The organism is Sandaracinobacter sp. T42 (genome assembly GCF_059115405.1).
In genome coordinates, this window is record NZ_CM181101.1 from 2,474,479 (window position 1) to 2,585,440 (window position 110,962).

Sequence of the window (110,962 nt, forward strand, 5' to 3'; positions counted from 1 at the left end):
GGTGGCTTCTCGAAGAACGAAATCGTCACCGCGATCGTCCGCGAAGCCCGCGACGGTGGAATCGAAGTGCAGATCGGTGAAGACGGCCCGACCGCCTTCATCAAGCGCTCCGACCTTTCCCGCGACCGCGACGAGCAGCGCCCGGAACGCTTCCAGGTCGGCCAGAAGGTCGACGCCCTGGTGATCGGTTTCGAGCGTGGCAAGAAGCCGATGCTTTCCATCAAGGCGATGCAGATTGCCGAAGAAAAGCAGCAGGTTGCGCAATATGGCTCGTCGGACTCGGGCGCCTCGCTGGGCGACATCCTGGGTGCGGCCCTGAACAAGGCCAAGCAGGAGGGCTGACCCCCTGCCCCTTGTCGGGAAACAGAAGGGGCGACGCCGCGAGGCGTCGCCCTTTTGCTTTACGATTGAAAGGCTTGACCGGGCGCGTGATTGCGGCCCATATTCAGCGACAGCAAAGGTGGGGCAGGCGACATGATCCGATCCGAACTTGTGCAGAAGATTGCAGACGCGAACCCGCATCTGGGCCAGCGAGAGGCGGAACGTGTCGTTTCCACCATTCTCGATTCCATCACGGATCGGCTGGCGGAAGGCGGGCGTGTGGAACTGCGCGGTTTCGGCGCCTTTTCGACGCGCGAGCGCAACGCCCGAACCGGGCGTAACCCCCGCACCGGCGAATCCGTGGATGTGGATGCGAAGCGGGTGCCGCATTTCAAGCCGGGCAAGGAATTGCGCGAGCGGCTGAACATGGATTGAGCGCGCAGCCCGCGCGCTTCGATTTCCATTCGATGATCGACTGATTGACCGCGGGGCCTGGCAGGACCCATGCGATTTCGCGCCATGAGGGCGCAGGCGGACGTGGCGAAACTGGTAGACGCACGGGACTTAAAATCCCTTTCCCTTCGGGGAGTGCGGGTTCGAGTCCCGCCGTCCGCACCATTATATTATCAGCCCCTCAGACGCCGGGCGGTCCGCATCCGCGGCCCTTGGCTTCGGCGCATCGGCGCCGGCGCGCAGTCGCGCTTGCGGTGGCTGCACCACCGGTTCTTGCTAAGCCCCTCAGACGCCGGGCGGCTCGTTGCGGCAGCGGCTGAATCCCGTTTGCAGGCGGGCCGCTTTGCGCTAGCAGGCCGCTCATGGAATTCTTCAACTTCGCCTTCATGCAGGAGCCGGGCGCCTGGGCCGCCCTTGGCAAGGTTGTCATGATCGACCTGGTGCTTGCCGGGGACAATGCGATCGTGATCGGGGCGCTTGCGGCGGGCCTGCCGCCGGCTGATCGCAAGAAGGTGATCGCGCTGGGCATGGTGGCCGCGCTGGTGATGCGCATCGCCTTTGCGCTGGTCGTCACGCAGCTGCTCGACGTGGTGGGCATCCGGCTGGCGGGCGGACTGCTGCTGCTGTGGGTCTGCTGGAAGATGTACCGGGAGCTGAAGCCCGACACCAAAGTGGTGCTGGACGACGGCACCATCGCGCATGATGCGCCACCGGCCGCCAAGACCTTCTGGGGCGCGGCCTGGGCTGTCGCCATCGCCGACCTTTCGATGAGCCTGGACAATGTGCTGGCCGTGGCCGGCGCATCGAAGCACCATACCGAGATCATGATCATCGGCCTGGTCCTGTCGGTCGCGCTGATGGGGATCGCCGCCAACTATATCGCGCGCCTGATCGAACGGTATCACTGGATTGGCTGGATCGGGTTGATGCTGATCCTGTATGTGGCGCTGGAGATGATCATCGTGGGGGGCCGCGACGTCGCCCCCCTGATCCCCCTGCCCTTCCTGGAAACCGCCGCCGTCAGCCGCGGCTGACGGCACACGGAACCGGGCGCGCGAAACTGGATCCGCGGGCCCAGCCCGCGCCGGGCTTCAGGGAACCAGCAGGGACGAACCGATCGTCTGCCGCGCTTCCAGCGCCCGGTGGCAACGGACGGCATCGGCCAGCGCGAAGGTCTGCCCGATGTGGGCTTTCAGCACGCCGGATGCGATCTTCGCGAAGACGGCTTTCGTGCCGAGTTCGAAATCGGCGGGCGTCGCATAATAATCGAAAAGGGTGGGCCGGGTGACGAAGAGCGAGCCTTTGCGGGCGAGCAGGCCCATTTCGAACGGTGCGACCGGGCCGGAAGCGTTGCCGAAGCTGACGAGGATTCCCCGCCGCTTCAGACTGTCCAGCGAGGTTTCGAACGTGGCCCGGCCGACACCGTCGATCGCGGCGTCCACGCCCTGGCCGCCTGTCAGTTCGCGCACGCGGGCCGGCACTTCATCATAGGACAGCACATGATCCGCGCCGGCGGCGCGGGCGATTTCGACCTTTTCGGGGGACCCCACGGTGCCGATGACGGTGACGCCCATGGATTTCAGCCACTGGCAGAGCAACACCCCCACCCCGCCGGCTGCCGCGGGAACCAGCACGGTCTGCCCGGGCTGCACGCGGGCGCAGCGTTCGACGAGGGATTCGACCGTGCAGGCTTTCAGCCAGAGAGCGGCGGCCTGTTCATCGGACACGCTGTCCGGCAGCCTGACCAGCGGCCGGGCATCCATCACCCTGTGTGTGGCGTAGGCGCCGGGGGGATTGGCGAAATAGATCACCCGGTCCCCGACGTTGAGATGCGGCACGCCGTCGCCGACCGCTTCGACCACGGCCGCGGCTTCCATGCCAAGCCCCGAGGGCATCGGCATCGGATAGAGGCCGGAGCGGTGGTAGGTGTCGATGAAATTGACGCCGATGGCGGTGTGGCGCACGCGTGCCTGCCCGGGTCCGGGCTCGCCCACCCCAACTTCCACCAGTTTCATCACCTCGGGCCCGCCGGGGGATTCGATGCGGATCGCCTTCAATTGCGCTCTCCTGTCAGGCAGAGTGTGCCGTCTCGGTTGGCCGATTTCAGCGCGCGCCAGGCTTCGACCGGCTGGTCTGTCGCGATCAGCGCCACGCCGCGCGCCGCCAGATCCGCATATTCGCGGCCGTCACCATCGGCGAGGTAGCGATCATCCAGCCGCTTGCCGGGCGCACCGAGCGTGCCGGTAATCGCTTCGACCTGCACCTCGTCGAGCCGGGCGATGAGGGCGGGATCCGGTTCCTGTGTGCCGGTGAAATAGAGGATATGCGGGCCTGCGAGGCGGAGGACGGCGGGCAGTTCGGCGGACGTCCGGGTTCCGGCAGAAATCATCATGTCCGGCGCGCGTGCAAGCGCCGCCCGGGTATCCGCCAGATTGTAGGCGATGAGGATCACCTGGTTTTCCATCCTGTTCTCGCGGACATGGGCCAGCACTTCGGCGAGCGGAACGCCCGGCTTCAGATCCAGTTGCAGGACCGCGCCGTTGCGGCGGGCCCAGACGAGGGCTTCTTCCAGCGTGGGGATCCGTTCCTGCGTGATCCGGCCACGGCCGTCCTTCAGCCAGAGTTCGCGGAGTTCGCGATAGTCCTTCGCGGCAATCGGGCCGGTGCCGGTGGTGGTGCGGTCAAGCGTGGCATCGTGCATCAGCATCAACACACCGTCGGCCGAGCGGGCGACGTCGATCTCGATGAAGATAGGACCACGTTCGATCGTTTCGGCGAAGCTGGCGAGACTGTTTTCGGCGGCGAGCGGATCCTTCTGCCCGCGATGGGCGGACACCAGCGACAGGCGGTTGACGCGCAGGCAATCGAAGATGTCCGGCATGGACCGCATGACCGGTGCGTGGCGGCGCTTCGGCTCGACATCGCCCATTGCGCAACCGGCGAGGACAAGGGACAGCGAAAGAAAGACAAGTGTGCGACGCATGCCCCTTCCTAGCCCCTGACCTGCAAGGGGCAAGGGGCGGCGGAACGGCTCGTCGCGGGGGACTTCCGCATTATGCGGAGGGTGGCTCCGCGAAAGGTCGTGCGGTAGGACAGCCAGGTAAGCCTTCAGGGAAAGGCGGGAGGATGACGACGTGACGGATTTCGATTTCGTGATCGTGGGAGCCGGTTCGGCGGGCTGCGTGCTGGCGGCGCGGCTTTCGGAGGATTCCGGCACGCGCGTGGCACTGCTGGAAGCCGGCAGCGACGACAAATCGATGATGATCCATATGCCGGCCGGCATCGGAGAAATCATTCCGCCGGAAAAGCAGAGCGAGCTGAACTGGAACTTCTGGACAGAACCGCAGGCGCATCTGAACGGACGAAGGCTTTACTGGCCGCGCGGCAGGACGCTGGGCGGATCCTCTTCGATCAACGGCATGGTCTATATCCGCGGCCATTCGAGCGACTATGACCGCTGGGCGCAGGTGGGCTGCACCGGCTGGGGCTGGGCGGACGTTCTGCCCTGGTTCCGCAAGGCGGAAGATTCCGACCGGGGGTCCAGCGAATGGCATGGCGCGGGCGGGCCGCTTGCGACGACCAGGCGGATGCTGCCGCATGTTCTGAACAATGCCTTCATCGACGCGGCCGTGGAAGCCGGCTGGCCAAGGACCGACGATTTCAACGGCGCCCAGTTCGAAGGCGCCGGCAGCTATGATTCCACCATCCGGGACGGGAAGCGCTGGTCTGCCGCGCGGGCCTATCTGACCGAAGAGGCGCGGCGGCGTCCGAACCTGAAGATCATCACCGGTGCCCTGGCCGAAAAGGTCCTGTTCGAGGGTCGACGGGCCATCGGCGTGCAATATTCCGGCGGGCAGGTGGTGAAGGGCCGGCGCATTATCCTGAGCGGCGGAGCGATCAACTCGCCACAACTGCTGATGCTGTCGGGCGTGGGGCCCGGGGCCGGCCTGAAGAAGCTGGACCTGCCGGTCGTGGCCGACCGCGCGCAGGTGGGGCAGAATCTGCAGGATCACCTGGATGTTCTGGTGCAGTGGAACTGCAACCAGCCGATCACGCTGAATTCCAATACCAATCCGCTGGTGAAGATCTGGACCGGGCTGAACTGGATCCTGCGCAAGCAGGGCAATGCGAGCTACATGCCGACCGCCGCCGGCGCCTTCGTTTCGACGCGGCCCGGCCTCGCCGCGCCGGACATCCAGATGCACTTCATGCCCGTGAAGGGAAATGCGCACGGGGTGGGCGGATTGCAGCCGCAGCACGGCTATCAGGTGCATGTCTGCCAGGTACGGCCGGAAAGCCGGGGGTCCATCTGGCTGAAATCACCGGATCCGGCGGCGCATCCGGCGATCGACCCCAATTATCTTTCCGCCCCCGAGGATCTGGACACACTGACGAAGGGCGTGGAACTGGCGCGCGCGATCGGTCGCCAGCCGGCGCTGGCGAAATACAGCGATGGTGAAGCCTGGCCGGGCGAAGCCGTGCAGGGCGACGCCCTGAAGGCGAAGCTGCGAGACTGGGCGGAAACCATCTATCACCCGGTCGGCACCTGCCGCATGGGGCCGGACGCCGAGGCTGTGTGCGACATCGCGCTGAACGTGAACGGAGTTGAGGGGCTGATGGTGGTGGATGCCTCCGTGATGCCGTTCCTGGTGAGCGGGAACACCAATGCGCCCACGATCATGATCGCCGAGAAGGTCGCAGACGCCATCCGGCGCGAGCGGAAAGGCGGCGAAAGGCGCGCGGCATGAGCGTGACCCCGTTCGAGATTCCGCTGAACGCTGCCGAAGTCGAGTGGATCCGCCGCCGGGTGGAGGAGTTCCGCTTCTTCGAGGAGCCCGAGGGCCATCGGTGGGAGCATGGCGCGAACCGGGCCTATATGGAGCGGCTGCGCGACCATTGGCTGACATCCCATGACTGGGCGGCGACCGTTGCGCGGCTGAACGGCTTTCCCCATGTGCGCGTGGAGGTGGAGCCGGGATTCCGGCTGCACGCGCTGCATCTGCGATCCAGCCGGGCGGACGCGAAGCCGCTGCTGATCGCGCACGGATGGCCGGGATCGATCATCGAATTCGAGACGATCTATCGCCGGCTGGCCGAGCCGGAGGATCCCGCCGCGCCGGCCTTCCACGTGGTGGCGCCTTCCCTGCCCGGATATGCGTGGAGCGACCGGCCGAAATCGCCGGTCGGGCCACGCGCGGTGGCGAAGCTGTATGACCGGCTGATGGCCGTGCTGGGATATCGCCGCTACATCTACCAGGGTGGCGACTGGGGCTGCGTGATCGGCGGCTGGATGGGGCTGGACAGCGAGGCGGTCGAAGCCATCCACCTGAACGGCTATGGGCTGCGATCGGCCGATATGACGCCGCGGACCGACGACGAGACGCGCTGGCTGCAATGGGCCCAGCAGATCCGCGCGACGGAGACGGCCTATCTGCAGCTGCAGGCGACGAAGCCGCAGAGCCTGGGCTTCGCGATGATGGATTCCCCCATGGGCGTGGCCGCCTGGCTGGCGGAGAAATACTGCGGCTGGTCCGACCTTTCTTCGGGCCATGTGGACCCGCCCTTCCCGCTGGACACCCTGCTGGACACCATCATGGTGTATCTGACGACCCGGACCTTCCTTTCGGCCACCTGGCTGTATCGCGGCATGTTCCTGGAAGGCGGCTTTTCCATCCCGGAAGGCCGGCGGATCGAGGTGCCGACGGGCGTGGCGGCCTTCCCGCACGACCTGCTGGCCTTCCCGCCGCGCAGCATGGTTGAGCGGGGCTATCATGTGGTCCACTGGACCGACATGCCGCACGGTGGGCACTTTGCCGGGCTGGAGGAGCCGGACCTGCTGCTGGCCGACCTGAGGGCGTTCGTGAAGGGCCTTTAGGGGTTTCCACGGCCGTTCATGCTCCGTAGGAGCGGGCCGATGAACGCTTCGGACCATTCCGGGCGGGTCGAGCGCGGGCCGCTCGCCGCGCTGATCCTGTCCTCCGTGCTGCTGGCCTTCGGGCCCGTGCTGGTCCGGCTGGCGGATGTGGGGCCGGTTTCGGCGGCCTTCTGGCGGATGGCGCTGGCGGCGCCGGTTCTGCTGCTGGTGGCCGGCTGGGCCCAACGCGGCCGGGGGCTGCGGCTGGCAGCGCTGCCCTGGGGGCTGGCGATCCTGTCCGGCCTGTTCTTCGCCGCCGATCTTGCCACCTGGCACATGGGGATCGTGCGGACTTCTGTCGCCAATGCAACCCTGTTCGGGAACACGGCCGCCTTCATGCTGGCCGGCTGGTCGATCCTGGTGAAGGGCCAGCACCCCGGCACGGGCACGCTGAAGGCGCTGGCGCTGGCGCTGGCGGGCACCCTGCTGCTGCTGGGCACCAGCGCGCAGCTGAGCCCGAAGCATCTGGCAGGCGATGCGCTGAGCCTGATGGGGGCGGCCTTCTACACCGGGTATCTGATCGTGGTGATGGGCCTGCGCGACCGGCTGCCGACATCGGTGGTGCTTGCGATGTCCACCCTGGCGTCCGTTGTCTTCCTGCTGCCGGCGGCCCTGCTGGAACCGGGATCGATCTGGCCGGCGGACTGGCGGCCGGTTGTGACGCTGGCCATCACCAGCCAGCTGGTGGGACAGGGGCTGATGGTGTTCGCCAGCGGCCGGCTGCCGGCGCCGGTGATCGGCGTGGGGCTGCTGGTGCAGCCGATGGTTTCCGCCGTGGCGGGCTGGCTGCTGTTCGGAGAAGTGCTGGGACCGGCGGAACTGGCGGGGGCGGCCATGGTGCTGGCGGCGCTGGTGCTGATCCGGCGCTGAAGGCGGCTTGCCCGCACGCCGCGCGCAGGGCTAGGACATCGATCCATGGATCGCCGCACGTTCGTTGCCGGCAGCCTTGCCGCTGCCATGCCCGCCAGCCCCCTTGCCGCCCAGACCGGAAAGACCGTGATGAAGCCACCTGTCGCCCGCCGTGGAAACCACCGGTTCACGGTGCAGGGCATCACCATCGAGGACCCCTATGCCTGGCTGCGGGACAAGGATTATCCCAAGGTCGATGATCCGGAGATCCTGGCCTATCTGAAGGCCGAGAACGCCTATTTCGAGCAGCGGATGGGCGATGCCTCGATGCTGACGGAGGCGCTGTTCGAGCAGATGAAGGGACGGATGAAGGAGGACGACAGTTCCGTTCCGTATCCCGACGGCGACTGGCTTTACTGGTGGGCCTTCGAGGCCGGCGGACAGTATCGCAACTGGTATCGACGCCCGCGCGGCGGCGGCGAGGCGCAGCTGATCCTTTCCGAACCGAAGCTGGCGGAAGGCAAGGACTATTTCCGCCTGGGCACGCTGGAGGTTTCCCCCGATGGCCGGCTGCTGGCCTATTCGACGGACACGAACGGATCGGAACGCTATGCGTTGCAGATCCGCGACCTTTCATCGGGCAGGGACATCGAGACGGTTGCGCCGGATTCGCTTGGCGAGGTGGCATGGAGCGCGGATTCCAGATCGCTGGTCTGGGCGCAGGCCTCTGCCGAGTGGCGGCCGACCAGGGCCTGGCTGCACCGCCTGGGCGCCGCGAAAAGCGAGCTTCTGTACGAGGAGCAGGAGGCCGGATTCTGGGTTCAGCCTTCGAAAACGCAGGATCGCAGGTGGATCCTGATCAGCAGCTATACCCAGACGACGAACGATGTGCGGATGCTGGACGCCGCAGACCCTTCCAGGCCGGCCGTGCTGGTGAAGCCGCGCAAGACGGACGTGCGCTACAGCCTGGACGCGCGCGGCGACACGCTGTTCGTGCTGACCAACGACGAGCATGTGAATTTCCGCATCGCCACCGCGGCCGTTTCCGATCCCGCCGTATGGACCACGCTGGTTGCCGGTTCCGACGATGTGTACCTGACGGGCATCAAGGCCTTCGCATCCTATCTGGCGGTCGAGGAGCGGTTGCGGGGGCTGGATCAGATTCGCCTGATCTTCCCTGACGGCGACGACCGGCGGGTGGCGTTTCCCGAGGCGAGCTACACGGCAAGCCTGGGCACCAACGCCGAGCCGGATGCCCCGGCCCTGAGGATCAGCTATTCCTCGATGGTGACGCCCGCGACCGTGTTCGACTATGACGTGACCGCATCCACGCTGACCACGCTGAAGGTGCAGGAAATCCCGTCTGGCTATGACGCCAGCCAGTATGCGACCGAGCGGTTGTATGCCCCGGCACGTGACGGGACCAGGGTGCCCGTTTCGGTGGTGTACAAGCGCGGCTACGCGAAGGACGGCAAGTGGCCGCTGCATGTCTACGGGTATGGCAGCTATGGCATCGCCACGCCGCCCAGCTTTTCGTCTGCCCGGCTGTCGCTTCTGGACCGGGGGTTCGCCTATGCCATCGTGCACACGCGCGGTGGCGATGACCTTGGATATCAATGGTATCTGGACGGCAAGCTGGAGAAGCGGGAAAACACCTTCAACGATTTCGTGGACGCGACGCGGTTCCTGAACGCGCAGGGCTTCGGCCGACCGGGGCTGAACAGCGCAAGCGGCGGTTCGGCGGGCGGCTGGCTGATGGGTGCGGCGGTGATGCAGGCGCCCGAACTGTGGGGGGCGATCGTGGCGCATGTGCCCTTCGTGGACATCGTGAACACCATGCTGGACGACACGCTGCCGCTGACGCCCGGCGAATGGCCGGAATGGGGCGATCCCCGCAAGGACGAGGTGGTGCTGAAGCGGCTGATCCGGCTGTCGCCCTATGAGCAGGCGAAGCCCGGGCCCTTCCCGCCCATGCTGATCACGGGCGGCCTTTCGGACCCCCGCGTGACCTATTGGGAGCCGGCGAAGTGGGCGGCGCGCATCCGCGCGGTGAAGACCGACGACAATGTGCTGCTGCTGAAGATCAACATGGGCGCGGGCCATGGCGGCAAATCCGGTCGATATGAGCGGCTGCGCGAGACGGCGGAGGAATATGCCTTCATCCTGATGGCGCTGGACGGGCGGATGAAGGCGTGACGACATCCCCGTTCCGGATGGCGCTGCACCCCGTTGCGGCCGACATCGACGAGAACGGGCATGTGAACAACATCGTCTATGTCCGCTGGCTGCAGGAAGTCGCGACCGCACACTGGGCAGCCGTGGCCCCGGCGGAGGCGCAGGCGCGATACCTGTGGGTGATTTCCCGGCAGGAGATCGATTATCGAGGCGCCAGCTTCGCCGGGGAGACGCTATGGGCGGAAACCTGGGGGGAAAACCCCAAGGGCGCGCGCTTTGACCGCTGCACGACGATCAGCGGCGCGGACGGCAGCCTGCGGGTGGCGGCGCGCACGACCTGGGTGATCATGGATCGCGAACTGAAGCGGCCGGCAAGGCTGCGGCCGGAACTGGTTGCGCTGTTCCTGAAGGCCTAATCCGCCGAGTCCTTCAGGGCGCGGGCGGCGAGGCCGGCGGCCTCGGTTCCGGGGGATTGCTTCACCAGCGCCTCCCACAGCGCCCGCGCGGCGGGGATATCCCCGCCGGCGGCGAGGATCGCGCCCTGTTCGAAGCGCACATCGGCATCGGCGGGCGCGAGTTCGGCGGCCTTCGCGATATCGGTGCGGGCGCGGGGCAGATCATCCTGACGACGGGCGAGCGTGGCGGACAGCAGCCAGCCGGTGGATTCGGAGGGGGCAAGGGCGACGGCCTTGTCGAGATCGGTGCGGGCGGATTTCAGGTCATTGAGTTCGGTATGGGCCCGCGCGCGATCGATCAGCAGATTGGCGGTACGAGCCGGCGCGAATTCCCCGGCGGCGACGATACCGCTGGCGAAATGCGCGATCGCACCTTTCGCATCGCCCGCCAGCAGCGCGGCATTGCCCGCCTGCCCCCAGAAATCGGCGGCCATGGGGCTTTTCTGCGCTTCGGCGGTCTGCGCGGCCTTCGAAAGCGTCAGCGCGGCAGCCGCGTTCTTCCCCTGCTGCAGCTGGGCGAGCGCCTGGCAGTGGCGGGCCGGAAGGCCGCCGCCCAGCGCCTGCCACTGAATCGCGAACTCTTCCGCTTTCTGCGCATCCGTGGGGATGGCACGGACGCACCCGTCATACCGCTTCGGATCGAGGGAGGGATCATAGGCTTCCTGCGCGACGGCCGGGACGGCGGCGAGGAGGAACAGCGCGAGGGCGGGCTTCATGGCAGCAGGCTTTCGAGCGTCTGTTCCAGCAGGGCGAGTTCAGACGGGGCGGAGAGACGGTGATCGCCGCCTTTCACAAGGGTCAGCTGAACGTCGGTTGAGCGGAGCGCGGACATCAGGCGCTGGCTGACCTGCCAGGGCACATCGGCATCGGCCTCTCCATGCAGAAGGCGCACCGGGCAATCGAGCGGGATCAGGCCGGAGAGCAGGCACGCCCCTTCGGCATCGTCCACCAGCACGCGGCTGTAGCGATAGGGGCTGTCCGCATAGGCGGACGGGCGGGTGGTGAAGCCCTGATGGGCGAGGCGTTCGACATCGGATGCATCGAGCGCGAGGCCCCATCGGGTGAAATCGGGGGCGGCGGCGATCCCGACAAGGGCGTGGATGCGCGACGGATCCGCCAGCGCGAGGTGGAGCATGATCCAGCCGCCCATGGAGGAACCGACCGGCAGCAGCGGCCCCGGCGCCAGGGCATCCGCAACAGCCTTCGCATCTGCCGCCCAGCGGCGGATCGAGCCATTGTCGAATTCACCTTCGGACGCGCCGCAGCCGGAATAATCCATGAGCAGGCAGGCGCGCCCGGTGGCGGCGGCCCAGCCGAGGAGATGCTGCGCCTTGGTGCCGGACATGTCCGACATGTAGCCGGGCAGGAACATCAGCGCGGGGCCGCGACCGGGCTGGAAACGGGTGGCGAGACGGACGCCGTCTCCGCGATCGATGAACTGGATTTCGGGCATGGCCCAGCGTAGCGCGGCCGGTCGAATTGCGCGAGTGGGGCGCAGGGACTATGTGGGGGCAATGCCGCGCTGGATCACAGCCCTTCTTGCCTTGCTGGCGCTTGCGCTGGGCAGCAGCCATGCGGCTGCGATGGCGCAGATGCCGGCGCTGCCGGTACAGCAGGTGGCGGCTGCACCTTCAGCGGAGCTTCCATGCCATGGCGACACCATGGAACAGGCCCCTGCCGGGAAGGTGCAGGCTGACAGGATGCCGGCTGAAAACGCGCCGACAAAGAAGGCCCCCGACTGCTGCCCGGACGGGTGCGCGGGCGGCTGCCTGATGCTGGCGGCCTTCTGGCCAATGCCCGAACTTCCGCCTGCCGTGGCACCTGCCTCGCTGCTGCAGGCCTTCCAGCCATCCCTGCCGCCCGAGGCGGATCCTGACGGATTGAAGCGACCGCCACGACTGCTCGTCTGACGCTGCCGCCCGCGTTCGCGCGGGCCGACCGGTGTTGGAGGAGTTTCCAGACATGCGAATGATCGTGGCGGCGCTTGGCGCTGCCCTGTTGAGTGCCCCGCTTGCGGCTAGGCCCGTTTCCTGGCCGGGCGGCGTGACCCTGATGCAGGAACTGGACCCGGGAACGGGTTCAGCCCTGCTGCACTATACCCCGAACCGCCATTATTCGGTGGGCGGCCGATACCTGCGCCTGCGGGCGGAGGACGCCAATCTGGCGGGCGCGCAGGCGACCTGGCTGGTGAAACGCTGGAACATGGAGGGCGCGCAGGCGAACCTCTATCTGTCCGGCCTTGCCGGGGCGGGCTGGCGTGACGGCGAATCCGCCCGGCCGGGTGGATTCGTGGATGCCCAGGCGGACTGGGAAAACCGCCGCGTGATGCTGATGGGCATGGCGCGGCTGACCCGGATCGACCGGCTTGGCACCACCGACATGCAACTGGGCCGGATCGGCTGGGCGCCCTACGAGGGCGACTATGGCGATGCGCACCTTTGGCTGTTCGCGCAGGTGAAGCGCGACAGCGGCATGGCCGACGAAGTGCAGCCGGCGCTGGTGGCCCGGATCTTCTATCGAACCCTGCTTGTGGAGGCCGGCGTGACGGATCGCGGCGGCCTGATCCTGAATTCCCAAATTCGATTCTGAGAGGATATTCCATGAAAAAGCTGATGATCGCCCTGCTTCTGACGGCCGCCCCCCTGGCCGCCGCACCGACACCCGAGATGGTGACAGTGAAGGTGAACGGGCTGGTTTGCGATTTTTGCGCCCGTTCGATCGAAGCCATGATGAAGAAACGCGCCGACGTGGCCGGCGTGCATGTGGACCTGGACAAGGGCGAGGTTCATCTGAAGCTGAAGGCCGATGCCACGCTGGACGACAAGACCCTGACGAAGCTGATCACCGACAGCGGCTACAATGTGACCGGCGTGAACCGGAGCCCGCTGTGAGGACGCCGGGCGTTCGTGACACGCTGGCACCGACGCTGAGCCTGTTCGCCTCCACCTCCACGCTGCTGTGCTGCGCATTGCCGGCGCTGCTGGTGACGCTGGGGCTGGGGGCGAGCCTGGCGGGCCTTGTTTCGGCGGCCCCCTGGCTGGTGGCGCTGACGAAATACAAGGCCTGGCTGTTTGCGGGATCGGGCCTGATGCTGGGATTTGCGGGATGGATGCACTGGCGCGCACGCCTGCTGCCCTGCCCCGCGGATCCGGCACAGGCCCGCGCCTGCGCGCGACTGAGGGCGTTCAGCGGCTGGATGCTGGGGATTTCGGCTGCGATCTGGGCGGTCGGCTTCTTCTTCGCCTTCCTGGCGGCCGATCTGTTGCTATGACCCTTTCATGATTCGCGACCCCCTCGAAGCGCTGCATTCCGTTTTCGGCTTCGAGGGGTTCCGCGGGGTGCAGGGCGAGGTGATCGCGGACGTGCTGGTCGGCCGCGATGTGGCGCTGGTGATGCCGACGGGGGCGGGCAAATCCCTGTGCTACCAGATCCCGGCAATCTGCCGCCCGGGGTGCGGGATCGTCATTTCGCCGCTGATCGCCTTGATGGCGGATCAGGTGCGGGCGCTAGACCTGGCCGGCGTGCGCGCGGCGGCGCTGAACAGCCAGTCCGGCGACGGGGCCGAAACCATGCGGGCGTTCCGCGCGGGCGAGCTGGACCTTCTGTATGTGGCGCCCGAGCGGGCCGCGATGGAGGGGTTCCGCAACCTTGTGGCGCAAGGGCCCGTGAGCCTGATCGCCATCGACGAAGCGCATTGCGTGAGCCAGTGGGGGCATGATTTCCGCCCCGACTACCGGCGGCTGAAGGCGTTGTGCGACCTGCTGCCCGGCGTGCCGCGCATCGCGCTGACCGCGACCGCCGATGCCGCGACGCGGGCCGACATCTGCGGACAGCTGGGGATTTCGCCAGACAGGCTGCTGGTCGCCGGGTTCGACCGGCCCAACATCCAGTATCGGGCGGAGGCGAAGCAGCGGCCGGCCGAGCAGCTGGCCGCCTTCGTGCGGGCGCAGGGCGACGTTGCGGGCATTGTTTATTGCCAGACGCGCAGCGCGGCCGAACAGGCGGCGGAAACGCTGAAGGGCGCGGGCATCGAGGCGCGTGTGTATCATGCCGGGCTGCCGGCCGAGGCGCGGAGCGCCAGCCAGCGCTGGTTCCAGCGCGCCGAGGCCGGGGTGATGTGCGCGACCGTGGCGTTCGGCATGGGCATCGACAAGCCGGACATCCGCTTCGTGGTGCACATGGGGCTGCCGAAATCGATCGAGGCCTATTACCAGGAAACCGGACGGGCCGGGCGGGATGGGGCGGCATCGGTTGCGATGCTGTTCTGGGGGCCGCAGGACGTGACGCTGGCGCGGCAGCGCATCAACGATGGCGAGGCGGACGACGCGCGCAAGGCGCATGAACTGGAGATGCTGCGCAAGCTGGCCGCCTGGGCCGAGACGCTGGGCTGCCGCCGCGTTCCGCTGTTGCGCCATTTCGGCGAGCCGGACCCGCAGCCGTGCGGCAATTGCGACAACTGCCTGGAGGCGCCCGCGACGCTGGACGTGACGGAGGCGGCGCGAAAGCTGCTGTCTGCCGTGTATCGCACGGGGCAGATGTTCGGCGTTTCGCATGTGGCGAAGGTTCTGCGCGGGGTGGCGGACGAGAAGGTGCTGCGATTCGGCCACGACCAGCTTTCGGTGTTCGGGATCGGCGGCGATCTGGCGGACGCCCAGTGGCTGAAGCTGGGGCGGCTGCTGGAAGCGCATGACGCGCTGGCGCGCGACGAGCATGGCGGCGTGCGGCTGGGGCCGGCGGCTCGGGCGATTCTGAAGGGCGATGAGGCGGTTTCGGTGCGCGCCTCCGACTGGGCGCCGGAGCGGCGGACGCGGGCGAAGCGGGCCGAGCGCGCGGCTGTCGAACTGGGGGCCGCCGATGCCGGCCTGTTCGAGAAGCTGCGCGCCTGGCGGCGCGGCCGGGCGGAGGCCGAGGATGTGCCGGCGTTCGTGGTTCTGCACGACAGCGCGCTGAAGGCCATCGCGGCGACACGACCGGCAAGCCGGTCGGCCCTGGCCGCCGTGCCCGGCATCGGGGACGCCAGACTGACCCGCTTTGGCGACGAACTGCTGGCGCTGGTGGCCGATCATTAGGGGCGTAATTGCCTGTTCAGGCAATCGGGATCAGCATGCGGATCGAGAGGAGCAAAGCGATGCGATACCTGACCCTTGGCCTGATGGCCGCGCTGATGGCCGGTGCCCCTGCCCTGCCCGCGGCAGCGAAGAGCAAGACCCAGTGGGTTCATGACGGCAAGGTCTATAACAGCTATGCAAGCTGCAAGCGCGCGAAGGACAAATCGAAGGAGCGCGCAGCGATCGTCGGCGCAGCGAGCGCCGGAACGGTTGCGGCACTGGCCGGCGGCAACCTCGGGGAAACAGCACTGGTGGCAGGCGCCGGGGCGCTGACGGGGGCCGTGATCGGCAAGAACGCGAAGAAGTGCTGAGCAACTGACGGACTCGCGGGCTATGCCCGCCACGGCCGGAAGGCCAGACTGCTGGAATGACCTATCCGCTTCCAGCCGGCGTGTCCCGGCGCCAGATCCCCGGCATCAACGGGCTGAACATGCATGTGCTGGAAGCGGGGAGCCCCCGCGATCCGCTGCTGCTGCTGCTGCACGGCTTCCCGGAACTGGCCTATAGCTGGCGCAACCAGATCACGCCGCTGGCGGCGGCAGGCTTCCATGTGGTGGCCCCAGACCAGCGGGGCTATGGCGCAACGACGGGCGAGGACCGGACACGGCTGGAACAGTTCCGCATCCTGAACCTGGTGCGCGACGCCATGGGGCTGGTATCGGCGCTGGGCCATTCGCAGGCGGCCTGCGTGGTGGGGCATGATTTCGGCAGCCCCGTCGCCGCCTGGGCGGCCCTGGCGCGGCCCGACATCTTCCGTGCCTGCGTGCTGATGAGTGCGCCCTTTCCCGGTGCGCCCGCCTGGCCTCTGCGGGCGGCCCCGGCCGCGCCGGACTGGCAGGCGGCACTCGCCCGGCTGGGCCGCAAGCATTACCAGTGGTATTATTCAACCGATGCGGCCGCGGCCGACATGGATGCGCCCGCGCAGGGGATGCACGCCTTTCTGCGGGCCTATTACCATGGCAAAAGCGGGGACTGGGCGGCGAACCGGCCATTTCCGCTGACGGGGTGGACGGCGGACGAACTGGCGAAGCTGCCCGATTATTATGTGATGCCGCTGGACAAGGGCATGGCGGAAGCGGTGCGGCCCTATGCGGCCGGGGAAGCGCCCTGGCTGACCGATACCCACCTTGATGTCTATGCGGGGGAATATCGCCGCACCGGGTTCGGCGGCGGCCTGCTGTGGTATCGGGCGATCACCAGCGGCCGGTTCCAGGCCGATTTCGAGCTGTTCGCCGGGCGGCGGATCGAGGGACCCGCCTGCTTCATCGCGGGCGACCGGGACTGGGGCATCCACCAGAACCCCGGTGCGCTGGAGGCGATGGGGCAGCGCGCGGGCGCCGACTGGCGCGGGACGACGCTGGTGCCGGGCGCGGGGCACTGGGTTCAGCAGGAACGACCCGAAGCGGTGACGCGGTTGCTGCTCGATTTCCTGCGCGGGCTTTAGCGGGAAGCCTTGCGGGCGCCCCGGCCTGCGCCTTTGTCCTCTTCGAAGAGGGCGGCGAGTTGCTCGACGATGGCGCCGCCCAGCTGTTCGGCATCCATGATGGTGACGGCCCGGCTGTAATAGCGGGTGACATCATGGCCGATGCCGATGGCGATCAGTTCCACCGGGCTTCTGCCTTCGATCCAGCCGATCACCTGCCTGAGGTGGCGTTCGAGATAATTGCCCGAGTTCACGGACAGGGTGCTGTCGTCGACCGGCGCGCCATCCGAGATGACCATCAGGATGCGCCGGTCTTCCGGGCGGCCGATGAGGCGGTTGTGCGCCCACATCAGGGCTTCACCGTCGATGTTTTCCTTCAGCAGGCCTTCGCGCATCATCAGGCCCAGGTTGCGGCGGGCGCGACGCCAGGGGGCATCGGCCTGCTTGTAGATGATGTGCCTGAGATCGTTCAGGCGGCCGGGCTTCTGCGGGCGTCCGTTCGCCAGCCATTTCTCCCGGCTCTGCCCGCCCTTCCAGGCGCGGGTGGTGAAGCCCAGGATTTCCGTCTTGACGGCGCAGCGTTCCAGCGTGCGGGCGAGGATGTCGGCGCAGATGGCGGCGATGGAGATCGGGCGGCCGCGCATGGAGCCGGAATTGTCGATCAGCAGGGTGACGACCGTGTCGCGGAAATCGGTGTCGCGCTCGACCTTGTAGCTGAGCGCATGCTCGGGCTGGACGACCACGCGGGTGAGGCGCGCGGGATCGAGCAGGCCTTCTTCCTGATCGAATTCCCAGCTGCGGTTCTGCTGCGCCATCAGCCGGCGCTGCAGACGGTTTGCGAGCTTGGTGACCGCCCCCTGCAGGCTGACGAGCTGCTGATCGAGATAGCCGCGCAGGCGGGCCAGTTCCTCCGCGTCGCACAGCTCCTCGGCCGTCACCACCTCGTCGAACTCGGTCGTCCAGGCGCGATAGGTGAAATCGGGCGGCAGCTTGCTGTCGGGCAGGTTCGGGCGCCAGGGCATCATGCCGTCCTCGCCCTCGTCGCCTGGCTCCGCGTCGGACGACATGTCGGTCTCGCTCTCGACCTCCTCCGTTTCGCCTTCGGAATCGCCGCCGTCCTGCTCTTCCGAGCGGGATTCGACGGACTGCTGGGCCGACTGCGCCTCGGCGCTGTCGTCGCCCTCGTCCTCGCCCTGGCTGTCCTGCTCCTCGTCCGCCTCGTCGTCCTGGCTCTGGTCTTCGTCGGGCCTGTCCGGATCGTCAGCCAGGCCGAGATCCGCAAGCACGCGCCGGAAGGCGTCAGCGAAGGCGGACTGGTCGTCGATGCTGGCGGCGAGTTGGTCGAGGTGGGCGCCGGCCTCTTCCTCCAGCCGGGCGCGCACCATGTCCACGCCGTTGGCGGCACTGTCGGGCACGGGTTGCCCCGTCAGCCGTTCGCGCACGATCAGGCCGACGGCCGTGGCGAGCGGCACTTCATCGGGCGTGCGGGCGCGGGCGATCGGATCGGTCTTCATGCGCGTGTCGAGCATGCGGCGGAGGTTGAGCGCCACACCGGCCATGTCCCGACCGCCGATCGCCTCGATCCGGGCCTGTTCGGCGGCGTTCAGCATCTCTCTGGGGAGGCCGGGGCCGACATCGACCCTGGCATGGGTTTTCGAATCATGAAGGCGGCTGCGCAGGGCGAAACTGTCGGCCCAGCCCCGCGCTTCGGCCGCCTGTTCCGCCGTGAGGTTGCGCGACGGCTGCGGCACGCGCGCCTGATCCCCGTGGCAGGCCGGCTTGTCTGCCGTGTAGGCCAGTTCATATTCCGGATGGCGGCCAAGCGCGCGCATGGTGGCGCCCAGCGCCTGACGGAAATCTTCGAGCGGGTTTGGATCGGCAGGCATCGCGTGTCCATCTAGCGCAGCGCGGCGGGCGGTTGAACCCTGTGAAATGCGCGCCCCGGAACGACGGGAACGAGACCTGCCGAGGCCGCCGCTATTCCGAGCCCGGCTGATAGCCCGCCGGAATCTGGAACGGCTTCACGCCGGCGGGAACGGCGCGGGCGTTGCGGGTGCTCGGGAAGATCTCGAAATCAGGCGTGAACAGGCTGAGGATCGAGCGCAGCTGGTTGAAGGGCTCCCGGCTGCCATCGAACTTCGCCTTGCCCTCGGCTTCCAGCTGCTCGAAGCTCTTCACGCCCATCATCACGGAATCGAGGTCGGCCCGGTTCAGCGTGACCGTCAGATCCGCCTTCGGGCTGGTGAAGCCCTCGATGTTGGTGAGCGTGGCGTTGGACATCTCGACCAGATATTTTTCCCCGTTGTCGGGGGTGACGAGATTGATCGTCCAGCGCATGCCGTCTGCCTTGCGGCTGTCCATGCTGATCGCCAGGAAATCGAGCCACTGGCCGGTCCGCATCGCCCGGATCATGTCCGGGCTGGTGGAACTTGCGGCCGTCCCCTCTGCGATACCGGTGCGCAGTTCGGCCGCCAGCTGGAGGTAGGAGTTGCGGAAGCTGGTGCTCTCGCTCTGGTAGCCGAGCTGTTCGAAGGTATCCGCCAGCAGGTTTCGCGCTTCCTGATTGGCCGGCTGAGCAAAGACGAGACGGGAGAGGATTTCACCGGATTCGCGGTAGCGCCCGGCCGCGTTCAGTTCGCGCCCCTTCGCCAGCATCGGCGCCGCGCCGCCCATCAGTTCCACATAGAGCGGCGCGATATCGGCCGGCGACAGAGGATCGAGATTGGCCGGGTTGCCATCCCAGAAGCCGAGGTAGCGGTTGATCACCGCCCGCACATTGTTCTGGACCGAACCATGGTAGCTGCGGGCCGCCCATTGCTGCTGAAGACTTTTCGGCACCTGATAGACGTTGTGGACCTGGTTGATGGTGACGCCCTGGTTGGCGAGGTGCAGCGCCTGCGAATGCATGTTGGCGTAAAGGTCGCGCTGGGCGCGCAGCACGTCCATGATGCGGTCGTTGCCCCAGCGCGGCCAGCTGTGGGAGGCGAACAGCACTTCTGCGTCCGGGAAATGGTGGATCGCGCTGTTGATTTCCTTCGCCCAGTTCTGCGCGTTGCGAACGGGTGCGCCGCGCAACGTATAGATGTTGTGGATGGTCGCCGTCACATTCTCGCCCGCCCAGAAGGCTTTCCAGTCGGGGAACCAGGTGTTCATGCCCGCAGGCGCCTCTGTATCGGGGGTATGCTGGAACACCATCTTCACGCCGTCGATCGTCACGTTCTGGAACGGCTTGTCGATGGTGACGGTGGGGGCAATCAGGCCCGGCATGCCGGCCGAGACGTTCTTGCCGATTGACTGGTCCACATGGCCGAAGGGGCTGCGGCGCAGGATGGTCGCATACTGGATACGGCTTCGGCGTGTCATGGCGTTGCCGGCAAAGATGTTTTCCGACACGGCTTCTTCCAGGAAATTGTCCGGTGCGACGATCGGCACCTTGCCGGCGCGGACATCGGCTTCATCCACCACGCCGCGCACCCCGCCGAAATGATCGATGTGGCTGTGCGAGTAGATGACGCCGGTGACCGGGCGCGCGCCCAGCGTGTCGTTGATGAATTTCAGCGCCGCGCGGGCGGTTTCCCTGGTGGTGAGCGGATCGAAGATGATCCACCCCTTGTCCCCCTTGATGAAGGTGATGTTGGCGAGATCATAGCCCCGGACCTGGTAGATCCGGCCCGGCAGCACTTCGAACAGGCCATAGCCCATGTTCAGGATGGCCTGCCGCTGGAGCGATGGGTGGATGCTGGGAAAATCCTTGCCCTGCAGCAGCCACTGATAGCTTTCCATGTCCCAGGCGATATGACCGGCATCGGCCATGATCTTCTTGTAGGGCGGCGCCTTCAGGAAACCGCGCTTGCTTTCCGCGAAATCGCGTTCATCCTCGAACGGCAGGCTGGCACGGATCCGTTCGCGCAGGGCCATGGTGCTTTCGGACGCCGGCTGCCCCTGCGGATGGAAATGCAGGCCCTTTGCGGCATTGGGATCGAGCAGGGGATTCACCGTCTGCGCGGCGGCGGATCCGGCCCCCAGCAGAGAGACCGCAAGTGCACACAGGGCAATGCCTGAAAATGGCGTTCGGGCCTTGTTAGGGGACATGCTGCTGCTCCTGTGATTGCTTGCCTCTGTTTCGGTTGTTCCTGCGGCAAGCAGGCGGGGGCCGCATAGCGGGCCATCTGTTGGCGAGGTGTAAACTTGAGGTTTACGCCCTGTCTCAGACGTGCCGTCGTCAGGCTTCCGACTGATGGAGCAGCTCATCCATCAGTCGTTCGATCGCTTCGACCGCCGGGGATTTCACCCGGCTTGCCCGAATGCAATGAACCTCGTGGCGGAAGGGCTCGCCCTCGACTGGAAGCTCGACCAGCCCGTGCGTGCGGATCAGCGTTTCCGAAAGATAGCGGGAGCTGAACAGCAGAAGATCGGACCGGGCGACCGTTTCGGCCAGAATGTCGAAATCAGGGCCGGTGAAGGCGAAGTCGGCCTCTTGCCCGACATGGTGGCGATACCATTGCTGGAAGCGGTTGTAGGACCGGAAGCCGGCGAGGCCGTAGCCGGCGAGTTCGGCGAGTGACACCCTTCCCTGCCGGACCAGCGGATGGCCGGGGCGGACGAGGATGACGGCGCTGAGGGTCTGCAGATGATGGTGGACGAGGCCCGAGGGAAGCTCGATATCCTCGATATGGCAAAGGGCGATGTCGAGGGCGCCCTGGGCGAGCTTGGGGATCAGATCCACGGCGGCGCCCAGTTCGATCGAGATGCGCAGCGACGGCCAGCGGTGCTTGGCTTCGGGCACGACGATGCGCGCGACACCCGGGGCCGGAAACGGGCCGCAACCGATGCGGACCAGCCCTTGCAGAAGCCCGCTGGCGGCGCGGAAATCGGTTTCCGCGAAGGACAGGGCCGCCAGCGCATCCCGGCCGGCGCGGATCAGCGCGGCGCCGGCGACCGTGGGCTGGGCGCCGCCCGGCGCGCGCTCGAACACCGGGGCGCCCAGCCGCGCCTCGATCTGTCGGACGGCTTTGCTGACGGCTGCGGCGGATACCCCCAGCCGGACAGCGGCGCGGCGCAGGCTGCCCTCATCCGCCACGGCCAGCAGATAGGCCATGTCGCGCGAGCCCATCGCGTGGCCGGCTGCATGGCTGCGGATCGTCATCTGCGGTGGATGTTCAGGGGCGGCAGTGCATCAGGCGGGCGGCGCTTCGGCCTTGATGGCGAGCGCGTGGACACGATCCGCCAGCAGATCCGCGAGGGCGCGGTTCACGGCCCGCTGGCGCTGGACCCGGCTGAGCCCCTCGAAGCGGGCGGAGATGATCTCCACCGAGAAATGGCTTTCGCCACGCGGATCATGGCCGGCATGGCCACGGTGTTTTTCGCTGTCGTCGATGACGGCAAGGTGGAGGGGGGCGAAATTCTCGCGCAGCCGCCGTTCGATCTCGTCCCTGATGGCGCCCATGTTGGCCTCCCGAAAGCTGTATGACCTTCCTATATGGGCGGTTTGGCATTCAGGGAACGGGCATGAAGGCAAAGGGCGGCGCATTTCCGGGAAACAGGGGCTGCGCGCACGAGGGGTGCGCCGAGGCGGGGGATTATCGCGCGCCCGTGCGCAAGCCGGGCAGCAGCTTCGCCGCGCCATCGGGGCCGCCTGAGTGGCAGTATTTCTGTCTGGAGCATGTCCGCGCGTTCAACGCGAAATGGAATTATTTCGACGGGATGAGCGAGGACGCGATCTGGGAGGCGCAATCGCCCTATCCGACATGGGACCGCGAAACCCGCGCCTTCGCCCACAATGCCATGAACGGCGACATGCGGGTGGACGATGCGCTGGGCGTGCTGCGCTGGAAGGCCGCGGCAGGCGGCGCGCGCGCGGAAAGCCCGCTGACGCGCGAGGACCGGCAGGCGCTGTCGAAGCTGGGCCTGCCCGAAACGGCGGACATGGCCGAGGTGAAGGCGAAATACCGGCAGCTGGCGCGGCGCTATCACCCGGACGCCAACAAGGGGAGCCGCGAGCACGAGGCCCGCTTCCAGGCGCTGACGGAAGCCCATGCGCATCTGGAAGCGAGCGCGACCTTCGGGCGCAGGCGGGCGTCAGGACGCTAGCGGCTGGATCCCGGCGCGAATCAGGCGAAGCGCGTTCTCGCCCATCACGGCGCGGATTTCATCCGGGGTGAAGCCTTCGTCCATCAGGGCCTGGGTGATCTGTTCCAGCTGGCTGGTATCGAAGCGCACCGTTGTCGCGCCGTCATAGTCGCTGCCCAGCGCCACATGGGCGATGCCGACGAGATCGCGCACATGCTTCATGGATTTCGCGGCGGTGCGTGGGTCGGTGCCGCAGATGGCGCCGTCCCAATAGCCGATGGCGACGAGGCCGCCGGTGGCGGCGATGCCGCGAATCTCCTCGTCCGAAAGGTTGCGGTTGGTCTTGCAGATCGCCTGCACCCCACCGTGGCTGGAAACCAGCGGGCGGCGGGCGGTGGCGATGAGTTCGGCGACGCCCTTGTGGGACAGGTGGGCGACATCGACGATCATGCCCAGCTCCTCCATCCGGGCGACGACCTGCCGCCCCAGCGGCGTGAGCCCGCCCTTTTCGACGCCGTGCATGGAGCCTGCGAGTTCATTGTCGAAGAAGTGGGTGAGGCCCGCCATGCGGAAGCCGGCGGCATGCAGGCGATCGAGGTTTTCCGCCTTGCCCTCAAGGTTCTGCAGGCCTTCGATGGTGAGCATCGCGCCGACCGGCCGGGGGGATTTCGCGGCGGCCGACAGCAGGGCGTCGAGCGAGGCGGCATCGGCGACCTTCACCAGCGCGCCGTCTGACGCGGCGACGGCGCGATCCAGCTTTTCGGCGTGGAACAGCGAGCGCTCGGTGAGGGAGAACCAGGTGCGGGGCGGTTGCAGCTGGGCGATGACGAGCGGGGTGATATTGTCCGTGTTGCCGGTGTTGCCGTCGTAATTCTGGCCGCGCGGGCTTTTCGTGACCGAGGAGAAGAGCTGGAGCGTGACATTGCCCTGTTGCAGCCTGGGCAGATCCTCATGCCCGCGCGATGCGCGGTTCTGGATGTCGCGCTTCCACATCAGCGTGTCCGAATGGAAATCGACGATCCGAAGACTGGCGTGCAGGGCCTTCGCCTCGGGCGAGACGGGGATCAGCGGCAGGCCGTCGACCTTGTTCGTGCGGGATTCGAGAATGCCCGGCGCGAAGGCGAAGAAGCCGATGGCGGCCACCGTGATCAGGCCCAGAAAGCCCCACACGCATTTGCGCATTCCCGTTCCCCCCATGCGATTTACCGGGAGGTTAGGCCGTGAACCCGCCTTCGCCTAGCCCTCCCACCCGAAGACGTCTTCCACCCCCACCCCGAAATGGCGGGCGATGCGGAAGGCGGTTTCGAGGCTGGGGGAATAGGCGCCCTGTTCGATGGCGATGATGGTATGGCGGGTGACGCCGACCGCCTCCCCCAGTTCGGCCTGGGTGATGCCGCCGGCGAGCATCCGGTGCAGCTTCACCCGGTTGGTGATGGGCGGCTTCCGGCCCATCAGTGGCCTCGGCGGAAGTAGAAGATCTGTAGGGCGGATTCCGCGACAGTGGAAACCAGCATGCTGAGGAGAATGCCGTGGAAGAGGAGATCGCCGTTGGCGTGGACGAGATAGTTCATGAGGGCGGCGACGCTGCCGAAGGCGAGGATGAAGCCGGAGAGGTTGCCGGCGCGGGCGAGCGCCAGCCGCTCCCTCTCGTCTGCCGGGGCATCGGCTTCCTTCGGGTTGCGGGCGGCGAGCCAGCTCTGGATCAGGATGGAGCCGACGATCGTGGCGATGGTGATCTTGATGAAGTGGCGGTCGACCGGAGGGGCAACGCCCTCACGCCAGCTGATCGGCTGCACGTCGATCAGGTAGAAGATGGTGACGGCGAGGACGAGTGCGCCCATCGCCCAGGCGGACTTTTCGCGGAACGAGATATCCTGGAACGGCATTTGAGCCCCCGATGTCGAAAATATTCGACTCGGTGTATGATATTGTCGCCTTCGTGTCGAGAATTTTCGACATTCGCGGATTAGCGTCGGCGCAGCCTGCCCCGATCCAGCTGGTCGATGCGGGTGACGCCCATCAGCTTCATGTCGCGCTCGATTTCCGCTTTCAGCTTGCCGAGGATGCGACGGACGCCCGGTTCGCCCGCCGCCCCCAGCGCATAGAGATAGAGGCGCCCGCCGGAGCAGGCGCGGGCGCCGGCCGCCAGCGCCTTCAGCACATGGGTTCCGCGCTGGATGCCGCCGTCGCAGATGATCTCGATCCTGTCGCCCACGGCATCGGCCAGTTCGGCGATCTGGTCGAAGGGGGACCGGCTGCCGTCGAGCTGGCGGCCGCCGTGGTTGGAGACCATGATGGCGGTGGCGCCGATGTCGATCGCGCGCTTCGCATCCTCCACGCTCATCACGCCCTTCAGGCAGAAGGGCTTGTCGCCCCAGCTCTTGCGGATGCCTTCGGCGCGCTTCCAGTCCAGCGTCTGGTCCAGCATCTGGGTGAAATAGTCTGCGACGGACATGGATTTGCTGCTGCCCTCGGGCAGGTGGCCTTCCAGATTCGGCAGGGAAAAGCGTTCGCGGAACAGATAGTTGAGCGCCCAGCCGGGCTTTGTCGCATATTCCCAGACACTGGATGCCGTGAAGCGCGGCGGGCTGGTGAAGCCCGTTTGCAGGCAGCGTTCCCGGTTGCCGCCGACGATCGTATCCACCGTGAGGGTGAGGCAATCGAAGCCGGAATCCTTCGCGCGCTGCACGAGGCTCTGGTTCAGGCCTTCGTCCTTGTGGACATAAAGTTGCAGCATCTTCGGTCCGTCGACGGTGGCGCCGATATCCTCCAGGCTGACGGTGGAGAGGCTGGAAACGCCGAAATAGGTGCCGAAGGCGGATGCGGCGCGGCCGACGGCCCGTTCCCCCTGCCAGTGGAACAGGCGCTGAAGTGCGGTGGGGCTGAGGAACAGCGGCATCGCCAGCTTCCGCCCCAGCACCGTGACCGACATGTCGATTTCGGCCACGCCCGCCAGCACGTTCGGCAGCAGATCGACATCGTCGAAGGCGCGGGTGTTGCGCTGCTTCGTGATCTCATCGTCGGCGGCACCGTCGATATAGTGGAACACGGGCCCCGGAAGCCGCCGTCGGGCGAGTTCGCGGAAGTGCTGGACATTGTGGCAATCATCAAGGCGCATAACCGGACGTTAGCGGCCCGGCACGCGAAGAACCAGCAGCGCGATTGCACTGCTGGTTCCTGCCCCTGGGCCCCGCTTGGGGTGTGGGCCCCGGAAACGGCCCGCCAGAAGCGCCCCCCCCCGGGAAGCGCCCCTTAGAAGCGGAAGGTGAACGCCGCGCGGACGCCGTGATCGGAAACGCCGCTGCCCGCGATCCCGCTGTAGCCGACATCCACCTCGATATTCTTCGAAACGCTGCCGGTGAGCGCGAAGCTGAGCGCGGCCACATCCTTCGCGAGCGGAGCGCCCATGATGTCGAAGGCGGGGCCTGCCGCGAAGCGCATGCTGACAGGCGTGGCGCGGTCCCCGCCGGCCAGGTGCCGCCAGCCGACGGAGCCGGTGACGCCGAGGCCGGTGCCGACATCAACACGGAAGCGGCTGCCGAGCTGGGTGAGCCAGAAATCCTCCCCACCTGAGCCGGAGAGGGCGGCCGACCCACCGGATTCGGAGAAGCGACCGCTGGAGAGATCGACATAGGCAAGCTGGAAGAAGGGCTCCACCCCGAAGCTGCCCATATCCAGTTTGTAGCCCGCGTCCGCGAAGATCTGGAACGTATCCAGGCTGTATTTCGCGGTGGCCTTGTCGCTGAAGCCGGGGAAGTCGATGCTGCGCAGCGTCTTCACATCGCGCCACTGATAGGCAAGGCCGGCGCGGGCGTTGAAGCCCATCGCGTTGAAGCCGACATAGGCGCCCAGATAGGCGTCGCTGGTATCCGCCCGCGAACTGCGATCCGATACCTTGATCTTCGCTTCGCCATAGCCGGTGACGGCGCCCAGCACGAGCCCGCCTTCGTTAACCATTTCACCGCCGATGAAGAAGCCGCCGATGTCGCGCTTCACATCCGCCGCATTGCCATCGCCATCGATGCTGCCCCAGCTGCCATAGCCGTGGATCCACAGGCCCTTGCCGGCGGTGCGTTCGCCCACCGTACGGTTGATCATCGCTTCGCGGACGAAGCGGCTGTCTTCCAGCGTGACGCCGCGGGCAGAGGCGTGGATTTCCCCGGAGATGGCGTCGAAGGCCGCCTGCGCCTCCGCGTCGGTCTGCAGATAGGCGATGGCCGTGTACATCGCGCCGTTGCCGGCATTGTCGGCCCCGGTTGCCGCCGCGATCTGGTTGGGCGTGGCCCCGGCCGCCGCGAAGGCGCGGTTGCGGGCAACGTTCAGATAGACATTGTTGGCATCATAGGACGGCGTGAGCCCGATGAAGGCCGAAACCCGCGCCGCCGGCCCCGTAACACTGCCATAGGTTCCGGTGACGCCGCCGTCGGCCGTCAGCACTGTGTAGCGCATGCCCAGCGGAAGGCGCGGCGCATCGAGCTTGGTGACCGAGATCGTGGTGCCGGATTCGATTGTGGCGCGACCGCTGACATCGATGAGGTCCGACTGGCCGAGCGAATTCAGCTCCACGTCGTAGAAGGAGCCTGTGGCCTGCGTGAAATCCCCGTTGACGACGAGCGTTCCGATCAATGTACCGGGCGCGACCCGCCCGCCCGCCTGCACGACCGTGCTTCCAACCGTGCCCGTACCGCCGAGAATGCCCCCCGTCTGTACCGTGACGGCAGAGCTGCCGAGGTTGCCATTCACCTGCAGCAGACCCTGCTGGACGAAGGTTCCGCCCGAGAAGCTGTTGTCGCCGCCCAGGACAAGCGCGCCTGCGCCCCGCTTGGTGAAGGTGCCGCTGCCGCTGAGCCCCTGCACGAAGCTGCCGGCTGCGCCCTGATCGAATACCAGGAAGGCGCCACTGGCGACGGCGATGCCGCCGGTGCCGAAGGTGGTGCTGTTCCCGATCACGGTTCCGGCCGCGATGTTCGTGCCGCCGCCATAGCTGTTGGCGCCGGTGAGCACGAGCGTGCCGAGGCCCGTTTTCGCGAGCCCCGCCGTGCCGGTGAGGACGGATTCCACGCGGGCGATGAAGCTGGCCGTCGTCGGGTCGGCGGTGCCGACCTGGATGGTCGGGGTCGTGCCGGTGAGGGCGACCGAATCCCCGGTGATCACATAGCCGTCGACGAGGAAGCGCATGCCGCCCATCTCGATCGCGCCATCGACATCATCGATGGTGACGGTGCCCGGGGCGCCCTGGAACACGATCGTCGGGCTGCCGCCCGGCAGGATGTTGTTGACCCCCCCATCCGAAAGGGTGAGGTTCACGCTGTCCCGGGTGAGCGTGCCGCTGCCGCCATCCACCTTGTTGTTGCCCGAACTGCCGGCGCCATCGCCATCCCAGTAGACATCGATGCCCGGCGGCGGGGGCGGCGGCGGCGGCTCATCCGGCGGCGGCGATGCGCCGGGCGCAAAGGCCGCGCCGCCATAGGTGAAGTAGCTGTCGTAGCTGTCGAAGCCCGACAGCAAGAGCTGGAAGGGCGTGTCGGCCGAAATGGCGAACGGCCCGGTGGTGGCCGAGACGTCGATGTTGCCATAGCTGAACAGGGTGGAACCCAGCGGGTTGAACAGGGTGGCATCCGCCACCACGCCATCGATCGTGAGGCTGCCGAGCGACGTGGTCTGGATGATGATCGAGACGAAGTCGGTCGGGAAATCGGCCGCGCCCGACGGTGTGGCGAACACATAGCTCTTCAGCCACTGATCTGATCCGGGCACGATCGTCATTGCCGGATCGGTGTTGTCGAACGCCTCCCCCTGACCGATCAGATACTGGGCGACGAGCACGGGCTTTGTCGCATCCAGCTGCAGGCCGCCTGCGACCCGCCCTTCGTAATAATCGCCCTTCGCCGCAAGGGTGGCGACGAGGGCGCCGTTAACCCGGACCTCGGTGTTGTCCTCTGTCGCGACGACGCGCATCACATTGCCCTGCGAACCCGTCCGCGGAGTCTGCGCGAGCAGGTAGCTGGACGAGAGCTGGTCGACCGACGGCATCTGTTCGACAAGATGGTCACAGGCGCTGACGCCGGTGGGCACGTTGGTGCAGCGGTTGCCGGAGAAGACGGCGATCGGCTTGTCGGCCAGAATGCTGCTGCCTGTCAGCTGCGTACTGGCCGTGTACATGTAGGTCTGGCCGGCGTTCAGCGTGACCTGGAACGAGGCGGAATTCTTGGGCGTGAAGGTGATGACGGTGTTGTCCTGCGTCGCCTGCACGGACATCTGGTCTTCATAGATATTCTGGTAGCCGGCCACGACATAGTTGGTGCCCAGCCGCTCTCCGTCGATCAGGTAGGACATGTCCGTCGTGGCCTGGCGGCGGCTGAGGTAATAGCCGCTGACGGCGGACGAGGACGTGACCTTGAAGCCCTTGTCCTGCACGACGCCACTGGTCAGCTGATCGGAGAGGGGAAGCTGCACGACGGCAAAGCCTTCCACCCCCAGATCGAAGGTCGCGCTGAAGCCATAGGGTGAAGTGACCGTGCCCGTGGCCCCCGCAGGGCCAAACAGGAACACCTGCCGCAGATCATTCGATCCTGCGAGGTTCGGGTTCATCTGGAAATAGAGCGTGTTGGCAGATGCCGCACCCGAAAATGCAAGCATGGCTGCCACGGCCAGAGCGGCCGTCGAAGATTTCAGACTGTACATGCCAACCCCCAAGCTGAACGGCTTCAGAAAATGCCCAAGCGCCCTCCGCCCGGACTTCCGCCGTTGTTGATCTGTCGAATGATTAATACCCCACGCAGAACATGTGCATATTTGCACTTGCGCCCAATCTGCCCCTGATCATTAGACCGAGTCCCGGCAGGGGGGATTGTATTTTTCCGCCATCAATGACCCGATTAACGACGACTTGTGGCGCCAAACCTCTCGCAAGGGGGAGGCGGGGGCGACGTTGTGCCCCCTTGCGATTTGGCCCCGGGGGCGGCAACGCTGCCGGCCATGACCAGCCTGAACCTTGCCGCCGACACCGACCGCCATTCGCCGACGCTGATGGACGCGCCCGACATCGAGATCGACGCGCGCGAGGTTTTCGGCGTGGACATCGACATGAAGGTGCCCGCGTTCAGCAAGGCCGACGAGCGGGTGCCGGACCTGGACCCGACCTATGTGTTCGATCCCGACACCACGCTGGCGATCCTGGCGGGTTTCGCCTTCAACCGGCGGGTGATGGTGCAGGGCTATCACGGCACCGGCAAATCAACCCATATCGAGCAGGTGGCGGCACGCCTGAAATGGCCCTGCATCCGCATCAACCTGGACAGCCACATCAGCCGCATCGATCTGGTGGGCAAGGACGCCATCGTGCTGCGCGACGGCAAGCAGGTGACGGAATTCCGCGAGGGCCTGCTGCCCTGGGCGCTGCAGACGCCGACCGCGCTTGTGTTCGACGAATATGACGCCGGCCGGCCGGATGTGATGTTCGTGATCCAGCGGGTGCTGGAAGTGGAAGGCAAGCTGACGCTGCTGGATCAGAACCGGGTGATCCGCCCGAACCCCTGGTTCCGGCTGTTCGCCACGGCCAACACCGTCGGCCTTGGCGATACCTCTGGCCTGTATCATGGCACGCAGCAGATCAACCAGGGCCAGATGGACCGCTGGTCCATCGTGACAACGCTGAACTATCTGCCGAACGAGACCGAGACGAACATCGTCCACGCCAAGAGCCCGCATACCGATCCGAAGGTGATCGCGGCCATGGTGAAGGTGGCGGACATGACGCGGCAGGGCTTCATCGCCGGGGACATTTCCACCGTGATGAGCCCGCGCACCGTGATCACCTGGGCGCAGAACGCCGACATCTTCAAAAGCGTTGGCTTCGCGTTCCGCACCAGCTTCCTGAACCGCTGCGACGAATCGGAACGGGGGATCGTTGCGGAATATTATCAGCGCGTGTTCGGCGAGGAGTTGCCCGAAAGCGTGGTGAGCCGGGCGCGGAAATGACCTGCTAGCCCAGTGCCCGCAGCGCCTGGGCCGATTGGCGGCGGCGCTGCGCCGCCTGCAGCATGGCGGGGCCGTTCACGCGGCGGGTGATCGCATCGATCTGCCAGCCATCCGCCAGTTCATTGCACCCCCTGGCGTGCCAGAACCAGGCGGCTGTCAGGATGGCGTCGGCCGGTTCCTGCACAAGCATGGGCTGTTCCACATAGGGCCGGCCAAGCGCGGCGGCCGCTTCGCGATAGTTGGCGCGTCCCGTCAGCTGTTTCAGCCCGCGGCCGCGGAAGCGCCAGCCGTCGCCTGATTCCTCGGGGCCGTTGCCGTTGCGATTGGCATAGACCAGATTGGCGAGCCGCACGGGGCTGCGGACAAAGGCCGCGGCAAGCCCCGCATCAGGAAAGCGGCCGGGCCAGACCTGCGTGAGGCGTGTGGCGCTGGTGTACATCAGATTTTCCTCCAGCGCCGTGAATCCCATGGATTCAACATGGCATTGCGCCAGGAAGGCGGCGATGCGACGTGGCGTTTCGATCCGGAAGCGGGCGAGCGGCCCCGCCAGCGCCGGCTGGAACCTGCGGGCGGGCGTTGGCCCGATACCGGCTGCGACAAGCTGTTCGACAGATGGTGTCATGGGATGCCCTGCCCCTGCTGCGATCGACCCGATGGCTTCCTAGGCCTGATCGGCATGTGTAGGACAGGCACATGGTGGATCTGTTTGCCCCTGCGCCCGACGCGCGGCGCGCGCCGCTGGCAGAGCGGCTGCGGCCCCACGGCCTTGAAGAGGTGGTGGGACAACAACACCTTCTGGGACCGGACGGCGCGCTGACGCGGATGGTCGCGGCCGGCCGGCTGCCCAACCTGATCCTGTGGGGGCCGCCGGGCACGGGCAAGACGACGATCGCCCGGTTGCTGGCGGCGGCGACAGGCTATCGATTCGTGGGCGTTTCCGCCGTGATGACCTCCACCGCCGACCTGAAGGCGATCTTCGCCGCGGCGAAGGTGGCGGGCACGCGCACCCTGCTGTTCGTGGACGAGATCCATCGCTTCAACCGCAGCCAGCAGGACGGTTTCCTGGCGCCGATGGAGGATGGCACCATCACCCTGGTGGGGGCGACGACGGAAAATCCCAGCTTCGAACTGAATGCCGCCATCCTGAGCCGGGCGCAGGTGCTGGTGCTGGAGCGGCTGGACGAGGCGAGCCTTGAAGCCCTGCTGGCCCGGGCGGAGGCGGCCGAGGCGCGAAGCCTGCCGCTGACGGCGGATGCCCGGGCCGCTCTGGTGGCAGGCGCGGATGGCGACGGCCGCTTCCTGCTGGGGCAGGCGGAAACGCTGCTGGGCCTGGACGTGCCGGCCCCGCTGGACAGGCCTGCGATGGCCGCCGTGCTGCAGCGGCGGGTGCCGGTTTACGACAAGGACCGGGACGGCCATTACGACCTGATTTCCGCCCTGCACAAATCGCTGCGCGGATCCGATCCGGATGCCGCGCTCTACTGGCTGGCCCGGATGCTGGTAGCCGGCGAGGCGCCGCTGTACGTGCTGCGGCGACTGGTGCGTTTCGCCAGCGAGGATGTGGGACTGGCGGACAGCAATGCGCTGACCGTGACGCTGGCGGCGAAGGACGCCTATGACTTCCTGGGCAGCCCCGAAGGCGAGCTGGCGATCGCGCACGCCTGCCTGTATCTGGCGACGGCGCCCAAATCCAACGCCGCCTATGTGGCGCAGAAGGCGGCGTTCAGGGCCGCGCGGGAAAGCGGGAGCCTGCCGCCGCCCAGGAATATCGTGAATGCGCCGACGAAGCTGATGAAGGAGCTGGGGCATGGCGCCGGCTATGCCTATGACCATGACATGGCGCATGGGTTTTCGGGCGACAATTACTGGCCCGACCGGCTGGGACGGCAGCAATTCTACCGGCCGACCGACCGGGGCATGGAAAAGCGCATTTCGGAGAGGCTGGCCTTCTGGGAAGAGCTGCGGGCGGAACGGAGCCGCTGATGGGCCGGGATGTTGGCGGGCCTGACGCGCCGGCCATGCCGATTCCCAGCTTCGACCGCTTCGTTGCAGTCGACTGGTCCGGCGCGCGCGGCGTTCGCCACAAGGGAATCGCGGTGGCCGTGGCGGAGGCCGGGGCAGCCGCGCCCCGGCTGGTGCCACCGCCGCACCGCAGCGGCTGGGCGCGGGAAGAGGTTGCCGGCTGGCTGGAAACGCTTCCCGGCAAGGTGCTGGCAGGGTTTGACTTTTCCTTTGCGCCGCCCTTCGTGGATGCGAACGCCTATCTGCCGGGACTAGAGACGGCGACCGACGCGCCGGGCTTCTGGCGGCATGTGGAGCGGATGTCGGACGATCCGGACTATGGCGCGCTTGGGTTCCTGCACGGGCCCGCGCGGCGGCATTTCTGGATGGGGGCGGCCGATGGCCCGAAGGCGCCCTTCCTGCGCTTCCGCCAGTGCGAACTGGCGTTCAACGCAAAGGGCGGCGGCAAGGCGGCCACCGTGTTTGACTGCGTGGGAGCGGCGCAGGTGGCGAAGGCGAGCTTTGCCGGAATGCGGGTGCTGAACCGGCTGCGGCGCGGCTTCGCGATCTGGCCCTTCGATGCGCCGCGCGGCCGGACCGTGGTGGAAATCTATGGGCGGGCAATGCTGCGCCATGCCGGCGGCCGCGGGCTCAAGATCCGCGACGGGCAGGCGCTGGACAAGGCCCTTGCGGCGCTGGGCAGCGGAGCCTTTCCCGACGGCGACGGACTGAACGACAATGAAACCGACGCCGTGGTGACGGCAGCCGCGTTGCGGCGGCTTTCCGCCCAGCCGCGCTGGTGGCGGCCCGACGGCCTGAATGACGATATTGCGCGAACCGAAGGATGGACGTTTGGCATCGGCTGAAGGCCCCGCTAAGGCTGGAGCCGTGATGAGCTTTCTTCTTGTTGGCCTTGGCGGCGCGCTGGGCGCGATGGCGCGATTTGGCGTGGGCCGGATCGTCGGCGCGACCGCCCTGCCCTGGGCGACCCTGTCGGTGAATGTGCTGGGCGGATTCGCCATGGGCCTGCTGGCCGGGTGGCTTGCGTTTCGCGGATCCGGCGGAGAGGGCTGGCGGCTGTTGCTGGGCGTGGGCGTGCTGGGCGGTTTCACGACCTTTTCCGCCTTTTCGCTGGAGGTGATGCTGATGCTGGAGCGGGGCGCGATGCTGACGGCGATCGGCTATGCCCTGACGTCGGTGCTGTTTTCCGTGGCGGCTCTGGCGCTGGGGCTGGGGCTTTCGAAGGCAGTGCTGGCATGAGCCGGGAATTTCCCATCGCGGCCGATGACGACGGCATCCGTGTGGACCGCTGGTTCAAGCGGCATATGCCGGACGTGAGCTTCAACCAGGTGAGCCGCTGGGCCCGCACCGGGCAGCTGCGGCTGGACGGCGCCCGGGTGGGGCCGGGCGACCGGCTGGCAGAGGGGCAGGTGCTGCGCGTGCCGCCCATCGAGGTGCAGCCGGTTGCGGCGCTGGCGCCAAAGCCCGTGAAACCGAAACGGGAGCTGAGCCAGGACGAGATCGAGTTCGCGCAGAGCCTGGTGATCCACCGGTCGAAACACGCGCTGGTGCTGAACAAGCCGCCGGGGCTGGCGACGCAGGGCGGCAGCAAGACGTTCGAGCATGTGGACGGGCTGCTGGACGCGCTGCAGTTCGAGGCGGAGAGCCGCCCGAAGCTGGTGCACCGGCTGGACAAGGACACCTCGGGCGTGCTGCTGCTGGCGCGAACGGCCCGCGCGGCCGCCTTCTTCGGCAAATGCTTCGCCACCCGCGACACGAAGAAGATCTACTGGGCCATCACGGCGGGCGGTCCCAAGCTGGACGACGCGCTGATCGACCTGCCCATCGGCAAGCAGCCCGGCACCGGCGGCGAAAAGATGCATGTGGACGAAGCCGAGGGACAGGTGGCCAAGTCACGCTTCCGCGTGATCGACCGGGCCGGCGACCGGGCCGCCTTCGTGGAGATGCAGCCGCTGACGGGCCGCACCCACCAGCTGCGCGTGCATGCCGCGGCAACCGGAACGCCCATCGTGGGCGACGGTAAATATGGCGGGAAGGACAGCTTCCTGACGGGCGGGGTTTCCCGCAAGATGCACCTTCATGCGCGGCGGCTGGTGATCGCCCTGCCCGATGGCGGCACGCTGGATGTGAAAGCCGATCCGCCGGCGCATTTCATGGAAACGCTGGCGGTGCTGGGTTTTGATCCGCGCGATGCGGATCTTGCCGAGCCGGAGCCCATGCACGCGCCTGTGAAAAAGGCCCGCAAGACATCATCCGCCACCTCAGGCAACCGGCGGGGCGAACGTCGCAGCCGACAGAAATAGGGGGAAAGCCGAATGGAGATTGGTCGCAGGGAGTTGCTGGCCGGGGCCGCGGCCACGGCAATGCTGCCGGGCGCCGCGAAGGCGGCAGCTGATCCCGTGCCGCAACGGGCGAAGATCCAGGCCGCGGCGGAAGCCGGCAAGGATGCGAATGTGAAGCGCCTGCAGGACTGGATCCGCCACCCTGGAATCGCGGCCGAGAAGTGGCAGATGCAGGAAGCCTGCGACTATACGATGGGCATCCTGAAGGATGCCGGGTTCCAGGTGGTGAAGAAAATCCCGACCAGCGGCGAACCGGGCATTTTCGCAACGCTGGATGCCGGTGCGAAGCGGACGCTGGGCATCTATTTCATGTACGACGTGAAGCAGGTGAATCCGGCGGAATGGTCCACCCCGCCGTTCGAGGCGGCGATCATCGACAAGCCCGGCCATGGACGCGTGGTGCAGGGCCGGGGCGCGGTGAACCAGAAGGGGCCGCAGATGGCCTTCCTGGGCGCGCTGCACGCCCTGAAGGACGCAGGCGTGAAGCTGCCCGTGAACCTGGTGCTGGTGGCCGAAGGCGAGGAGGAGATCGCCTCCCCCAACTTCCACGAGATCGTGGCCGTTCCCGAAGTGCTGAAGGCGCTGAAGAAGACGGACGGGATCATCATTCCGTCCGCCTGGCAGGGGCCGAACGGCGCGGTGAACATCAATCTGGGCGCCAAGGGGCCGCTGGAGTTCCAGCTGATCTCTTCCGGCGAACGCTGGGGCCGCGGTCCGAAGGGCGACATCCATTCCTCCAACCATGCCATGGTGGACAGCCCGGTGTGGCGCCTGGTGCAGGCGTTGAACACGCTCGTGGAAGCGGACGGCCATACGCCCGCGATCGACGGCTGGTTCGAGAATGTTCGCCCGCTGACCGCGCGCGAGAAGGAACTGATCGCGCTGAACGCCGCCGCTTCGAACGAGGAGGCGATGAAGGCTGCCTATGGCGTGAAGGTCTGGATCAATGACGAGCCCTGGGAAAAGGCGCTGGAGCGTCTGGCTTCGCAGCCGACCGTGAACATCCAGGGGCTGGTGGCCGGCTATACCGGGCCCGGCGGCAAGACCATCCTGCCGGGCCGCGCCGAGGCCAAGCTGGAATGCCGGCTGGTGCCGAACCAGACGAAGAAGGAAGCCGAGGCGAAGCTGCGCGCGCATCTGAAGAAGCGCGGCTTTGACGATATCGAGGTGGTGGTATCCGGCGGATACGACCCGACCGAGACGGCGGAGGACGCGCGGATCATCAAGGCGCAGAAAATCGTCTATGAACGCTATGGCGCGAACGCGACGCTGAACCCCCGGCTTGCCGGAAGCTGGCCGGGCAGCGTGTTCACCCAACCGCCCGTTTCGATCCCGGCCGGGCAGTTCGGGCTGGGCCATGGCGGCGGCGCGCATGCGCCCAACGAATATATGGTGATCGACAGCAGCAACCCGAAGGTTCAGGGTTATGTCGGCGCGACCATGGGGTTCGTCGACTTCCTGTATGAAATGGCCCGGGCAAGCTGAGACGCTGATGCGACTGGCCGTGTTCGATTGCGACGGGACGCTGGTGGACAGCCAGGCCAACATCCTGCGCGCGATGCATTCCAGCTTTTCGCGCATGGGGCTGGGCGATCCCGACCCGCATGCGGTGCGGCGGGTGGTGGGGCTGAGCCTGGTGGAGGCGATGCAGGCGCTGCTGCCCGAAGCGCCCGCCGACCTGCACGAGCGGCTGGCGGCGGACTACAAGCTGGCGTTCCAGCGCCTGCGCGCCGACCGGCAGCTGGATCCGGAACCGCTGTTCGACGGCGTGCGCGAACTGCTGGACGAGTTGGCCGCGGGTGGCTGGATGCTGGCCGTGGCGACCGGCAAGAGCGACCGGGGCCTGAAGCTGTGCCTGGAACATCATGGGCTGGAAAAGCATTTCATCAGCCTGCAGACGGCCGACCGACATCCTTCGAAGCCCCACCCATCCATGCTGCTGCGCTGCATCGAGGAAGCCGGTGTGGAAGCGGATGCGGCCTTCATCATCGGCGACACGGTGTTCGACATCGGCATGGGCGTGGCGGCTGGCGTGACGGCGCTGGGCGTGGACTGGGGCTATCACGATGCGCATGAGCTGATCGGGGCTGGCGCGGCGGCGGTGGCCAGGGATGCGGCCGATCTGAAGGCGCTGCTGCATGGCTGAACGCCTGCCGCCTTCCGTATGGGATGTCTGGCTGGCGCGCGGCCTGCTGGTGGCCGGGCTGTGGTTTGCGGGCACGGGCCTGTGGGATCTGATCCGCGCCGAGCCTTCGCGGTGGGATGCGATGCTGGTGCATGGCCTGGGGATCGGCGCAGGGACATTATTCCTGGTCGGCGCCTGGCGGATGCGAGCGGCGCTGAGATGGGATCCGCCCGAAGATGACTGAACGCGACCCTGCGGAACTGAGGCTGTGGCTGATGACGCTGATCCGCCTGATCGGGCTGTGCGTCGTGCTCGGCGGAATGTGGCTCGTGGGCCGGGCGCCGCAGACGGGCGGGCCGCTGGGCGGCGGGCTGCTGCTGATGGCGGCCGGCGCCGCCATCGTGCTGTTCGGGCCAAAGCTGCTGAAAGCCCGCTGGAAGTGAAACGCTTCTGGGCGGATGTGAAGGTGGAGGCCGGGGAAGCCGGCCATTCCGTGCGGCTGGACGGCCGGCCGGTAAAGACCCCGAAGGGGTCGCTTCTGGCCTTGCCGTCCGCTGCGCTTGCCGAGGCCGTTGCCGATGAGTGGTGCGCGGTGGAGGGGGAGCTGAAGCCGGCCGACATGCCCCTGACTGGCCTTGCCAATGCCGCGATCGACCTTGTCTCAGCCGACCTTCCGGGCTTTGCCGAGGGGCTGGCGCGCTATTGCGAGAGCGACATGCTCTGCTATCGCGCCGATCATCCGGATCTGCTGGTCGGGCGGCAGCAGGCGCTGTGGCAGCCGATCCTGGACTGGGCTTCGGGCCGGTTCGATATCGGCTTCGAGGTGACGGCGGGCGTGGTGCATGTGGCGCAGCCCGCGCCGACACTTGCGCGGATCGGCGCGGCCTATCGCGGCTTCGGGCCGTTCGAGCTTGCCGCCCTTTCGCCGCTGGTCACGCTGTCGGGTTCCGCAGTGGTGCCGCTGGCGCTGGCGCTGGGCGCGCTTTCCGTGGACGAGGCATGGGACGCCGCGATCCTGGACGAGGCGTTCCAGGCCGAACTGTGGGGCGAGGATGCGCTGGCGGCGGCGAACCGGGCCGACCGGCAGCGCCAGTTCGAAGCGGCTGCCCGTTTTCTGAGGCTTGCGTCTCAAGCGAATTTCGGGCGGTGACAGCCGTGTTCCGGGCCGCTAGGCCGCATGTCGATTTCGGATCTGCAAGGGGATTTCCATGCTGAAGGTGCTGGAAGAGCTGGAGAAGCGGCGTGAGGCCGCACGGCTGGGCGGCGGACAGGCGCGGATCGACGCGCAACACGCCAAGGGCCGCCTGACGGCGCGCGAGCGGCTGGACATCCTGCTGGACGAGGGCAGCTTCGAAGAGCTCGACATGTATGTGGAGCATAACTGCGTCGAGTTCGGGATGGAGAAGACCAAGGTTCCCGGCGATGGTGTGGTGACCGGATCCGGCACCATCAACGGCCGGCTGGTGTTCGTGTTCAGCCAGGATTTCACTGTATTCGGCGGATCCCTTTCCGAACGCCATGCGCAGAAGATCTGCAAGATCATGGACATGGCGATGAAGGTTGGCGCGCCCGTGATCGGCCTGAATGATTCCGGCGGCGCACGCATCCAGGAGGGCGTGGCGAGCCTGGCGGGCTATGCCGAGGTGTTCCAGCGCAACGTGCTGGCATCCGGCGTTGTGCCCCAACTGAGCCTGATCATGGGCCCCTGCGCGGGCGGCGCCGTCTATTCCCCGGCGATGACGGACTTCATCTTCATGGTGAAGGATTCCAGCTACATGTTCGTGACCGGCCCGGATGTGGTGAAAACGGTGACGAACGAGGTGGTGACGCAGGAGGAGCTTGGCGGGGCGATCACGCACAGCACCAAATCCGGTGTGGCCGATCTGGCGCTGGAGGACGACGTGGACGCGCTGCTGAGGGCGCGTGACTTTTTCGACTATCTGCCGCTGAACAACCGGGCGGGGGCGCCGCACCGTGAGAGCGTGGACCCGTTCGACCGCATGATCCCGTCGCTCGACACGCTGGTGCCGCCCAGCGCGACCAAGCCATATGACATGCGGGAACTGATCCGGAAGGTGGCCGACGACGGCGACTTCTTCGAACTGCAGCCAGGCCACGCGGGCAACATCCTGATCGGATTCGCCCGGATCGAGGGGCATACGGTGGGCATCGTGGCCAACCAGCCGATGGTGCTGGCGGGCTGCCTGGACATCAACGCCTCGAAGAAGGCGGGGCGCTTCGTGCGGTTCTGCGATGCCTTCAACATCCCCATCCTCACCTTCGTGGATGTGCCGGGCTTCCTGCCAGGCGTGGCGCAGGAGCATAACGGCATCATCAAGCATGGCGCCAAGCTGCTGTTCGCCTATGCCGAAGCGACGGTGCCGAAGATCACCGTGATCACCCGCAAGGCCTATGGCGGCGCCTATGACGTGATGGCGTCAAAGCATCTGCGCGGCGACCTGAACTATGCCTGGCCGACCGCCGAGATCGCGGTGATGGGCGCGAAGGGCGCGGTGGAGATCATCTTCCGCAAGGACATCGGCGACGCGGAGGCCATCGCCGAGCGGACCAGGGAATATGAAGCGCGCTTCGCCAATCCGTTCGTCGCGGCGAGCATGGGGTTCATCGACGAGGTGATCCTGCCGCACACGACGCGCAAACGGATCGCCGTGGGCCTGCGCAAGCTGCGGACCAAACAGCTTTCCAACCCCTGGAAGAAGCACGACAATATTCCGCTCTAGCCCGGCTTAGCGCTGATCAGTCCCTGAAGGCGCGGCGCAGAAGGAACGCCAGGAACGGGGGCCACAGCAGGAAGCCCAGGATCTTTACCAGTTCCCCGAACTCTGCGGGGGTGGTGCTGAGGGTTCTGCCGCTGGCCCGCACTTCGGTTTCGCCGCTGTCCTTCAGGCGGCAATCGCCCTTCACGTCGCCCGATGGAATCGGCGCGATCATGCGCAACGTGACCACCGCCTTCTGCACCGGGCTGCAGGGCGGCTGCCCGGCCCATGCCACCTGCCCTTTCACCTGTGCCCGACGTTCCAGATTGGGATCGTGGGAGGTGATCAGCAGCGCGGACAGAAGCGTGACGGCAAGGATCAGCAGGCCGACGCGCAAGGGGGCGGTGCCAAAGCCGAGAAGCAGATCATACAGGCGGTAGAACAGGTTGTAGCCGCCCTCCGCCTTCAGGGCGCGGCGGCGCATGTGGCGATAGAGCCGGCGCGAATCCCGATCCCGGCCATTGTCCCTGAGGGTCTGGATGACACCATGATAGGTCGGCACGCTGATGCGTCGGTCGTTCATCAGCAGGCGTTCAAAGGTTTCGGCGCTGCCGGCGCGACGACTGCGCGACGGGCGGCTTCCGTCTGCCGGATCTCCGTCGAGGCGCCAGTGCGAAACCTTGATGTTTTCGAGCCCGAGCGGGTTGGGATAGAGGCTTCCGCCCTGTGCGGCGGGGTGGATCTGAAGCGTCCCGATCGTCGATCCGTTCAGAATTAGCGCGCTGGACCAGCCATCTCCCTGAAAGCTGAGGCCCGAGACCGCGAGCCTGCCGATGCGGCTGTCGATGAGGCGCGCCTGCCCGCCGATACGGGCATAAGTGTCGCCGGCATCGCCACCCTCCGCCAGCAGGAAGGCGCCGCCCACCTGCAGCCCTTCGGCCGCCAGATCGCCATCGAGCACGAGCCCGGTCAGGTCGGCCTCTCCGTCGATGCGGGCCCGTTCCAGATCCAGCCGTGCGACATGCGCCGGCCTGGGCGCAATCGATGAGGAGACGGCCCCTAGCCCGGACCGACGGTGCAGATGGTCCTTCAGTTCATCCAGCGCGGCGACGAGCGCCGACTTCGATTCGGCGGGAGTATCCGGCCGGGACAGGAGGGAATCCAGATCCTTCAGCATTGTCTGCGGCGACCAGGCCCTGAGACATGTTCCGATATGGCTGTCGCGCAGTTCCAGGGCCCCTGTGCACGCAAGACCCGTCAGGTCGATCCGCTCCCGGATACGGGCGCCCGAGAGATTGAGACCCCCTTCGATATTCGTCCAGCCATCGACCCGGCCGGTTCCTGCGACGCCGTCCGAGGCAGCCGTCAGGCTGTAGCAGGCCAGATAATCGGCCTCGATCCCCTGAAGCTCAACGACGACGCGGTCGCTTGCGGCCGGATCGGGCCCGACATTCACGTTCAGCAGGCGGAAGCCGAGATCGACCTTCAGACCATAGCCTTCGATCCGGCCGATGCGGGATCGGGGCTGGTCTGCGCGGAATTCAATCGCGGCGCCCCGGCTGTTGGTGAGTTCCAGTGCACCGCCGATGCGCATGGCCGCCAACCAGAGCCCCCGTTCGAAGCAACCCGAGGACAGGGAAAGCCGGCCGTCGATGTCGAGCGCCAGCATCTGGCTGTGGCGCGTGACCGCGATGCCGTTGGCGCGAAGATCCGCCGGCTGGGCCTTGCCGCCCGGCGAGCCGATCGCCCACCCCTCGAGAAACAGATCTCCGCCGATCCTGGCGCCTTCGAGCGTCGCGCCGCGTTCCGGGCGGATGTCCCGCGCGGTGAGATCGGCGACCACATCGAGGCCGGACGCCGTGAGATAGGTGGCTGACACATTGCGAAGCAGCGCGTAGCCCGTGACCCTGGCATCGCGGATATCCAGCGTTCCGGCAGATTTTACTTGTTCGATCAGCAGGTTGCCACTGACGGACAGGCCCTCCGCCTCGAAGATGGGGGGGCCGCTCATGTCAACCGCACCGCCCAGCCCCATAACGGAGACACGCCGCAGGCGGACGCTGCCGTCCACCCGCACCTGGGTCATCGTGAGCGTTCGGGCAAACCAGCAGTCGCTGATGTCGAGTTCGCCGGGAATGGACGTGTCGGACAGATCCACCGGGCCTTCGAACTGGAAGCCGTGGAGGATCAGCGGGTGTTCGAGCGTCTGTCCGCGCAGGGAGATTTCCCCCACGACGCGGCAGGTTTCTCCGATGCGGAGTTCGTCTGCGAGGACGAGGCGCAGGAATTCGGCGGCGGTAAGCGTGCGGCTGCTCATGGCGTGGCACTCCGCAGCGGGAAATAGGCGAAGGTCAGCCTGTCGGGCGCGATGGGCACCACCGGCAACTGATGTTCCTGCCGGTCCGCCACCATGGCGAGCGCCACGCCGGACCCTGGGCGGCCGGGCGGCACGAGGGTGACGACGATCAGGACGGCCGAGAGTTCGATGCCGTAGAGCATGCGCAGGGAAAAGACATGAGTCAGCCCCTGGGACAGTTCGACCCCCGCCGCGGGCGAATGCCGCAGGAGCGGGCCGATCGCAGTCCCCGCCTGTGACGGAATCGGACCGATGGCGACACGTTCCAGATCGGACAGGGATTCGATCGGGGCGAAGAAGGCGACCGTGCCATCCATTTCACCCTTCAGGCAGCTGCAGAAGGCGCGGCAGTAATCCGCCAGATGGCCGAACTGGCCTGCGGAATCCGCATCCGCCTGCGGGCTGTAAAGATCGGCCCGGGCATGGAAGCAGCCGGACGTGCCGTCGATGGGCACCACGGTCTGGCCGTCCGGGGCCTGCAGATCGACGATGAACAGGCAGGTTCGCACGGCGCGGCCGACGGGAAACCGCAGTTCCAGCAACCAGGCGGTCTTCGAAAGGAGGTGGAGCGGCCGGCGGGTCGCCGTCGAGCCGGGCGCGGTTGCCTGCTCGATATCGAAGCCGAGACATCTGGCTTCGATTTCCCCCAGCGCCTTGCCGAACCAGGCCTTCGCCGCCCTGTTGCCGGATGTCTGGGCCAGCCAGCGTGGCGCCGGAGCCGGCGTTTCCGCTGCGCAAAGGGCCGCGAGTTTCCGGCCTTCGGCCTGCATCGCCTCGTCGGGCAGGCTGGTATAGCGGTGGATCTGTGCGGCATAGCCTTCCGCGAACCCGGACCAGTCGGGCCACGCCTGCCCGCTTTCGCCTTCACCCAAGGATTGCTGCACCATCAAGCCCCCACCCGGCGCCATCCTTCGTTGGCGCACCGGCGGTGTCAAGACATCCGCTCGGGCAGCGAAGCGGATCATGGCAAAGTTCGGGCATGTTGCTGCCCCTTTCCGGTCGCAATCGGGGCCTAGCTCGACAGGGTGATGAACCGCGAGTCCGCCCTGCAGACGCTTGAAGCCAGCCGCGCGCGGCTGGAGAAGGCCATCACCCTTTCGCCGACGGCGAAGCGGGTGCTTTCCTTCGGGCTTTCGGCCGCGATCCTTGCCTATCTGGTGCGCGCGGTTGCGAACATCGGCTGGCGCGAAGTGCTGGACGTGCTGCCCGCCAACCCGCTGTTCTATCTGCTTGTCGCCATGTCCTACATGGCGACGCCGGTGACGGAATATGTGATCTTCCGTCGCTGGTGGCCGCTGACGCCGCGCGCGCTGGCCGTGTTTTCCAAGAAGCGGGTGCTGAACGAGGCGGTGTTCGGCTATTCCGGGGACGCCTATCTGTTCATGTGGGCGAAGAAGGCGCTGGGCGCGCGGGAGGTTGGCGCCGGGCCGCTGGCGGCCGTGAAGGATGTGGCGATCACGTCCGCTCTGGCCGGCAATGTGGCGACGCTGCTGATGCTGGGCCTTGCGCTTTCGATGGGCGGCGGGCCGGCGGTGGAGCAGGCGTTCACCGGCGGTGCGATGCGCTCCGTCGGGTTCGGATTCGCCTTCGTGATTTCGATCAGTCTTGCGATCCTGCTGTTCTCGCGCCGGGTGATGAGCCTGTCCGCGCGGGAAAACACCATCATCTTTCTGCTGCACTGCGCACGGCTGCTGATCGGCTCTGCGCTGTTGCTGCTGGCCTGGATCATCGCCCTGCCCAGCGTGGACGTGGGCACCTGGATCGTTCTGGGCGCGCTGCGCATGGTGGTGACGCGGCTGCCGTTCGTGCCGAACAAGGAGCTGCTGTTCGCAGCGATCGGCGTGACGCTGACTGGTGCGGCGGCACCCGAGGTGGCCGCGCTGATGGCGGCTGCCGGTGCGCTGCACCTGGTGAGCCATGTGATTTCCTATGCGGGGGCATCCTACAGCGAAAGCCGCGGCGACGCCGTGGAAGAAGACAGGCTGCCCAGCGCAGCCGGGAGTATCTGATGCCGAACCGTCTTGCCGCCCTTCTGCTTCTGACCGCTGCCGTCGCCGCGCCCGCAGCCGCCCAGGACATTCTGGGGCCGGATGCCGCCGCCTGCCGGCCGGGTTCCGGCCGGGATGCCGTGCTGCTGACGGTGGACGGGTTCAAGAACCGCGACGGCACGCTGCGCGTTGAGCTGTGGCCCGGCAATGAGCAGGATTTTCTTCGCAACCACCATGAGCTGGTCGCCGAGGGCAAGGCCTATCAACGGGTGACGGTGCCGGTGCCCAGGAGTGGCGCGGCGCAGGTGTGCGTGCCGCTGCCCGGCCCCGGCCTGTATGCGCTGGGCGCCTTCCATTCCCCGGCCGGGGTGCGGAAGTTCAACTACAAGGACGACGGCGCCACCTTCACGCGGAATCCGCGGGTGGGAATCTTCAACACGAAGCCGAAGGCCTCGGACGTGGCCATGAAGTTCAACAACGGGCTGAGCGAAGCCCATGTGACGCTCAACTATCTGAGGGGGCTTGGTTTCCGGCCCATTCCCAAAGACGAACTTCCCTCGAACGGAAACCGCTAGGGGCATCCATGCATATTGTCGACGTTGCCGAATTCTATGCGCCGCTGGGCGGCGGGGTGAAGACCTACATCGACGCGAAGCTGGCCTTCGGGCACCAGACCGGCGTAAAGGTCAGCGTGATCGCGCCCGGCCCGGAAGACCGGGTCGAAGCCCGCGATGGCGGACAGGTGATCTATGTGAAGGCGCCGGCAATCCCCGTTGACCGCCGTTATCATGTGTTCTGGAAGGCCGCCCCTGTCCTGAAGCTGCTGGACGAGCTGAAGCCCGATGTGGTGGAGGCATCCTCGCCGTTTCGCGGGGCCTGGATCGTCGCCAACTGGCAGGGCCGCACCGCGAGCCTGGCCCACAAGGCGTTGTTCATGCATGCCGATCCGGTCGCGGCCCATCTGCAGGTGTGGACGCAGGACTATCTGAAGGCCGACACCGTCGACAAGGCTGCCTTCTGGTACTGGCGCTATCTGGCCCGCACCGCGCGCCGCTTCGACAGCGTGATCGTGGGCAGCCGCTGGTTCGGCCAACGGATCGAGCGCCAGGCCGGCATCCGGTCGGAACTTATCCCGCTGGGCGTGGACACCACCCTGTTCCACCCGCGCAAGCGCGACGCCGAATTGCGCCGCCAGATGCTGGCCGAATTCGGCCTGCCGCCATCCGCCCGGTTGCTGGTGGGCGTGGGACGCCACCACCACGAGAAGCAGTGGCCGGTCGTGTTCGGCGCTGTCGGTGCGCTGAAGGACGAAGGCGTGGCCATGGTGCAGATCGGCAACGGCTTCGCGAACGAACGTGTGACCCGCGCGGCCGAGGCCGCCGGGAATGTGCGGCTGATGGGCCATATCGGGGATCGTCAGCAACTGGCGCGCATCCTGGCTTCGGCCGATGCGATGATCCACGGCAGCCGCGCCGAAACCTTCGGCCTGGTGGCCAGCGAAGGCCTGGCGACCGGAATTCCGCTGATCCTGCCCGCCGAAGGCGGCTGCACGGATGCCGCCGATCCGGCCTGGGCCGAACTTTACGAACCCGGCAACGCCATGGCTGCCCGTGACGCCATCCACCGGCTGTTCAACCGCAACCCGGATCAGTTGCGCGTGGCTGCCATCGGCGCGCGCCACACCCACATCTCCACACCCGCCCAGCATTTCGAGCGGCTGTTCGCGCTCTACCGCGACAACTCGACGCCGGTGCTGACCACGCAATCGAGCGGGCAAGGCGTTCCTTCAGGCGTGCGTCAGGCCGCCTGACTTCCTGCGGACGGCGGCAGCGGAATGGGCGGCGCGCGCCCTTCCGCTGCCGATGCGCCGGTTGCGGCTATTCAGCGGCCTGCGCCAGTTCGACACCGCTCGGCGCGAGCGGACGGAACTGAAGCGTGCCATCGGCCAGTGGATCCTGGTGGATCGATTGCCGATCCCGCAGATAATCCTGCGTGTCACGCCAGGGATCGGTGCCGGACTGGCGCGGCAGCGTTTCCATCGCGCGCTGGACATAGCCCGAATTCAGCAGCAGCGGCTCGTCCTCGACCGCGACCTTGCGTTCGGGCACGGCAATGGGCGTTGCCGGATTGTCGAGCGCGTTGAGCAGCCGGCACGCATATTCGCAGGTGAGGTCGGCGCGCAAAGTCCATGAGGCGTTGAAGTAGCCGAACACATAGACGAGGTTGGGCACCCCTTCGAGCATCATGCCGCGATAGAGATAGCGATCATTCGGGCGGACTTCCCTGCCATCGACGAGGACCTTCGCGCCGCCCAGCACCTGCAGGCGCAGGCCGGTCGCCTTCACGATGATGTCGGCATCGATCCGCTGGCCGGATTTCAGCACGATCCCCTTCGCATCGAAATGATCGACATGATCCGTCACGATGCTGGCCGAACCGGCCTTCACGGCGTTGAAGAAATCACTGTCTGGGACCAGGCAGAGGCGCTGATCCCACACATTGTAGCTGGGCTGGAAGTGGGCCTTCACCACATCTTCCGGCAGTTCCTTCAGCAGCATGTCGGTCACCCGCTTGTTGACCTTCTGCGGATTCTTACGGGTCTGCTTGAAGAAGAAGTTCTGGAACAGGACATTGCGCCAGCGCACCAGATTATAGGCCATCATCGGCGGCAGAATGCGGCGCAGGAAATTGGCGACCCTGTCTTCTGCCGGGCGGGAGATCATCCAGGTGGGGGAACGCTGCAGCATGGTCACATGGGCGGCATCACGAGCGACAACGGGGACGATGGTGACGGCAGTGGCCCCGGAACCGATCACGACGACCCGCTTGTTGCGGTAATCCACATCCGACCGCCAGTGCTGGGCGTGGAAGACGGGGCCGGCAAAGCTTTCCTCGCCGTCGAAGTGCGGGTTGTGCGGGTTGTCGTAGCTGTAATAGCCGGCCGCCATCAGCAACATCCGGCAGGAAAAGCGGCGCTGCCCCTCCGGCGTGTCGGCCGTGACCGTCCAGCGGCCGGTGCTGCTGTCGAAGCTCGCCTCGCTGACCTTGTGGCGAAAGCGGATGTGGCGGTCGATACCGGCTTCGCGCGCCGTCTCGTTCACATATTTCAGGATCTGCGGGCCATCCGCGATGGCTTTCTGTTCCGTCCAGGGCCGGAAATTGTAGCCCAGCGTGAACATGTCGGAATCGGACCGGATGCCCGGATAGCGGAACAGATCCCAGGTGCCGCCGATCGCCTCGCGCGCCTCAAGGATGGTGAAACTCTTGCCCTTGCACTTGTCCTGCAGGTGCCAGGCGGCCCCGATGCCGCTCAACCCTGCGCCGACAATGACGACATCGAAGCTTTCCATCCCGGACTTCCTTCCACTTCCCCTTCCCGTCAGGGTGTCATGCGGAGTCGGGCTCCGCAAGTCTGGCACTTGGCGCAGGGCCGGCTTGATGGCAGACTGCCGAGTCGGGAGGGAAAGCGCCGGCGTGGGAGCCGTCGCTTTCCAGGGAGAACTTGTATGGGAGCAGCTGTTCGCGCGCTGCTTGCAGCGCTTGTGCTGGCCATGTGCCCCCCGCCGCTGGCGGCGCGGGAGGTTCCGACAACGCGCGGTGCCGCCGAGTCCCCTGAGGCACGGACGGCCGTGAAGCGCATCGCCCGGCTGATCCGGGCGCATTTCTTCGATGCCGAACGGGCCACCAGAATCGCGAACAGCCTTGAGGCGGAGGCCGCATCGGGCCGGTTCGATGGCTTCGACGACCCGCGTGACCTTGCCTATGCGCTGACAAAGCGGCTGTCTGCCGAGGATCGGCATTTCGCGATCAGCTGGGCGCCGCGCGGCCAGGGGGCCGGAACAACCGTCGCGGCGCTGGCGCCCGTGGATACGGCGCGTGTGAACCATGGCTTCGTGGAAACGGCGGTGCTGGCCGGCGGCGTCGGCTATGTGAAGCTGGATCTGTTCGCCCATTTCGATGGGCCGGGAAGCCCGCAGCAGGCCGCGGCGGATGCCGCCATGCAGTTCGTGGGCGGCACGCCCAGCCTGATCATCGACTTGCGCGACAATGGGGGCGGATCGCCCAACATGGTGGGCTATCTGGTGCAGCAGTTCGTGGCGGAACCGGCGAAGGTGGCAAGCATGTTCCGCAACCGGCACGGGCCGGATGGGTTCGAAATCTCGCCCGTGGCTTCGGTGCTTCCGAAACGGCTGGACACGCCGCTGTTCATCCTGGTGAGCGCGCGGACCGGCAGTTCCGCCGAGGCGCTGGCCTATACGCTGCAGGCGGCGGGGCGGGCCGTGATCGTGGGCGAGCGCACCGGCGGCGCGGCCAATCCGGGCAGCGTGCGGCAGACGCCGGACGGCTTTTCGATCTTCATTTCGGGGGGAACGCCCGTGAACCCGATCACGGGCACCAATTGGGAAGGCCATGGGGTGACGCCAGATGTGGAGGTGCCGCAGGCCGACGCGCTTCGCACCGCGCAGATCCTGGCGCTTGAGGCCGAAGGACGCCAGCTTCCGCCCGAGGCCCGGCTGATACTGGAAACCCTGAAGGCGGATGCGCGTGGCCTGCCGGCCGATCCCGGGCTGGTCGGGCGCTATGGCGACCTGCTGATCGCCGGCGATGGCAGGGCCCTGCATCTGCTGCAGGGCCGGCGGCCCGCACGAACGCTTGTGCCGCTGGAATCCGGCCGCTTCAGCCTTCTGGAAGATCCGGGCGTGCGGTTCGCAATCGAGCGGCAGCCCGGCACGGGCGAAATCACGGCCCTTGTGAAAACCCTGCCGGGCGGCGGCGAAGTGCGCTTCCCCCGGATCCAGGAGATGGCGGCAACCCTGCCTTGAACGCGTGCCTGCCCCCGTTCGAGGCCGAGCTGTGGCAATGGACGGGCCATTCCGGCTGGCATTTCGTGACGCTGCCAGCCGAGCATTCGGACAGTATACGCCTGCAAGGCTTTCTGGCGCCACGCGGCTGGGGATCCGTCCGGGTCAGGGCCACGTCCGGGGGTGTCGAATGGGACACGTCCGTCTTTCCGGACCGGTCGAGCGGTTCCTATATCCTGCCGGTGAAAGCGGACGTCAGGCGAAGGCTGGATATCCGCGCAGGCGACCGGATTCCGCTGGAGCTGATGCTGAGGGACCAGGCGATGATCTGATCCGCCGCGCAGGCTTGCAGGGTCGCTTTCGCCTGATATTCTGCTACCAGATGACGACCGATCGCAGCCCCGGCCCCCGGCGCCACTTCCTGGAACCGGTCCGCAGGCAGCCGGATACCCGGCAGGCGGAGGCGCAGCGCATACGACGGAGAAACTGGCTGTTTGCATGGCTGGTGGCGATCGGGTTAGGTGTGTTCATCGGGCTGATGCTGCCGAGTCCACGGTTGCCGGCCGGCGAGGGGCAGCCGACGCCGATCTACAACCCCGATTCCCCCCGGAAGAGGCGCGCGGACACGCCGATTTCGCAACCGGCGAGCGGGACTGGGACAGGGTCAGCGCAGAGCGGAGGAGAGTCGAGGGGGACCAGGGCCGTTTCCTTCGGCTTCTGCGCGGGGCGGTCAGGCAACGACTGCGTCATTGATGGCGACACTTTCATTCTGGACGGCCACATCATCCGACTGGCCGGCATCGACACCCCGGAAATCGGCGGCGCGCGATGCCCGGACGAACGGGCCCGGGGGGAGGCGGCCGAGCAGCGGCTGCACCAGATCCTGAACAGCGGACCGGTGCAGCTGGTGACGGCCGGTGACCGGGACCGGGACCGCTATGACCGGCTGCTGCGCGATGCGCTGGTGGCTGGCCAGTCGGTATCGGAGCAGCTTGTCGCCGAAGGGCATGCCCGCCGCTGGCAGGGCAGAAAGGAAAGCTGGTGCTGAGCGGGGCCTAGAAGCCGGCGCGAAGGAAGATCGCCGGCCCGGCGAACTGGTAGCGCACCTGTCCGTTCCAGTCTGGCCTGCGCACACGCACCCGATAATCGACGAAACGATAGGATGTGCCGACATCGAGGTTTCGATGCAGCGAATAGGACAATGACGCCTCGCTGTTGATCAGGCGGCCGCTGTAATCATCGATTCCAAGCGACAGCCAGTCGACGCGGCCGAACAGCGTCCATCGGCGGCCGGGTTCCCACTGACCGAAGGCGCCGATGGTGGGAAGCGGCGCGAAAAGCCGCCGGCTTTCCCGGCGGAAGCGGAGGGGGCCGCCGGAAACCTGCCCTTCACCTTCCAGAAAAAGTCCGAAATCGGTGGCGTGCAAGCCAATCCCGGCGCCGATCTCCAGACGGTCGCGCTGGAACAGCAGGTTGCCGATCGTCAGCCGATAAACGTCGGAATCGACCCCTGCCCCGATGCGGGCGCTGACAGGAAACGTCGTCTCGCCGAAGCTGATGTCCTTTTCCAGCGACGCCTGGGTTCGTCTGGACAGGCTGTAATACTGGCCCTGGACGACCCAGTCGTCGTTGATGCGCCAACCCAGTTCGAGCGCGGGAAGGATCTGTGACCGGTCGAGCTTCAGATCCTCTTCGAAATCGATGCTGGTTCCCAATGAACCGCTGTTCGTCGCGGCGCGCGCCGAACTGCCGACCCCGGCGAAATAGGCTTCGACACGCAGGGACAGCTTGTCGTCGAAGCGCTGGGCCGCTGCAGGGGCCTGCGTCAAGGCGGCGACGGCGATCGAAGCCAGGCCAGATACGGCTCGATTCCGGAAGATTGGCATCTTGAAAGCTTAGGGCCGTGCGTCCGCAGTCTCAAGATCGACTAGGCGTAGTTGAAGCTGACACTGATCCGTTCGGCCTTCGCGCGACCTTGCGGCACCTCGTGGCGAAGCCAGCTTTCCCAGAGCAGGACAGTGCCGGGCGCGGGTTCCAGGTAGACGAAGGGGCGGGTTTCGGCCGGTGCGTCGGGGGTTCGCCCCGGTGCGGCCATCATCATCTGAAGCCGCGGATCCTCGATTTTCAGCGCGCCTGCGCCGGGCGGCACCTCCACATAGACGGTGCCGGAAATGAGGCTGTGCGGATGGATGTGGCCGGTGTGCCCGCCGCCGGGCTTCAGGATGTTCACCCACAGGCTGTCGAGCCGGGGCTTTCGGCCGCCCAGATCCATGTGGGCGGCTTCGACGAAGGCGCGAACATGGGGCGCAAGCCGTTTCGCCAGAAGGGCGAAGGCCGGATCGCGGATCTGCAGATCGTTCAGGGAGGCGTAGCTGGTGTAGCCCGGATAGCCGTTTTCCCGGCACCAGCGCCGACCGGCGGAATCCTCTGCCGCCAGACTGCGGGCGCTGTGCGCCAGATCGGCGATCAGCGACGCATCCCCGATATCGCCCTGATAGACCGGCGTGGGGAAAAGTTGGTGAACGGGCATCTGCGGCTTCCCACGCGGGCGCCATCCGGCTGGATGGGATGGCGGCACTGGCTCCCCGGGCAGGATTCGAACCTGCGACCGTCCGATTAACAGTCGGATGCTCTACCGCTGAGCTACCGAGGAATGCCTGTGCGGAGGGCGCGCTATAGTGCGGGCATTCGCAGGGCGCAAGCGGGCAATGTGCTGTTTCGGCCACATTGACCCGGGGCAATGCACCCCTCACCTGTTGCGCATGTTCGTCTTTCATCCGGGATATGCCGCGCCTCTGCCGGAAGGGCATCGCTTCCCGATGTCGAAATATGAAGCGACCCGCGACGCGCTGGCAGCGGCAGGTGTTTCCTTCGCCGAACCTGCGGAGGCCCCGCGAGAGCTGATCCTGGGCACGCACCTGGCGGGTTATGTTGATTCGGTGATCGAGGCCCGGGTGGATCCGGCGATCGAGCGGCGGATCGGCTTTCCCGTGACGCCCGCCGTCGCACGCCGGTCGCGGCTGTCGGTTGGCGGCAGCTGGGCGGCGGCCCTTCATGCACTGGCGCATGGCTTTGCCGCCAATGTGGCCGGCGGATCGCACCATGCGATGCCTGATGGCGGGGCGGGGTTCTGCGTGCTGAACGACCTGGCGATCGTGGCGGCCGGATTGATCGACGAGGGGCATGTGCGCCGCCTGCTGGTGATCGATCTGGACGTGCATCAGGGCGACGGCACGGCCGAATGCCTGAAGACACGGCCCGGCGCCTTTACATTTTCGATCCATGCCGAACGGAACTTTCCCGTGCGCAAGGCGCAATCCAGCCGGGATGTCGGCCTGGCGGACGGAACCGACGACGCCGGCTATCTTGCGGCGCTGTCGGCCGAGCTTCCCGGTCTGTTCCAGGCCGCGCGGCCGGAGCTGGTGCTGGTGCAGGCCGGGGTCGATCCGCACATGGACGACCGGCTGGGCAGGCTGCGGCTGAGCGACGCAGGCCTGATCGCGCGTGACGCGATGGTGCGGGACGCCTGCCGTTCGGCGGGGGTGCCGATGCTGGCGACGCTGGGCGGCGGATATGATTCCGATGTGCAGCGCCTGGGCCATCGCCATGCACGCAGCCTGCTGACGCTGGCCGGCCTTTATAATGCAGCCAGCGGGCCCGGGTATGAAGGCTGGTAGAAAATCCTGTTGGAGAGGCCCTGGGAACCGGCGTAAAGCGACTGCAACAAGCAAGGCGACGGAAAGCGAGCTCGATGGCGACTGCCGTTAAGGCCCCTGCCCAGGATGGCGGGACAGACGTGGGTATGATCCAGAAGGAATCGGTGGTTGTGCGCTTCGCCGGGGATTCCGGCGACGGCATGCAGCTGACGGGGGGACAGTTCACCCTTTCGACCGCGCTGGCCGGAAACGACCTGGCGACCTTCCCCGACTTTCCGGCGGAAATCCGCGCCCCGCAGGGCACGCTGTTCGGGGTTTCAGCCTTCCAGATCAATTTCGGCTCCACCCGGATCGAAACCGCGGGCGACCAGCCGGACGTGCTGATCGCCATGAACCCGGCGGCGCTGAAGACCAACCTTCCGCAGCTTCGCAAAGGCGGCCTGATCATCGCGGACAGCGGTGAGTTCGGGGAGCGCAACCTGAAGAAGGCGCATTACGAGGCCAATCCGCTGGAGGATGGCAGCCTGGACCCCTGGCAGCTTCTGGCGTTCGACATTTCGAAGCAGACGCTGGAATCGGTGAAGCCCTTCGGCCTTGGCAACAAGGACGCGCTTCGCTGCAAGAACATGTGGACGCTGGGGCTGGCGCTGTGGATGTTCGGCCGGGACCGCGAGCCTCTGATCGACTGGCTGAAGGTGAAATTCAGCAAGGACGAGGTGCTGCGCGACGCGAACATCGCGGCGCTGAACGCGGGCCATGCCTATGGCGAGACAGCCGAGATCTCCGGCCCGCTGAAGCAGTTCCGTCTGGCCCCGGCCGAAGCGGCCCCCGGCCTTTACCGCACCATCACCGGCGCAGACGCCATCGCGCTTGGGCTGGTGGCGGGCGCCCAGCTTTCCGGGCTGCCGATGTTCTTCGGCGGCTATCCCATCACGCCGGCTTCCGCGATTCTGCATTCGCTGGCGAAGATGCGCGAGTTCGACGTGACGACCTTCCAGGCAGAAGACGAGATCGCCGCCATCGGGGCGACGATCGGCGCCGCCTGGGCGGGCCATCTGGCCGTGACGTCTTCGTCCGGTCCGGGGATCGCGCTGAAATCCGAAGCGATGGGCCTGGCGGTGATGACCGAACTGCCGCTGGTGATCGTGAATTCGCAGCGCGGCGGCCCTTCCACCGGGCTGCCGACCAAGACGGAGCAGTCCGATCTCTATCAGGCCGTCTATGGCCGCAATGGCGACACGCCGATGCCCGTTATCGCATCGCGCAGCCCCGCCGATTGTTTCGAGGTGACGATCGAGGCCTGCCGGCTTGCGCTGCAGTTCATGACGCCCGTGATGCTGCTGACTGACGGCTACATCGCCAACGCCGCAGAGCCCTGGCGCGTGCCCGACATGGATGACTTCGAGGCCTTCCCGGTGCAGTTCCATACCGAGGTTCCCGCCGAAGGGGCGAAGTTCAACCCCTTCCTACGTGACCCCGAGACCCTGAAGCGGGTGTGGGTGAAGCCGGGAACGCCGGGGCTGATGCACCGCATCGGCGGCATCGAGAAGAGCTTTGCCACCGGCAATATCGATTATTCGGCCGAGAACCACCAGCGCATGACCGACACGCGCAAGGCGAAGATCGACGGTATTGCGAACTTCATCCCGGATCAGGTGGTGGAAGTGGGCAGCGATCACGGCCCGCTCGTCGTGGTGGGCTGGGGTTCCACCTATGGCCCGATCCGGCAGGCGGTGGATCTGGTGCGGAGCAAGGGCCATGACGTGGCGCATGTGCATATCCGCCACCTGTGGCCCTTCCCGAAGAACCTGGGCGAACTGCTGAAGCGCTATGACCGGATCCTGGTGCCGGAAATGAACACCGGCCAGCTGAAGACGCTGCTGCGCGACCAGTTCCTGGTGGACGCAAAGCCGCTGAACAAGGTTTCCGGCCAGCCCTTCCGAATTGCCGAGATCGAGGCCGCCATCCTGGGGATGCTGAACCAATGAACGAGATCACGAAGATCGTGCCCGCGACGAAGCCGGACGACTGGGCTTCCGACCAGGAAGTGCGCTGGTGCCCCGGCTGCGGCGACTATGCCATCCTGAAGGCGGTGCAGCGCACCATGCCGGAACTTGGCGTGGAGCCACACAACACCGTGTTCATTTCCGGCATCGGTTGTTCCAGCCGCTTCCCCTATTACATGGAAACCTATGGCTTCCACACGATCCACGGCCGCGCGCCGACGATCGCGACGGGTGTGAAGCTGGCGAACCCGAAGCTGGACGTGTGGCTGATCACCGGCGACGGCGACGGGCTTTCGATCGGCGGCAACCATATGCTGCACCTGATCCGGCGCAACCTAGATTGCCAGGTGCTGCTGTTCAACAACGAGATCTACGGCCTGACCAAGGGACAATATTCGCCCACCTCGCGCACGGGAACCCGTTCGCCCACCTCGCCCACTGGATCGCTGGAATCGCCGGTGAAGCCCTGCGCCTTTGCCCTTGGGGCCGGCGGCCGCTTCGTGGCGCGCACGATCGACACCGCGCAGAAGCACATGCCCGACGTTCTGAAGCGGGCCCATGCCAACAAGGGCACCAGCTTCGTCGAGATCTATCAGAACTGCGTCGTCTATAACGACGGCGCGTTCGACCAGTTCACCGAGAAGAAACAGGCGCCGCAGACCCAGATCTGGCTGGAGCATGGGAAGCCGATGCTGTTCGCCAACGGCTCGAAGGGCCTGAAACTGAACCGCGAGACGCTGCGGCTGGAAGTGGTGGACGTGGTGGACGGCGACATCTCGCAGGTGATCGTGCATGACGAGACGAACAAATCCGTCGCCAACATGCTGATCGACATGCCCTTCCCCGAGTTTCCCGTGGCGCTGGGCGTGATATACTGCGATCCGGCCCCCAGCTTCGACGAAGCCATGTCCGCGCAGGAAACGAAGCTGAAGGCCGGCAAGACGGCGGATCTCAACGCGCTGCTGCGGCGTGGGCAGAGCTGGGAAGTGAAATAGGGCAACAGGCAAGGCGCCCCCCCTTTCACGGGGCGAGGAGAGCTGGACATCGAAACTGACCGGCGCAGCTTGATAGGGGCGATGATGGCCCTTGCGGCTGCCCCACTTCTGCCGTCCGCCTCCCTGTTCGCGCAAGGGCCCACCGCCACGAAGCGGCGGACTTCCGCCGTTACGACCTGCCCGGTGCCAGCCGTGGAAATGCGCCCCGCCGCACAGGGCGGCGCCCTCTATGCACGGGGGAACGGCCCGCTTTCGGACGGGCCGGCCCCGATCCTGTTCCTTCATGGCGGCCCGGGCGGGACGCATCTGGGGATGGTGGGCGCCCTGCCGCTGGCCGACACGCGCGGCGTGATCCTGTACGACCAGCTGGATTGCGGCCTTTCAGACCGGCCTGGCGACAAGGCCAACTGGACGGTGGACCGCTTCGTGTCCGAGATCGACGCTATCCGGCACGCCTTCAATCTGGAGCGGTTCCACCTTTCCGGCACCAGCTGGGGCGGAACGCTGGCGCTGGAATATGCGGCCCGCCAGCCGGAAGGGCTCGAAAGCCTGATCCTGCTGAGCCCCCTGGTTTCGACACGCGCCTGGCTGGCGGATGCCGAGCAGTGGATTGCGGGGCTGCCGCCCGAAATGCAGGCCGCCATCGCCGAGGCGCGGCGCACGGGCAATTATGATGCGGACACCTTCCAGCAGGCCGATCTCTTCTACGCCCGCCGCCATCTTTCGCGCGAGCGGCTATCCCCCCTGCACCTTGCGTGCCAGGGCCGCAGCGATCCGCTGTTCAACCTTGAACTCTACCTGCACATGTGGGGACCGAGCGAGTTCGTGGTGACCGGAACGCTTGGCGACTATGACGGCGAACATCTGTTGCCCCGCGTTGCCGTTCCGACCCTGTTCGTGGGCGGCGAATATGACGAGGCCCGCCCCGCGACCCTGAAGGCCTTTTCCCGGCAGGTGCCGGATGGCCGCTACCAGATGATCGCCGGTTCCGGCCACTGGGTGGAAAATGACCGGCCGTCCGAGCACCAGCGTGTGCTTCGGGAATGGCTGAAGGGGCGGGCCTGACAGACCCTGCGGGGGAAATCGCTGGTTCAGCCCGTATGAGCCAGCATGAGCCCCGAATGCATGCCCAGTTGATCCCTGCGAACGATGCGCGAACCGCGCCGGGGCCCGAGGCGCTTCTTTTGCAGCGGGCGGCCGACGGCGACCGGCGGGCCTTTTCCGAGCTGGCGCGCCTGCTGGCCCGGCCGGCGCTGGCGCTGGCCGTGCGGGTTCTGGGGGACCGGGCGCTGGCCGAGGATGCCGTGCAGGAAGCGCTGGCGCGGCTCTGGCGCGAGGCGCACAGGTTCGATCCCGCCCGAGGCAGCTTCGCCGGCTGGTGGCGACGGATCCTGATGAATTGCGCGCTGGACGGGCGGCGGCGGCTGAGGCCGGCGGCGCCGATCGAGGCAGCGGCCGACATCCCCGACACGGGGCCGACGCCTCTGCGGGCGGCGGAGGAGGCCGACCTCGCCGCGCGCGTGCAGGCGGCTGCGGCCGGATTGCCGGAACGGCAGCGCGCTGCGCTGGCGCTGTTCCATGGCGACGGGCTGACGATGACCGAGATCGCCCAGGCGCTGAACAGCAGCGAAAAGGCAGTGGAAGGCCTGCTGCTGCGTGGCCGCGCCGCGCTGAAGGAAAGACTGAACGATCTGAAGGACGAGCTGGAATGACGACGAAGCCCACCCTGGATGAAGCGCTTGCGGCCTGGGGCGCGGCCGATCCGCTGACGGCTGCGGGGGATTCCGGCGCGATCGAACGTATCCTCAATCATGCCGATGCCGTGGCGGCATCCCCCCGAAATGCCGGCCTTCGCTGGTGGATGCTGGGGGGAGCCGTCGCAGCCACTGCGGTGATCACGCTGCTGCTTGCCCCCTCTTTCGATGGGCTGCTGCCGCAGGATCGGGCCGAAGAGGCGGGGGCTGCACCGGTAATCCTGGCGGACGCGAGCGGCAGCGAAAGCGCAGCCTTCGCCCTGCTGTACACCCCCACGACGGAAGAGGAATATCAGCTGTGAAACCGATGATCCTGGCCATTGCCGCCCTGGTGGCGACGCCCGTGATGGCGCAATCCGCCCCCCCTGCCCCGCCGCAGCCCGGCGCCGAGGCCCCCCGGATGAAGATGATGCGCATCCAGCGCGGGCCGATGTTCGGCAATGTTTCCCCCGAAGGTCGCGCCATCCTGCGCGAATCCATGAGGGCCGACACGGAAGGCCGTGCGGCGGTGAAAGCCGCGCGGGACCGCATCAACGATCTCGTCGCAGCCGAAAGGCTGGATACGGCCGCGCTGAAGCGGGCGATGGACGACGAACGGCGCCTTGTGGACGCCCAGCATGCGAAGCGACAGGCGGCGCTTCTCTCTGCCTTCCAGAAGCTGAGCCCGGCTGACCGCAAGGCCTTCGCCGAGGACGCCCGCAGGGGCCGCGACGAAGTGGAGGCCCGGGTCGGGCGCTGGCATGAAGGGATGCAGCACCATCGGCCGAAGCCGCCCGTCGAGCCGAAGTGACCGTTCGACCCGCGAGCCCCACAAGCCCCGGGCGGACATGAGAACGGCGGCTGCAGACCTGCTGCAGCCGCCGCTTTCGATTCAGCTTGCCCGAAGGCCGGCGGGGCGCTGCCCCGCCGGGGCTCAGAACCTGTAGCCCGCCGTCACCGAAATGGTACGCGGAGCACCATAATAGCCGATGATGCTGTTGCCCAGCGTCGCGCCCGGGAAGTTGTAGCCGCCGACGCGATAGCGCTCGTCCGTCAGGTTGCGGCCATGCACACCCAGCGAGAAGCGATCATCATCCGACGTCCAGTTCACGGACGCGTCCACCAGCGCATAGCCCTGCTGGTCGAGCGGCGAGGCGAACTCGAACATGTAGATGCTGGAGCGCATCGTCACCGCCGGCGTGATGGAGAGGCGCCCGCCGGCCAGATCCGTCGACCAGGTGACCGAGGTGTTGATCGTGAACTCCGGCGTGTTCTGGAAGAAGCGCTGGTCCGACACGTCGACGGGCGTGCTGCCGCCGGCGATGTAGGTCAGGAACTCCTTGTAGTCCGCGTTGGTGTAGCCGAAGCTGGCCTGCACCTGCAGATCCGGCGTGGGCAGCGCCCGCATTTCGGCTTCGAAGCCCCAGATCACGGCGCGGCCCGCATTGTCCACGAAGGAAGCGATCACACCCGGGGTCGTGGTGGGAGCCTGGATGGTGACCTGCTGATCCTTGTACTTCGAATAGAAGCCGGCAAGGTTCAGGAAGAGGGTCCGGTCGAGGAAGGCGCCCTTCATGCCTGCTTCGAAGCTGTCGATCGTTTCGGGCTCATAGCCGTTGACGGTGGTGGGCGTCGACACGACGTCGCCGCGCATGTCGAACCCGCCCGACTTGAAGCCGCGACCCCAGCTTGCATACAGGTTCAGGTCCTGGTTCGGCTGATAGCTGAGCGAGATGCGCGGGGTCAGCTTCTCGAACGTCCGGTCGTTCGTGTAATCCGAACGGGTGTCGAAGAAGATGGCGCCGCTGTTGCCGAACTCCGGCGAACGGATTCCAAGGTAACGCTCGCGAAGGACAGTGCCTTGCTTGTCGTCCTTGGTCCAGCGCAGGCCGGCCGAAACCTTGAACTGCTCCGTCACGTCGTACGAAACGTCACCGAAGAAGGCGATCGACTTCGTCTTCACGTTGCCGCCGGTGTAGGTCGTGATGCCGCCCGGGAAAGCGAGCCCGGCCACCGTGTCAAAAGCGCCGGACGCGCGACCTTCGAGATAGAAGGCCCCGAACACGCCCTGGAAGCGGTCCTGCTCGACGAGCAGCTGCACTTCCTGCGTGAACTGCCAGTCCTTGTAGAAGGCCGGAATGTCGAGCACCGGCCCCGGGGTGTTGTCGAAATCGATCAGCGTGTCGGTATAGCCGTCGCGGTAGGCGGTGATGGACTTCAGCGTGTAGCCTTCGCCCACGCCGATTTCACCCGTCAGGCTGACGCCCTGGGTGACGACCTTGTTGTCGTCGCCGATGCCGGAATTGGTATCGTAGACGCTATCCGTCGGCTCGAACGCGGGAAGGCCACCGTTGCCGAACAGGCGGGTGCCGTGGCGGGGGTTGGAGCGATCCTCGGTGCGGTCAGCCGCGACACGTACGAACACGTCGCCGCTGTCGAATTCGGCGGAGAGGCGGCCAGCCAGCACGTCTTTGTCATACTGGTCGACGCCGCTGAACAGGTTCTTGCCGTAGCCGTCGCGCTGCGACCAGAGCACGCCCGCGCCAACCGCGAAATTGGCGCCCAGCGGCACCGCGACCGTGCCGGACAGGTCGATCTGATTGTAGCTGCCGTAGGTGGCCTTCACCCGGCCGCTGAAATCGTCGCCCAGGCGCTTCGTCACATACTTGATCGCGCCGCCGATCGTGTTGCGGCCATAGAGCGTGCCCTGCGGGCCGCGCAGAACCTCGATCCGCTCCACATCGAAGATGTCCAGCACGGCGCCTTGCGGACGCGCCATGTAGACATCGTCCACATAAAGGCCGACGCCCGGCTCGAAGCCCCAGAGCGGATCCTGCTGGCCGACGCCGCGAATGAAGGCGATGAGCGTGGAGTTGGAACCACGGGCAACCGCGGTCGTCATGTTCGGGGCCTGCTGCTGCAGCGCGGTGATGTCGGGCGCGCCCTGCGCCTCGAGCGTGCTGCCGGAAACCGCCGTGACGGAAATTGGAACTTCCATCAGGGATTCCGAGCGGCGGCGGGCCGACACGATGATGTCGCCATCCGAAGCCTGCACGTCGCCGGCTGCCGGCGCTTCCTGCGCGTGCAGCGGGAAGGCAAGACCCGTGGCGAGGGCAAGAATCGACAATTGACGGATTGCGGGCATCAGTATCCTCCCAAAGTTGCGCCCATTTCGGGCTTGCGGTTCGATTGGCGGCGGGTTTACTGAAACATGAATCAAGATTCAACTTGAAACCTGAATCAGTTTCCTTGGGGTGGGGAGAATGGCTGTGACCGATGCAGCAATGCCACAGACGGCAGATGCGCCACCGTCATCGGGCCTTCCGGTGCCGAAGACGGAGCGCGGACGACGCACGCTGAGGGCGCTGCTGGACGCGGCCGCACTGGAATTCGGCGCAAATGGCTTCCACGCCACCGGCATCACCGACATCACCCGCCGGGCCGGCGTGGCGCTGGGCAGCTTCTATACCTATTTCGCGAGCAAGGAGGACATCTTCCGCGCCCTGGTGACCGACCTTTCGGCCCAGGTGAAAACCCATGTGTCCCCGGCCGTCGAGGCAGCGCCTGACGCACTGGCGCGGGAGAAGGCGGCGCTGGGCGGCTACCTGGATTTCGTGAGCCAGCAGCAGCTGATCTACCGGATCATCGACGAAGCCGAGTTCGTGGCGCCCGACGCCTATCAGGGCCACTACCGCTCGACGGTCGCGCGGATCGCCGCGCGACTTGAGGCGGGGGCCGCGCGGGGCGAACTGCGAGAGGGCGTGGGCGAGGTGGAAGCCTGGGCAATCGCCGGCATGAACGTGTTCCTGGGCCTGCGCTATGGCGTGTGGAGCGACCATGAGGACATGGCGGAAGTCCTCTCGCGGGCGCATCGGATGGTGGCGGACGGGCTCAGGAAGCGCTGACCGCCCGGCGACAGGCCGCGCCGCCGAAGATGCGCTGATTTCAGCTGCCGCGCTGTCAATGAAGTGCCGATCAGCGACGTTTTCGGCGTTCAGGCGGTCCAGTCCGGCAGGAAGCGGGCCGCGAGATCACGCGCGATGCGGGCCGGGCGACGCGTCGCCGCATCCAGACAGCACCAGCTGGATTTCACCTCCGCAAGGATGGTGTCACCGCGCTGGATCATCGTGGTGAAGAAGGCGCGGCTGCCCTGAACGCCCGTCGCCACGACATCAGCCAGCACATTGTCATCCAGAAAGGCAGGTGCCCGATAGGTGATCTCGTGCTTCAGTGCGACCCACAGATGCTGGGCGACGGCTTCCGCCGGCGCAACCCGCTGCCAGTAGCTGATCACGGCGTCCTGAACCCATTTCAGATAGACCGCGTTGTTCACATGGCCCATGAAATCGATGTCTTCCGGAATGATCCGGATCGTGTGGCTGTAGATATGCTGGACGTTCGCGCTCATGTGTCCATCATGTAATGCATTTACGCTGCGCCGCACAAGGATAGATCAGGCCTTCCACCCAGTCTGACGGGCAATTTCCGCCCAGGCGAGCTGCCCCAGGCGCGCCGTGACCGGCCCGGGCCGGCCGCTCCCCACATCATGGCCATCGAGCCGGACGATCGGCAGGATCGGGGCGGTCGTGGAGGTCAGGAACAGCTCCGGCGCATTGCGCGCTTCCTCTGGCGTGAAGGGCCGTTCCTCGACCGGCAACTGGGAATCGCGGGCGAGATCGAGCAGCGTATCCCGGGCGACACCGGGCAGGATCCGCGCGGACAGCGGATGCGTGAGGATGCGGCCTTCGGCGGTGACCATGTAGACATTGGTCGAGCCGCCCTCGGTAATGCTGCCCTCCTTCACGAACAGCGCCTCGAAGGCGCCTGCCGCGCGGGCTTCCTGCTTTGCCAGCACGGCCGGCAGCAGACCGGTCGTCTTCAGATCGCAGCGCGCCCAGCGCTGATCGGGCAGGGTGATCGCCGAAACCCCCGTTCCCAGCTGCGGCAGCCGCTGACGGAAATCGAAGCGGCGAACCGTAAGGACGAGTGTGGCAGGCGTTCCGGCCGGAAAGGGATGGTCGCGCCGCGCCGCGCCGCGGCTGACCTGCATGTAGAGCAACCCATCAGCGTAGCGGCTGAGATCCACAAGGCGACGCGCGATCTGCGCGAGCGCCGCATCCGACGGCAGCCCCTCGATGAAAAGCGCGGCCAGCCCGCGTCGCAGGCGCTGAAGATGCTTGTCCCAGTCGAGGAAGCGGCCATTCAGGAAGGCGACCACTTCATAGAGGCTGTCGGCGAACTGGAAACCCCGGTCCTCGACCGAGACACCGGCTTCGGCGATGGGGCCATAACGGCCGTTCACATAGGCGACTGCGGGCATGGACCTGCGCTTACGCGCCGCGCTTGCGACGCGCAATCGGGCACGGCATTGGAACCGGCATGACTGCCCCCCGCATCGTCTGGTTCCGACAGGATCTGCGCCTGCGCGATCAGGCCGCACTTCGCGCCGCCGCCGCCGAAGGGCCGGTGATCCCGCTGTTCGTACTGGATGAAAGCCGGATCGTCCGGCAACCGGGCGGCGCTTCCAGATGGTGGCTGCACCACAGCCTGGCCGCGCTGGATGAAAACCTGCGCGCGCTGGGCGGGCGGCTCCTGCTGATGCGCGGCCCCGCAACGGCGGTGATTGCGCGCCTTGTCAGGGAAACCGGGGCGGCTGCGGTGCACGCCACTCGTCACAGCGAGCCCTGGTGGCCACTGATTGAAGCGGAAGTTCCCGGTCTGGTGCTGCACGAAGGGAACAGCCTGGTCCCGACGGGCCTTCTCCGCACGAAGGGCGGGGACCGGTTCAAGGTGTTCACGCCCTTCTGGCGGGCGCTGCAGGCCCATGGCGAGCCACCAGCCCCCTGCCCCGCCCCGCACAGGATCGAATTTGCGCCGGCACCGGAAGGCGACGCGCTTGCATCCTGGGGGCTTCTGCCCACGGCGCCGGACTGGGCCGGCGGATTCCGCTGCTGGCAGCCCGGCGAAGCGGGCGCGCAGGCCATGTTGTCGGCGTTCCAGCCGAAGCTGGCGTCCTATCGCGAACGGCGGGACTTCCCGTCGGATGAAGCGACATCTCGTCTTTCCCCGCACCTGCATTTCGGCGAGATTTCCGTTTCGGACGTGTGGCACGCCGTTTCGGGACGATCCGGCGCCGAGCCATGGCTGAGGCAACTGGCCTGGCGCGACTTCGCACTGGAGAATCTGGAACAGTTTCCGAAATCGGCCACGCGTCCGCATCGGCCGGAATTTGATCGCATGGCCTGGACTGACGTATCCGGCGCCGAAGGACATGCGCTGCTGAAAGCCTGGCGGCGGGGGCAGACAGGCTATCCGCTGGTGGATGCGGGGATGCGGCAGCTGTGGGCCACGGGCTGGATGCACAACCGGGTGCGGATGGTCGCGGCAAGCTTCCTGACCAAGCATCTGATGATCGACTGGCGCGAAGGGGAACGCTGGTTCTGGGATACGCTGGTGGATGCCGATCTGGCGAACAACGCCATGGGCTGGCAGTGGGTGATGGGATCGGGCGTGGATTCCGCACCCTATTACCGGATCTTCGCGCCCATCGGCCAGTCCGCGAAGTTCGAGGCGGGCGACTATGTCAGACAATGGATCCCGGAACTGTCAGGGATTCGGGGCGATGCCGTGCACGGCCCCTTCGAGCGGGGCTTCAACGGCTATCCACCGCCAGTCGTCGATCATGGATGGGCAAGAGCCCGGGCGCTCGCGGCCTATGAAGCACTGAAGGATCGCCCCTAGAACGCGTTCTTCGGGAAAATGACCGCGAATGCCGTGCGAACGAGGATGTACAGGTCGAACGTCACCGACCAGTTCTCGATATAGTAAAGGTCGTGCTCCAGACGCTTTACCAGCTTCTCCTCGGTGTCCGTCTCTCCGCGCCAGCCACAGGCCTGGGCCCAGCCGGTAATGCCGGGCTTCACCTTGTGGCGGGCCGCGTAGGTCTGCACCACTTCATGGAAAGGTCGGCCGGCCGCCTTGGTTGACGGCGCATGGGGGCGGGGCCCCACCAGCGACATGTCGCCCTTCAGCACGTTGAACAGTTGCGGCAGTTCGTCGATCGAAGTTGCACGGATGAACCGACCGACGCGCGTAACGCGCCTGTCGCCACGGGTTGCCTGCTCGATTCCGTCCGTCTGGCATTCGTCGTGGGTCATCGAACGGAATTTCAGCACGTTGAAGCGCTGGTTGTTGAAGCCTTCCCGCGGCTGGCGGAAGAAGATCGGGCCGGGACTGTCCAGCTTCACCGCCAGCGCGGCCAGCAGCATCACCGGCCAGACGAAGAGCAGGATACAGATCGTCAGCACCAGATCCTCCGCCCGCTTAACAAGGGCGTCCGTGCCCGAGATCGGCCGTTCGAACAGGGTGATGACAGGCATGTCGCCCAGCAGCACCAGTGGCCGGTGCGCAAAGGCGAAATTGGCCAGGTCGGGCGCAAGACGGATGCGGACCGGGGTGAGCGCCAGCTTCTGCACGACCTGCCGGATCCGTGCCTCGGCAGACCAGGGAAGCGCGACGATCACCTGATCGATCAGATCATCCCGGATCATCGCGACAAGATCGTCGGTGGTTCCGAAAACCGGAAGGTCATCGACAAGAACGGGCACACGGCCATCGCGGCGATCATCGAAGAAGCCGACGAGGCTGATGGTGAGCTTGGAGTTGCCGCGGATATATTGCGCCAGCTTCTGGCCCTGCGCCGACGCCCCGTAGATGGCGACGCGGCTGTTGAAGACGCCCTGCCCCTTCAGGTGGCGGATCCACATCGTCATGGCGGCGCGTGTGCCGGCAAGCATGACTGCGGCGGTCACGAACCAGGTGATGGCCCATCCGCGCGAGAATTCCTCCGACACCTTCAACAGGAAACCGATGGTCAGAAGGAACAGCCCTGTCACCATCCATGATCCGAGCACCCGTTCCCACGACTTGCGCAGGGAAAAATGGCAATCGACATCATAGCTGCCCATGATTTCGGACACGAGCGCGAAGATGAGCGCACCGGCCAGCATCGTTCGGCCATAGACGGGGGTGTCGCCGGAAAAGATCCGGTCAGACCAGAGCAGGAGCGCGCTGATACCGGCGCCGATGACGGTGAGAAACTCAAGCACGCGAACGGCGAAAACCACAAGGTCGATCGGCACGGACGAGCGCTGCCCGGCTGTCGACGCCGACGCCTTCATCCGTTCAGCGGGAGGGCGGCCAATCTCGTTCATGTTGTGGCCTGCCGGGCGCCAGCCGGCGCCAATTCACCATTCTTGCCCCCTTGCGGAACAGGCAAACGCGCGGCATGGCTTAGGCAGGTCGGGAACGAAGCGTGTGTGCCGGCCCGTTGTACCAGGGGGAGGTTCGCGGCATGGAAACAGTTTACGATTGGGTGACGGTGGCCATCTTTGCCGGTCTGATCGTTCTGTTTCTCCAGCGATCCGTAGGCCCTGAACGGGATCAGATGTGGCCCTATTTCGCGGCATCCGTTGGATGCGCCGTGATCAACCAGGTCGGCAACAAGGCGATCGACGATGGCAGCATGATGCTCCACATCGTTTCCATTGCCGGCATCACCGCGATCCTGGCCTTCATCCAGTATTTCCTGAAGCCGTTCGGCAAGATCGGAGACTGAGCGGACGACCAGCTTCCTGAAAGGGCGCGCGCGCATCAGGCGCTCTCCCTGATTTCCGTGGCGAGCGGACGGCCGACAAGCGCCGGCAACGCCACTGGATCGACAGCAAGCAGCATCGCAGCCGCAAAGCGCTGGAGCGCCCCGAATGTTTCCGGCGACGGTTCCCCGACGGTTGACAGGCGCACCAGCACGCCATCCGCCACATAGCCGCGGAATTCCGACCGAAGCTTCATCGTCCGCTGCTCTGTGCCGTTGACGGGCAGATAGTCACCGATCCGCGTCCAGTAGAGGATGGGCTCGACCCGCTCGTTGCTGGAGGCAACCAGTTCGCGCGCGGGCAAGTTTGCGACCTTTGTGACCGGCACCTTCACGGCGCGCGCCTCAGTGATCTGGAACCCGACAGCAGTGTAGCAGGCCTCGGGCCGGTGCAGCTGCAGCTGATCCGACTGTGTGCTGCCATAGGCGATCACCATCATCACCGGCAGTTCGCTGTCCGACGTATAGAGGCGGCTGACGGTCTGGTCGTAGATGCGGGCCGACAGAGAGCCTTCCTGTGAATCCGGCAGGATCACCGCGTTCGACGGCGTGACGGACCAGCTGCCGATCTTCAGCGGAACAGCCTTTTCCAGCTTCTTGTCGCCCAGCAGGTTCAGCCGGTTGCGCGGTGTGAGCGCGAAGGCGCCGCCGGCGGCCGCGATCAGCGGCAGGCCAAGAAGAAGATCACGCCGCTTAAGCATGGGCGCCCTCCTTCTGCCCGTCCGTCAGTCGCCGGCGGATCGGGCTTAGCAGCTTGTCGATCCCGAAGATCAGCAGCAGCGCCGACACGAAGGTGACGATTCCGGCGAAATCGTGAAGATAGCCCTGCGCCACTTCGTTGCCGGCATAATAGGTCAGCAGGACAAGGATGATGACGCGCACGACGTTCGCGGCAATCGCGATCGGGAGCAGCAGGAACAGAAGCAGCAGCGAATAGCGCCACGAGGCGTTGTGCATCAGGTAGATGTAGAACAGACCGACGGCCGTGAGGCTGATGAGCGAGTTGAGGCCCGCGCAGGCATCCTCCACCAGCAACTGATACTGGGCGATGTAGATGGTGACGCCCACCTGTGTGATCGGGTAACCCAAGGCGGAGAGCAGCCAGGTGGTGATGTCGGACACCAGGATCTTGAGCGGCTGCGTTACCGTATCCATCATCCAGCCGGGCAGCGGGATCAGGAACAGCATGTAGGCCAGCGGGAACCACAGCTTCATCAGCACCCTGTGGCCGACGAAGGCGTAGGCGATCGCGACCAGCGCGAACAGCAGGGCCGTCACCTCGATCATCAGGAAGTTGAAGGCCCGACCGAAGACATAGGCGGCCGCCATGCCCAGCAGAACGGGAATCGCGAGCCACGGATTGCCGGGCCGCGCCTCTGCCAGGATGGAATCCCAGTTGCGCCAGATCAGCCACACCGCCGTTGCCAGAACCAGCGGGCCGTGCACGCCGGATTCCGTCGTCCAGCTCTGAGTCGCCATCGCGTACAGGGTGGGCAACACCGTGAGCAGCAGGCCCAGGACGAGCAGGGGATAGCGCCTGGCGAACGCCAGAGTCTCGCTTTTCTGGATCGGCAGTGCCGCAGTCATCAGATGCCCCCGTGCCGTCGGATCAGCTGTATTCGTTCAGCACCGACCCGATCACGGTCGCGCGGGCGGCGGCGAGCTGGGACGACAGAGTCTGCACATCCTTCACGAAGGCGTGATTCCGCCGGGCAACGACAAGGGCATAGCCCAGAACGCCGGCAACGGTCAGCGCATCGCTGTTTTCGTTGGTGGCGGGCGTGTCGAAGATGGCGACATCGTGCTGGCGCAGCAGGATGTCCACGCCGGTGCGGAAGCGCGCGCCCGACAGGAGTTCCTGTGGCCTTCCGACCGGCGGGCCCGCCGGAACGATCGAGAGGTTGGGCAGCACATTCGGGTAAACCACCCGTTCCGGGCGGTTCACTTCCAGCGACAGATAGGTGGACAGGCCCGGGCCGTTCGGATCGATGCCGAACACGGCATCGATGCGCGGATTGCGCAGGTTCGCATCGACCAGCAGAGTCTTGATACCGACCTGGGACAGGGCGACCGCAAGGTTCGCGGCGATATAGCTTGCGCCGGCTCCGTCCGTTGCGCCGCAGACGGCAAAGGCCCGGCGGCCGGCGCCGACATGCTGCGCGATGATCTGTGTCCGCAGCAGCCGCAGCGCCTCGGAATTCGGGCTGGTGGGATCCGACAGGACCACCACCTCTTCCGACACGGCCGCCGACGGCGCCAGCTGAAGCGCAAGGCTGCCTTGCAGCGCCTGGCGGGCCAGAACGACATCCTCTTCCGTCGCCAGCGACAGTGCCACGGCGGATTCGTCGAACGAAAGGCCGGAACGGGCCTGATGTTCGGAAACGGCACGCGCTTCGTCGTCGGTCAGGGCGCCTGTCCTCAGAAGGGCGTCGGCGAGGCCGGGTTCGACCGGCAGGCGGTTCGGTGTTGTATCGAGTTCGCTCATGTTCAGATCGCCTGCAGATCGGCATCCGGCTCTTGCGGAGAGCGGCGGCCAAGGAGTTTGCGGATCGACTGGCGCAGAGGCGACGGTGGCGCGGCGCCCACGATCGCAAGAACCGGCGCGCCGGCTGCGAAAGCCAGATCCTCATGCCCGCGGACACGGCGGGCGATGAATTCCGCGATCAGCGCCGCCACCAGGCCCAGGCCGAAACCCAGGATGCCCGAAAGCAGCATCACCTGATTGACCTTGGGCCAGGATGGCGTGCGCGAGGCCGTCGGGTCGCCCATGATGGTGATGCCGGGTTCCGACTGTTCGGAGGCCAGCTGAAGTTCGCCGGTGCGCTTGTTCGCTTCCTCATACTGGCTGCGCTTCAGTTCCACCTCACGCGAGAGGCGAACGAGCTCGTCCAGCACCGGCTTGCGTTCAAGCACGACCTTGGACTGGGCTTCCACCTGACGCGTCAGCTCCCCGACCGACTGGCGCGCGGCGCCTGTGAGCGCGGACACATTCTGCTGCGAACGGGACCGTGCCTGGTTCATCTGGTTCTGCACGGTGTTCCGGCGCGCCATGATCGCCTTGTAGGTGGGGTGTGCCGTGCCGAGGCGCGCGCCGGCCAGCGCCAGTTCGTCCTCGATCTGGGCGAGCTGGACCGAGAGCTGATCCGCCACCGGATCATTGGCGAGACGCGCGGATGATGCGATCGTGTTGGAGCTTTCCATCGCCTGCGCCTGCTGCAGCGCCTGCTGCAGCGACGCGAGCTTCGCCGTCTCACTGTCAACGCCACCGACCAGGATGATGTTGTTCTTCGACATGAAGTCGGACAGGGCGGCTTCGGAAGTCGCCAGTTCCTTGCGGGCCAGTTCCGTCTGTTCCTTGAACCAGGTGCCGGTACGGCCCGCCGGATCGGTGCGGAGGCGCAGCGATTCCTGGATGTAGGCTTCCCGGATCACACCCACGACCTGCTTCGCCCGATCCGGATCGTCGGACTGATAGGTGATCTCCAGGATGTTGGAACCGCCCACCATCGCGGCGCTTGTGCCGTCGATGATCTGCTGGCCGAGCCATGCGCGCATGCCGCCATCCTCGGCCGATCGGCCGGTCGCCTCGTAGCGGGCGATCAGGCCGGGATCGTTGGTAAGGTTCAGGCGGTCGACCACGGAGCCGGCGACGCGCATGTCGCGGATGATCGCGATCTGGGTGCCCAGATAGCCGCTGCCGCGGGCGATCAGCACTTCGCCGGTGACGGGATCCTGCCGGACATCCATCAGCACCCGCGCAGTCGCCGGATAGCGCTTGGGCAGCAGCATGGCGATCGTGCTGGCGACGACCAGGCAGGCCAGCGTCGTACCGAGGATCAGCTTCCACCTCGCAAGGAGGATTCGAAGGAACTGGACAATACTCATCGCGCCGATCTCCTCAGAACATCCGCTCTTTGACGCGGATGACATCGCCCGCCTTGAGCTTTTCGGTTCCGTCGATGTTGGATTCCTTGGCATCGCCGCGCTTCAGCCCGAACTTGCCGGCCGACCCGTTCGGGCCGACGCCCCCCGCCATGGCGAGAAGATCGTTCATGGTCATGTCCCGCTTCAGAGGATAGGTGCCCGGACGGGCGACGGCGCCCGTCAGGTAAACCACTTCCGCTTCCGGCACGACGATCACGTCGCCCTTCTGCAGCAGCACGTCCGGCACCTTTCCGAGGGCCAGATCCTCGGTGTTGATCTTCTCCTCCTGCCCGTCGACACGGCGCAGGGTGATGGTGTCGTTGCCGACTTCCTGCACCCAGCCCGCGCGAAGCAGGACATCCATCAGCCGGTTGGAGCGGTCCAGCGGAACCATCCCCGGTGAGCCCACCTTTCCGATCACGCGCACATAGCTGGACGCATGGTCGGTGATCTCGATGTTGACGATCGGATCCTTCAGGAAACTGCCCTGCACCAGCCGGCGGCTGATTTCATCCGCCAGGGTAATCACGGTCTTCCCTTCGGCCTGGACCTTGCCGATCAGCGGCATCACGATGGTGCCATCCGGCTTCACGCGGGTGGAGACATTGAATTCCGACTGGCCGTAGACCACGACGGAAACCGCATCGTTCGGGCCCAGGACATAGGCTGGCGATACGATCGGCGAGGCCGCCTGGGCGGCGCCCTCGGCCTGGGCGGCGACAGCAGCCGGCTGAACCAGAAGCGCCAGGCCCGCCACGACGCCGAAGAGCGGAGCAGCCAGGGGGCGAACATCACGAGCGGGCTTGCGTGCCCCAGATGGAATAGCCTTCATTCGTTCGCCTCCAGTAATTCGATCACAGGACAGGGGCTTGAGCAGATATTTCATCAGAAGCTGCCCCGAACTGAAAAGGTCACGCTGTTGACCTTATAGCTGAAATCTTCAGGATCCGACGAGCGGCGTTGATGGTTAAAATCGACACCGAAGCGCAGAAGTCGGTTAAGAGCATAGTCGCTGCCAATGAAGAAACGATCATTGGTGTTGCTGTTTGAAATCTCTGTTTCAGGGATCGACGAAATACCCCGGAAATCCGCATTTGAATGGGAGTAGCCGGCCGCGAACCGCAACCGGTCATTGGCGCGGTAGGTCGTGCTGAAATTGTAGAAGCGCTGGATCGAATAGTTGGCGGAGGATCCCCGCCCGCCGTTGACGCCCTGGCCAGTGCTGATGTTGGCGCCCATTCGCGGGCCGGCATAGCCCAGCGCCAGGTTCCAGTTCATCCCCGAGAAATCGCTGGATCCGGGAATGCTGGACGACAGCTGCGTGCGTCCGATCGACCCGGATGCGTTCATCGAATTGCCGATGCGATAGCTCGCGAAACCGCTGAGAGAGCGGATCTGGTTGCTGTTCGTCACGCCGCCGATGATCTGATTGGGGTAGCTGTTTTCAGCCCAGCTGCCCGAAACGCCCACCTGCCCGCGAAGCCCGACGCGATAGCCGACGTTGGCCGACACCATCTCGGACCGGACATTGGCAAAACTGCGATCACTCGTCGGATCGCTCGAATAGTTGTTCACGGCGCTGCGGTTGTATCCGATTGTCCCGGAAATACCCGAGATCGTGGAGCAGCCGACGCTGCCGCCATAGGATGTCCGCCCCTGCTGAGATGCGACGACATCCTCGAATGTCCCCAGCTGCGTATCCCGCCGGCTCCAGGCAGCCTTCAGCTGCGCCGAGCAGGCCTGACCGAGGGCGATGGCCGCGCCGCCCGAAAGGCCGTAGCGGTTGGAGTTCAGCCGCGTGTTGCTGGCGTAGATGGTCCGGCCGAGCGATGCAGTTCCGAACAGCCGGTTTCGCCCGATCGGGCGCTCGAACGTCAGGCCAACCGTCGGACGGAAGATCCAGTCGTCCTTCGAAGAGAAGCGCGACGACATCGGCTGCCCATCGCGCACACGGGCGACATTGTCGCTGTATTCCGTGGTAAGACCGGCATATCCGTTGAGACCGAGCGCGCCGACAATCGCAAGCGGCGCGAACACGTCCGCATCATCGCCGAACACACGGTTGGGATCATCGATCACTGCCCCTTCGGGCGGCTGGATCCGCTGCGTCGGCGGCGCAATCTGCGCCACGGCAGGGCTGGCAGCAATGGCGAGACCGGCAACGAGCCCCCCCGCCAGAACGCCCCGACACCCGGCGCGGAGCAACTGGCCCCGCCTGATTCCGTCACCGGTTCCGATCCCGGCTGGCATTCCCGCGCTGAACCCGTTCGTCACGCACCCTCCCTGCCGCATACGCCCGCACCACCTGCGGGCTTTGCGTTAACTTTCTGATGAGTGCAAGTGACGGCCAGATGACGCAGCACTTGCATTAACCAATCGACAAAGCCAGCCTAACACTTGATGTTCCTTACAGTTGCCGAACCGCAAATCAAAGGTCGCAGATCGAGCGAAAGGCGAAAGACTGTTGCACGCCGCCGTTATGGGCTATGGCCGCGGAGCAGTCCGTGGCATCAGCAAAGGATGCCGGGGCGTCGGAAAACCCGGAAGCTGCCCGGCCGGGTTTGCCCCTGTGGCGAACCATGGCCAGGCCAAAGAACAGGAGCGACGTTGACCGTGGCGGGACGGACAGAAGGAAAGGCGCGCCGGCTTGGCCGTTGTGCGGGGGTGCGCCCTTGATGATTTTCAAGCGGGACAGGTTCGGATCCGGTCAGAAGGAACTGCCGCCGGCGGCGAGTGCGTCGACGGGACTGCCGCGCTTTGCCGTCGATGCGACGGACGACATCGGCGACGCAGCCCAGGGCATGCACGTCCGCTCGCCAGCCCGTGCGCGTCTGGCGCTCGCGGATGCGCTGTCCGCTTCCCAGCCGGTCACGAGCCGTGAGCGGCTGGCCGGGCGGATCGATACGCTTTCGGCGCTGATCGCCGCGATCGAGCAGCACCGCGCGCATGTCGTGCTCTATGGCGAGCGCGGGATCGGCAAGACCAGCCTTGTCCATGTGTTTGCCGAAACGGCGCGCGAGGCGCGCTATCTCGTGCTTTATGGCAGCTGCGGCGTCGAAGCGCGCTTCGACGACATGTTCCGGACGTTCGCGTCGGAGATTCCGCTGCTTTACCATTCCGACATTTCCCCGACAGCAGACGAGACGGAGCATGATCGCAGCTTCGCGGACCTGCTGGACGAGCAACCCGTCGGCCCGCGCGAACTGGCCGACCTGTTCCAGAAGATCGTCGGCACGCGGGTGATCCTGGTGCTGGACGAATATGACCGCGTGGCCGATCCGGCCTTCCGCAGAGACGTGGCGGAACTGATCAAGAATCTGTCCGACCGTGCGGCGCGGGTTCAGCTGGTGCTGACAGGCGTGGCTTCCAACCTGGACGAGCTGATCGGCTTCACGCCGTCGATCCGGCGCAACATCGTGGGGCTCGCCGTGGGCCCGATGTCGGAGCCGGAACTTTCGGAAATCCTGGCGCGCGCCGAAGATGCGACGGGGCTGACGTTCGGGCCGGATGCGCGCAACCTGATCGTGAAGATGTCGGCAGGTTCGCCCTATCTGGTGCGCCTGCTGGGCAACCGGGCCGCCGGCCGCACGCTGGACGACCGGCGCGACCAGGTGAGCGCGGCCGATGTGATCGCCGGCACCGAAGCGGTTCTGGCCGAATGGAACGCCGGGTTGCCGCGCCGGGTGCAGTCGCAGCTTGCCCGGCCCGAGGTGCGGGGCGCGTGGCCGATGCTGATCGCCGCGGCGCGTGCGTCCGGCACGCCGGACGGATGGTTCGGGCTGCACGACGTATCCGCCGAAGCAGGGGGCGCCGACACCTCCGTGATCGGCCGCACGCTGGACGGCTTCACGGGTGAAATCGATCTGTTCGACCGGGAGGATGGGATCGACGGCCGCGAGCCGCGATACCGCTTCCGGACCCAGGGTCTCGCGCAGCTTCTGGGGCTGTCCGCAGCACTGGCCAGGGCGGGGCGCTGACGCATGAAGGCGGCGCAGGCCCAGTTGTCGATGCGATGGTCGGCGGATCCCGATCATCTGCTGAAGACGTTGGGGCCCCCGCGCGCATCCGTGATCATCCCGCATTTCAACACGCCGGAACTGCTGGTGAAGTGCCTGCAGTCCGTGGCGGCGCAGACACTGGACTATGGCTGGTTCGAGATCATCGTGGTCGACAATGGATCGCGTCTGCCGATGCGGCTGCTGGAAGCCACATGGCCCGGCGTGCGCTTCCTGATCGAGCGGCAGCCCGGCCCTGGGCCTGCCCGGAACACCGGCGTAAGGGCGGCGCGGGCCGACATCCTGGCCTTCGTGGACGCCGATGTGCGCGTAGCGCCCGGCTGGCTGAAGGCGGGGCTGAAGGCGGTGGGCCGCAACCCCCTGGCGCTGTTCGGCGGCGATGTCCGCATCGATGTGGGCGACCGCAAGCAGATGACGGATGTGGAAGCGTTCGAAAGCGTCTTCTCGTTCCGGCAGAAGAATTACATCAACAAGAAACATTATTCCGTCACGGCCAATCTGATCATGACGCGAACCGTTTTCGACAGGGCCGGCCCGTTCGACGGGATCGACAAGCCGGAAGATCGCGCCTTCGGAGAGCGGGCCCATGCCATGGGTATCCGCACCCGCTATGCGCCGCGGATGCTGGCTTTCCACCCGGCGCGGACCAACATGGACGATATCCGCCGCAAGTTCGGCCGTCTGTCCCACCAGGCCTTCACCCAACATGTGGAACGCGGCCGACCGCTGATCCTTTGGGACCTCAGGGCGGCCGCGATCGCCGTGTCCGGGCTGGCCCACGCCCCGATGATGCTGTTTTCCCGGAGGGTAACGGGAATCGGCAACCGCCTGCGCGGCTTGCGCCTGCTGCTGCAGCTGCGCTGGCAGCGTGCGCTTGACATGCTGGATCTGTCCCGGAAGGCTCGGGCAGGCGACCAGTTGGCTCTTGTGAACTGGAACAGTTGAACGTGAATGATCTCAATCTTTCGCTGAAGCAGGGGCCGCAGGGGGCCAGCATGCGCGCTCAGGCCGACAGGCGGGCGCGGCTGGCCGTGATCCTGGTGAACTGGAACCGCCATGCCGACACGATCGAATGCCTGGAATCGCTGCTTCGCGCCGACGAACCGACGCGGATCATCGTTGTCGACAATGGCTCGACCGACAGCACGGTCGAAAGCCTGAAGGCCTGGGCATCCGGCGCCGAACCCTATGAACCACCGGCTGGGCCGTTGAAACGGCTGACGAACCCGCCGCTTCCCAAGCCGCTGAAACTGCGGGTGATCCAGCCACATGAGATCGAAACCGCGACGCCCGGCGACGAGCAGATCGCGCTGATCCTGGCGGGTCGCAACCTTGGCTTTTCCGGCGGCAACAACCTCGGGATGCGCTTCGCGCTGCAGGATCCGTCGATTGCCTACTGCTGGTGCCTCAACAACGACACGGTGGTGGATCCCGGCGCGCCCGGCTCGCTGGTGGCGCGGATGAATGCCACCCACAAGGTCGGCATGTGCGGCACCCAGGTGCGTTATTATCACCGGCCCGGTGTCTGGCAGGCCCTGAACGGCCAGCGCTTCAAGCTGCTGACCGGGCAATCACGCGGGATCGGATCCAATGTGCCCGTGACCCGGCCGTTCGATCCGAAGAAGGTGGCGCGCGAAACGGATTTCGTGCTGGGCGCATCGATCGCCGTCAGCCGCGCCTTCCTGGAAACCGTGGGCTACATGGAGGAAAGCTATTTCCTCTATTTCGAGGAGATGGACTGGTCTGTCCGGAACAGAGGCCGGTTCGCCATCGCCTTTGCCCACGGCGCGATCATCTATCACAAGGAAGGCGGTTCGATCGGATCTTCGGGCAAGAAGGGCCAGCGATCGGACGCGTCGGAATATTATTTGATCCGCAGCCGCATCCGCTTCTACCGCCGCAACTTTCCATTGCTGTGGCCGCTGCAGTATCCGCTGGCCATGGGCCAGATCATCCGGCGCCTGATCCGGCGCCAGCCGAAGAAGGCCGCCGCCATGACAAGGGCCATGCTGGGCATGAGCTTCGACTGATCACGCGGCGGCGATACAACCCCAAGGGAAAAGAGGGACAACCAGATGACGATGCGCACGGAACTGCCCGGTGTAGAGGGGCAAGGCGGAAATCCGATCCAGGGGCGCACCCGCGCGCTGCTGCTGCTAGCGACGGCGGCGCTTGCGCTTGCAGGGTGCGAAAAGCTCGGGATCGGCGGCGGCGGGGAGCCCAAGGGGCAGGTCGTCGCGACGCTGGACGGCCAGGAGATCACCGTTCTGGAGGTGAATGCCGAACTCGCCGGCACACCCATCCCGCCCTCGATGTCGCGCCGCGAGGCCGAGAAGCTTGCGCTGGAGAACATCGTGACGCGCCGGATGCTGGCGAAGGCCGCCGAAGAGCGCGAGCTGAACAAGAAGCCCGAGTTCCTGCTGCAGGAACGGCGCGCGGAAGAGCAGCTCCGCGTCCAGGCGCTGGCGCGCGACATCGCCGCCAAGGTGGTCACGCCGACACGGGACGAGGCCGAGAAGTTCATCAGCGAAAACCCCTATCTGTTCGCCAACCGCACCTTCTTCATTCTGGATCAGATCCAGTTCCTGCGACCGGACAACATTGAAAAGCTCGGGCTGGAAGGCGCGACCACCATGGCAGAGGTGGAACAGATCCTGACGGCGAACAACATCCCCTTCCGCCGCCAGCCGGCCTCGCTGGACTCGCTTGGCGCGAACCCGGCCTTCGTGAAGGAAGTGACGACCGTGCTGGCGAAGAAGCCGGACGAGCTGTTCATGTTCGCGACTCGTCCGCAGGGCGCACCGGCACCCGTGGTTCTGGTGAACCAGGTGAAGGACACCAACGTGCAGCCCTTCACCGGAGACAAGGCGCGGGAATTCGCCGTGAACTTCCTGCGCAACGAGCGGGTTCAGAACGCCCTGAAGGCGGAAGTGGACCGGCAGAAGAAATCCCAGGCGGAGCGGGTGAAGTTCCAGGAAGGCTGGGCACCCGCCAAGCCCAAGGACGCCAAGGCGGCCGCCACGAAGCCGAACCCGCTGAACCTGTCGGGCGAGGCCCCGACGGCCGGCACGGGGATGGAGGCGGCAACCGCTGCGCCGCCGACGACGCCTGCAGCCGCCCCGGCGCAATCGCCGGCGGGCTGATCTGTTTCAGGCGAACGGGGCGGCATCGCGGCCGCCCCGGCCGGATTGCGGACACTGCGGACACTGGCGCGTTCGCGGCCCCCCTCGAAAGGATCATGCGTGCGCAAGGGAATTATACTGGCTGGCGGATCGGGCACGCGGCTCTATCCGCTGACCAAGCCGGTTTCGAAGCAGTTGATGCCTGTCTATGACAAGCCGATGATCTATTATCCGCTGTCGGTGCTGATGCTGGCGGGAATTCGCGAGATCCTGATCATCACCACGCCGCAGGACCAGGCCGCATTCCGGAATCTGCTGGGGGATGGCGGCGACTGGGGGCTGTCGCTCAGCTATGCGGTGCAGCCGGAGCCGAAGGGTCTGGCGCAGGCCTATCACATCGGCGCGGACTTCATCGGCGACGGCCCGTCCGCCCTGATCCTGGGCGACAACATCTTCTATGGCCATGGCCTGCCGGAGCTTCTGCAGCGTGCGGACGCGCGGACGGAAGGCGCAACCGTGTTCGGCTACTGGGTGAAGGATCCGCAGGCCTATGGCGTGGTCAGTTTCGATTCCGCCGGCCGGGCCGAAACGATCGAGGAAAAGCCGCCACAGCCCAAAAGCAACTTCGCCGTCACGGGGCTCTACTTCTATGATGGCCGCGCGGTGGAACTGGCCCGCCAGATCAGGCCGTCTGCACGGGGCGAACTGGAAATCACCGATCTCAACCGCCTCTACCTCGAGGCAGGCGACCTGAATGTCGAGCTGATGGGGCGCGGCTTCGCATGGCTGGATACCGGCACCCACGGCAGTCTGCTGGACGCTGCGCTGTATGTGCGGATCATCGAGGAACGGCAGGGCCTGAAGATCTGCTGCCCCGAGGAAATCGCCTGGCGGCAGGGCTTCATCGACGACGCCCGGCTCCGGCGCGTCGCCGAGCCGCTGCGCAAGAGCGGCTATGGCGAATATCTGCTCGCCCAGCTGGAGCGCGGCCGATGAAGGTCGAGGCGCTGGCCATACCGGAGGTCAGGCTGCTGACGCCGCGCGTGTTCGGAGACGAACGCGGCTTTTTCCTTGAGACCTTCAATTCACGCCTGTTCGCGGAAGCCGGGCTTCCCACCGAGTGGCGGCAGGACAATCACAGCCGATCCGTGCGCGGCGTTCTGCGCGGCCTGCATTACCAGCTGGTCGAACCGCAGGGAAAGCTGGTGCGCGTGGCGCGCGGCCGGGTGTTCGATGTTGCGGTCGACATCCGTCGATCCTCCCCCACGTTCGGCCGTTGGGTGGGCGCGATCCTGTCCGACGAGACGCAGCAGATGCTGTATGTACCGCCGGGGTTCGCGCACGGTTTTGTCGTCCTCTCGGACGTGGCCGACTTCTGCTACAAGTGCACCACATTGTGGCATCCGCAGTCCGATCGCTCTCTGCGCTGGGATGATCCCACGATCGGGATCGACTGGCCGCTTGCCGAAGCGGGTGAACCGCAGCTGGCAGCGAAGGATGCCGCCGCCCCACTGCTGGCGGATGCGGAGCTGTTCGCATGAAGGTGCTGATCGCAGGCGCCGCTGGCCAGCTTGGCCGTGCACTTCAGGCAACGGCCCCGGCCGGTGTGACGATCTTGGCACCGCCGGAGGACGCGTTTGACATCCTTGACGAGGCGAAGGTGTCCGCCGTCGTTTCGGCGACAGCGCCCGCGCTGGTCGTGAATGCGGCCGCCTATACCCAAGTGGACAGGGCCGAAACGGATGCGGAAACGGCCGAGGCCGTGAACGGCCGTGCGGCCGGGCGACTGGCGGGTGCGGCCGCCGCGACCGGCGCGCGGTTCGTGCATGTCTCCACCGATTTCGTGTTCGACGGCCTTTCCGCCCTACCCTACGCACCGGATGCCTCGCCCTGTCCGCTTGGAGTCTATGGCGCGACCAAACTTTCCGGCGAGCGGCAGGTGGCCGCCGCCCACCCCGGCGCGCTGATCGTGCGGACGGCGTGGGTCTATGCCGCGCAGGGCAACAATTTCGTCCGCACCATGCTGCGGCTGATGCGCGAGCGGGACGAACTGCGCGTGGTGGCGGATCAGGTCGGAACGCCCACCCATGCCGCCAGCCTGGCCCGCGCGATCTGGGCCCTGGATGCAGCCGGCGCGACGGGGATATTCCACTGGACGGACGCCGGCGTCGCCAGCTGGTATGATTTCGCCGTCGCGATCCGCGACGAAGCGTTGGCGATCGGCCTTCTCGATCGGCGCACGGCGGTTGTGCCGATCCGGACGAGCGACTATCCCACCCCTGCCCGGCGCCCGGCGATGAGCGTGCTCGACAAGGGGTCCAGCTGGGCGATCACAGGGCCTGCGGCCCACTGGCGCGATGAGCTGAAACTGGCACTCGCGGAGATGAAGGAAACGGGTTGATGGCATCGCTTCTGGTGACGGGTGGAGCTGGCTTCATCGGCTCCAACTTCGTGGCGCACTGGATGGCGACCCACCCGCAGGACCGGGTGACGGTTCTGGATCTGCTGACCTATGCCGGGAATCGTGCGAACCTCGATGGGCTGAACGCCGAACTGGTGGTGGGCGACATCCGCGACGAGGGACTGGTGACGGAGCTGCTGCGCAGCCGCGAGATCCGCACGATCGTCCACTTCGCCGCCGAAAGCCATGTCGACCGCTCCATCCTTGGCCCGGACGCCTTCATCGAGACGAATGTGCTGGGCACGCACGCGCTGCTGAAGGTGGCGCGGCGCGAATGGGTGGATGGCAAGCTCCCGCACCGTTTCCATCATGTGTCGACGGACGAGGTCTATGGCACGCTGGGGCCGGCCGATCCGGCCTTCCGCGAAGACACGCCCTATGCGCCCAACTCCCCCTATTCTGCCTCGAAGGCCGCGTCCGACCATCTGGTGCGCGCCTACCACCACACCTACGGGCTGATCACGACGACGTCGAACTGCTCCAACAACTATGGGCCGTTCCACTTCCCGGAAAAGCTGATCCCGCTGTTCATCATCAATGCGCTGCATGGCCGCAACCTGCCCATCTATGGCGACGGCCTGCAGGTGCGGGACTGGCTGCATGTGGAAGATCATTGCCGGGGCATCGCGGCAGTGATCGAAAAGGGCCGGCCGGGCGAAACCTACAATATCGGTGGCGGCGCCGAACTGCCCAACCTGACCGTGATCGACACGCTGTGCGCGGCGGTGGACAAGGCGTTCGCGGCCGATCCCGCGCTTGCGGGCCGCTTTCCCGACGCGCCGGCCGCGAAGGGCCTGCCGACGGCGAGCCTGAAGACCTTCGTAACCGACCGGCCGGGGCATGACCGCCGCTATGCCATCGATTGCAGCAAGGCGATGACCGAACTGGGCTATCGCCCCCGGCACAGCTTCGAAAGCGGCTTTGCGCAGACCCTGAAATGGTATCTGGACCATGAGGGCTGGTGGCGCGGCATCCTGGACGGCAGCTACATGGACTGGGTGAAGGCCAATTACGGCAACCGGTCTGCGGCCCGGTAGGGGCCCCGCATGAAGCTGGACCCGCGACTTCAGCGACTGATCGACTGGTTGCAGGCACACAAGGCATGGCTTTCGGCCCTGCTGACACTCGCCGTGCTCATGGTTGCGGGCTTTGCGCTGTGGGAAATCCTGAAGGAAGTGAAGCTGGCGGACATCGGATCCGCCTTCGGACGGATCACCCCACACCAGATTGCGCTGTCGATCGGCCTGACCGCGCTGTCGTTCTTCGTCCTGAGTTTCTATGATGTGCTGGGCCTGACCGCGATCGGCAAGCCGCAGCCCTACTGGCGGGCGCTCCTGGGCAGTTTCACGGCCTACAATCTTTCCCACAACCTGGGGTTCGCACCGATCACAGGCGCGGCCGCGCGATGGCGGGCCTATCGCGGGACAAGCCTGGACCCCGGCGACATCGCGCGGCTTGTCGTGATCGCCGGGGTGACATTCTGGCTGGGCATCTTCCTGCTGCTGGGGATCTTTCTGGTCGCCTTTCCGGGCGCGCTAAGGGTACATGATGCGACCATGCCCTATGCCACGCAGGCGCTGATCGGGTGCGGCATCCTGGCGGCAATCGCCGTCTATCTGCTGGCCTGCGCCCGGCAGACCGGGCCGCTGAACATCCTGGGCTGGACCCTGCCAGTGCCGACGCTGCGGCAGGCACTGATCCAGTTCGCCCTGGCTGCGACGGATATCGCAATCGCAAGCGCCGCGCTTCTGGTGCTGCTGCCGCCCGAAGCCTGGCACCATTATCCCGACTTTCTTGTCGCCTATGTGGTTGCCGTCGTCGTGGCGCTGCTGGCCCATGCGCCGGGCGGCATCGGCGTGTTCGAGGCTGTCGTGCTCGTCACCCTGCCGGAAGTGGACAAGCCGTCGCTGATTTCGGCGCTGATCCTGTATCGCCTGATCTATTACTGGGGGCCGCTGCTGATCGCGGTGGCGCTTCTGGGGTTGAACGAATTGCGCATGATCCGGCGGAAGGATGTTCAGCAAGGGTCAAGGGAAGCGCGGCTAACAGACGACATCACCCTCTGACCCACTCCGGCGCCAATGGGCTTCTGCTCGGGCGCCGGTTCTCTTTTCAGGGTCAGGCGATCATCGCCCGCAGCATCCAGGCCGTCTTTTCATGCACCTGCATGCGCTGGGTCAGCAGGTCCGCCGTCGGTTCGTCGCTTGCCGCCTCCACGGCGGGAAACAGCGCCCGCGCCGTGCGCACGACCGTGGCCTGATCCGCCGCCAGTTCCGCGATCATCGCATCCGCCGCAGGGATCCCCTGCGCTTCCTTCACCGTGGATAGCTTCGCGAATTCCGAATAGCTGCCCGGCGCCCAGGCCCCGAGCGCGCGGATGCGTTCGGCGATCACGTCAACGGCCATCGCGAGTTCGGTATATTGCGTTTCGAACATGGTGTGCAGCGTGTTGAACTGCGGGCCTGTGACGTTCCAGTGATAATTATGCGTCTTCAGATAGAGGGTGTAGGTGTCCGCCAGCAGGCGGGAAAGGCCATCGGTTATGGCGGCAAGCTGATCCGCGGGGATCCCGATGTCGAGCGCGGCCGGATCCGGCACGGCCGCCTTTTTCGACTTGCCCGATGCTGACTTCTTTTCCGATTTCGCAGCCATTCGATCCTGCCTTTCCTGTTCGCTTACGCCATTGATACCGGATCAGCCAGTATCGGGTGAAGGCCGGGAATTTCGCTATCTGACATCGAACGCGGTCACCTTGTCGCCTGTCGCGCGGCAATCGATGGCCATTGACTGGCTGTGATCCGGATAGGTCGCCGTCACGCCGGCGCGGATCGCCCATCCGTCGCCTATGCGCGTGGCGCTGTCCACCCGATCTAGCCGGATGGCGGTGCCGCCCGTTGCCCCCACCTGGCGGGCCGCTTCCTTCAGGCAGGCCTGGCCGGGCGTGCGCGCGTCAGGCTGGAATTTCGAAAGGTCCGCATTGACGGTTGCGGTTGTCGCGGTCGCGGCTGTCGACGAACGGCTGCTGCCGCCCTTGCCGGCGGCGCTGAGGAGGGCGATCAGGCCGGCCGCCAGTGCCACGCCACCAATCACGGCGCCGGCATCGGAGCCCCCGCCGCCGCCGCTGCCGCTGCCGCTGCCGGAGGTGTCGCCGCTGACGTTGCCATAGCCATAGCCGAAACGGGCCTGACAGCCGTTATCGACCCAGACGCTGCTGCGATCATAGCCCCAGCTGCGGCCCTGCACGCAGCTGGCGGACGAGAACTGCCGAAGCAGTTCCACCCGGTTGCCGGTGTTGGCGCTGCACCGGCGGTAGCGGTTGTTGTCGGATCGGCATTCCAGCTGGCCGGCGAAGCCCTGGTTGCCGCCCCAGCCACCGCCACCCCAGCCGCCGCCACTGTCGTTGCCATAGCCATAACCGAAGCGGGCCTGGCAGCCGGCGCGGACGGTGATCGAACGGCGGTCGGCGCGCCAGGACCTCCCCTCGATGCAGGCCGAGCTGCTGTACTGCTGGATCATCTCCACCCGGCCCTCGGTATTGGCATAGCAGACCTGTTCGCGTCCATCGCGGCTGCGGCAGGTGATTTCGCCGGCAAAGCTCTGCCCGTTGCCACCCCAGCCACCCCCGGAGCCGCCACCCCAGCCGCCGCCGCTGCCATTGCGGACAAGCGCTTCGAAGTTGCCGCCGCAGCCGTTGGTGACCTGAATGGAATTGCCGACCCGCCGCCAGGTCTGCCCCTCGCGGCAGAGGCCGGACCTGTCGGGTCCGGTGAAGCTGACGGACAAGGTATCGTTCGGCAGGCTGCAGGTCTGTGTGCGGTTGGCCGTCGAGTAACAGGGAATCGTGACGGATCGATTATAAGTCTGTGCGGCCGCCCCCGAAACGGCGATCGGCGCCAGCATCGGCACCGGGGCCAGCTGCGCAAGGACAAGGGCCGAAGCGGCCCCGAAACTGACCGGACGGTTCAAGTTGCTCATGCCTGAATTCCCCGTTTATGCCCGCATGTTCCTTTATCTTAAGCTAGGCGGGGCCTGTCTCCAACGCAAATCGGATTGCGGGGTTGCTGCCGTGGGCGGTTGAGGCTTTGGGCGGCTGCGGCTACGGGCAGGGCCGAGGAGATTTGAAGTGGACGTTTTTCAGCGGTTCGAAGCAGTGGTGGCGGATGCCGTGAACGCCCTTGTGGCGGATGGCACGGTGCCGGCGGACGCCGCCAACGCGGCGATCGTGCTGGAGCCCCCGCGCGACCCCAGCCATGGCGACCTTGCCACCAACGCCGCCCTGGCGCTGGCGAAGGCCGCGAAAACCAACCCGCGCGAACTGGCGACCCGCATCGCCATGGGGCTGGCCCGCCATCCGGAGATCGCAAGCGCCGAAGTGGCAGGGCCGGGCTTCATCAACCTGACGCTGGACCCCGGCGTGTGGCAGGACGAGATTCGACGCATCCAGGCCCAGGGCGCGGACTATGGCCGCGGCGATCCGCGGCAGGAAGCGCTGCCGATCAATGTCGAATATGTCTCTGCCAACCCGACCGGGCCGATGCACATGGGGCATTGCCGGGGCGCCGTGGTGGGCGACGCGCTGGCGAGCCTGCTGGGCTTTGCCGGGCATGATGTGGTGCGCGAATATTATGTGAACGATGCCGGCGGTCAGGTGGACGTGCTCGCCCGCTCGGCCCACCTGCGCTACCGCGAGGCGCTGGGCGCGGATATCGGCGAAATCCCCGAGGGCCTCTATCCGGGCGATTATCTGAAGCCCGTGGGCAAGATCCTTGCCGCCGAATATGGGGACCGTTTCGTGGGTGCGCCCGAGGCGGAGTGGCTGGCGCCGTTCCGCACGAAGGCAGTCGCCGCGATGATGGACATGATCCGCGCTGATCTCGCCCTGCTGGGCATCCATCATGACATCTTCTCGTCAGAGGCCGAGCTGCTCGCCTCCGGCGCACCGCAGAAGGCCGAGGCGGAGCTGAGGGCGCGCGATCTCGTCTATGATGGTGTGTTGCCGCCGCCGAAGGGCGAAGTGCCGGACGACTGGGAACCGGTGGAGCTGCCCCTGTTCCGTTCGACCGCCTATGGCGACGACATCGACCGGCCGATCCGCAAGTCCAACGGACAATGGACCTATTTCGGCAACGACATGGCCTATCACGCCGAAAAGGCCCGTCGTTCGTCCGCGCTGGTGAACATCTGGGGCGCGGACCATGCCGGCACCGTGAAGCGGATCGAGGCCGCGGTGGACGCGCTGACCAACGGCGAAAAGCGGCTGGACGTGAAGCTGGTGCAGATGGTGCGCCTGTTCCGTGCCGGAGAGCCGGTGAAGATGTCGAAGCGGTCCGGCAATTTCGTCACCCTTGCCGATGTGGTGAATGAAGTGGGGCGCGATGTGGTGCGCTTCATGATGCTGACCAAGCGTCCCGAGGCGATGCTGGATTTCGACTTTGCCGACGTGGTGCAGCAGTCGCGCGAAAACCCCGTATTCTATGTGCATTATGCCCATGCGCGGATCTCTTCGGTGCTGCGCCGGGCCGGTGCGCTGGCCCTGCCCGCGCCCGCGCCGCTGGATCGGCTGGACCAGCAGGAACTCGCCCTGGCCGGCCTGGCCGCGCAGTGGCCGCGCGTGGTGCGGCAGGCCGCCGCCGCGCGGGAGCCGCACCGCATCGCCTTCTACCTCGCCGATCTGGCGGGCGCCTTCCACACATTGTGGAACCGGGGCAATGATGATCCCGCCTTCCGCCTGCTGGTGGAAGACGATCTGCCCCTGACAGCCGCACGGCTGGCGCTGGCCTCTGCCGTGGCGCAGGTGATCCGCACCGCGCTGGGCGTGATGGGCGTGCAGGCGGCGGAGGAACTGCGCTGATGGCGAAGGGCCCTTCTCCGCGTGAAGATGCCCGCCGGCGTGGCTGGGAAGAGCCCGCGCCGCGCCGCCGCAGGGCCGACGCAGAGGAAGCGCCCTGGCTGGACGAGGGCGACTATGACGACGAGGGGCCGACCCATACGCTGATCGGCCGGCGCACCCTGTGGGGCATCCTGTTCCTTCTGGCCGTGCTGACGGTTGGCGTGGTGGTGGGAATCACACTGGTTTCCAGGCGGGATGCAGCCCCCATCGACGTGCCGGCCGTTGGCGAGGAAGTGCCCGTGCTGCGCGCGCCGGGCCCCTGGAAAGTGCCCCCCACCGGGCCCGACGTGGACGGTGTGCCGGTGGAAGGACAGGGCCAGGTGCTGTTCGGCACCGGGGACGGGCGGGAAACGGATTCGGCCATCGCGCTGGATGCGATGCCCGAAGACCCGCTGCCAAGACCCGGACAGGCCCAGACACTGCCCATGGTGGACGAGGCGCTGGAATCCGGCGGGCCTAGGATCACGGCGGATCCGCCGGTGCAGGCCGCCCCGCCGGCACCCGCGCCGATCCAGCCCAAGACCAGCGTGACGGTAACGCCGCGCGAAGCACCAAGGATGGAAGCCGTGAAGCCCGCCGTGAAGCCCAGGGCGATCGAGGCGCCGGCGACCTCCGCCCCGGCGGGTGGCAACGGGCAGACCTTGCAGCTGGGCGCCTTCTCCTCCAGCGCGCGAGCGCGCGAGGCGTTCAAGTCATTGTCCGGCCGTTATGCCTATCTGGCCGAAATGGAGCCACTGATCGTGCCGGTGACGACCGACGGCAAGACGCTGTACCGGCTGCGCACGACCGCCCCCAGCCCGAAGGCCGCGCGCGATATCTGCGGCCGGCTGAAGGTGGCGGGCGAGGCCTGCTCCGTGGTGGATTAGCGCCTTTTTGCCAGCTTGCCGCTATTTGCTTCATCTTCCTATCCGTTGGTCAGGAAAGAGGGAGACAAGCGATGTCGATGTTCCGGCCGGACCTGCTGAAGGGCCACAAGATCCTCGTGACCGGTGGAGGCACCGGGCTCGGCAAGACAATGGCGCAGGGCTATGCCGCCCACGGCGCAGACGTGGTGATCTGGGGCCGTCGCGGCCCGATTCTGGAAGAGACCGCAGCCGAACTGCGCGAAGCGACAGGCGGACAGATCACCCCGATGGCTGTCGATATCCGCAACGCCAGTGCAATCGACGAGGCGATGGAGGAGATCTTCGCGAACGGGCCGCTGACGGGCCTCGTCAACAATGCCGCGGGGAATTTCATCAGCCGGACCGAGGATCTTTCGGCCAACGCCTTCAACGCAGTCGCCTCGATCGTGGCGCACGGCACCTTCAACACGACGGTCGCGGCCGGCAAGCGCTGGATCGCCGGCGGGCACAAGGGATCCATCCTGTCCATCGTGACCACCTGGGTGTGGACTGGATCCCCCTTCACGGTGCCAAGCGCCATGTCCAAGGCGGGCGTTGCCGCCATGACGCAGAGCCTGGCGGTGGAATGGGGCCCCAAGGGGATCCGCGCCAACGCCATCGCGCCCGGCCCCTTCCCCACAAAGGGTGCCTGGGAACGGCTGATGCCGGAACCGCTGGTGAAAAAGACCGGCTCCGCGATGGGATCGGAGGACATTCCGCTGCGGCGGATGGGCGACCACCCGGAACTCGCCAACCTCGCCATCTTCCTGATGGCCGATGGATGCGAATATCTGACAGGTGAGGTGATCGCACTGGACGGCGGCCAGTGGCTGGCGACGGGCGGCAATTTCCATGCCCTCACCCGGCTCGATTCAAATGACTGGGACATGATCGGCCAGGCGATCCGCACCACGAACAGCCAGGACCGCCAGCAGCGCACGACCTGAATTGCGATCCGGGATCCGAAAGCCTAGGAGCGGGCGATGACCAACAGCCAGCTGATCCTTATCGGTGCCCTGATCGTGGCGGTGATCGTCGTCGCCTTTGCCCTGCTGCGTTCAAGGGCATCGGCCAGAAAGGCAGCGCCGGTCGAAGCGGCGGAACCGGCGCCGCCGCCACCGCCGCCGGCCGACACGCCATCCCCCTTCCTTCCCGCGCCGGAAGGCGAAGCGGATGATCTGGGAAGGATCAAGGGCATCGGCCCCAAACTGCAGGCGCGGCTGAAAGAACTGGGCGTGTTCCATTATGCCCAGATCGCGGGCTGGACACCCGCGCAACTGGCACTGGTGGACGCCGAACTGGGCCAGTTCCAGAGCCGCCCGGAACGGGACCAGTGGCAATCCCAGGCGCGGCTTCTGGCGAGCGGCGACCGGAAGGCCTATGAACGGGTCCATGGCAAGCTGGGCCCTGAGGCGGCGCCCGGCACCGACGCTTGACCGCTTCGGAGGGCGTGCCGCCCATTCCCCGGGGGCCGCTGACCTTCATCCTGCTGACGGTTCTGATGGACGTGATCGGCTTCGGGCTGATCGTGCCCGTGCTGCCCACGATCGTCGCCGAACTGGGACATGTGGACATGAGCGAAGCCGCTGGGATCGGCGGGTTCATCATCATGTCCTATGCACTGGCGCAATTCCTGTTCTCGCCAGTGATGGGCGGTCTTTCGGATGCGTTCGGCCGGCGGCCTGTGCTGCTGGCCTCCATGGGTGGGTTTGCCGCCAGCATGCTGATCGTCGCCGTCGCGCCGACACTGACGATCCTGTTCCTGGCCCGCATCCTGGCAGGCCTGACGGGCGCCAGCATCGCCACGGCCAACGCCTACATCGCGGACATCACGCCGCCCCAGCGCCGGGCGCAGACCTATGGCCTGCTGGGCGTGGCGTTCGGCCTGGGGTTCGCACTGGGCCCGGCGATCGGCGGCCTGATCGGATCGCTGCATCCGCGCTGGCCGTTTCTGGTGGCAGCCGGGATGGCGGGCTGCAACATGCTGATCGGAATCTTCCTGCTGCCGGAAAGCCTGCCGGCCGAACGGCGCCGTCCGTTCGACTGGCGGCGCGCGAACATCGTGGGCAGCATCCGCCAGCTTGGGCGGCTGGGCGGCAGCCTGCGGCAACTGGCGCTCGTCTATTTCCTGTGGATGCTCGCGATCCAGTCGCTGCACGGAATCTGGAGCTACATCACCGCCTATCGCTATGGCTGGACCCCCTTCGGAATCGGCCTTTCGCTGACATTCGTGGGCGTGATGGCGATCCTGGTGAACGGCCTGCTCGTCAGGCGAAGCGTGCGCAGCCTGGGCGAATGGAAGACCGCGCTTGTCGGCATCAGCTTCGGCATGATGGCCTATGTGGTCTATTTCTTCGCCGACCAGCCCGCCCTTGCCTATCTGGGGCTGCTGGTGGGCTCGATCGGGGGGCTTACGGTGCCCGCGCTTCAGGCCCTGATGACGGAACGCGCGCCCGCCAACGCCCAGGGCGAACTCCAGGGCGCGCTGGCGACGCTTTCGTCTCTCACCATCATCCTGGGTCCGCCCATGTTCGCCTTCGTGTTCAGCCGCTTTACCGGCCCCGATGCGATCCTCCACCGGCCGGGCATGCCCTTCATGCTTTCGATCCTGCTGGCGGGGTGTGCGCTGGCCTCTCTGATGCGCAACAGGCCCACGAGCCCCACGCTGCAGCAGTAAGGCTCAGCCCCTCAGCAGCCGGCCGGGCAGCGCACCCGTCGGTTCGCCCTGTTCGAAGGTGGGAACACCCGCGCACAGGGTCAGCAGGATCCCGCGCGGCCGCTGCAGCAGCCGCCCGCCGCCCGCCGGCAGGTCATGCACCATCTTCGGCGGCGGCACCGACAGCGCCTCCAGATCAAGGATGTTGAGATCCGCGCGATAGCCCGGCGCCACCACGCCCCTGTCCATCCAGCCCACATGGGCGGCATTCCGCTGCGTCAGACCATGCACCAGCTGTTCGATCGGGATTCGGGCCCCGGCCTTGTTGCCCTGCCGCCAGATGGCGATGGTGCTTGTGGGAAAGCTGGCGTCGCAGATGGTGCCGCAATGTGCGCCGCCATCGGACAGGCCATAGAGCGTGTTCGGGGCCGTCATCATGGCGTGGACATCATTCAGGCTGCCGCGCGCATAATTGATGAGGGGCATGTAGAGCAGTCGGTGGCCCTCCTCCTCGCGCAGCAGGTCCAGCATATATTCGGCGGGCGACACCCCGGCCTTCGCCGCCTCCGCCGCGACCGAGCGATCCGCCGTCGGTTCATAGTCGACAGGGTCCGACACGCGGAACATCCGGCTGAAGCCATGGGCGATCAGCGCGCCGAAACCCTCCGGGTGGGTTTCGGCATGCTGTTGCAGCAGCCGCTCACGCACATCCGGCTTGCCCAGTTCCGCCACCTTCTCCGCCAGCGGCAGGGCGCCGATGCGCCGCCATTCCGGGCAGAACAGGAAAGGGTTCAGCGTGGCTTCCAGCCCCTGCACCACGCCGATGGGGCGGGGGGCGACCTGGCATTTCACATCCAGGCCCTTCGCCACCATCTGCGCCACGCGGGCGAAGATGTGATGGAACCTGTCGGGCGCTTCGTCCGTCTGCTGCACCGTGAAGGACAGCGGCCGGCCGCTGGTCACGGCCATCGACTCGATCAGATCCAGCTCGCGGTCGGCAAAGGCGTCGTCCGCAGTCAGATAGGCATCCGAAATCAGCTGGATCACGCCCCTGCCCGCCCGGCGCATCGCGGCGGCGATTCCCAGAAGCTCGGCCTCGCCGGCTTCCAGCGTGCCGATATTCTCTCCCGAGCGGCTTCGATGGACGAAGGTGCGGCTGGTGGAAAAGCCCAGAGCGCCCGCAGCGAGCGCCTCTTCCGTCAGCCGCGCCATCTCCGCGATCTCGGCCTCGGTCGGATGTTCGCGGTGATCGCCGCCGCGATCCCCCATCACATACGTCCGCAGCGCGGCGTGCGGCAGGTGCGCAGCGACATCCAGCGCGAAATCCCGCCGGCCAAGCGCTTCGAGATAGTCGGGAAAACTCTCCCAGTCCCAGGTCAGTCCTTCGGCGAGCGCGGTGCCGGGGATGTCCTCAACCCCTTCCAGCAATGCGATCAGCCAGTCGTGCCGGTCCGGGCGGGCAGGAGCGAAGCCGACCCCGCAGTTGCCCATCGCAAGCGAGGTGACGCCGTTGAGGCTGGTGGGTGCCAGGAACGGATCCCAGCTGGCCTGGCCGTCATAATGGGTGTGGATGTCCACGAAGCCCGGCGTGACCACGCGGCCAGTCGCATCGATGGTGCGGGCAGCCGGGCCGGAAACAGCCCCCACTTCGGCGATCAGGCCATCCTTCACGGCGATATCGGCTGTTCGTGCCGGCGCACCTGTGCCATCCACCAGCGTCGCATTGCGGATCAATATGTCGAACATGTCTCACTCTCCCGTTTCTGATCGTCCGCCATTCGGCCCGCGCGTCAAGCTGGCGAAGGCATGAGTCCCGTTTCCAGACGCGATGCGCTGGTGCTGGCAGCGATGCTCGGCGCAGGCGGCGCGGCGCTGATTGCCGTGCGAACCACCCGTCCTGTCGGCATCGTTCTGGAACCTTCGCCTGTGCTGGATGCGGCATGGGCCGAGCAGCGACCCGAAACCGGCCCGGCGGATGCCGACCTCAAGCTGCTGGTCTTCACGGATTACAATTGTGGCGCCTGCCGCATGGCCCACCCCGACATGATGGCTGCAGCACGGGCGGACGGCCGCGTTTCGATCCGCTTCTTCGACTGGCCGATCTTCGGAGACGACAGCCGGGCTGCGGCGCTCGGCGCCCTGGCGGCGGCACGGCAGGGGCTCTACCTGCCGGTGCATACCGGACTGATGGCCGGCGGGCGAGCGGATGGGCAGTCGGCCGAAGCGGCGCTGGAAGCCGCTGGCGGGAATGTCGCGGCCTATCGGGAAGCCCTTGCGCAAAGATCCCCTGAGTTCGAGGGGCAGCTGGCACGCAATGCTTTACATGCCTTTGCACTCGGCCTGGGGGGCACCCCGGGGCATCTGATCGGGCGCGTGCTGGTGCGCGGCGCTGTGCCAGAACGGGGATTCCGGCGGGCGTTCGAACAGGCACGCGCGCTCAATCGATAGGATGGTGGCGCGCGGCCCGGGCGCTATCAGCGGATCAGATTCAACCAAGGGGAGTGGGACATGAGCATCGCTGTTGTGGCAACCATCCGGATCCGACCGGGATCGGCTGCGGAATTCGAGGCCACCTTCAAGGCGCTGGCGAAACAGGTTCGCGCCAACGAGCCGGGCAACCATCTGTACCAGCTGACGAAGAGCCGCACCGAGGCGGACACCTACAAGGTGCTGGAAATCTATGCCAATGATGCCGCGCTGGCGGCCCACCGCGACATGCCGCATTTCAAGGCGGCAGGCCCGGCGCTGGGTGCAGTGCTTGCCGGCGCGCCGGACATCGAACTGCTGGACTGCCTGGACTGAAACCGGCCGGGCGTGGCCGACCGAAGGGGAAATGGCGCGCCCGGCAGGACTCGAACCTGCGACATTCCGCTTAGAAGGCGGATGCTCTATCCAGCTGAGCTACAGGCGCGCGCGGGGCTGCCTTAGCGCGAAAGCGCGGCGGCTACCTAAAGTTTTCAGCGTAGCTTTGCAGGATCAGCCTGCGGGCCGGGGGCTGTTCCACCTGCGGCTCGAACCCTTCGCGCGCGGCATAGGCCAGGGCCGATTCCAGCGACGGAAAACTGAGGCGCAGCTGGGTTTCGGTATCGCCGCTGCCCACCCATCCCATCATCGGGTCGGGACGCTTCTTCTCGACGGGTTCCGGCTCCAGAATCCAGGTGTCGGACCGGGCCTTGCCGGACTGGGTGGCGCGGACGCCGCGCTGATAGATTCGGGCCTTTCGCATGCGTTTGCCCTAGGCGTGGCGGACAGGGAATTCAACCGCGCGCACGCGCATCCGCCGCCTTCGTCCGCACCGTGGCCGCCGCCGATGCCGGATCGTCCGGCCAGGGGTGCCTGGGATAGCGCCCCTTCATGTCCTTCTGCACATCCTTCCACGCGCCTTTCCAGAAGGCGGGCAGGTCGCGCGTCCTGGCCACCGGGCGCCCGGCGGGCGAGGTGAGCGCGAGGGTGAGGGGGATACGGCCATCTGCCAGCATCGGGTGCGCGGCAAGGCCGAACACCGCCTGTACCCGGACATCCGCTTCCGGCCCGCCGTCGGCGGCATAATCGATGACATGGGATGTCCCGGCCGGGGATGCGAAGCGGGCCGGCGCAAAGCGATCCAACGCCTGACGGGCCGGCCAGTCCAGCAGATCCAGCAGGGCGCCGTCCAGTCGGGCATCGGACAGCCTGGAAACACCCGAGAGACGGGGCGCCAGCCAGATATCGAGGCTGGCAAGCAACCCTTCATCGCTGACATCCGGCAGGGCCGGGCAGCCAGCGGCCGAAGCGAAGCGCAGGCGATGCAGGGTGGCGGCCTCCGTTTCACTCCATGGCAATGCCCCAAGGCCCTGCGCACGCACATCCGCAAGCAGGGCCGCTGCGATTGCTTCCGGGCTGGCCGGTTCACGGCGGCGCGCGACTTCGATGGCGCCGAGACGGGTGATCGCGAGCTGCGCCAGCCTGCCGCTTGCCGGGTCGGGCGCAAGCGATTCCCGGATTTCCGTCCGCCCCTCCAGCCATTGCGGCAGGACGTCGGCCGGAATCGCCGCAGCAAGGCGGATTCGCGCGGAGGCCCCCGCCCCGCCTGCATCCGCCACGGCAAGCCATTCGGCCCTTGCCAACGGGTCACCGGCCTCCAGGCTGACGCCCCGGCCGTTGGCCATCAGATAATCCGCCGTCTGGTCAGAGGGGCCCGGCGCCTTTCGGCGACGAGCCACGCGATCGGGAAAAGCCTCGGCCAGCAACAGGGCTGCCGGCAGGACGCTGCGTCCATCGGCCGGTTGCAGCCGCTCCGCTTCTCGTGACCAGCGTTCGGACAGGCGTCGGGCGGCGACAGCGCGCGGTGCGCGATCCGAGCGGTAGCGCCGGAGACGGTCTTCAAGGTCGGTGGAGGGACCGCCGACACCCCGCTCCTCCAGCAGGGCCGCGATATCGCCCGCAGTCGTCGCCTGCCCGCGCGCAGCCCCTTCGATCAGCATATGCGCCAGCCGGGGTTGAAGGCCAAAGCGGGCGAGCAGACGCCCATGCGCCTTGAGCCTGCCTGCCTCGTCGAGTGCGCCTAGCTGCCGCAGATCCGCGCGCGCGGCCGCTATGGCGGCGGCAGGCGGCGGATCGAGCCATTGCAGCTGATCCGGCGAGGCGCCCCAGGCGGCCAGCCGCAGCAACAGCGGCGCCAGATCCGCCTCCAGGATCTCGGGCGGATCGAAGGGGATGAAGCCGCGCGTCTCGCCCTCTTCCCACAGCCGGATCGCGAGCCCCGGCGCCTGTCGCCCGGCGCGCCCGGCGCGCTGGGTGGCGGCCGCCTGAGAGACCCGTTCCGTGGCCAGCCGGGTTAGGCCCGAGGCGCGATCGAAACGCGGACGCCGCGCAAGGCCGGAATCGACCACGGTGCGCACGCCATCGATCGTGAGCGAGGTTTCGGCGATGCTGGTTGCTAGCACGACCCTGCGCGGCCCCGGCGCCAGCGCCGCCCGCTGGGCCGCGGGATCGGCCGTGCCGTGCAACTTGTGCAGCGCCACGCCCGCCGGCAGGGTCAGTCGCTCCGCCGTGCGCTCGATCTCGCCCACCCCGGGCAGGAAGGCCAGCACACTGCCCTCCCCCGTCCGCAGCGCCTCGTGGATGGCCGAAACCATGCGATCCTCGATGCGGGAGTCAGAGCGGCCGAGGTGGCGAATTTCGACCGGAAAGCTGCGCCCCTTCGATTCGAGAATTGGGGCATCGCCCATCAGCCGTGCGAAGCGCCCGCCATCCATGGTGGCGGACATGGCGACAATCCGGAGTTCAGGTCGCAATTGCTGGGCATCCAGCGCAAGCGCAAGACCAAGATCGCCTTCCAGATTGCGCTCATGAACCTCGTCGAACAGCAGCGCGCCTATGCCTTCCAGCGCCGGATCGGCGATCAGCCGGTTCACGAATAGCCCTTCGGTCAGGCATTCGATCCGGCTGCCGGGCTTCGATTCCAGCCGGGTGCGATAACCCACGCGTGCGCCCGGCTCTTCGCCCAGCAGGCTCGCGATGCGTTCGGCGGCCGCGCGCGCCGCCAGACGTCGCGGCAGCATCAGCAGGATCTTGCTGCCGCCCAGCCACCCGGCCTCCAGCAGGGAGGGTGCGACCAGCGTTGTCTTCCCGGCGCCGGGCGGCGCGACCAGCACGGCATTGGATGTTGCGAACAGGCTGGCGTGAAGGGCTGGGAGAACCTCGACGACGGGAAGGCCCGTCGTCTCAGATTGGGCGGGAAGGCCCTTCGCCGAAGGGTCAGTAGGCGCGCTGGATGGCAAACTCGACCGTTTCGACCAGGGCCGACCGCGCCGCGCTCTGCGGCAGCCGCGCCAGCGAATCGATGGCGCGGCTGCCGTACAGGCGGGCCCGGGCCATTGTGTCGGCGATGGCGCCCGTTGCGTGCAGGCGCTCGATGGCTTCCTGCAGTTCGGCATCGCCATTGGCGCGGCCGGACATCGCACGCTGCCAGAATTTCCGCGCGGCCTCGTCGCCGCGCGCATAGGCCAGGATCACCGGCAGCGTGACCTTGCCATCGCGGAAATCGTCGCCGATTTCCTTGCCCATCGTCTCTGCGTCGGAAACATAGTCGATCGCGTCGTCGACCAGCTGGAACGCGATGCCCAGATTCCGTCCATAGGCCTCCACGCTGGCCTCAGTCGCTTCGTCCTTTTCGGCAACGACAGCCGCGATCTGGCAGGCTGCGGAAAACAGCGCTGCGGTCTTGGCGCTGATGATCTGGAGATAGCTGTCCTCCGTGGTTTCGACCACCCGTTGCGCCGTCAGCTGCTGAACCTCGCCTTCCGCGATCACGGCGGAGGCGTGGGACAGCACCTTCAGCGCCTTCAGGCTGCCATCTTCCACCATCAGTTCGAACGCACGGGAAAACAGGAAATCCCCCACCAGCACGGATGCCTCGTTGCCCCAGATGGTGTTGGCCGTCGCACGGCCTCGGCGCAGATCCGAACCATCGACCACATCGTCGTGCAGCAGGGTTGCCGTGTGGATGAACTCAACGGCGGCCGCCAGTTTGTGATGGCGTTCGCCCTGGTAATCGAGCGCGGCCGCGCAGCCAAGCGTGAGCATCGGCCGCATCCGCTTGCCGCCGCCCGCGATCAGATGACCTGCAAGTTCGGGAATGAGCGCGACAGGGCTCTGCATCCGGTCAAGGATGACGCGGTTGACGGCATTCAGGCCCGGTGCCACCAGCGCCATCAACGGCTTGAGGCTGGGCTTGTCGGGCCGGAGCGGATGGACGGTGGCAGTCATGTCGGCATGGCGCTAGGCCAGCCGGAACCGAATGGGAAGGGGCTTCATGTCGCATGATCAAACCGGCGCCGGTCGGCTCGGCGAATTTCGGCGGTCGATCGACAATATCGATGCGGCGCTCGTGTATCTGCTGGCGGAACGGTTCAAGGTCACCCAGAAAGTGGGGGCCTACAAGGCGGAAGCCGGCCTGCCGCCGGCTGATCCCCGCCGGGAAGAGGAGCAGATCGCCCGGCTGCGGCGCCTTGCTGTCGAGGCTGACCTGGACCCCGAATTTTCGGAAAAATTCCTGCGCTTCATCATCGACGAGGTGATTCGGCACCACAGCCGCGCGGGTTCCGGCGAAGCCTGATCGCCTCGCTTCAGAGCAGCCAGTCGATCGGCAGCAGAGACAGCGCCTTCACCGCCAGGCGCTGGTGCAACCGGGTTCCCGGCTCGACTTCATGCGCAATGGGCCCCTGTGGTGTCTCCTCCACCCAGACGAGATCGCCACCGGGCGACAACCTGACTTCATAGGCCCGCGCGCGGATGTCGGCCGCGAACAGTGTGTGCAGCTGATCCGCCAGCCGGGGGCTTTCCACAAGAAACCCAAGCTCCGTGTTCAGCGCGACGGAGCGGGGATCGAAATTGAAGCTGCCGACGAACAGGCGCCGGCCGTCGACGGCCAGGGTCTTGGCGTGAAGCGAAGACCCGCTGGACAGGATGACCGGGCGGCTTCCCGGCCGGCTTCCGATGCCCAGTCGCAGTCGCGTGCGGTGGTTGCGGGGTTCGGATTTCAGCTCCCACAGCCGCACGCCCGCGCGCAGCAGGGCCTTGCGGTGGCGCGCATATCCGGCATGGACGGCCGCGACATCCGTTGATTCCAATGCGTTCGTGAGCACATCCACCTCGATTCCCCGGCCGGCGGCCGCGACAAGGCCGGCCGTCCCCAGCCGCCCAGGCACGAAATAGGCCGAGATCAGGGACAGCCGCCGGTCCGGGGGACCGACACGGGCGACCAGTTGATCCGCCAGCAATGCGCCCCGCTCCACCCGTCCTTCGCTCTTGGCCGGATCGTCGGACAGCATCGACACCATGGCCCATTCCAGCTCTGGTCCCTGCGCCAGCCCGGCGCCCGGCAACAGGCTTTCCTGGATGGCCGCCGCATAGCCCGCCGCACCCGGGCGGGCTGCCTCTTCCCCCAGTTTCCGGCGCAGATCCGCAAGGGCGCCCTCGGTCGGGGGCGGCAGGATCGAGGCCACTGGATAGCTGGATTGCGCTGACCAATAGAGATCGAAATCCGCGGAAAGCTGTGGAACCACGGGCCCGAATGCCAGCAGATCCAGATCTTCGAACTCGCTGCCGCGCGTGGCGCCAAAATATTCGTCGCCCACGTTGCGCCCGCCGATGACGGCGGCCGCCCCATCCGCAATGAAGGCCTTGTTGTGCATTCTCCGGTTCAGCCGGCGAAAATCCATGATGTAGCCGACGGCCTTCGGTCGTCGGATCACGAAGGGGTTGAACAGCCTGACTTCGATTTCCGGGTGAGAATCGAGCGCGGACAGATCATCATCCAGCCCGGCCGTGCCATTGTCGTCCAGCAGCAGGCGCACGCGGACGCCCCGGTCTGCCGCGTCGATCAGTTCGCGCATCAACAGTCGGGCGGAGACATCATCCTGCCAGATGTAATATTGCAGATCGAGGCTGTGATCCGCCGCACGGGCCAGCCCCGCGCGCGTGGCGAAGGCGACCATCCCGTCTGACAGAAGCGCGACCCCGCTGCGCCCCGGATGAGCGGCGGCTTCGTCCGCAACGGAACGCGAAAGCCGGCTGTCGGCTGCCGGGAAGGCGTGGCTCTCTTTTCGATCCGGAAGCTGCGGAAGTGGATTCAGCAGCTTGAGGACAAGGCCTGCGAGCAGAATCAGCGCGCCCGTGAGAAGGATCAGCTGGAGCAGCCCCATCCGCCGATAAGATGGCCGACGGCGGGCCTTGTCAACGCGGCCGCCGAAGCCCCAGCTTCACCCAGACGGGCAGATGATCCGAGGCGCTTGCCGCCAGGGGGCTTCGATGAACGCCGCTATCGATGGCGTCTACATCATCCGACAGGAAGATCCGGTCGAGCCGGGCCAGCGGCCGTGTGGCCGGGAAGCTGGGGCCTGTATGCACAAGGTGATAGTCTGCCGCGAAGTCAGCGATGCAGCCGGCGGATGCCCGCCATTCGTTCATGTCACCCATCAGCACCGTGGGCATGGCTTTGCGCCGGGCGATCATGTCAAGAATGGCATGCGCCTGTCTGCGGCGCATCAGGCCTGACAGGTCCAGATGCATGCCCACGACACGAACCGGCGCACCCGCCACGTCAAATTCGGCCAGGACTGCGCCCCTGGGTTCCAGCGCCGGGATCACCAGCTTTACGCGGTCGTGCAAGGTCATCCGCGGACCGGCGAGAATCGCATTGCCGTGCCAGCCGATCGAGGCGGGCCGGGACTCGAAGGGAACGGGCCGCCAGCCATGACTTGCCATGAGATCGACCGGCAGTGCGGTCGCCCGCGATCCAAAGCGCCGATCAGCCTCCTGAAGGACGACCAGATCAGGTGCCAGTTCGGCAAGGACGGCAAGGATTCGCTCCGGCCGACGAACCATGTCGCCGCCGACTGCCTTGCGGATATTGTAGCTGGCGGCGAGGAGGGAGACGCTCAGGCTCGTCTCCCTTCCGGTTCTCAGTGCCGGTCGAGCCCGGCGATGGCCGCATCGGTAAGGCCGGCGAGATCCTTCGCGCGGGCGGTCAGAAGGGCTTCCGCGGCCTTCACGGTGATGTCCGCCGCGCGGGCGCGGAGCTCGGCTTCAGCGCCACGCGCCTCGGCTGCGATCCGATCTTCGGCAAGCTTCGTGCGACGGGCAATTGCCTCTTCCGCGTCCACAGCCGCCTGTTCGACTATGCGCTTCGCTTCGGCTTCGGCGTTGGCAAGCGTTGCCTTGGCCTGCGCTTCCGCTTCCGCCGCTTCGGCGGCGGCCCTGTCCTTCAGCGCCTGGGCTTCGGCCTTCAGAGCGGCGGCTTCGGCCAGGTCGGCCTTCACCTTGTCTGCCTGGCCGTCCAGGCCCTTCAGGATCGCGGAAAAGGCGCCGACCTTCCAAAGGATCAGTACGAAGGTCAGGAATGCCAGTCCGACGATCGCATAGCTGTCGAGCCCGAGCACCGTTTCATGCGCAGCGGCATGTTCCGCTTCGGCCACCGTGCCGGGCACGGCTGCCGGCGCATCGGAAACTTCCTGGATGTCTGCGGTGGTTGCAACAGTCTCGGACATCAGGCTGCCACCTTCTTGACGGCCTTGGCGGCCTCGTCACCCGAGATTTCAAGCCCCGAGATGCGTTTCACCAGATCGACCGTCGCATCTGCGGCGATCCTGTCCAGTTCCGCAACGGCCGCTGCCCGCTGGTCGGCAAGCGACCTGGCGGCGGCCTCTGCCTTCGCCTCGAGCCCGGCATCCACGTCAGCCAGCTTCCGCTGCGTCGCAGCGGTTGCGGCGTCCCGGGCCTTGCCAGTGACGGAGAGGGCGCTCGCGCGCGCCTCCGCCAGCACCGTGGAACCGCCGCTGCTGGCCGCCTCAGCCGCCTGATGAGCGGCTTCGGCTTCCTTCAGATCGGCCGAAATTCGGGCCTTGCGGTTTTCCACCACCCTTTCGACGCGCGGGTAAAGCCCGCGCACCGCGAGGTAGAGAAGGCCGAACACGACCGTCAGCCACAGGATCTGCGGCAATGCCTGGGAAAAGTCGAACTGGGGCATCTCGGCCTCCGCTCAGCTGTTCAGGATCAGACCGCGAACAGCAGCAGCAGGGCGACGAGGAACGCGAAGATGCCGAGAGCTTCCGTCACGGCGAAGCCGAAGATCAGGTTCGGGCGCTGGCTGTCCGCAGCCGCCGGGTTGCGCAGGGCGCCCGACAGGAACGAGGCGAACAGGTGGCCCACGGCGATGGCGGCGAAGCCCATGCCGATGGCGGCAAGCCCGGCACCGATGAACTTTGCGGCTTCTGCGTCCATGTGATCAGTCCTTTCGAATGAAACTCAGTGAAGATTGCCCAGGCAGGATTGCCTAGTGGAGATTGATCGAGTCGTTCAGATAGATGCAGGTCAGCAGGGCAAACACATAGGCCTGCACCACCGCCACGATCAGCTCGAGGCCGTAGAAGGCCACGGTCATGAAGAAAGGCAGCACCGAAATCGCTGCCAGAATTCCGCCGGCAGCCCCCAGCGAGATTACGAAGCCCGCGAACACCTTCAGCAGGATGTGGCCCGCCGTCATGTTGGCGAACAGACGGATGGAAAGGGTCAGCGGCCGTGACAGGAACGAGATCAGCTCGATCAGCACGATCAGCGGCATCAGCACGATCGGCGTGTTCTGCGGCACGAACAGCGAGAAGAAGTGGAGGCCGTGCTTCACGAGCCCGACGGCCACGCACACCAGGAAAATGAGCGCCGCGAAGGCGAAGGTGACCACGATGTGGCTGGTCACGGTGAAGCTGTAGGGAAACAGGCCAACCAGGTTCGCGACCAGCACGAACATGAAGAGCGAGAAGACGAACGGCACGAACGCGCGGCCCTTGGGCCCGATATTCTCTTCGACCATCCCGGAGATGAAGCCCGTGACCCCCTCCAGCGCGGCCTGCCAGCGGCCCGGCACGATCTGCGGATTACGGCTGCCCAGCCAGAAGAACAGCAAGGCAAGGCCAAGGACGATCAGCATGAACAGCGAAGCGTTGGTGAACGCCGCATCGGCGCCCGCCACCGTCAGTTCGGCGTAGCGCTTGATCTCAAACTGCTCGAGCGGATTGGCCACCGTTGCGCTTTCGTTTCTAACCTTGGTCGTCGTTCAATTTCCGGAGCTGTGCCTCTCGGACAGCCCTGGCCTCGGCATTCACAGCCTTCAACAAGTTCCAGAAGCCCGCCGCAATTCCCAGGAAGAGGAACAGCAGAAGCATCCAGGGCCCTGTTTCCAGCCAGCGGTCCAGAAGCCATCCGATCCCACCGCCGACCATCGTGGTCGCCGCAATCTCGAACGCATGACGGGTGCCCTGGGCCAATGCCGTCGAAGCCGCCTGTCGCGCCTGAGGCTCATGCCTTGCCTTTGCTGCTTCCAGTCGGGCCTCGAGTTTGTCGAGGTCTCGCTTGTCGGCAGGATCGGGCAAGGTGGTTGGCCCTTCGCGTTCGAACAGGTCAGCCATCGGCGGGTATGCGCCTAGGGCTCCGCAGGCCCGCTAGAGCCGCCGAAGCGGGGTTCCGTTAGAGCCCCGCCGCGCGGGCGTCAAGCTGCGAGGTCAGCCCGCCGGGACCGGCCTCCGCCTCAGGCTGCGACAAGCTGTTCAGCTTCGCGCAGTTCCACCGAGACAAGCTGGCTCACGCCGGGCTCGCCCATCGTTACTCCATACAGCCGGTGCATGGCTGCCATGGTGACGGCATTGTGCGTGACGATGAGGAATCGCGTGTCGGTGGTGTCCGCCATGTGTTGCAGCAGCCGGGTGAATCGCTCGACATTCGCATCGTCGAGCGGCGCATCCACTTCGTCCAGCACGCAGATGGGCGCGGGGTTGGTGCGGAACAGCGCGAAGATCAGGGCCACGGCGGTCAGCGCCTGCTCTCCGCCGGACAGCAGGGACAGCGATTGCAGCTTCTTGCCGGGCGGCTGCGCGCGAATCTCCAGCCCCGCTTCCAGGGGATCGTCGCTTTCGATCATGGTCAGCTCGGCCGATCCTCCACCGAACAGGGTCACGAACAGCTCGCGGAAATGGGCGTCCACCTCGGCGAAGGCCGTCATCAGCCGCGCGCGCCCTTCCCGGTTCAGCGTGCCGATCGAGCCGCGCAGTCGGTTGATCGCTGTTTCCAGTTCCTGCCGCTCGCGCGCCTGCTCCGCCAGGACGGCCTCGATCTCGGCCAGTTCGATATCGGCCCTCAGGTTGACCACGCCGATTCGCTCACGCTCGGCCCGCATGTTCTGCAGCCGCTGCTCCAGCTGGGCCGCGTCTTCGCCGGATGATGCCGCCAGATCGGACGGGGCCACGCCAAAGCGTTCGCGCGCGTCGGCAATGAGCGCAGCCACCTTTTCGCGCAATTGTTCCGTGCGCGCCGCGAACGTCGCCCGCGCTTCCCGGCCGTCGGCGACGCGCGCCTCGGCAGCCCGGGCCTCACGGTCGAGTTCGGTCTGCGCGAGTTCGCCCGCCATCACCGCCTCCGCCGCGGCGGTGCGCCGGGCTTCGGCGGCGGCGATGTCCCGGTCGAGGATCAGCAGTCGCGCGTCTAAGGCGTCAGGTTCCGCCACCAGAGCGGTGCGCTCGTCCGCAAGCCGGGAAACGCGCGCGGCCAGAGCCTCGGCGGTCGCAGCCGCATCCCTGTCACGGGCCTGCCAGTCCGCCAGCTCCCGCTGCAAACGGGCGATTCGCGCACCGGCCTCGGCCAGGTTGCGTTCCAGCCCGGCGGCCGTCGCACGGGCCTGGGCCAGCAGCGCCCGCGTCCGTTCTGCCGCCGCGCGCGCGGATGCGACGGCTTCGGCAGCCCTGGTCGCATCGGGCAGTCGGGCGATGGCGGCGGCGGCCTGTTCCGCGTCGGTGGCCGCACTTGCGCCTTCGGCGGACAGCCGCTCGATGGAGGCCTCCATCGCGCTCACCCTTGCTGCGGCCTGGGCCTGAGCCGCCCGAAGGCCCTGCAGGCGGCCCGACAACTGGTCCTTCAGCCGCTCCGCCTCCGCCCGATCCGTCCGGGCCTTGCGCTCGGCGCCCTGAGCCCTTGCCAGCATCTCCTTCTGCGCAGCCAGTTCGGCCTCGGCCGCCTTCAGCCTGGCGCGCGGCGCATCCAGCGCCCCGGCAATCTCCCGCCGCCGGTTGTCCTGTGCCAGCGCTTCGGCAACAGCCGTCGCCTGGCCGCCGGGCGGCGCGACAAACCCGTCCCAGCGCCAGAGCCAGCCAGCCCTGGAAACCAGACGCTGACCCGGCTTCAGCGCCTTCAGCATGGCGGCATCCGGAGCCTGATCGACCACACCCACCTGAGCAAGGCGCCGTGCCAGTTCATCGGGCGCCGTAACCTGCCCCGCCAGCGGGATGCAGCCAGCGGGAAGCGCCGGGTCATCCGGCTGCGTACCAAGCCGCAACCAGTGACGGGCCGGCTTGTCCGGCGGGCCCAGCGCCGCGTTCAGGTCGTCACCAAGCGCGGCAGCAGCTGCGCCTTCGAAGCCGGCCGCGGCCGAAATCGCCGCGCGCGCGGCGGCCGCCGCCGTCCCCTGTTTCGCGCCTTTCAGCCGATCAAGCGCGGCCGCCTCGGCTTCCAGGCTGGTCACTTCGGTTCGTGCGGCCGCCAGCGCGCGCTCGACCATGTCGGCCGCCTGCCGCGCCGCCTGCGCTTCGCTCTCGGCCCGGGCGATGGCGGATGCCGCCGCCTCGGCGTCGGCCGTTCGCGCGGTCAACTGGGCCTCCGCCTCGGCCAGCTGCTGATCCAGCTGCGCGCCGCTGCCGCCCGCTTTCAGCCGGTCCAGTTCAGCCTGCAGCCGCCGCTGCTCACCATCCAGACGTTCGGCCCGGACCCGCGCGGCTTCAGCCTGTGCGCGCACGCTTCGGGCTTCCGCCAGCAGCGCGGCATGGGCTTCCACGGCGGTTGCAAGCGCCCGTTCGGCCTCAGTCGCGGCCTGTTCCGCCGCCCGGACCTCTTCCCCCTGCGGCCCGATCGCCTGCCCGGCTTCGGCCTGTACGGCCAACTGGCCCTCCAGTTCCTCGGCAAGGCGGGCCTGCGTCGCAGCCGAATCGCGCGCGCGCGCGCGTTCCCGCTCGGAATCGGCCGCCGCATTCTCCAGCGCGGCTGCAAGATCCTGCAGGCGCTTCACCAGCCCCTGCCGCTCGGCCACCAGGGTCGCGCGCTCGGTCGTCAGCCGCTGCACCGTCGCAGCGAGTGCGGCTTCGGCCTGCCGCTTCGCCGGCAATCCAGCCGCGGCGTCCGCCTGCGCAGTGGCAGCCCGGGCGGCCGATTTCACGGCTTCACCCAGCATCGCGTCGGCCTCGCGCAGGTCCCTTTCGGATGCCTGCAGGGCCTCGACCGCCGCCGCCCATTGCTGGCGCAGAAGCGCCGCCTCAGCGGCCCGGATCCGGTCGGACAGGTCGCGATACCGCTGCGCCGATTTCGCCTGGCGCCGCAGGCCCTGGGCCTGGGATTCCGATGCCTGCATCACATCGTCCAGGCGAACCAGATTGGCGTCGGTCGCCTTCAGGCGAAGCTCCGCCTCTCGTCGGCGGACGTTCAGGCCCGAGATGCCGGCGGCCTCTTCCAGCAACTGGCGCCGTTCCTGCGGCTTGGCGTTGATGATGGCGGCGACCCGGCCCTGGCTGACAAGCGCCGGCGAATGCGCGCCAGTCGCCGCATCGGCGAACAGAAGCTGCACATCCTTCAGCCGGACTTCACGTCCGTTCAGCGAATAGGAAGAGCCTTCGCCGCGAACGATCGCGCGCGACACTTCGATCTCTTCGTCGGCGTTGAATTCGGCAGGCGCGCGCCGGGCGCGATTGTCGAGCAGCAGCCGCACTTCGGCAAGATCGCGGCTGGGCCGCTTCGCGGTTCCGGCGAAGATCACATCGTCCATGCCGGAGCCGCCCGCGGCAACGCGCAGCGAGCGGGCCGAGCTTTCGCCCATCACCCAGCGCAGCGCTTCCAGCAGATTGGATTTGCCGCATCCGTTGGGGCCGACAACGCCTGTCAGCCCCTCCCGGATCAGCAGTTCGGTGGGCTCCACGAAGGATTTGAAACCCGAAAGGCGCAGCTTCGCGAACTTCATGACCGCAAGCCGCGCCCCATCGTCAGAGGGCGTCCTTGATCTTCGGTTCCAGTGCGGCCCAGTTGGCGACACCATCCAGCTTCTTGCCGTTCAGCAGGAATGTCGGTGTGCCCTGAACCTGATAGGCGTCGATCGCAGCCTGTTGCCGCTTGCCCAGCGCATCGAACGTCGCCTGATCCGCCATGCAGGCGTCGAACTTCGCGCCGGGCAGGCCCTTCGTGCGCGCGAATTCGTTCAGCTTCCCGGCATAGGCAAGGCCCTTGATCTGCTCGCCGGGCGCCAGGTTGCGAAGCGGCGCGATGTCGGCGTCCGTCAGCTTGGTGAAGGGTTCCATCCAGGCCTCGGCGTTCGTGTACAACTCGTTCGCCCAGGTGAAGAAGCGGTCGGGCCCTTCGCAGATGGCAAGCTTCGTCGCCGCAAAGTCATAGATGTTCAGCATGAAGGGCCGGAACTCGTAGGAAACCTGGCCGGTCTTCACATAATTGGGTTTGAACGTCGTCTGCGCTTCCTTGTGGAAATCCCGGCAGTGGGAACAGGTGAGCGACGCGAACTCGACGATCTTCACCTTCGCATCCGGATTGCCCATGCGGAAGCCGCCCTCGGGCGTTTCGACGACGGTCTGCGTCCAGTCCTTCGCGACGGGTGCGGCCGTTCCTGTCTTGGCGGTCGGGGCTGCGGTGGACGTTCCCGAATCACAGGCAACCAGCATGAGCGTGGTTGCAAGGAGAAGCGAAGATTTCAACATGTTGGACATCAGGGGTTGAACCTTACCATATCTAGGGGGTGTGGCAAGCAAACTGCCTGTGGATGACTCAGCGCTAGACCAACTGCCGGCAGGCGCAAGGCCTCAGCGGAAACGGGCCGGCAGATAGGGGGACGGATCAATGCCCGCGTAGTGCGCCTCGACAGGCTTGCCCAGCAGCTGCGCCGCCCCGATCGCGGCTGCGGCAGGTGCCGTCTGGATGCCCCAGCCGCCCTGCCCCGCGCACCAGTGAAAGCCCGGCATGGCCGGATCAGGCCCCAGGACGGGCTGCCGATCCGGCGCGAAGTTGCGAAGGCCCGCCCATTTGGAGGCAAGGCGACGGATCGGCCAGTCACACATCTGCTCGAAGCGATCCAGCGCGATGGCCATGTCCATCTCATCCGGCTGGACATCGTGCGGCACATCCGGCGTTTCATCATGCGGCGAGATCCACAGCCGGCCGGCGTCGGGCTTGAAATAGAGCGAGCCGCCCGCATCCATCACCACCGGCATGTCGGCCGGCGCGTCGGGGCGCACCTCGGTCACCACGATGGTGCGTCGCAGCGGCTGGATGCCGATGGGGGCGACGCCTGCGGCTTCCGCCACCTGATCAGCCCAGGCACCCGCCGCATTCACGAGCGTGCCGGCCCGGAATTCCCCCGCCGCCGTTTCCACGCGCCAGCCGCCGGACTGGTGGACCGCCTTCGAAAGACGCGCATCAGTGATCAGCGCCGCGCCAGCCTTTTTCGCACTTCGCAGATAGGCCTGGTGCAGCCCTGCCACGTCGATGTCCGCGCAGCCCGGCTCCCAGATTGCTGTCTGCGCCCATTCCGGCTTCAGGAAGGGCATCAGCCTGTGAATGCCTTCCGGCCCCAGCCGCTGATGGGCGACACGGCCGTGGCGGAACTCTTCTTCCAGGGCCTTGAGCGTTCCCGGCGCATCGATATGGCGGATATGCAGCGCGCCGCGCGGCGAGACGATCGCGGTCTCGGCAAAGCCCTTCGGCGGACATTCGAAAAAGCGCCGCGAGGCCGTTGTCAGCGGCTGGACGGTCGGCCCGCCATAGGTTTCGGCATAAAAGGCCGCCGAGCGCCCGGTGGTATGATAGCCGGGCTGACTTTCGGCCTCCAGCAGGCCGACCTTCAGGCCGGGTTCCGCCACCAGCAGCGCATGGGCAAGCGAAGCGCCCCCGATTCCGGCGCCGACGATCAGGATGTCGAACTGGGTCATCCCGTGACTTCTAGCGCGAAGCTGCGGATCTTTCCCAGCGCTTCCTGCAACTGGGGCTCCGCCTCTCGCAGAAGTTCGTGCGCCGCCGCCGGCACGACATGGGTCCGGCAGTCCGCCATGCGCGTCGCCACGCGGATCGCCGCCTTGTTGTCCACCAGCCGTTCCTTCGCGGCGAGCATCATCAGCACCGGCAGATCCAGCTGTTCCAGCGGCTGGGCGTCCAGTATCCGCTGGCTGTCCGCAAAGGCCTTGATCCAGCCCCAGCTGACCCCACCGGTCGCCAGCTCCGGGTGGGCGGAAACCCAGCGCCCCTCATCCTCGAAATGGGCACGGCTGCCGGTCAGCAGAAGCTGGCGCGCCGGCGCCTGCTGGATCGGGCCATAGGGGGATTGCCCCCAGGCGAAGTCCGCCGCCTTGCCGCGCAGCACCTGGATCGGGGCAAGCCGCATCGCCGCCGCGCGCATCGCGACAGGCCCGCCAAGGCCATAGAAGGGGGCTGCCAGCACCAGCCCATCCAGCTCGGCCCGGAACGGCTTGTCCTTCCGGCCGGGATCGCTTGCCCATCGCGTCAGCAGATGCCCGCCCATGCTGTGCCCTAGCGCCAGCCAGCGCGGCCCGGGCAGCGATTCGAGCGCCCAATGCGACAGTTGATCCAGATCGGACAGCCAGGTGTCGAAGCTGTCGATATGCCCGGCCCCCTTGTCATTGAGGCGGGTGGAGCCGCCCTGACCGCGCCAATCGAAGCTGGCAATGGCAAACCCCGCGTCGTGCAGGTGCCGGATGGCATCCGCCCATTTCTCATGAAAATCCGCGCGGCCAGTCAGCAGCAGCAGGTTGGAAACGGGGCGATCGTGCGGCAGCAGCAGCGTCCGGATGAAGGCGCCGTCCGCCATCCTCTCCCGCCCGATGAGGGCGTTTGAGGGAAGGTGGAACAGCGGCTCGTTCATGCCGCCCCCACGACCCCTGATCGGGCCAGGTCCTCTATCGCCTGCGTATCGAGGCCAAGTTCCGACAGGATTTCGCGGCTGTGTTCGCCCACGGCCGGCGGTGGGCGGCGATAGCTGGGGGGCGTTGCCGTCAGCGCCAGCGGCTGGGCGACCGTGCGCACCATGCCGAGGGCGGCATGTTCCTGTTCGACGACCAGCCCGCGCGCCCTGGACTGCCCGCTTTCCAGCGCCTGCCTGACCGTGGCGATGGGGCCCGCCGGGACCTGCGCTTGGGAAAGCAGGTCGAGCCACTCCGCGGCCGGGCGGGTCTTCAGCACCGCCTCCACCATCGGCACCAATGCCTCCCGGTTGGCGGAGCGGGCGGCGCTGGTTGCGAAGCGTGGATCCTCTGGCCACTCCGGATGGCCCACCAGCCGCGCAAAAATGCCGAACTGGTGATCATTGCCGACCGCCAGCGCGATCGGGCCGGTCGCCGTCGGGAAATCCTGATAGGGCACGATGGAAGGATGCTGGTTCCCCATCCGGCCCGGCTCCACCCCCCCCATCAGCCAGCTCGACGCCTGATTGGCGAGCCAGCCCAGCGTCACGTCGAACAGCGCCATGTCGATGTGCTGGCCTTCGCCGGTTCGTTCCTTGTGGCGCAGTGCGGCCAGCATCGCTGTCACCGCCATCATCCCCGTTGTCAGATCCGCGACGGCAACGCCCGCGCGCAGGGGGCGGCCGCCCCGCTCACCGGTGATGTCCATCAGGCCCGCTTCCGCCTGGATCATGAAATCATAGCCCGCCCGGTGGGAATCGGGGCTGGAATGGCCGAATCCGGTGATCGAACACCAGATCAGGCCGGGATGGACCTTGCGGATGGTCGCGTGATCCAGCCCGAAACGCGCCAGGTCGCCGCCCTTGTAGTTTTCCACCACGATGTCGGCCCAGGCGAACAGGCGATGCAGCACCTCGCGCCCTTCGGGCTTGTGGAAATCCAGCGCCAGGCTGCGCTTGTTGCGGTTGCAGGCGAAGAAATAGCTGGCGTCCCCCCGCGAACCATCGCTGTTCGTGGTCCACGGCGGGCCCCAGCTGCGGGTGTCGTCGCCCTTGCCCGGCCGCTCCACCTTGATCACATCGGCCCCAAGGTCGCCCAGCATCTGCGTGGCATAGGGCCCGGCCAGCACCCGCGAGAGGTCCAGCACGCGGACACCATCAAGGGCGGACTTCATTTGCGTTTCAGCGCCGCCTGGGCCGCCGCGAGACGGGCGATCGGCACGCGCCAGGGCGAGCAGCTGACATAATCCAGGCCCTCGCCCTCGCAGAAATCGATGGTGGCGGGGTCGCCACCATGTTCCCCGCAGATGCCCAGCTTAAGCGCCGGTCGCGCGGACTTGCCGCGTTCGGCGGCCAGCTGCACCAGTTCGCCAACGCCATCGGTGTCGAGGCTGACGAACGGGTCGCGCGGGTAGATTCCGGCCTCCACATATTCCCCCAGGAAGCGGCCGGCATCGTCCCGGCTGATGCCCAGCGTCGTCTGGGTGAGGTCGTTGGTGCCGAAGCTGAAGAATTCGGCGGCGCCCGCGATGTCGGCTGCGCGAAGCGCGGCGCGCGGAAGCTCGATCATGGTGCCCACATGATAGGGCAGCGACCGGTCGGCCGCTTCGAACACATCGGCGGCCACCCGGTCGATGATCGCCTTCACGATCTCAAGTTCGCGGCGCGTGGCCACCAGGGGCACCATCACTTCGGGGGAAACGCCGCCGGGAATCGCCAGCGCCGCCTCGAAGATGGCGCGGGCCTGCATCTCCACGATTTCCGGATAGCTGATCAGCAGGCGGCAACCGCGATGCCCCAGCATCGGATTGGCCTCGTGCAGGTCCGACACGCGGCGGCGGACGGCGGCAACCGAAAGGCCGGTCGATTCCGCCACTTCCGCAATTTCAGCCTCGCGCTGGGGCAGGAACTCGTGCAGCGGCGGATCCAGCAGGCGGATCGTCACCGGCAGGCCTGCCATGATGCGGAAGATCGCCTCGAAATCCGAACGCTGCGCCGGCAGCAGCCTTTCCAGCGCCGCGCGCCGGGTCCCCTCATCGGCGCCCAGGATCATGGCGCGCACATGCACGATGCGATCGGCGCCGAAGAACATATGCTCGGTGCGGGCAAGGCCGATGCCCTCCGCCCCGAACCGGCGGGCGGTGGCACAGTCTTCCGGCGTTTCGGCGTTGGCGCGCACCTTCATCCGCCGGTGCGCATCCGCCCAGCCCATCAGGCGGGCGAAGTCGCCGGAAAGCTCGGGCTGAACGGTCGCGACGCGCCCTTCCATCACCTCGCCAGAGGCGCCGTCCAGCGTCAGGATCGTGCCTTCGGCAAGCTCGCGGTTGCCGATGCGCAGGATGCGCTTTTCAAGATCGATTGAAATGCCGCCGGCGCCGGAAACACAGGGGCGGCCCATTCCGCGCGCCACCACGGCGGCGTGGCTGGTCATGCCGCCCCGCGCGGTCAGGATGCCGCGGGCCGCATGCATGCCGGCAATGTCCTCAGGGCTGGTTTCCAGCCGCACCAGGATCACGTCCTCGCCCGTCGCCGCGCGGCTGTGGGCGGTTTCGCTGTCCAGCACGATCGCCCCGGATGCAGCCCCCGGCGAAGCGGGCAGGCCCACCGCCAGCACCTTGCGATCCGCCTTCGGATCCAGAGTGGGGTGCAGCAACTGGTCCAGCACGGCGGCGTCCACGCGAAGCACCGCCTCTTCCGTCGTGATCAGCCCTTCGTCCACCATGTCGCAGGCCATCTTCAGCGCCGCCTTCGCGGTGCGCTTGCCGCTGCGGGTCTGCAGCAGCCACAGCTTGCCTTCCTGCACGGTGAACTCGATGTCCTGGCAATCCCGGTAATGCGTCTCCAGCTGCTCGAACATGCGGGCCAGTTCGGCAAACACCTCCGGCATGGCTTCTTCCATCGAAGCCGCCTTCGCGCCCGCCGCCTGACGTGCGGCCAGCGTGAGATATTGCGGCGTGCGGATACCCGCCACCACATCCTCGCCCTGGGCGTTGATCAGATATTCGCCATAGATGGCGCGCTCGCCCGTCGCCGGGTTGCGGGTGAAGGCGACGCCCGTGGCAGAGGTTTCGCCCATGTTGCCGAACACCATCGCCTGAACGGTGACGGCGGTGCCCCATTCCTCGGGAATGTCGTTCAGGCGGCGATAGACGGCCGCGCGTTCGGATCGCCAGCTGCCGAAAACGGCTGCAACCGCGCCTTCCAGCTGGGCGACGGGATCCTGCGGGAAGGGCTGGCCCGTCTCCTTCAGGACGATCGCCTGATACAGCGCCACAAGACCCTTCAGGTCGTCGGCCGTCAGGTCGGTATCCAGTGTCGCGCCCTTGTCGTCCTTCAGGATCTCAAGCGCGTCCTCGAACAGATAATGGTCAAGGCCCAGCACC

108 protein-coding genes and 3 tRNA genes (2 of these 111 running past the window's edge) are annotated in these 110,962 nt (G+C 66.6%); 61 read left to right on the forward strand and 50 right to left on the reverse strand.

What is annotated here, in order from left to right; translation table 11 throughout:
- The 4 genes from rpsA to ACW9TV_RS12045 all read left to right on the forward strand — a co-directional run.
- Positions 1–342: the final stretch of a 30S ribosomal protein S1 gene (gene rpsA, locus ACW9TV_RS12030; RefSeq protein ID WP_494303705.1), read on the forward strand. It extends 1,386 nt beyond the left edge of the window; the window shows 342 of its 1,728 coding nt (coding positions 1,387–1,728); its start codon lies off the left edge, out of view; its stop codon occupies positions 340–342.
- A 132-nt stretch (positions 343–474) separates the two neighbouring features.
- On the forward strand, positions 475–756 hold the full coding sequence (locus ACW9TV_RS12035) for an integration host factor subunit beta (RefSeq protein WP_494303706.1): 282 nt from the start codon (positions 475–477) through the stop codon (positions 754–756).
- Between the two features lie 96 nt (positions 757–852).
- Positions 853–939, forward strand: a tRNA-Leu gene (locus ACW9TV_RS12040).
- Positions 940–1,136: 197 nt separating this feature from the next.
- Complete coding sequence (locus tag ACW9TV_RS12045; protein WP_494303707.1) at positions 1,137–1,808, forward strand: TerC family protein; 672 nt, start codon at positions 1,137–1,139, stop codon at positions 1,806–1,808.
- A 57-nt stretch (positions 1,809–1,865) separates the two neighbouring features.
- On the opposite strand, the gene ACW9TV_RS12050 is transcribed toward ACW9TV_RS12045, so the two are convergent.
- On the reverse strand, positions 1,866–2,831 hold the full coding sequence (locus ACW9TV_RS12050; protein ID WP_494303708.1) for a quinone oxidoreductase family protein: 966 nt from the start codon (positions 2,829–2,831) through the stop codon (positions 1,866–1,868).
- Entirely contained in the window at positions 2,828–3,757 is a 930-nt protein-coding gene (locus tag ACW9TV_RS12055) for a glycerophosphodiester phosphodiesterase family protein (protein ID WP_494303709.1), read from the reverse strand. Before ACW9TV_RS12055 ends, ACW9TV_RS12050 begins: the two co-directional genes overlap by 4 nt.
- A gap of 151 nt (positions 3,758–3,908) precedes the next feature.
- On the opposite strand from ACW9TV_RS12055, the gene ACW9TV_RS12060 reads away from it, so the two are divergent.
- The 5 genes from ACW9TV_RS12060 (at position 3,909) to ACW9TV_RS12080 (ending at position 10,128) form a co-directional block, all read left to right on the forward strand.
- Positions 3,909–5,522, forward strand: a complete 1,614-nt coding sequence (locus ACW9TV_RS12060) for a GMC family oxidoreductase (RefSeq protein ID WP_494303710.1) — start codon at positions 3,909–3,911, stop codon at positions 5,520–5,522.
- Positions 5,519–6,649, forward strand: a complete 1,131-nt coding sequence (locus ACW9TV_RS12065) for an epoxide hydrolase family protein (protein ID WP_494303711.1) — start codon at positions 5,519–5,521, stop codon at positions 6,647–6,649. Before ACW9TV_RS12060 ends, ACW9TV_RS12065 begins: the two co-directional genes overlap by 4 nt.
- Before the next feature lie 39 nt (positions 6,650–6,688).
- Entirely contained in the window at positions 6,689–7,558 is an 870-nt protein-coding gene (locus ACW9TV_RS12070; RefSeq protein WP_494303712.1) for a DMT family transporter, read from the forward strand.
- An 87-nt stretch (positions 7,559–7,645) separates the two neighbouring features.
- A complete protein-coding gene (locus ACW9TV_RS12075; RefSeq protein ID WP_494305092.1) occupies positions 7,646–9,733 on the forward strand; it encodes a S9 family peptidase in 2,088 nt (695 codons plus the stop codon).
- Entirely contained in the window at positions 9,730–10,128 is a 399-nt protein-coding gene (locus tag ACW9TV_RS12080) for an acyl-CoA thioesterase (RefSeq protein WP_494303713.1), read from the forward strand. The genes ACW9TV_RS12075 and ACW9TV_RS12080 overlap by 4 nt, the downstream gene beginning before the upstream one ends.
- On the opposite strand, the gene ACW9TV_RS12085 is transcribed toward ACW9TV_RS12080, so the two are convergent.
- A complete protein-coding gene (locus ACW9TV_RS12085; RefSeq protein ID WP_494303714.1) occupies positions 10,125–10,883 on the reverse strand; it encodes a tetratricopeptide repeat protein in 759 nt (252 codons plus the stop codon). The genes ACW9TV_RS12080 and ACW9TV_RS12085 overlap by 4 nt on opposite strands.
- Positions 10,880–11,620, reverse strand: coding sequence for an alpha/beta fold hydrolase (locus ACW9TV_RS12090; protein WP_494303715.1), 741 nt, complete (start codon positions 11,618–11,620; stop codon positions 10,880–10,882). Before ACW9TV_RS12090 ends, ACW9TV_RS12085 begins: the two co-directional genes overlap by 4 nt.
- A gap of 61 nt (positions 11,621–11,681) precedes the next feature.
- Here ACW9TV_RS12090 and ACW9TV_RS12095 point away from each other — a divergent pair, with 61 nt between their 5' ends.
- The 7 genes from ACW9TV_RS12095 to ACW9TV_RS12125 are packed head-to-tail and all read left to right on the forward strand — an operon-like array spanning position 11,682 to position 16,719.
- Positions 11,682–12,077 (forward strand): hypothetical protein, encoded by a 396-nt coding sequence (locus tag ACW9TV_RS12095; RefSeq protein ID WP_494303716.1) that lies wholly within the window; start codon positions 11,682–11,684, stop codon positions 12,075–12,077.
- 52 nt (positions 12,078–12,129) lie between these two features.
- On the forward strand, positions 12,130–12,756 hold the full coding sequence (locus tag ACW9TV_RS12100; RefSeq protein ID WP_494303717.1) for a hypothetical protein: 627 nt from the start codon (positions 12,130–12,132) through the stop codon (positions 12,754–12,756).
- A gap of 11 nt (positions 12,757–12,767) precedes the next feature.
- The gene (locus ACW9TV_RS12105; protein WP_494303718.1) at positions 12,768–13,058 is read left to right on the forward strand and encodes a heavy-metal-associated domain-containing protein; all 291 of its coding nucleotides are present in this window, start codon (positions 12,768–12,770) and stop codon (positions 13,056–13,058) included.
- A complete protein-coding gene (locus ACW9TV_RS12110) occupies positions 13,055–13,438 on the forward strand; it encodes a hypothetical protein (RefSeq protein WP_494303719.1) in 384 nt (127 codons plus the stop codon). The genes ACW9TV_RS12105 and ACW9TV_RS12110 overlap by 4 nt, the downstream gene beginning before the upstream one ends.
- A 7-nt stretch (positions 13,439–13,445) precedes the next feature.
- The gene (gene recQ, locus ACW9TV_RS12115) at positions 13,446–15,236 is read left to right on the forward strand and encodes a DNA helicase RecQ (RefSeq protein WP_494303720.1); all 1,791 of its coding nucleotides are present in this window, start codon (positions 13,446–13,448) and stop codon (positions 15,234–15,236) included.
- Between the two features lie 59 nt (positions 15,237–15,295).
- Positions 15,296–15,586 carry a hypothetical protein gene (locus tag ACW9TV_RS12120; protein ID WP_494303721.1) on the forward strand — a complete coding sequence of 97 codons (291 nt, stop codon included), beginning with the start codon at positions 15,296–15,298 and terminating at the stop codon, positions 15,584–15,586.
- Between the two features lie 56 nt (positions 15,587–15,642).
- Positions 15,643–16,719, forward strand: coding sequence for an alpha/beta fold hydrolase (locus ACW9TV_RS12125; protein ID WP_494303722.1), 1,077 nt, complete (start codon positions 15,643–15,645; stop codon positions 16,717–16,719).
- Here ACW9TV_RS12125 and cobT read toward each other — a convergent pair.
- The 4 genes from cobT to ACW9TV_RS12145 form a co-directional block, all read right to left on the reverse strand.
- Positions 16,716–18,584, reverse strand: coding sequence for a cobaltochelatase subunit CobT (gene cobT / locus ACW9TV_RS12130; protein ID WP_494303723.1), 1,869 nt, complete (start codon positions 18,582–18,584; stop codon positions 16,716–16,718). The two genes, ACW9TV_RS12125 and cobT, sit on opposite strands and share 4 nt — an antisense overlap.
- 91 nt (positions 18,585–18,675) lie before the next feature.
- Positions 18,676–20,790, reverse strand: a complete 2,115-nt coding sequence (locus ACW9TV_RS12135) for an alkyl/aryl-sulfatase (RefSeq protein ID WP_494303724.1) — start codon at positions 20,788–20,790, stop codon at positions 18,676–18,678.
- 130 nt (positions 20,791–20,920) lie between these two features.
- Positions 20,921–21,844 (reverse strand): LysR family transcriptional regulator, encoded by a 924-nt coding sequence (locus ACW9TV_RS12140; RefSeq protein ID WP_494303725.1) that lies wholly within the window; start codon positions 21,842–21,844, stop codon positions 20,921–20,923.
- A gap of 30 nt (positions 21,845–21,874) precedes the next feature.
- Positions 21,875–22,144 (reverse strand): BolA family protein, encoded by a 270-nt coding sequence (locus ACW9TV_RS12145; protein ID WP_494303726.1) that lies wholly within the window; start codon positions 22,142–22,144, stop codon positions 21,875–21,877.
- 62 nt (positions 22,145–22,206) lie between these two features.
- Between ACW9TV_RS12145 and ACW9TV_RS12150 the strand changes: the two genes are divergently transcribed.
- The gene (locus ACW9TV_RS12150; RefSeq protein WP_494303727.1) at positions 22,207–22,788 is read left to right on the forward strand and encodes a J domain-containing protein; all 582 of its coding nucleotides are present in this window, start codon (positions 22,207–22,209) and stop codon (positions 22,786–22,788) included.
- Here the strand turns inward: ACW9TV_RS12150 and ACW9TV_RS12155 are convergent.
- The 5 genes from ACW9TV_RS12155 to ACW9TV_RS12175 form a co-directional block, all read right to left on the reverse strand.
- The gene (locus tag ACW9TV_RS12155) at positions 22,777–23,949 is read right to left on the reverse strand and encodes a dipeptidase (protein ID WP_494303728.1); all 1,173 of its coding nucleotides are present in this window, start codon (positions 23,947–23,949) and stop codon (positions 22,777–22,779) included. The genes ACW9TV_RS12150 and ACW9TV_RS12155 overlap by 12 nt on opposite strands.
- A 54-nt stretch (positions 23,950–24,003) precedes the next feature.
- A complete protein-coding gene (locus tag ACW9TV_RS12160) occupies positions 24,004–24,219 on the reverse strand; it encodes a helix-turn-helix transcriptional regulator (RefSeq protein WP_494303729.1) in 216 nt (71 codons plus the stop codon).
- Positions 24,219–24,653 carry a hypothetical protein gene (locus tag ACW9TV_RS12165; protein WP_494303730.1) on the reverse strand — a complete coding sequence of 145 codons (435 nt, stop codon included), beginning with the start codon at positions 24,651–24,653 and terminating at the stop codon, positions 24,219–24,221. The genes ACW9TV_RS12160 and ACW9TV_RS12165 overlap by 1 nt, the downstream gene beginning before the upstream one ends.
- Before the next feature lie 80 nt (positions 24,654–24,733).
- Entirely contained in the window at positions 24,734–25,885 is a 1,152-nt protein-coding gene (locus ACW9TV_RS12170) for an alpha-hydroxy acid oxidase (RefSeq protein ID WP_494303731.1), read from the reverse strand.
- 134 nt (positions 25,886–26,019) lie between these two features.
- Entirely contained in the window at positions 26,020–29,406 is a 3,387-nt protein-coding gene (locus ACW9TV_RS12175) for an autotransporter domain-containing protein (protein ID WP_494303732.1), read from the reverse strand.
- Between the two features lie 339 nt (positions 29,407–29,745).
- Between ACW9TV_RS12175 and cobS the strand changes: the two genes are divergently transcribed.
- On the forward strand, positions 29,746–30,747 hold the full coding sequence (cobS, locus tag ACW9TV_RS12180; protein ID WP_494303733.1) for a cobaltochelatase subunit CobS: 1,002 nt from the start codon (positions 29,746–29,748) through the stop codon (positions 30,745–30,747).
- Positions 30,748–30,751: 4 nt separating this feature from the next.
- Here cobS and ACW9TV_RS12185 read toward each other — a convergent pair whose 3' ends face one another.
- A complete protein-coding gene (locus tag ACW9TV_RS12185; protein WP_494303734.1) occupies positions 30,752–31,369 on the reverse strand; it encodes a glycoside hydrolase family 19 protein in 618 nt (205 codons plus the stop codon).
- A 71-nt stretch (positions 31,370–31,440) separates the two neighbouring features.
- Between ACW9TV_RS12185 and ACW9TV_RS12190 the strand changes: the two genes are divergently transcribed.
- The 10 genes from ACW9TV_RS12190 to ACW9TV_RS12235 are packed head-to-tail and all read left to right on the forward strand — an operon-like array spanning position 31,441 to position 39,977.
- A complete protein-coding gene (locus ACW9TV_RS12190; protein WP_494303735.1) occupies positions 31,441–32,730 on the forward strand; it encodes a replication-associated recombination protein A in 1,290 nt (429 codons plus the stop codon).
- A complete protein-coding gene (locus ACW9TV_RS12195; protein ID WP_494303736.1) occupies positions 32,730–33,614 on the forward strand; it encodes a hypothetical protein in 885 nt (294 codons plus the stop codon). Before ACW9TV_RS12190 ends, ACW9TV_RS12195 begins: the two co-directional genes overlap by 1 nt.
- A 25-nt stretch (positions 33,615–33,639) precedes the next feature.
- Positions 33,640–34,008, forward strand: coding sequence for a fluoride efflux transporter CrcB (crcB, locus tag ACW9TV_RS12200; protein WP_494303737.1), 369 nt, complete (start codon positions 33,640–33,642; stop codon positions 34,006–34,008).
- Entirely contained in the window at positions 34,005–35,072 is a 1,068-nt protein-coding gene (locus tag ACW9TV_RS12205) for an RluA family pseudouridine synthase (RefSeq protein WP_494303738.1), read from the forward strand. Before crcB ends, ACW9TV_RS12205 begins: the two co-directional genes overlap by 4 nt.
- Positions 35,073–35,084: 12 nt before the next feature.
- Positions 35,085–36,596 carry a M20/M25/M40 family metallo-hydrolase gene (locus ACW9TV_RS12210; protein WP_494303739.1) on the forward strand — a complete coding sequence of 504 codons (1,512 nt, stop codon included), beginning with the start codon at positions 35,085–35,087 and terminating at the stop codon, positions 36,594–36,596.
- Positions 36,597–36,603: 7 nt separating this feature from the next.
- A complete protein-coding gene (locus ACW9TV_RS12215; RefSeq protein ID WP_494303740.1) occupies positions 36,604–37,257 on the forward strand; it encodes an HAD-IA family hydrolase in 654 nt (217 codons plus the stop codon).
- Positions 37,250–37,480, forward strand: a complete 231-nt coding sequence (locus tag ACW9TV_RS12220) for a hypothetical protein (RefSeq protein WP_494303741.1) — start codon at positions 37,250–37,252, stop codon at positions 37,478–37,480. The genes ACW9TV_RS12215 and ACW9TV_RS12220 overlap by 8 nt, the downstream gene beginning before the upstream one ends.
- The gene (locus ACW9TV_RS12225; protein WP_494303742.1) at positions 37,473–37,679 is read left to right on the forward strand and encodes a hypothetical protein; all 207 of its coding nucleotides are present in this window, start codon (positions 37,473–37,475) and stop codon (positions 37,677–37,679) included. The genes ACW9TV_RS12220 and ACW9TV_RS12225 overlap by 8 nt, the downstream gene beginning before the upstream one ends.
- The gene (locus ACW9TV_RS12230) at positions 37,676–38,386 is read left to right on the forward strand and encodes an ATP12 family chaperone protein (protein ID WP_494303743.1); all 711 of its coding nucleotides are present in this window, start codon (positions 37,676–37,678) and stop codon (positions 38,384–38,386) included. The genes ACW9TV_RS12225 and ACW9TV_RS12230 overlap by 4 nt, the downstream gene beginning before the upstream one ends.
- Positions 38,387–38,444: 58 nt before the next feature.
- Entirely contained in the window at positions 38,445–39,977 is a 1,533-nt protein-coding gene (locus ACW9TV_RS12235) for an acyl-CoA carboxylase subunit beta (protein ID WP_494303744.1), read from the forward strand.
- Between the two features lie 16 nt (positions 39,978–39,993).
- Here the strand turns inward: ACW9TV_RS12235 and ACW9TV_RS12240 are convergent, their stop codons facing one another.
- Positions 39,994–42,270 carry a hypothetical protein gene (locus tag ACW9TV_RS12240; protein WP_494303745.1) on the reverse strand — a complete coding sequence of 759 codons (2,277 nt, stop codon included), beginning with the start codon at positions 42,268–42,270 and terminating at the stop codon, positions 39,994–39,996.
- Positions 42,267–43,196 carry a hypothetical protein gene (locus tag ACW9TV_RS12245; protein ID WP_494303746.1) on the reverse strand — a complete coding sequence of 310 codons (930 nt, stop codon included), beginning with the start codon at positions 43,194–43,196 and terminating at the stop codon, positions 42,267–42,269. Before ACW9TV_RS12245 ends, ACW9TV_RS12240 begins: the two co-directional genes overlap by 4 nt.
- Positions 43,197–43,337: 141 nt before the next feature.
- Between ACW9TV_RS12245 and ACW9TV_RS12250 the strand changes: the two genes are divergently transcribed.
- The 3 genes from ACW9TV_RS12250 to ACW9TV_RS12260 are packed head-to-tail and all read left to right on the forward strand — an operon-like array spanning position 43,338 to position 46,107.
- Entirely contained in the window at positions 43,338–44,318 is a 981-nt protein-coding gene (locus ACW9TV_RS12250) for a hypothetical protein (RefSeq protein ID WP_494303747.1), read from the forward strand.
- A complete protein-coding gene (locus tag ACW9TV_RS12255) occupies positions 44,318–44,872 on the forward strand; it encodes a DUF2141 domain-containing protein (protein WP_494303748.1) in 555 nt (184 codons plus the stop codon). The genes ACW9TV_RS12250 and ACW9TV_RS12255 overlap by 1 nt, the downstream gene beginning before the upstream one ends.
- Before the next feature lie 8 nt (positions 44,873–44,880).
- Complete coding sequence (locus tag ACW9TV_RS12260) at positions 44,881–46,107, forward strand: glycosyltransferase (RefSeq protein WP_494303749.1); 1,227 nt, start codon at positions 44,881–44,883, stop codon at positions 46,105–46,107.
- A 67-nt stretch (positions 46,108–46,174) separates the two neighbouring features.
- Here ACW9TV_RS12260 and ACW9TV_RS12265 read toward each other — a convergent pair whose 3' ends face one another.
- Complete coding sequence (locus tag ACW9TV_RS12265; protein ID WP_494303750.1) at positions 46,175–47,647, reverse strand: flavin-containing monooxygenase; 1,473 nt, start codon at positions 47,645–47,647, stop codon at positions 46,175–46,177.
- A 156-nt stretch (positions 47,648–47,803) separates the two neighbouring features.
- Between ACW9TV_RS12265 and ACW9TV_RS12270 the strand changes: the two genes are divergently transcribed.
- The 3 genes from ACW9TV_RS12270 to ACW9TV_RS12280 are packed head-to-tail and all read left to right on the forward strand — an operon-like array spanning position 47,804 to position 50,147.
- Positions 47,804–49,120: a S41 family peptidase gene (locus tag ACW9TV_RS12270; protein ID WP_494303751.1), complete on the forward strand. Its 1,317-nt coding sequence runs from the start codon at positions 47,804–47,806 to the stop codon at positions 49,118–49,120.
- Positions 49,117–49,431, forward strand: a complete 315-nt coding sequence (locus ACW9TV_RS12275; protein ID WP_494303752.1) for a DUF1905 domain-containing protein — start codon at positions 49,117–49,119, stop codon at positions 49,429–49,431. Before ACW9TV_RS12270 ends, ACW9TV_RS12275 begins: the two co-directional genes overlap by 4 nt.
- Positions 49,432–49,481: 50 nt before the next feature.
- Positions 49,482–50,147 carry a thermonuclease family protein gene (locus tag ACW9TV_RS12280; protein ID WP_494303753.1) on the forward strand — a complete coding sequence of 222 codons (666 nt, stop codon included), beginning with the start codon at positions 49,482–49,484 and terminating at the stop codon, positions 50,145–50,147.
- A 7-nt stretch (positions 50,148–50,154) separates the two neighbouring features.
- On the opposite strand, the gene ACW9TV_RS12285 is transcribed toward ACW9TV_RS12280, so the two are convergent.
- From ACW9TV_RS12285 to ACW9TV_RS12295, 3 genes are all read right to left on the reverse strand, one after another.
- Entirely contained in the window at positions 50,155–50,985 is an 831-nt protein-coding gene (locus tag ACW9TV_RS12285) for a hypothetical protein (protein WP_494303754.1), read from the reverse strand.
- A gap of 41 nt (positions 50,986–51,026) precedes the next feature.
- Positions 51,027–51,629: a TIGR02466 family protein gene (locus tag ACW9TV_RS12290; RefSeq protein WP_494303755.1), complete on the reverse strand. Its 603-nt coding sequence runs from the start codon at positions 51,627–51,629 to the stop codon at positions 51,027–51,029.
- Positions 51,630–51,677: 48 nt separating this feature from the next.
- A tRNA-Asn gene (locus tag ACW9TV_RS12295) sits at positions 51,678–51,752 on the reverse strand.
- A 109-nt stretch (positions 51,753–51,861) separates the two neighbouring features.
- Between ACW9TV_RS12295 and ACW9TV_RS12300 the strand changes: the two genes are divergently transcribed.
- From ACW9TV_RS12300 to ACW9TV_RS12330, 7 genes are all read left to right on the forward strand, one after another.
- On the forward strand, positions 51,862–52,776 hold the full coding sequence (locus ACW9TV_RS12300) for a histone deacetylase family protein (RefSeq protein WP_494303756.1): 915 nt from the start codon (positions 51,862–51,864) through the stop codon (positions 52,774–52,776).
- Between the two features lie 74 nt (positions 52,777–52,850).
- A complete protein-coding gene (locus tag ACW9TV_RS12305; RefSeq protein ID WP_494303757.1) occupies positions 52,851–54,743 on the forward strand; it encodes a 2-oxoacid:acceptor oxidoreductase subunit alpha in 1,893 nt (630 codons plus the stop codon).
- Entirely contained in the window at positions 54,740–55,756 is a 1,017-nt protein-coding gene (locus tag ACW9TV_RS12310; protein WP_494303758.1) for a 2-oxoacid:ferredoxin oxidoreductase subunit beta, read from the forward strand. Before ACW9TV_RS12305 ends, ACW9TV_RS12310 begins: the two co-directional genes overlap by 4 nt.
- Before the next feature lie 84 nt (positions 55,757–55,840).
- Positions 55,841–56,821 (forward strand): proline iminopeptidase-family hydrolase, encoded by a 981-nt coding sequence (locus ACW9TV_RS12315; protein WP_494303759.1) that lies wholly within the window; start codon positions 55,841–55,843, stop codon positions 56,819–56,821.
- 56 nt (positions 56,822–56,877) lie between these two features.
- Positions 56,878–57,468 (forward strand): sigma-70 family RNA polymerase sigma factor, encoded by a 591-nt coding sequence (locus tag ACW9TV_RS12320; protein WP_494303760.1) that lies wholly within the window; start codon positions 56,878–56,880, stop codon positions 57,466–57,468.
- Positions 57,465–57,812 (forward strand): hypothetical protein, encoded by a 348-nt coding sequence (locus ACW9TV_RS12325; protein WP_494303761.1) that lies wholly within the window; start codon positions 57,465–57,467, stop codon positions 57,810–57,812. The genes ACW9TV_RS12320 and ACW9TV_RS12325 overlap by 4 nt, the downstream gene beginning before the upstream one ends.
- Positions 57,813–57,817: 5 nt before the next feature.
- The gene (locus ACW9TV_RS12330) at positions 57,818–58,300 is read left to right on the forward strand and encodes a periplasmic heavy metal sensor (protein ID WP_494305093.1); all 483 of its coding nucleotides are present in this window, start codon (positions 57,818–57,820) and stop codon (positions 58,298–58,300) included.
- Positions 58,301–58,423: 123 nt separating this feature from the next.
- Here ACW9TV_RS12330 and ACW9TV_RS12335 read toward each other — a convergent pair whose 3' ends face one another.
- Complete coding sequence (locus tag ACW9TV_RS12335) at positions 58,424–60,634, reverse strand: TonB-dependent receptor (RefSeq protein ID WP_494303762.1); 2,211 nt, start codon at positions 60,632–60,634, stop codon at positions 58,424–58,426.
- Positions 60,635–60,752: 118 nt separating this feature from the next.
- On the opposite strand from ACW9TV_RS12335, the gene ACW9TV_RS12340 reads away from it, so the two are divergent.
- Positions 60,753–61,394, forward strand: coding sequence for a TetR/AcrR family transcriptional regulator (locus ACW9TV_RS12340; protein ID WP_494303763.1), 642 nt, complete (start codon positions 60,753–60,755; stop codon positions 61,392–61,394).
- Positions 61,395–61,483: 89 nt separating this feature from the next.
- On the opposite strand, the gene ACW9TV_RS12345 is transcribed toward ACW9TV_RS12340, so the two are convergent.
- A complete protein-coding gene (locus ACW9TV_RS12345; RefSeq protein WP_494303764.1) occupies positions 61,484–61,897 on the reverse strand; it encodes an acyl-CoA thioesterase in 414 nt (137 codons plus the stop codon).
- 45 nt (positions 61,898–61,942) lie between these two features.
- The gene (locus ACW9TV_RS12350; protein ID WP_494303765.1) at positions 61,943–62,809 is read right to left on the reverse strand and encodes a D-amino-acid transaminase; all 867 of its coding nucleotides are present in this window, start codon (positions 62,807–62,809) and stop codon (positions 61,943–61,945) included.
- 59 nt (positions 62,810–62,868) lie between these two features.
- Here ACW9TV_RS12350 and ACW9TV_RS12355 point away from each other — a divergent pair, with 59 nt between their 5' ends.
- Complete coding sequence (locus ACW9TV_RS12355) at positions 62,869–64,230, forward strand: cryptochrome/photolyase family protein (protein WP_494303766.1); 1,362 nt, start codon at positions 62,869–62,871, stop codon at positions 64,228–64,230.
- On the opposite strand, the gene ACW9TV_RS12360 is transcribed toward ACW9TV_RS12355, so the two are convergent.
- Positions 64,227–65,669, reverse strand: coding sequence for an undecaprenyl-phosphate glucose phosphotransferase (locus ACW9TV_RS12360; protein ID WP_494303767.1), 1,443 nt, complete (start codon positions 65,667–65,669; stop codon positions 64,227–64,229). The two genes, ACW9TV_RS12355 and ACW9TV_RS12360, sit on opposite strands and share 4 nt — an antisense overlap.
- A gap of 173 nt (positions 65,670–65,842) precedes the next feature.
- Here ACW9TV_RS12360 and ACW9TV_RS12365 point away from each other — a divergent pair, with 173 nt between their 5' ends.
- Positions 65,843–66,106: an XrtV sorting system accessory protein gene (locus ACW9TV_RS12365; RefSeq protein WP_494303768.1), complete on the forward strand. Its 264-nt coding sequence runs from the start codon at positions 65,843–65,845 to the stop codon at positions 66,104–66,106.
- 35 nt (positions 66,107–66,141) lie between these two features.
- Here the strand turns inward: ACW9TV_RS12365 and epsI are convergent, their stop codons facing one another.
- From epsI to ACW9TV_RS12395, 6 genes are read right to left on the reverse strand one after another with little or no spacing between them, the layout of a single operon-like run.
- Positions 66,142–66,843 (reverse strand): exosortase-associated protein EpsI, V-type, encoded by a 702-nt coding sequence (gene epsI, locus ACW9TV_RS12370; RefSeq protein WP_494303769.1) that lies wholly within the window; start codon positions 66,841–66,843, stop codon positions 66,142–66,144.
- Entirely contained in the window at positions 66,836–67,729 is an 894-nt protein-coding gene (gene xrtV, locus ACW9TV_RS12375; RefSeq protein ID WP_494303770.1) for an exosortase V, read from the reverse strand. Before xrtV ends, epsI begins: the two co-directional genes overlap by 8 nt.
- 22 nt (positions 67,730–67,751) lie before the next feature.
- Positions 67,752–68,627 (reverse strand): CpsD/CapB family tyrosine-protein kinase, encoded by an 876-nt coding sequence (locus tag ACW9TV_RS12380; protein WP_494303771.1) that lies wholly within the window; start codon positions 68,625–68,627, stop codon positions 67,752–67,754.
- 2 nt (positions 68,628–68,629) lie between these two features.
- Positions 68,630–70,027, reverse strand: coding sequence for a Wzz/FepE/Etk N-terminal domain-containing protein (locus ACW9TV_RS12385; RefSeq protein WP_494303772.1), 1,398 nt, complete (start codon positions 70,025–70,027; stop codon positions 68,630–68,632).
- Positions 70,028–70,040: 13 nt separating this feature from the next.
- Positions 70,041–70,898, reverse strand: a complete 858-nt coding sequence (locus ACW9TV_RS12390) for a polysaccharide biosynthesis/export family protein (protein ID WP_494303773.1) — start codon at positions 70,896–70,898, stop codon at positions 70,041–70,043.
- Between the two features lie 53 nt (positions 70,899–70,951).
- The gene (locus ACW9TV_RS12395; RefSeq protein ID WP_494303774.1) at positions 70,952–72,196 is read right to left on the reverse strand and encodes a hypothetical protein; all 1,245 of its coding nucleotides are present in this window, start codon (positions 72,194–72,196) and stop codon (positions 70,952–70,954) included.
- 545 nt (positions 72,197–72,741) lie between these two features.
- On the opposite strand from ACW9TV_RS12395, the gene ACW9TV_RS12400 reads away from it, so the two are divergent.
- From ACW9TV_RS12400 to ACW9TV_RS12440, 9 genes are all read left to right on the forward strand, one after another.
- The gene (locus tag ACW9TV_RS12400; RefSeq protein WP_494303775.1) at positions 72,742–74,043 is read left to right on the forward strand and encodes an AAA family ATPase; all 1,302 of its coding nucleotides are present in this window, start codon (positions 72,742–72,744) and stop codon (positions 74,041–74,043) included.
- 3 nt (positions 74,044–74,046) lie between these two features.
- Positions 74,047–75,027: a glycosyltransferase family 2 protein gene (locus tag ACW9TV_RS12405; RefSeq protein WP_494303776.1), complete on the forward strand. Its 981-nt coding sequence runs from the start codon at positions 74,047–74,049 to the stop codon at positions 75,025–75,027.
- Between the two features lie 50 nt (positions 75,028–75,077).
- On the forward strand, positions 75,078–76,112 hold the full coding sequence (locus ACW9TV_RS12410; RefSeq protein WP_494303777.1) for a glycosyltransferase family 2 protein: 1,035 nt from the start codon (positions 75,078–75,080) through the stop codon (positions 76,110–76,112).
- 45 nt (positions 76,113–76,157) lie between these two features.
- Positions 76,158–77,225: a hypothetical protein gene (locus ACW9TV_RS12415; protein ID WP_494303778.1), complete on the forward strand. Its 1,068-nt coding sequence runs from the start codon at positions 76,158–76,160 to the stop codon at positions 77,223–77,225.
- A gap of 99 nt (positions 77,226–77,324) precedes the next feature.
- The gene (gene rfbA / locus ACW9TV_RS12420; RefSeq protein WP_494303779.1) at positions 77,325–78,200 is read left to right on the forward strand and encodes a glucose-1-phosphate thymidylyltransferase RfbA; all 876 of its coding nucleotides are present in this window, start codon (positions 77,325–77,327) and stop codon (positions 78,198–78,200) included.
- Positions 78,197–78,745, forward strand: a complete 549-nt coding sequence (gene rfbC / locus ACW9TV_RS12425) for a dTDP-4-dehydrorhamnose 3,5-epimerase (RefSeq protein WP_494303780.1) — start codon at positions 78,197–78,199, stop codon at positions 78,743–78,745. The genes rfbA and rfbC overlap by 4 nt, the downstream gene beginning before the upstream one ends.
- Complete coding sequence (rfbD, locus tag ACW9TV_RS12430; RefSeq protein WP_494303781.1) at positions 78,742–79,605, forward strand: dTDP-4-dehydrorhamnose reductase; 864 nt, start codon at positions 78,742–78,744, stop codon at positions 79,603–79,605. Before rfbC ends, rfbD begins: the two co-directional genes overlap by 4 nt.
- On the forward strand, positions 79,605–80,702 hold the full coding sequence (rfbB, locus tag ACW9TV_RS12435) for a dTDP-glucose 4,6-dehydratase (protein ID WP_494303782.1): 1,098 nt from the start codon (positions 79,605–79,607) through the stop codon (positions 80,700–80,702). The genes rfbD and rfbB overlap by 1 nt, the downstream gene beginning before the upstream one ends.
- 9 nt (positions 80,703–80,711) lie before the next feature.
- On the forward strand, positions 80,712–81,731 hold the full coding sequence (locus tag ACW9TV_RS12440) for a putative bifunctional lysylphosphatidylglycerol flippase/synthetase (protein ID WP_494303783.1): 1,020 nt from the start codon (positions 80,712–80,714) through the stop codon (positions 81,729–81,731).
- A 52-nt stretch (positions 81,732–81,783) separates the two neighbouring features.
- Here the strand turns inward: ACW9TV_RS12440 and ACW9TV_RS12445 are convergent, their stop codons facing one another.
- Positions 81,784–82,317: a Dps family protein gene (locus ACW9TV_RS12445; RefSeq protein WP_494303784.1), complete on the reverse strand. Its 534-nt coding sequence runs from the start codon at positions 82,315–82,317 to the stop codon at positions 81,784–81,786.
- A 75-nt stretch (positions 82,318–82,392) separates the two neighbouring features.
- A complete protein-coding gene (locus ACW9TV_RS12450) occupies positions 82,393–83,640 on the reverse strand; it encodes a DUF3011 domain-containing protein (RefSeq protein WP_494303785.1) in 1,248 nt (415 codons plus the stop codon).
- A gap of 148 nt (positions 83,641–83,788) precedes the next feature.
- Here ACW9TV_RS12450 and argS point away from each other — a divergent pair, with 148 nt between their 5' ends.
- The 5 genes from argS to ACW9TV_RS12475 all read left to right on the forward strand — a co-directional run bounded on the left by argS (position 83,789) and on the right by ACW9TV_RS12475 (position 89,116).
- Positions 83,789–85,516: an arginine--tRNA ligase gene (gene argS, locus ACW9TV_RS12455; RefSeq protein WP_494303786.1), complete on the forward strand. Its 1,728-nt coding sequence runs from the start codon at positions 83,789–83,791 to the stop codon at positions 85,514–85,516.
- On the forward strand, positions 85,516–86,421 hold the full coding sequence (locus ACW9TV_RS12460; protein WP_494303787.1) for an SPOR domain-containing protein: 906 nt from the start codon (positions 85,516–85,518) through the stop codon (positions 86,419–86,421). Before argS ends, ACW9TV_RS12460 begins: the two co-directional genes overlap by 1 nt.
- A gap of 71 nt (positions 86,422–86,492) precedes the next feature.
- The gene (locus ACW9TV_RS12465; RefSeq protein ID WP_494303788.1) at positions 86,493–87,386 is read left to right on the forward strand and encodes an SDR family oxidoreductase; all 894 of its coding nucleotides are present in this window, start codon (positions 86,493–86,495) and stop codon (positions 87,384–87,386) included.
- A gap of 36 nt (positions 87,387–87,422) precedes the next feature.
- Positions 87,423–87,875, forward strand: coding sequence for a helix-hairpin-helix domain-containing protein (locus ACW9TV_RS12470; protein WP_494303789.1), 453 nt, complete (start codon positions 87,423–87,425; stop codon positions 87,873–87,875).
- A complete protein-coding gene (locus ACW9TV_RS12475) occupies positions 87,872–89,116 on the forward strand; it encodes a TCR/Tet family MFS transporter (RefSeq protein ID WP_494303790.1) in 1,245 nt (414 codons plus the stop codon). The genes ACW9TV_RS12470 and ACW9TV_RS12475 overlap by 4 nt, the downstream gene beginning before the upstream one ends.
- Positions 89,117–89,119: 3 nt before the next feature.
- Here the strand turns inward: ACW9TV_RS12475 and ACW9TV_RS12480 are convergent, their stop codons facing one another.
- A complete protein-coding gene (locus ACW9TV_RS12480; protein WP_494303791.1) occupies positions 89,120–90,841 on the reverse strand; it encodes an N-acyl-D-amino-acid deacylase family protein in 1,722 nt (573 codons plus the stop codon).
- A gap of 60 nt (positions 90,842–90,901) precedes the next feature.
- Here ACW9TV_RS12480 and ACW9TV_RS12485 point away from each other — a divergent pair, with 60 nt between their 5' ends.
- Positions 90,902–91,543, forward strand: coding sequence for a DsbA family protein (locus ACW9TV_RS12485; protein ID WP_494303792.1), 642 nt, complete (start codon positions 90,902–90,904; stop codon positions 91,541–91,543).
- 60 nt (positions 91,544–91,603) lie between these two features.
- Positions 91,604–91,897, forward strand: a complete 294-nt coding sequence (locus ACW9TV_RS12490) for a putative quinol monooxygenase (RefSeq protein WP_494303793.1) — start codon at positions 91,604–91,606, stop codon at positions 91,895–91,897.
- Positions 91,898–91,929: 32 nt separating this feature from the next.
- Here the strand turns inward: ACW9TV_RS12490 and ACW9TV_RS12495 are convergent.
- From ACW9TV_RS12495 to ACW9TV_RS12510, 4 genes are all read right to left on the reverse strand, one after another.
- Positions 91,930–92,006 (reverse strand) — tRNA-Arg (locus tag ACW9TV_RS12495).
- A 33-nt stretch (positions 92,007–92,039) separates the two neighbouring features.
- Positions 92,040–92,321 carry an NADH dehydrogenase ubiquinone Fe-S protein 4 gene (locus ACW9TV_RS12500; protein ID WP_494303794.1) on the reverse strand — a complete coding sequence of 94 codons (282 nt, stop codon included), beginning with the start codon at positions 92,319–92,321 and terminating at the stop codon, positions 92,040–92,042.
- A 31-nt stretch (positions 92,322–92,352) separates the two neighbouring features.
- Positions 92,353–94,752: an ATP-dependent helicase HrpB gene (hrpB, locus tag ACW9TV_RS12505; RefSeq protein ID WP_494305094.1), complete on the reverse strand. Its 2,400-nt coding sequence runs from the start codon at positions 94,750–94,752 to the stop codon at positions 92,353–92,355.
- A gap of 82 nt (positions 94,753–94,834) precedes the next feature.
- On the reverse strand, positions 94,835–95,845 hold the full coding sequence (locus ACW9TV_RS12510) for a polyprenyl synthetase family protein (RefSeq protein WP_494303795.1): 1,011 nt from the start codon (positions 95,843–95,845) through the stop codon (positions 94,835–94,837).
- A gap of 46 nt (positions 95,846–95,891) precedes the next feature.
- Here ACW9TV_RS12510 and ACW9TV_RS12515 point away from each other — a divergent pair, with 46 nt between their 5' ends.
- On the forward strand, positions 95,892–96,194 hold the full coding sequence (locus tag ACW9TV_RS12515) for a chorismate mutase (protein WP_494303796.1): 303 nt from the start codon (positions 95,892–95,894) through the stop codon (positions 96,192–96,194).
- 10 nt (positions 96,195–96,204) lie between these two features.
- Here the strand turns inward: ACW9TV_RS12515 and ACW9TV_RS12520 are convergent, their stop codons facing one another.
- The 13 genes from ACW9TV_RS12520 to ppdK all read right to left on the reverse strand — a co-directional run.
- Positions 96,205–97,782: a phospholipase D family protein gene (locus ACW9TV_RS12520; protein WP_494303797.1), complete on the reverse strand. Its 1,578-nt coding sequence runs from the start codon at positions 97,780–97,782 to the stop codon at positions 96,205–96,207.
- Positions 97,783–97,813: 31 nt separating this feature from the next.
- Entirely contained in the window at positions 97,814–98,464 is a 651-nt protein-coding gene (locus tag ACW9TV_RS12525) for an endonuclease/exonuclease/phosphatase family protein (protein ID WP_494303798.1), read from the reverse strand.
- A gap of 77 nt (positions 98,465–98,541) precedes the next feature.
- Entirely contained in the window at positions 98,542–99,126 is a 585-nt protein-coding gene (locus tag ACW9TV_RS12530; RefSeq protein ID WP_494303799.1) for a F0F1 ATP synthase subunit B family protein, read from the reverse strand.
- Positions 99,126–99,605: a F0F1 ATP synthase subunit B family protein gene (locus ACW9TV_RS12535; protein WP_494303800.1), complete on the reverse strand. Its 480-nt coding sequence runs from the start codon at positions 99,603–99,605 to the stop codon at positions 99,126–99,128. The genes ACW9TV_RS12530 and ACW9TV_RS12535 overlap by 1 nt, the downstream gene beginning before the upstream one ends.
- Positions 99,606–99,631: 26 nt before the next feature.
- Positions 99,632–99,859, reverse strand: a complete 228-nt coding sequence (locus ACW9TV_RS12540) for a F0F1 ATP synthase subunit C (protein ID WP_374390200.1) — start codon at positions 99,857–99,859, stop codon at positions 99,632–99,634.
- Between the two features lie 52 nt (positions 99,860–99,911).
- Positions 99,912–100,655, reverse strand: coding sequence for a F0F1 ATP synthase subunit A (locus tag ACW9TV_RS12545; protein WP_494303801.1), 744 nt, complete (start codon positions 100,653–100,655; stop codon positions 99,912–99,914).
- Positions 100,656–100,671: 16 nt separating this feature from the next.
- Entirely contained in the window at positions 100,672–101,040 is a 369-nt protein-coding gene (locus ACW9TV_RS12550) for an AtpZ/AtpI family protein (RefSeq protein ID WP_494303802.1), read from the reverse strand.
- A 119-nt stretch (positions 101,041–101,159) separates the two neighbouring features.
- Positions 101,160–104,624, reverse strand: coding sequence for a chromosome segregation SMC family protein (locus ACW9TV_RS12555; protein ID WP_494303803.1), 3,465 nt, complete (start codon positions 104,622–104,624; stop codon positions 101,160–101,162).
- 22 nt (positions 104,625–104,646) lie between these two features.
- Entirely contained in the window at positions 104,647–105,378 is a 732-nt protein-coding gene (locus ACW9TV_RS12560) for a DsbA family protein (RefSeq protein WP_494303804.1), read from the reverse strand.
- 93 nt (positions 105,379–105,471) lie between these two features.
- Positions 105,472–106,596, reverse strand: coding sequence for an NAD(P)/FAD-dependent oxidoreductase (locus tag ACW9TV_RS12565; RefSeq protein WP_494303805.1), 1,125 nt, complete (start codon positions 106,594–106,596; stop codon positions 105,472–105,474).
- Positions 106,593–107,543, reverse strand: a complete 951-nt coding sequence (locus ACW9TV_RS12570) for an alpha/beta hydrolase (protein WP_494303806.1) — start codon at positions 107,541–107,543, stop codon at positions 106,593–106,595. The genes ACW9TV_RS12565 and ACW9TV_RS12570 overlap by 4 nt, the downstream gene beginning before the upstream one ends.
- Positions 107,540–108,754, reverse strand: a complete 1,215-nt coding sequence (locus tag ACW9TV_RS12575; protein WP_494303807.1) for a CaiB/BaiF CoA transferase family protein — start codon at positions 108,752–108,754, stop codon at positions 107,540–107,542. The genes ACW9TV_RS12570 and ACW9TV_RS12575 overlap by 4 nt, the downstream gene beginning before the upstream one ends.
- Positions 108,751–110,962, reverse strand: partial view of a pyruvate, phosphate dikinase gene (ppdK, locus tag ACW9TV_RS12580; protein WP_494303808.1) — the 3' portion only. The gene runs 443 nt beyond the window's last position; 2,212 of the gene's 2,655 nt are visible here — the last part of the coding sequence; its start codon lies beyond the right edge, outside the window; the stop codon is at positions 108,751–108,753. Before ppdK ends, ACW9TV_RS12575 begins: the two co-directional genes overlap by 4 nt.

Bases quoted from the DNA above. Each gene is read 5' to 3' on its own strand.
- ACW9TV_RS12530 (WP_494303799.1), bottom strand. From the start codon at position 99,126: ATGTCCGAGACTGTTGCAACCACCGCAGACATCCAGGAAGTTTCCGAT.
- ACW9TV_RS12165 (WP_494303730.1), bottom strand. From the start codon at position 24,653: ATGCCGTTCCAGGATATCTCGTTCCGCGAAAAGTCCGCCTGGGCGATG.
- ACW9TV_RS12140 (WP_494303725.1), bottom strand. From the start codon at position 21,844: ATGACGATCCGCAGCCATGCAGCCGGCCACGCGATGGGCTCGCGCGAC.
- ACW9TV_RS12365 (WP_494303768.1), top strand. From the start codon at position 65,843: ATGGAAACAGTTTACGATTGGGTGACGGTGGCCATCTTTGCCGGTCTG.
- crcB (WP_494303737.1), top strand. From the start codon at position 33,640: ATGAGCTTTCTTCTTGTTGGCCTTGGCGGCGCGCTGGGCGCGATGGCG.
- rfbD (WP_494303781.1), top strand. From the start codon at position 78,742: ATGAAGGTGCTGATCGCAGGCGCCGCTGGCCAGCTTGGCCGTGCACTT.
- ACW9TV_RS12265 (WP_494303750.1), bottom strand. From the start codon at position 47,647: ATGGAAAGCTTCGATGTCGTCATTGTCGGCGCAGGGTTGAGCGGCATC.
- ACW9TV_RS12285 (WP_494303754.1), bottom strand. From the start codon at position 50,985: ATGCCAATCTTCCGGAATCGAGCCGTATCTGGCCTGGCTTCGATCGCC.
- ACW9TV_RS12470 (WP_494303789.1), top strand. From the start codon at position 87,423: ATGACCAACAGCCAGCTGATCCTTATCGGTGCCCTGATCGTGGCGGTG.
- ACW9TV_RS12190 (WP_494303735.1), top strand. From the start codon at position 31,441: ATGGTGGATCTGTTTGCCCCTGCGCCCGACGCGCGGCGCGCGCCGCTG.
- ACW9TV_RS12520 (WP_494303797.1), bottom strand. From the start codon at position 97,782: ATGGGGCTGCTCCAGCTGATCCTTCTCACGGGCGCGCTGATTCTGCTC.
- ACW9TV_RS12480 (WP_494303791.1), bottom strand. From the start codon at position 90,841: ATGTTCGACATATTGATCCGCAATGCGACGCTGGTGGATGGCACAGGT.
- ACW9TV_RS12035 (WP_494303706.1), top strand. From the start codon at position 475: ATGATCCGATCCGAACTTGTGCAGAAGATTGCAGACGCGAACCCGCAT.
- ACW9TV_RS12465 (WP_494303788.1), top strand. From the start codon at position 86,493: ATGTCGATGTTCCGGCCGGACCTGCTGAAGGGCCACAAGATCCTCGTG.
- ACW9TV_RS12325 (WP_494303761.1), top strand. From the start codon at position 57,465: ATGACGACGAAGCCCACCCTGGATGAAGCGCTTGCGGCCTGGGGCGCG.
- ACW9TV_RS12320 (WP_494303760.1), top strand. From the start codon at position 56,878: ATGCATGCCCAGTTGATCCCTGCGAACGATGCGCGAACCGCGCCGGGG.
- ACW9TV_RS12105 (WP_494303718.1), top strand. From the start codon at position 12,768: ATGAAAAAGCTGATGATCGCCCTGCTTCTGACGGCCGCCCCCCTGGCC.
- cobT (WP_494303723.1), bottom strand. From the start codon at position 18,584: ATGCCTGCCGATCCAAACCCGCTCGAAGATTTCCGTCAGGCGCTGGGC.
- ACW9TV_RS12575 (WP_494303807.1), bottom strand. From the start codon at position 108,754: ATGAAGTCCGCCCTTGATGGTGTCCGCGTGCTGGACCTCTCGCGGGTG.
- ACW9TV_RS12205 (WP_494303738.1), top strand. From the start codon at position 34,005: ATGAGCCGGGAATTTCCCATCGCGGCCGATGACGACGGCATCCGTGTG.
- ACW9TV_RS12550 (WP_494303802.1), bottom strand. From the start codon at position 101,040: ATGGCTGACCTGTTCGAACGCGAAGGGCCAACCACCTTGCCCGATCCT.
- ACW9TV_RS12350 (WP_494303765.1), bottom strand. From the start codon at position 62,809: ATGCCCGCAGTCGCCTATGTGAACGGCCGTTATGGCCCCATCGCCGAA.
- ACW9TV_RS12500 (WP_494303794.1), bottom strand. From the start codon at position 92,321: ATGCGAAAGGCCCGAATCTATCAGCGCGGCGTCCGCGCCACCCAGTCC.
- ACW9TV_RS12045 (WP_494303707.1), top strand. From the start codon at position 1,137: ATGGAATTCTTCAACTTCGCCTTCATGCAGGAGCCGGGCGCCTGGGCC.
- ACW9TV_RS12075 (WP_494305092.1), top strand. From the start codon at position 7,646: ATGCCCGCCAGCCCCCTTGCCGCCCAGACCGGAAAGACCGTGATGAAG.
- ACW9TV_RS12095 (WP_494303716.1), top strand. From the start codon at position 11,682: ATGCCGCGCTGGATCACAGCCCTTCTTGCCTTGCTGGCGCTTGCGCTG.
- ACW9TV_RS12225 (WP_494303742.1), top strand. From the start codon at position 37,473: ATGACTGAACGCGACCCTGCGGAACTGAGGCTGTGGCTGATGACGCTG.
- recQ (WP_494303720.1), top strand. From the start codon at position 13,446: ATGATTCGCGACCCCCTCGAAGCGCTGCATTCCGTTTTCGGCTTCGAG.
- ACW9TV_RS12490 (WP_494303793.1), top strand. From the start codon at position 91,604: ATGAGCATCGCTGTTGTGGCAACCATCCGGATCCGACCGGGATCGGCT.
- rfbC (WP_494303780.1), top strand. From the start codon at position 78,197: ATGAAGGTCGAGGCGCTGGCCATACCGGAGGTCAGGCTGCTGACGCCG.
- ACW9TV_RS12055 (WP_494303709.1), bottom strand. From the start codon at position 3,757: ATGCGTCGCACACTTGTCTTTCTTTCGCTGTCCCTTGTCCTCGCCGGT.
- ACW9TV_RS12090 (WP_494303715.1), bottom strand. From the start codon at position 11,620: ATGCCCGAAATCCAGTTCATCGATCGCGGAGACGGCGTCCGTCTCGCC.
- ACW9TV_RS12070 (WP_494303712.1), top strand. From the start codon at position 6,689: ATGAACGCTTCGGACCATTCCGGGCGGGTCGAGCGCGGGCCGCTCGCC.
- ACW9TV_RS12290 (WP_494303755.1), bottom strand. From the start codon at position 51,629: ATGCCCGTTCACCAACTTTTCCCCACGCCGGTCTATCAGGGCGATATC.
- ACW9TV_RS12300 (WP_494303756.1), top strand. From the start codon at position 51,862: ATGTTCGTCTTTCATCCGGGATATGCCGCGCCTCTGCCGGAAGGGCAT.
- ACW9TV_RS12565 (WP_494303805.1), bottom strand. From the start codon at position 106,596: ATGACCCAGTTCGACATCCTGATCGTCGGCGCCGGAATCGGGGGCGCT.
- ACW9TV_RS12405 (WP_494303776.1), top strand. From the start codon at position 74,047: ATGAAGGCGGCGCAGGCCCAGTTGTCGATGCGATGGTCGGCGGATCCC.
- ACW9TV_RS12240 (WP_494303745.1), bottom strand. From the start codon at position 42,270: ATGAGCAGCCGCACGCTTACCGCCGCCGAATTCCTGCGCCTCGTCCTC.
- ACW9TV_RS12125 (WP_494303722.1), top strand. From the start codon at position 15,643: ATGACCTATCCGCTTCCAGCCGGCGTGTCCCGGCGCCAGATCCCCGGC.
- ACW9TV_RS12315 (WP_494303759.1), top strand. From the start codon at position 55,841: ATGGCCCTTGCGGCTGCCCCACTTCTGCCGTCCGCCTCCCTGTTCGCG.
- ACW9TV_RS12150 (WP_494303727.1), top strand. From the start codon at position 22,207: ATGAAGGCAAAGGGCGGCGCATTTCCGGGAAACAGGGGCTGCGCGCAC.
- ACW9TV_RS12450 (WP_494303785.1), bottom strand. From the start codon at position 83,640: ATGAGCAACTTGAACCGTCCGGTCAGTTTCGGGGCCGCTTCGGCCCTT.
- ACW9TV_RS12385 (WP_494303772.1), bottom strand. From the start codon at position 70,027: ATGAGTATTGTCCAGTTCCTTCGAATCCTCCTTGCGAGGTGGAAGCTG.
- ACW9TV_RS12270 (WP_494303751.1), top strand. From the start codon at position 47,804: ATGGGAGCAGCTGTTCGCGCGCTGCTTGCAGCGCTTGTGCTGGCCATG.
- ACW9TV_RS12515 (WP_494303796.1), top strand. From the start codon at position 95,892: ATGTCGCATGATCAAACCGGCGCCGGTCGGCTCGGCGAATTTCGGCGG.
- ACW9TV_RS12220 (WP_494303741.1), top strand. From the start codon at position 37,250: ATGGCTGAACGCCTGCCGCCTTCCGTATGGGATGTCTGGCTGGCGCGC.
- ACW9TV_RS12250 (WP_494303747.1), top strand. From the start codon at position 43,338: ATGAACCGCGAGTCCGCCCTGCAGACGCTTGAAGCCAGCCGCGCGCGG.
- ACW9TV_RS12100 (WP_494303717.1), top strand. From the start codon at position 12,130: ATGCGAATGATCGTGGCGGCGCTTGGCGCTGCCCTGTTGAGTGCCCCG.
- ACW9TV_RS12415 (WP_494303778.1), top strand. From the start codon at position 76,158: ATGACGATGCGCACGGAACTGCCCGGTGTAGAGGGGCAAGGCGGAAAT.
- ACW9TV_RS12445 (WP_494303784.1), bottom strand. From the start codon at position 82,317: ATGGCTGCGAAATCGGAAAAGAAGTCAGCATCGGGCAAGTCGAAAAAG.
- ACW9TV_RS12135 (WP_494303724.1), bottom strand. From the start codon at position 20,790: ATGTCCCCTAACAAGGCCCGAACGCCATTTTCAGGCATTGCCCTGTGT.
- ACW9TV_RS12065 (WP_494303711.1), top strand. From the start codon at position 5,519: ATGAGCGTGACCCCGTTCGAGATTCCGCTGAACGCTGCCGAAGTCGAG.
- ACW9TV_RS12335 (WP_494303762.1), bottom strand. From the start codon at position 60,634: ATGCCCGCAATCCGTCAATTGTCGATTCTTGCCCTCGCCACGGGTCTT.
- ACW9TV_RS12235 (WP_494303744.1), top strand. From the start codon at position 38,445: ATGCTGAAGGTGCTGGAAGAGCTGGAGAAGCGGCGTGAGGCCGCACGG.
- ACW9TV_RS12360 (WP_494303767.1), bottom strand. From the start codon at position 65,669: ATGAAGGCGTCGGCGTCGACAGCCGGGCAGCGCTCGTCCGTGCCGATC.
- ACW9TV_RS12085 (WP_494303714.1), bottom strand. From the start codon at position 10,883: ATGAAGCCCGCCCTCGCGCTGTTCCTCCTCGCCGCCGTCCCGGCCGTC.
- ACW9TV_RS12145 (WP_494303726.1), bottom strand. From the start codon at position 22,144: ATGGGCGCCATCAGGGACGAGATCGAACGGCGGCTGCGCGAGAATTTC.
- ACW9TV_RS12305 (WP_494303757.1), top strand. From the start codon at position 52,851: ATGGCGACTGCCGTTAAGGCCCCTGCCCAGGATGGCGGGACAGACGTG.
- ACW9TV_RS12510 (WP_494303795.1), bottom strand. From the start codon at position 95,845: ATGACTGCCACCGTCCATCCGCTCCGGCCCGACAAGCCCAGCCTCAAG.
- ACW9TV_RS12410 (WP_494303777.1), top strand. From the start codon at position 75,078: ATGCGCGCTCAGGCCGACAGGCGGGCGCGGCTGGCCGTGATCCTGGTG.
- ACW9TV_RS12280 (WP_494303753.1), top strand. From the start codon at position 49,482: ATGACGACCGATCGCAGCCCCGGCCCCCGGCGCCACTTCCTGGAACCG.
- ACW9TV_RS12260 (WP_494303749.1), top strand. From the start codon at position 44,881: ATGCATATTGTCGACGTTGCCGAATTCTATGCGCCGCTGGGCGGCGGG.
- ACW9TV_RS12120 (WP_494303721.1), top strand. From the start codon at position 15,296: ATGCGATACCTGACCCTTGGCCTGATGGCCGCGCTGATGGCCGGTGCC.
- epsI (WP_494303769.1), bottom strand. From the start codon at position 66,843: ATGCTTAAGCGGCGTGATCTTCTTCTTGGCCTGCCGCTGATCGCGGCC.
- ACW9TV_RS12310 (WP_494303758.1), top strand. From the start codon at position 54,740: ATGAACGAGATCACGAAGATCGTGCCCGCGACGAAGCCGGACGACTGG.
- ACW9TV_RS12535 (WP_494303800.1), bottom strand. From the start codon at position 99,605: ATGCCCCAGTTCGACTTTTCCCAGGCATTGCCGCAGATCCTGTGGCTG.
- ACW9TV_RS12255 (WP_494303748.1), top strand. From the start codon at position 44,318: ATGCCGAACCGTCTTGCCGCCCTTCTGCTTCTGACCGCTGCCGTCGCC.
- ACW9TV_RS12540 (WP_374390200.1), bottom strand. From the start codon at position 99,859: ATGGACGCAGAAGCCGCAAAGTTCATCGGTGCCGGGCTTGCCGCCATC.
- ACW9TV_RS12400 (WP_494303775.1), top strand. From the start codon at position 72,742: ATGATTTTCAAGCGGGACAGGTTCGGATCCGGTCAGAAGGAACTGCCG.
- ACW9TV_RS12555 (WP_494303803.1), bottom strand. From the start codon at position 104,624: ATGAAGTTCGCGAAGCTGCGCCTTTCGGGTTTCAAATCCTTCGTGGAG.
- ACW9TV_RS12345 (WP_494303764.1), bottom strand. From the start codon at position 61,897: ATGAGCGCGAACGTCCAGCATATCTACAGCCACACGATCCGGATCATT.
- rfbB (WP_494303782.1), top strand. From the start codon at position 79,605: ATGGCATCGCTTCTGGTGACGGGTGGAGCTGGCTTCATCGGCTCCAAC.
- ACW9TV_RS12525 (WP_494303798.1), bottom strand. From the start codon at position 98,464: ATGGTTCGTCGGCCGGAGCGAATCCTTGCCGTCCTTGCCGAACTGGCA.
- ACW9TV_RS12440 (WP_494303783.1), top strand. From the start codon at position 80,712: ATGAAGCTGGACCCGCGACTTCAGCGACTGATCGACTGGTTGCAGGCA.
- ACW9TV_RS12340 (WP_494303763.1), top strand. From the start codon at position 60,753: ATGGCTGTGACCGATGCAGCAATGCCACAGACGGCAGATGCGCCACCG.
- ACW9TV_RS12570 (WP_494303806.1), bottom strand. From the start codon at position 107,543: ATGAACGAGCCGCTGTTCCACCTTCCCTCAAACGCCCTCATCGGGCGG.
- xrtV (WP_494303770.1), bottom strand. From the start codon at position 67,729: ATGACTGCGGCACTGCCGATCCAGAAAAGCGAGACTCTGGCGTTCGCC.
- ACW9TV_RS12210 (WP_494303739.1), top strand. From the start codon at position 35,085: ATGGAGATTGGTCGCAGGGAGTTGCTGGCCGGGGCCGCGGCCACGGCA.
- ACW9TV_RS12380 (WP_494303771.1), bottom strand. From the start codon at position 68,627: ATGAGCGAACTCGATACAACACCGAACCGCCTGCCGGTCGAACCCGGC.
- cobS (WP_494303733.1), top strand. From the start codon at position 29,746: ATGACCAGCCTGAACCTTGCCGCCGACACCGACCGCCATTCGCCGACG.
- ACW9TV_RS12215 (WP_494303740.1), top strand. From the start codon at position 36,604: ATGCGACTGGCCGTGTTCGATTGCGACGGGACGCTGGTGGACAGCCAG.
- ACW9TV_RS12175 (WP_494303732.1), bottom strand. From the start codon at position 29,406: ATGCTTGCATTTTCGGGTGCGGCATCTGCCAACACGCTCTATTTCCAG.
- ACW9TV_RS12560 (WP_494303804.1), bottom strand. From the start codon at position 105,378: ATGTCCAACATGTTGAAATCTTCGCTTCTCCTTGCAACCACGCTCATG.
- ACW9TV_RS12485 (WP_494303792.1), top strand. From the start codon at position 90,902: ATGAGTCCCGTTTCCAGACGCGATGCGCTGGTGCTGGCAGCGATGCTC.
- ACW9TV_RS12330 (WP_494305093.1), top strand. From the start codon at position 57,818: ATGATCCTGGCCATTGCCGCCCTGGTGGCGACGCCCGTGATGGCGCAA.
- ACW9TV_RS12355 (WP_494303766.1), top strand. From the start codon at position 62,869: ATGACTGCCCCCCGCATCGTCTGGTTCCGACAGGATCTGCGCCTGCGC.
- ACW9TV_RS12170 (WP_494303731.1), bottom strand. From the start codon at position 25,885: ATGCGCCTTGATGATTGCCACAATGTCCAGCACTTCCGCGAACTCGCC.
- ACW9TV_RS12245 (WP_494303746.1), bottom strand. From the start codon at position 43,196: ATGGTGCAGCAATCCTTGGGTGAAGGCGAAAGCGGGCAGGCGTGGCCC.
- ACW9TV_RS12195 (WP_494303736.1), top strand. From the start codon at position 32,730: ATGGGCCGGGATGTTGGCGGGCCTGACGCGCCGGCCATGCCGATTCCC.
- ACW9TV_RS12460 (WP_494303787.1), top strand. From the start codon at position 85,516: ATGGCGAAGGGCCCTTCTCCGCGTGAAGATGCCCGCCGGCGTGGCTGG.
- ACW9TV_RS12155 (WP_494303728.1), bottom strand. From the start codon at position 23,949: ATGCGCAAATGCGTGTGGGGCTTTCTGGGCCTGATCACGGTGGCCGCC.
- ACW9TV_RS12185 (WP_494303734.1), bottom strand. From the start codon at position 31,369: ATGACACCATCTGTCGAACAGCTTGTCGCAGCCGGTATCGGGCCAACG.
- ACW9TV_RS12160 (WP_494303729.1), bottom strand. From the start codon at position 24,219: ATGGGCCGGAAGCCGCCCATCACCAACCGGGTGAAGCTGCACCGGATG.
- ACW9TV_RS12390 (WP_494303773.1), bottom strand. From the start codon at position 70,898: ATGAAGGCTATTCCATCTGGGGCACGCAAGCCCGCTCGTGATGTTCGC.